Below are 114,315 nucleotides of genomic sequence, written 5' to 3' on the forward strand. Positions count from 1 at the left end.
TGGCGTGCGTTCCTCTCGCGCCGCACCCTGTCTCCCCCCCCCCCCCCCCCCCCCCCCCCCCCCCCCCCCCCCCCCCCCCCCCCCCCCCCCCCCCCCCCCCCCCGGTACGCGGCTCCGATCTCGATCTAAATCGGTTGCGCGCGCCTCGCGGCGTCCGTGATGATCGTGCGCGATCCGGCAGGGAGCCGGTGGATGCGACAGGGAGGTGCCTCGTGCTGATGACCGTCCGGGGCCTTGGCCGCCCCCATCCACTCGCCCCTCGCGGCTGAGCCACGACGCTCGCCCGGTGGGGCATCCCTGACTAGGAGAACCCACCAGTGCGCAAGCACGATCTCGAAGAAGAAGACCACCACCGTCCGAGCCGTACCCGTCGTCCTCGTTTCGACGACGAACCCGCTCCCGCTCGCGGCGGACGGCTCACCGAAGCCGAACGCGTCCGGCTCGCCCGGTTGCGTGAGGACGCCTACACCGAAACCGCCATCCCCGACGGCGCCGACCGTTGGAGCACTTGGGGAGAGGCGGAGCACGGGCCACTTCCGCGGCCCGACTGGGTGATCACCGAACTGGCGGCGGTGGACACCGAACTCGGCGTCCTCAAAACCGGCAAGGAGGCGGACGTCCACCTCGTCCGGCGCAACCTGCCCGGCACCGAGGGTACGGTGCTCGCGGCCAAGCGGTATCGCAGTGGCGAGCACCGGTTGTTCCATCGCGACGCCGGCTACCTCGAAGGCAGGCGGATGCGGCGGTCGAGGGAGATGCGGGCCATGGAGTCGCGCAGCAGCTTCGGCCGCAACCTCATCGCCGAACAGTGGGCGGTGGCCGAATTCGGCGCGCTGAGCAAGCTCTGGACGGTCGGTGCGCCGGTCCCGTACCCGGTGCAGCGCGACGGCACCGAACTGCTGCTGGAATTCCTCGGCGACGGTGAGACGGCGGCGCCGCGGCTGGCACAGGTCCGGCCGGAGCCCGAACAGTTGCGGGAACTGTGGTTCCAGACCGCGGCGACGCTGGAACTGCTGGCGTCGCAGGGCCTCGCGCACGGCGACCTCTCGGCGTACAACCTGCTGGTCCACCGGGATCGGATCATGGTGATCGACCTGCCGCAGGTGGTCGACGTCGTGGCCAATCCCGGCGGCCTCGAGTTCCTCGCGCGGGACGTGCGCAACATCGCCACGTGGTTCCACTCGCGGGGGTTGCCTGAGCGGCTCACGGCCGTCCCGGAGCTGATCGAGGAACTGCGGGAGATCGCCGGTCTCCGCTGACCGTCCACAGTGTCATGAAAGGGTCGTTCCCGGCACAAGCACGTCGGGAACGGCCCTTTCATGACACGCCGGGAGAAGCCGTCGTGGAGACCCTGCCCACAATCGGTCCCTCCCATTGGGAGGCCGGATAACGGTCCGGTACAGTAGTGCTAGACCGCAACCGGCGGCGTGGATGAGTGGTGTCCGTCGCCTCCAAAGCCAACCGAATGGCTCGCGGTATCCGTATCAATCAATTGGCGCGCGGTGTCTTGCAGACGCGGTGTGCCGGGTTCGTCCCTGTGAACGCCCATCTGTGCACACCATCTTGCCTGCCTGCGCGCGGGCAGCCCCGGGCCTCCTTGTGACGTGCCACGTCCGAGAGGCATTTGTGACAGTCACGTTCAACTCCGGCCACACCTCACCGTCGGCCCGGCAGCACCGCCAGCCGCGCACCCGCCCCGCGGGTGACTCGATGCTGCACAACGACGCCGTCGAGAGTGTCAAGGCCACGACCTGGGCGGAGCTCGGGCTTCCCGAGCCGCTGCTGCGGGCGCTGGCCGAGGGCGGAATCACCACCCCGTTCCCGATCCAGACGGCGACCATCCCCGACGCGCTCGCCGGCCGCGACGTGCTGGGCCGCGCCCAGACCGGTTCCGGCAAGACCCTGGCCTTCGGCCTCGCGATGCTGACCCGGCTCAACGGCGGCCGCGCCCGCCCGAAGCACCCCCGCGCGCTGATCCTGGTCCCGACCCGCGAGCTGGCCATGCAGGTCGCCGACTCGCTGACCCCGCTGGCCAAGTCGCTCGGCCTGTGGTGCCGCACCGCCGTCGGCGGCATGGCCTTCACCCGTCAGGCCGACGCGCTTTCCCGCGGCGTCGACCTGCTGATCGCCACCCCCGGCCGGCTGTCGGACCACGTCCGGCAGGGCACCGCGTCGCTGTCGGACTGCAACTTCATCGCGCTCGACGAAGCCGACCAGATGGCCGACATGGGCTTCATGCCGCAGGTCCGCGAGATCCTCGACCTGACCCCGCGTGACGGCCAGCGCCTGCTGTTCTCCGCCACCCTCGACGGTGACGTCGACCGCCTGGTCCGCGCGTATCTGACCAACCCGGTCACGCACTCGGTCGCCCCGTCGACCGCCAGCGTCACCACCATGGATCACCACGTGCTCCAGGTGTCGCACCAGGACAAGCAGGACGTCATCACCGAGATCGGCGCCCGCGAGGGCCGCACGATCATGTTCGTCCGCACCAAGCACCACGTGGACCGCCTCACCGAGCGCCTGCGCGAGAAGGGCGTCCACGCGGCCGCACTGCACGGCGGCAAGACCCAGGGCCAGCGCAACCGGGTCCTCTCGGACTTCAAGGAGGGCTTCGCTCCGGTCCTCGTCGCCACGGACGTCGCCGCGCGCGGTATCCACGTCGACGACATCTCGCTGGTGCTGCACGTCGACCCGGCCGCCGACCACAAGGACTACCTGCACCGCGCGGGCCGCACCGCGCGCGCCGGGGCGTCCGGCGTCGTGGTCACGCTGGTCACCCACGACCAGCGCCGCATGGTGCGCCGGATGACCGACCGCGCCGGTGTCCGCGCCGAGCAGACCACGGTCCGCCCCGGCGACGCCGAGCTCGCTCGCATCACCGGTGCGCAGCAGCCCAGTGGCGAGCCGGTCATCGAGCGTCGTCGTGAGTCTCCGCGTCGTGGCGGTGGCCGCGGCTACGGTGGCGGCGACCGCGGTGGTTACCAGGGCTCCCGCGAGGGTCACGGTCACCGCGAAGGTGGCCGTCCCGGCGGCTTCCGCGGCCGCCCGCGTCGTAACGAGTCCGGTGGCGGCAGCGGCCGTCCGCAGCGTCCGGGCGGTCGCCCGCGTCGCAGCTTCGACAGCTAAGTCGTATAGCGCGTGTTCCTGACCGGGACTCGCGTGATTGAGGGCGGAACTCTCGAGTTACGTCCCCGATCACGCGAGTCCCGTCTTCATTCACGGGAGTCCCGTCTTCGGGCACCCATCTGACCGGTTTGCGAGCGGTGGATGGGAGACTGCGGGACGTGACTTCTCCCGGCCCCGCTCCCCAGCACCTCCCGCCCGACCAGGTCTTCGACTGGCTCGACGTGGAGGCGGAGAAGCGGGCCGAGGCCGGGCTGGTGCGCAAGCTGCGCATCCGGCAGGCACAGGAACCGGAGCTGGACCTCGCGGGCAACGACTACCTCGGGCTCGCCAGGGACAAGCGTGTCGCCGGTGCGGCCGCGGCCGCCGCGCTGCGCTGGGGCGCCGGTGCGACGGGCTCCCGTCTCGTCTCCGGCACCACCGAGATCCACGTCGAACTCGAGCACGAACTCGCCCGTTTCTGCGGCACGCAGGCGGCGCTGGTCTTCTCGTCCGGCTTCACCGCGAACCTCGGCGCCGTCACGGCCCTGTCCGGCGCGGATTCCGCGATCGTCACGGACAAGTACATCCACGCCTCGCTGATCGAGGGCTGCCGCCTGTCCCGGTCGGACATCGCCGCCGTCGCGCACAGCGACCCGAACGCCTTCAAGCACGCGCTGGCGACCCGACGCAAACCGCGTGCGCTCGTCGTCACCGACTCCGTCTTCTCCGTCGACGGTGACATCGCCCCGCTGGAGCAGCTCGCGGGCGTGTGCCGGGAGCACGGCGCTTCGCTGCTCGTCGACGACGCGCACGGTTTCGGTGTCCTCGGCGAGGGCGGCCGCGGTGCCGTCCACGCGGCGGGGCTCTCCGGCGCGCCGGACGTCGTCACCACCATCACACTGTCGAAATCCCTTGGGGCGCAAGGTGGAGCGGTGCTCGGACCGCGTCGCGTGATCAAGCATCTGGTGGACACGGCACGCAGTTTCATCTTCGACACCGGTCTCGCGCCCGCCAGTGCCGCCGCCGCGCTGGCCGCGCTCAACGCGTTGAAGGCCGAGCCGGAGCTGGCCACGAAGGTGACCGAAGCCGCCGGAAACCTCGCGATGCAACTGAAATCGGCGGGTTTCCGGGTCGGTCTCCCGGACGCCGCGGTGATCTCGGTGCAGGCGCCGTCGCCGGAATCGGCCGTCGCGTGGGCGGCCGCGTGCGCCGATCAGGGGGTGCGGGTCGGCTGCTTCCGCCCGCCGTCCGTGCCCGACGGCATCTCCCGCCTGCGCTTGACCGCGCGGGCCGACCTCACCGAGGCCGATGTGGACCGCGCGGTCGGGGTGATCACGGCCGCGGCGCCTCCCGGCGCCACATCGTGAGATGCGGGATCCCGTCTTCCAGGAACTCGTCGCCCTCGACGACGAAGCCGTACTTGGCGTAGAAGTCCTTCGCGTACGTCTGCGCGTCGAGGACGCACGGCGCGTCCCCGATCCCCGCGAGCGCGGTCTCCATCAGCCGTCCCGCGAGTCCCTTGCCGCGTGAGCGGACCGCCGTGCACACCCGTCCGATGCGGAAGGTCCCGCCGGCGTCCTGCAGCACCCGCAGATACGAGTCGACGGCGACCGAACCGCCGATCCAGAGGTGCCGGGTGCCGGGCAGGAGGTCGCGTCCGTCGATCTCGTGATAGGCGCAGTCCTGCTCGACGACGAAGACGTCCACGCGCAGGCGGAGGATGCCGTGCAGCTGTGCGGCCGTGATCTCGTCACCGGCGACGGACAGCGGGAACGACGTGGTCTCGATGATCGGGGTGTCGGTGGTCACGCCCACTTGTTAGCACATCGGGCGTAAGAAGGCATCGATCAGCCGATCAGCCCGCGGTTGTTCTGCTGCGAGATCTCGTTCGCGAAGTGCGAGACGCGGGTGTAGACACCCGGTTTGCCCGCCTTAGCGCAGCCATCGCCGAACGACACGATCCCGATCAGGGTGTCACCCACCACCAGCGGTCCGCCCGAATCGCCCTGGCAGGCGTCGATCCCACCTTCGGGGTAACCGGCGCACACCATGTCGCTCGGGTCGTAGCCCGAGTACGCGGTACGGCAGGTCTTGTCGCTGACCACCGGGACGACCGCGCTGCGCAGGTAGTCCGACCGCGCGCCGCCGTCGGCGATACGGCCCCAGCCGAGCACAGTCGCCTTCGTGCCTTCGCTGTACAGGTCGGCGTTGCCGCTGTCCGCGACCTTCGCGGGCTGGTACGGCAGTTGACCGCTGACCGTCATCACCGCGATGTCGTCGCCCTTGCCGGGGTCTCCCTGGTAGCCGGGACTGACCCACATCTTCGAGACACGCAGCTCCAAGCCGTCCTTTGTGCGTTTGTCCTCGCGTCCGGCGACCACCCGGACGTCGGCACGGTTGACCGCGACCGCGCAATGCGCCGCCGTCGCGACCGTCGTGGAGCTGACGATCACGGCGCCGCAGTACTGGTTGCCGCCGCGATCGGCCAAGTAGACCGCGTACGGGTGCTGCGAGATCGACGCCTTGCCGCCGCCGACGATCCTCGGCTGCGCGGCGTTGTCCGGTCCGTGCACCGCGCTGTCGTCCGCCGACGCGCTGGTGACCGCGACCGGGACCATCACGGCCGTCGCGAGGACCGCTCCGACCGCGAGCAGCAGGGCGCGACGTGACTTCTTGGGCATGTTCTTTCCCTTCACCGGGGCGTACGTACGGTCAAACCCTGGGAAGTCATTCGACTCCAGCGCGTACACGAGCGGTCGCGCATACCTTAATCGCAAAAAGCCCGATGTGGTGTCACTGAAACGAGTGGACCTGTGCTCACCGAACGCATCTGTCACGCTGAACCTCGTGCGGGTGACGGCGACGATTCTGGCGGCTACGACCCTTTTGCTTTTCTCGTGTTCAAGCCCGACCGTCACCAGCGGTCCGCCGCAAACCCCTTCGGCGGCAACGACTCCGAGCACTCCGAGCACACCGAGCACACCGGCCGCGCCGCCCGCGTCAACCACGCCGGCCTGGCGGGTCGGCGCGACACCGCTTCCCTTGCGCGGTGACGGTTTCGGACAGATCCTCCCGACTCCTCCCGTACTGGCCGGCCGTTCCCTGCCGACCACCGACCTGCTTCCCCCGCCCACCGGAAACCGGTTCGCGAGCACGGTCACTCCCGTTCCGGCCGACGTGCTCGCGCGCAGCACCTGGCGGGCGGGCTGCCCGGTCGACGCCGGTGCGCTGCGCTACCTCACGTTGTCCTTCTGGGGTTTCGACGGTCGCGCGCACACCGGGGAAATGCTCGTGAACGCTTCCGTGGCGAACGCCGTCGTCACCGTATTCGAGCAGTTGTTCGCCGCGAAGTTCCCGATCGAAGAAATGCGCGTGACCGCTCCCGCCGAACTCACCGCTCCCCCGACGGGTGACGGGAACAACACCCACCGCCTTCGTCTGCCGTCCGGCCCGCGGCCAGACGAACTGGTCCGCGCACGCCTACGGGCTCGCGATCGACGTCGACCCCTTCTGCAACCCGTACACCAAGGGCGACCTCGTCCTGCCCGAGCTCGCGTCGGCCTACCTCGACCGAGGGAACCCCCGGCCCGGGATGATCGTCCCCGGCGACCGGACCGTGGCCGCGTTCGCCGCGATCGGCTGGACCTGGGGCGGCACCTGGACGACGCCGAAGGACCGGATGCACTTCAGCGCCGACGGGCGCTGAAGCGGGAACAACCGGCCGTCGTGGCAAGTTGGCTAGAGTCGGAACCACCCGCTCCCGCCGCAAAGGAAAACAGCGTGCCCCACTACGACCTGGTGATCGTCGGTACCGGATCGGGTAACTCGATCCTCGACCCGCGCTTCGCGGACTGGAACACGGCGATCGTGGAGAAGGGCACGTTCGGCGGCACCTGCCTGAACGTGGGCTGCATCCCGACCAAGATGTTCGTGCACGCCGCCAATGTCGCGGCCACCCCCGCTTCGTCGTCGAAGTTCGGCGTCGACGAAGCGCTGACCGGGGTCCGCTGGCGCGACGTGCGCGACCGGATCTTCGGGCGGATCGACCCGATCGCCGCCGGTGGGCGCGAGTACCGCGTCGAGCACGAGGACAACAAGAACGTCGCCGTGTACGAGGGCGAAGGCCGCTTCACCGGGCACAAGGAACTGCGGGTCAGCTACGCCGACGGCCGCCCCGCCGAGACGATCACCGCCGACAAGTTCGTGCTCGCCGCGGGCGGGCGCCCGGTGATCCCGGACATCCCCGGCCTCGCCGAAACCGGCTACCACACCTCCGACACGGTGATGCGGCTCGACGAACTGCCGTCGAGCATCGTGATCCTCGGCGGCGGCTACATCGCGGCCGAGTTCGCGCACGTCTTCGCCTCGTTCGGCGTGGACGTGACCATGGTCAACCGGTCCGGCGCGCTGCTTCGGTCCGAGGACGACGACGTCAGCGCCCGGTTCACCGAACTGGCCGCGCAGCGGTTCGACGTCCGGCTCGACCGGAAGACCGTCCGCGCGCGCAAGACCGCGTCAGGCGTCGCTTTGGACCTCGAAGGCCCGGAAGGCGCCGAGACCGTCGAGGCCGACGTGCTGCTGGTCGCCACCGGCCGCAAGCCGAATTCCGACCTCCTCGACGTCGCCGCCACCGGGGTGACCACCGGCGAGCGTGGGCACGTCGTGGTCGACGAGTACCAGCAGACCGTGGTCGACGGGATCTACGCGCTCGGTGACATCTCGTCGGTGCTCGAGCTGAAGCACGTCGCGAACCACGAGCAGCGCGTCGTACAGCACAACCTGCTGCACCCGGACGAGCGGATCGAGGCCGACCACCGGTTCGTCCCGCACGCGGTGTTCACCTCGCCGCAGGTCGCTTCGGTCGGGCTGACCGAACGCGAGGCCCGCGAGCGCGGCGTCTCGTACGTGACGTCGCACCAGGACTACGCGGGCATCGCCTACGGCTGGGCGATGGAGGACACCACCGGCTTCGCGAAGCTGCTCGCCGACCCGGCCACCGGGCAATTGCTGGGCGCGCACATCATCGGCCCGCAGTCGTCGTCGGTGATCCAGCCGCTGATCCAGGCGATGAGCTTCGGCCTGGACGCGAAGAGCATGGCGCGCGGGCAGTACTGGATCCACCCGGCGATGCCGGAACTGGTCGAGAACGCGCTGCTGAACCTGCCGCTGGACTGACGTCTTCGGTCACCACGCGCGCTATGAACGGTCCGTTCCTTGCGAAATTCGCAAGGAACGGACCGTTCCTTGCAATCGGCGGGCGCTCAGACGACGCAGTCGCAGTTGCGGGCCCCGTACCGCGCCGCGAGCGCGCTCACCGCGTTCATCTCGATGTCCGAGGCGTCCATCAAGGCGGGCGAGCGGGCTCCGTCCCGCTGGAACCGCTCCCCCGCCTCGACGTATCGGCGGATCGCCGCCAGGAAGTCCTCCCGCGCGGATGCCGCCCCTCCAGGCACCGCGCGGACCCCCGTCGCCCCCTTGAGGACGTCCCTGGCGTCGTCCACCTTCGTCGCGACGTAGTGCTGCCACTTGCGCAGCTCCGTCGCGACGTCCCCCTCCGGGTCCGGCCAGTAGCGCTGGATCGCCGCCCTGCTGTCCTTCCCCACCTGCACGCACACCCGGTCCACGGCGCGGTAGAACTCGTGCGGCGAGACCACCGCCTCGGGCCGTTGTGGCGCCAAGGCGACGCACACCGCGGCGAAACACGCCAGTGCTGCCCCGTACGCCGTTCCCTCCACCACGCCGACCCCCCGGAACCGAGTTTTGAACAGGTTCAACTCGGTCAGGCTATGGCTCCGCCACCGGCGGAGTCAAGAAGTTTTTTGAACGCGTTCAGACGAAGCGGCGGCGACCGGCGAAGGCGCCGAAGGTCATCTGCGCGACGAAGACGACGAGCATCATGATCCAGGGCACCGTCCAGCCGTGGGTGAGATCGTGGAGCAGCCCGAAGAGGAACGGTCCGATGGCCGCCATCAGGTAGCCGATGCCTTGCGCCATCCCCGACAACCGCGCGGTGTCCCCACCGGAGCGGGCCCGCAGCGCGATCACCGTCAGCGCGAGCGAGAAGACGCTCATCCCGAGCCCGATGAGAAGGCACCACAGCAAGGGAGAGGCGGCGGGCGCGACCATCATGCCGATCATGCCGACGAAGCCGGGAACGCCCAGCCCGACGATCCACGGGCTCTGGCTCTTGTGCCGCGCGGCCATCGGCGCCACCACGAGACTGATCGGGACGGCGATGAGCGAGATCAACCCGAGCAGCAACCCGGAATCACCCTTGCTCACCCCCGCGTCGATCAACACCTCCGGCAGCCAGCCCATCACGACGTAGGCCAAAAAGGCCTGAGTGCCGAAGAAAAGCGTGACCATCCACGCAAGGGGGCTCCGCAGCAGCGATCGCCCGCTACCCTGCTTGCCTGCCTCCGGAACGGGCACCCGCCCCGCGCCGCGGGCCGCGAGAATCCAGACGAGGAGTGCGAGCACCGCCAGCACCGACCAGGCGCCGAGACCTTGGCGCCAGCCGCCGAACGCGTTCTCCAAGGGAGGGGTGAGCGCGGATCCCAGGGCGCCTCCGCCCTGCAAAGCGGCGGTGTACACGCCGGTCATCATGCCAACACGCGCCGGGAAGGAGTCCTTGATGACGACCGGGATCAGCACGTTCGCCAAGGCGATCCCCGCCGTGGCGACCAGGGTCCCCCCGAGCACGACGTACGGTCCGTCGAGCACGCGCAGCACCAGGCCGACGCCCAGCACCGACAGCGCGGACGCGATGGCCGCGCCGATACCGAACCGGCGGGCCAGCGCGGGCGCGGCGAATCCGGCGGCGGCGAAACAGAGGCCGGGAAGCGTGGTGAGCACGCCGGCCCAGGTCGCCGTGGCACCGAGGTCGTCACGCATCTCGCCGAGGATGGGGCCGACACTGGTGATCGCCGGGCGCAGGTTGAAGGCAACCAGGATCACCGCGACGGCGAGCAGGACGCCGCCGGTGATCACCCCCGGTCGCCACTCCGTTTCGATCGAGCCTTCGAGTTCAAGACTTTCATCGAACGGGGAAACGGATCCTCGGGAGTCGGCACGCACGTCGGCTAGTATCACATACATAGGATGATTGGATGAAGGGACAACGCTGTGCCATTGGCCACCACGCGCCGTGCCGGCCTGGTAGATCAGGTCATCGAGCAGCTGCGTGACGCCGTCACGCAGGGAGAATGGCCCATCGGGCAGCGGATTCCGACCGAACCGGAGCTGGCAGGACAGCTCGGCGTCGGGCGCAACACCGTCCGTGAGGCCGTTCGCGCGCTCGCACACACGGGACTGCTCGAGGTCCGCCAGGGCGACGGGACCTACGTGCGGGCGACGAGCGAGGTCTCCGGCGCCATCCGGCGGTTGTGCGGTTCGGAACTGCGCGAGGTGCTGCAAGTGCGGCGCATCCTCGAGGTCGAGGGCGCCCGGCTGGCGGCCGTGTCGCGGACCGAAGAGGAAGTGGCCGAACTCCGCTCGCTGCTCGAACGCCGCAATGCCGAACTGCGGGAGCGCCACTGGGAGGATTTCGCCCGCCTCGACGCGGAATTCCACTTCGCTGTCGTCCAAAGTGGACACAACACCCTGCTGACCGAGATGTACCGGGGGCTCACCGAGGTGATCACGGCCAGCGTGGCCGCGACCTCTAACGTGACGCCGGGAGGCGAGTACCTGCCGGAGATAGGGCACGAGGGGCTCGCCGAGGCCATCGCCGACCGCGACGCGGACCGGGCCGCCAGCGAGGCGTGCGGTTTCCTGGACGAACTCCTGGCCAGGGTGGAGCAGGACGAGTAAGAGCGCAACGAGCCCTCCGGCCGACCACACGGTCTCGCCCGGCGGAGACTTCACCCGTCGGGCGCCCTCTTTTGGGCCGGAGGCCTACGGAAACACGATGAAGGGGCGCCTTCGCACACAACGTGAGTTGCGTACGATACGGCGCCCCTTCGGCGTGTTTCCGTAGGCGCGATCAGGGAATAGTCAAGATTTCGGCGCCGTCTTCGGTCACCAAGAGGGTGTGCTCGAACTGGGCCGTCCACTTCTTGTCCTTGGTGGTGACGGTCCAGTCGTCGGCCCAGATGTCGTAGTCGATGGTGCCGAGGGTGATCATCGGCTCGATCGTGAAGGTCATGCCCTGCTCGATGACCGTGTCGACCGACGGTTCCTCGTAGTGCAGGACGGTCGGCGCGGTGTGGAACGCCGGACCGACGCCGTGGCCGGTGAAGTCACGGACGACGCCGTAGCCGAACCGCTTCGCGTACGCCTCGATGACGCGGCCGATCACGTTGAGCTGCCTGCCGGGGCGGACGGCCTTGATGGCGCGCATCGTCGCCTCACGCGTGCGCTCGACCAGCAGCCGCGCCTCCTCCGAGACGTCACCCGCCAGGAACGTCGCGTTCGTGTCGCCGTGGACGCCGCCGATGAACGCGGTGACGTCGATGTTGCAGATGTCGCCGTCCTCGATCACCGTCGAGTCCGGGATGCCGTGGCAGATCACCTCGTTGAGCGAGGTACAGCACGACTTCGGGAAAGCGCGGTAGCCCAGCGTCGACGGGTACGCGTGGTTGTCCAGCAGGAACTCGTGGATCACCTTGTCGATGTCGTCGGTGGTCGCGCCGGGTTTGACGGCCTTGCCGCCCTCCTCGAGCGCCTGCGCCGCGATCCGGCCCGCGACACGCATCGCCTCGATCACCTCGGGCGTGCGCACCCCGTTGCCCGTGTCGCGTTTCGGCGCCGGCCGGTCGACGTACTCGGGACGGGCGATGCCGGCGGGGACGACTCGCCTCGGCGTCTGGACGCCGGGCTTCAAGGGGGATCGAACGGACATGCTCCCAGCCTACGACCTGACGGCTAGCCGAGTCCCGCCAGGAAGCGCTGGGCGGTCTCGACCGCGGGTTTGGACGTTCCCGCGTCGGTGGTCAGGACCGCGAAGGCCAGATCCCCGGTGTAGCCGACGAACCAGCCGTGCGCACGCGTCCCGTCGCCGAACTGGGCCGTCCCGGTCTTGCCCCGCACGTCCGGCGAAGGCTTGAGCAGTGTCGCCGTGCCGTCGGTGACGACCTCGCGCATCATCCCGCGGAGCCCGTCGAGCACCTCCGGCCGGATCGGTTTGCCGAGTCCGGACGACGTCGCGGCCATCCCCCGCACCAGCGTCGGCACCGGCACCTTCCCGGCTTGGACCGTCGCGGTGGCGACGGCCAGCCCGAACGGGCTCGCCACGACGGTCCCCTGACCGAAACCGTTCTCCGCCCGCTGCGCGACGGTGTTCGCCGGCGGCACCGAGCCGGTGATCGTGGTCAGGCCGGGGATCACGAAGTCGGCGCCGACGCCGAGGTCGCGCGCGGCGTCGGTCAGCGCCGCGGGCGGCAGATCGGTCGCGAGTTTCGCGAACGTCGTGTTGCAGGACTTGGCGAACGCCGTGGACAGCGGGACGACACCGAGGGCGAACTTGCCCTCGTTCGGCACCGTCCGGTTCTCGAAGGTGGCCGTGCCGGGGCAGTCGACGGGGCTGTCCGTCCGCGCCGAACCCGCCGACAGCGCCGCGACGGCGGTGGCCATCTTGAACGTGGAGCCCGGCGGGAACCGGCCGGTGAGCGCGATCGCGCCCTGTGTGTCGGCCGGGGCGTTCTGCGCCACCGCCAGCAGTTCGCCCGTCGACGGCTGGATCGCGACCAGCGCGGAAGCCGTCGGAACCGGGGCGAGCGCCCGTTCCGCCGAACCCTGCGCCTTCACGCTGAGCGTGCTGACGACCGCGGGCGCCGGCTTGGGGTTTTCGGAGTGCAGATCGACGATCTCGCCGCCGCCCGTGTCGAGTGTGACGACGCGCCAGCCCGCCAAGCCCTCCACCTGGTCCTCGACGAGCGACCGGACCGCGGGCAGGACCTGCTTGCCGAAGTTCTTGTCGTCGGGCAGCAGCCTTTCCTGCTGGCTGAACCGGACGCCGGGCAGGTCGTAGATCTCGGGTTTCACCTCTTGGTAGCCGGCAGCCCGCAGGCTCACCACCGGATAGCCGGACCCGGGCTTGAGCGTCTTCACCCCGTCACGGATCGACTGACCGGTCACCGACGCTTCGAACCGGTTGAGCGCCGCGCCGAGTTTGTCGGTGACCGCCACCAGGTCTCCCGCCTTCGCCGGGTCGAGCACCACACTGACGACGGTCTGCGGACGCAGCAACGGCAGCCCGTCGCGGTCCAGCACCGGCGCGAGATCCGGCGGGTCGGCCTTCAGCGCGATGCTCTGCTGCGCGGCCAGTTGCGGATGGAGCGCGGTGGGCAGCCAGCGCACCTTCCAGCCGTCCTGGGTGGACTGGACCTGCGCGTCGGCCTTGTACGTCCAGGCCCGGCCGCGTGGGAGATTCCAGGTGAGCTGGTAGGTCGCCGTCCCGTTGTCCGCCCCGGACGAATGCCGGACCTGCTTGTCCACGATCTCGATCGACTCGGGGGCAAGCGTTTTCCGCGCCATCTCCAGTACCGCGCGGGCGGCATCCGGCGAATCGGTGAACGAAGCCGCGGCGGCGACGTCACCGGAAGAGAGTCCGCCGAGAAAACCCGTGACGGCGTCTTCGGGTCCGGAATCGGCGAAGAGTCCGCACCCGGCGGCCGAGAGGCCCACCACCCCCGCGAGCACGACGACGGCGAAACGACGACCTGCTGGCATGCCAGGAGATCCTGCCAGTCCCGGCCCGTTCCGGCCGGACGCGACACGGCCTAGAAAAGAACCGTCGCGTACTGCCCCACCTGCTGGAAGCCGATCTTGCGGTAGGCGGCGAGCGCCGGGCTGTTGTAGCCGTTGACGTAGAGGCTCGCGGTGCGGCCCATCCCGCGGACGAGCCTGTTCACCACGGACGCCGTTCCCGCCGTGCCGAGGCCGCCGCTCCGGCGCTCCGGATGCACCCAGACCCCCTGGATCTGGCCGACCGTGGAGGACATCGCGCCGATCTCGGCCTTGAAGACGACCTCGCCGTCCTCGAACCGCGCGAACGCCCGGCCGCCGGCGATCAGTTCCGCGACGCGAGCGCGATAACCGGCGCCACCGTCTCCATTGCGGGGGTCGACGCCGACCTCTTCGACGAACATGGCGATGGCGGCCGGAAGATACCTGTCGAGCTCCTCCGGGCGCACCGCGCGGACCAGCGGATCGGCGGCGACGGACGGGACCCCGTCGAGCGCCATCAGCGGCTGGTCGTGCCGGACTTCGCGGGCGGGGCCCCATTCCGGCTCGAGTTCGTTCCACAGCCCCAGCACCTGCTCGGCCGGGCCGACCAGTGACGAACAGCTTCGCTGGCGGCGCAGGGCGCGATCGGCGAAGGAACGCAAAGCGGAGGCGTTGCCGCGCAACGGGATCAGATTCGGCCCGGAGAAGCACAGCCCCTGGAGCCTGCCCGCGCGGACCGGACGGGAATCGGCGGCCCAAAGCTCACCACCGAGCCGCCAGGGGTCGAGACCCGCGGTCTCCACCCTGGCACTGACCATGCAGCTGCCGACCGGGTCTGTGGCGAGCGCGGCACGGACCGCGGGGTAGTCCCGATCATCGAGCAGCCGTGCACCTGCAAGCCGCAACACCACTCCAGGGTGCCAGATCAGCGGCATAAACGGAACGCAAGCTTTACGACACGCTGAGAGAACCCGAGCAGGTGGAGGCCAGGTCGGGGCCATCAAACGCTAGGAACGGTCCGTTCCTTGCGAAATTTGCAAGGAACGGACCGTTCCTAGCGTGGTCTCGACCAATCAGCCGACGGTGACGGTCGGCTCGCCTTCACCGATCGCCTGGCCCGACTCCTCGGCGATCCGCATGGCCTCTTCGATCAGCGTCTCGACGATCGCGTGCTCGGGCACGGTCTTGATGACCTCGCCCTTGACGAAGATCTGGCCCTTGCCGTTGCCCGAAGCGACACCGAGGTCGGCCTCGCGCGCCTCGCCGGGCCCGTTGACGACGCAGCCCATGACCGCGACGCGCAGCGGGATCTCCATGCCCTCCAGCCCGGCGGTGACCTGCTCGGCGAGGGTGTAGACGTCCACCTGCGCGCGGCCGCACGAGGGACAGGACACGATCTCGAGCTTGCGCTCCTTGAGGTTCAGCGACTGCAGGATCTGGATCCCGACCTTGACCTCTTCCACCGGCGGCGCCGACAGCGACACGCGGATGGTGTCGCCGATCCCCTGCCGCAGCAGCGCGCCGAAGGCGACGGCCGACTTGATGGTGCCCTGGAACGCCGGGCCCGCCTCGGTGACACCGAGGTGCAGGGGGTAGTCGCACTGCTCGGCGAGGATCTCGTAGGCGCGCACCATGACCACCGGGTCGTTGTGCTTCACGGAGATCTTGACGTCGTAGAAGTCGTGCTCGGCGAACAGCGACGCCTCCCACAGCGCCGACTCGGCCAGCGCCTCCGGGGTCGCCTTGCCGTACTTGTCCATGATCCGCTTGTCCAGCGAACCCGCGTTGACGCCGATCCGGATCGGGGTGCCGTGGTCCTTCGCGGCCCGCGCGATCTCCTTGACCTGGTCGTCGAACTTGCGGATGTTGCCCGGGTTCACCCGGACCGCCGCGCAGCCCGCCTCGATCGCGGCGAAGACGTACTTCGGCTGGAAATGGATGTCGGCGATCACCGGGATCTGCGACTTCCGCGCGATCGCGGGCAACGCCTCGGCGTCATCCGCCGACGGGCACGCGACGCGCACGATGTCACAGCCCGCAGCGGTCAGCTCGGCGATCTGCTGCAGGGTCGCGTTGACGTCCGAAGTAAGGGTGGTGGTCATCGACTGCACCGAAATCGGGTGCTCACTACCGACGCCGACCGGCCCGACCTGCAGCTGTCGGGTCTTGCGACGCTCGGAGAGGACGGGAGGAGGAAGCGCTGGCATACCTAGAGCGACAGTCACGTCTTCAAGCGTACCTACCCCGATCGGCGGACATCCACGACGTCAGCCGTCACGGTGAGCAGCATTACCTGGGCAGCCCAACGGTGCTGACAGCGCGCTCCGTAACCGTCCTCCCGCGTCACTGGAACAGCTTGACCGGGTTCACGATGTCGGCGGTGACGGTGAGCAGAGTCACCGCGCCGCCGATGAAAACGAGCACCATGGTGACCGCGGACAGCTTCGTGTAGTCGACCGGACCACCCGCCGTCTTGCCGCGCAGTTTGCGGATCCAGTCCCGCACCCGCTCGTACCAGACGACCGCGATGTGCCCACCGTCGAGCGGGAGCAGCGGCAGCAGGTTGAACACGCCGATGAAGAAGTTCAGGCTCGCCAGCAGGAGCACGAAGATCTCCCACAGACCGCGCTCGGCGGCCTCGCCACCGATGCGGCTGGCGCCGACCACACTGACCGGGGTGTTCGGGTCACGCTCGCCGCCGAAGATGGACTCCACCACCGCGGGGATCCGCGACGGGAACTCGACCAGCCGTTTGGCGGTCTCGGAGAACATCGTGCCGGTGAAGCTGACCGTCGCCCCGACCGCGTCGACCGGGCCGTAGGTCGCCACCAGCGTCCTCGGTACCGGTGAGGCGCCGATCATGCCGACTTCCTTGACCGTGGTCTTGTCGCCCTCGGCGACGACACGCTGCACCCGCGGCACGTCGACGGTCAGGTTCAGCCGCTGCCCGCCGCGCTCGACCACGAACGGCGTCGGACCACCGGCGACCTGGACGGCCGCGAGCACGTCGGTCCAGGCGGGCGTCGGCTTGCCGGCGACCGACACGATCTTGTCACCGGCCTGGATACCGGCGGTCTTCGCCGGAGTCGGCGCGTCCGCCGGGCAGGTCGTGTCTTGAAGCTGCTCCACGGTGGTGGCCGCCCGGGCACAGGAAGTGCTGTTGATCACCGGCTGGGTGGGAGCGGCCTGCGCCTCCGGGTCCGGCAGGCCCATGGTGACGGCCATCAAGTACAGAATGATGAAACCGAGGATGAAGTGCATCGCCGAACCCGCCGACATGACGACGGTGCGCTTCCAGGTCTTGAAGCGCCACATCGCGCGCTTCGACTCTTCCGGCGTGACCTCGTCGAGCGCGGTCATACCCGCGATGTCGCAGAACCCGCCGAGCGGGATCCACTTCACGCCGTACTCGGTCTCGCCGCGGCGGAAGGAGAAGATCGTCGGCCCGAAGCCGATGAAGTAGCGCCGGACCTTCATGCCGAAGGCCTTGGCCGCCCACATGTGACCGGCCTCGTGCAACGCGACCGACAGGCAGATACCCAGCGCGAACAGCACGATCCCGAGAATGAACCAGAGCACGCGCTACTTCCCCTTACCGATCAGCGCACCGGCACGCGCGCGAGCCCAGCGCTCGGCGGCAAGTACGTCATCGACGTCGCGAGGTTCGCGACGCCATTCGTCGGCGGCTTCCACCACCTGGGCAATAGTGTCCACAATCGAGGTGAAGCCGGTGTTCTGTGCCAGGAAAGCGGCCACCAGCTCCTCGTTCGCCGCGTTGTAGACCGCCGGGATACAGCCGCCGACGTTTCCGGCGTGCCTCGCGAGCTCGACGGCGGGGAACGCGTCGTTGTCCAGCGGCTCGAAAGTCCAGCTCGCGGGCTTGTCCCAGACGCACGCCGCCGCGGCGCCGGGCACACGGTCCGGCCAGTGCAGGGCCAGCGCGATCGGCAGCCGCATGTCGGGCGGGCTGGCCTGGGCGATCGTCGAGCCGTCCACGAAGGTCACCATCGAGTGAATGATCGACTGCGGGTGGACGACCACGTCGATCCGGTCGGTCTCGATGTCGAACAGGAGCTTCGCCTCGATCAGCTCCAGCCCCTTGTTGACCAAAGTGGACGAGTTGATCGTGATGAGCGGACCCATCGACCAGGTCGGATGCGCCATCGCCTGCTCGACCGTGACATCCGCCAGCTCCTCGCGTCTGCGGCCGCGGAACGGGCCGCCCGAGGCGGTGAGGACCAGCCGGGCGACCTCGGACTCGCGGCCGGCGCGAAGGGCCTGCGCGATCGCGGAGTGCTCGGAATCGACCGGAACCAGCTGGCCGGGTTTGGCCGCGGCCAGCACGAGCGGTCCGCCCGCGATCAGCGACTCCTTGTTGGCCAGCGCGAGCGTGGCGCCGCTGGCGAGCGCGCGCAGGGTAGGCGGGAGCCCTTGTGAACCGGGGAGCGCGTTGAGCACGACGTCGACCGGGGTGGCGTCGATCATCTCGACGACCGCGTCGGCTCCCGCGAAGATGCGCGGGAGTTTGAAGTCGCCACGGTTGTAGCCGCGCTTCTGCGCCTCGGCGTACAACGCGAGCTGCAGGTCTTCCACGGCCGTCGGCCTGCTGATGGCGACGACGTCGACCTGGTGCGCCAGGGCCTGCGCGGCCAGCGCGGCGGGGTCGGAGCCGCCCGCGGCGATCCCGGCGACCCGGAACAGCTCCGGATTACGGGCCGCGACGTCGAGGGCCTGGGCGCCGACCGATCCGGTCGAACCGAGCACGAGCACACTTCGCGAGGTAGTCATCGGGTGCCATTGTCGCGCGGGCCCCGTCGGACGCGTGCAGCCAGGTGTGGGATCATTCGCGGGCAAGCGAACCATCGGGTTTTGAGGAGTTGATCGTGGCGAGCAAGGCGGTCGAAAAGCGCGGCCGGGTGGGCGTCGACACCGTTGACCCCCGCGACGAGCCGTCGGCCGAGTGGGGCTGGCACGGTTCCTTCCCGAAGGCGACGCGGATCGCGGGCTGGCTGACCGCGATCATCCTGCTGGTGATGCTGTACGGCAACCACCACGGCTGGACCGAGGACCTGTGGCTGATCGGTCTGTCCCTGACGCTGATCTTCGGACTGGTGCTCGACATGCGCAAGCAGCGCACCGCCTGGCGCAAGTAGCTCCTTCACGGCTCAGCGGCCCCCGTTCTCCTTTGGAGACGGGGGTCGCTTGCCGTCCTGGGACCACAGCTCCTTGACGATCTTGACCGCGTCGCCCGCCTCGACCCCGTAGCGATGCCGATACTTCGCCGCCGGCCGCTGGACCGCCGCGGCGACGTCCCCGATGGCGACGGTGTTCCACGTGTCGTTCGGGTAGAACTGCCGCATCACGGCGAGGAACCTGCCGGTCGCCCAGACCGGGTCGGTCCGCTGGGCGAAGGAACCCCAGCTCGCGCGCTGCTGGAAGAGCCCGACCGAGTCACCGAGGCCGCCGTCGAGGTTGGCGATACTCGACTCGACGATCACCGTGGCGATCGCGATGGCCGCCGCGCGATCGTTGAACCCCGACCTCTGGACGGTCTCGACGATGACTCTGGCGCACGAGGTGTTGTACGGGTTCATGTAGCGGCGCATCTTGGTGGCGAGTTGCTGGTTGAGGCTCTTGGCGGCGTTCGCGTCGGCGGCGGACGCGCCCGCCTGGACGCACGGCAAGGCGACGTGTTCGACCTGATCAGGCCGGATTTCGCTCGGCGGGACCAGCGTGAAGGAGAAGGCGAGGTACGCGGCGGTGAGTGAGCTCAGCATATGCGGTGACCGTTCGGTGGGTGGTCGTGAGTGACGATTCGTGTTCTAACCCGAATCGCCACTCACGACCACCTGGACAGCACGCCTGCGTGAGGCGCTACCCGATGACCACCCTTTTGAGTTAGGTTCCCCCTCATGAAGCTGCGCTGGGGTGTCACCGCTGTCGTTTCCGCTCTCGCCGCCGTGCTCCTGCCCGGCGTCGCCACCGCCGCGCCCGCGTCTTCGGTACCGATCGTGCGCTGCGAGTTCACGCCGACGCCGGAAAACCCCGCCGCCCGCCCGGTGCTGCGCCCGCTCCCCTTCGCCCTGACCCGCGGCACCGTCGACGTCACGTTCCGCTTCAACTACGGCCCCGTGACCGTGCGCCTGAACCGCGCCAGCGCCGCTCCGTGCGCGGTCCACAACCTGGCGAGCCTGGCCCTGCAGCGCTTCTACGACCGCAGCCAGTGCTGGCGCCTGACGAACTCGTCGCGCCTCGGCGTCCTTCAGTGCGGCGACATCTACGAAGCCGAGAAGGGCGGACCGGGCTACAAGTTCCCGGACGAGGTCGACGGCACCGAGACCTACGAACGCGGCACCATCGCCATGGGCAACCAGGGCCCCGGCACCAACGGCAGCGAGTTCTTCATCGTGCACTCGTTCGCGAACATCCCGAAGAACTACTCGGTGATGGGCAAGGTCGTGCGCGGCATGGAGGTGCTGGACCGGATCGTGGCGAACGGCATCATCCCGACCGATCCGAACGGGCCTCAGGATGGACTGCCCGCGAAGCCGGTGAAGATCCAGAAGGCGACCCTCGGTTTCTAAGGGCAAGCACCCGGAGTCGACAGCAGCACTCATCTGCGAATTCTTGCCAAAATCCAGCAGGGTACTGCTCATCGAAACCCGAAAAGCCTTTAATGCCCACCGAAAGAATAATATTGCGATGCATTCAAGGTCTACCCGACCATGGAGATACGCGTTGGGTGCCACTTGAAGGTCCGCGCCGTCCAATCGATCAAGGGCAGTCCAGACAGCATCGTCTTTCGCGTATTCACGCACTCCTCCCCTGATGCGGTCCATCGCCCAATCCGTGGCCGCCTCTCGTGAAACCTCAGCCTTGACCACGGCCAGCATCATTGACCTTGTCTCACCGACCACATCCCCGTGCAGTTACCCTCACCATCGATCATAATGAATTTCCACTATGATCCACTGTCTCATGTCATCTCCCCCGACGTTCGCGCTTCAGCAATTCCCCATAAAACCGGAATCGCCCATCCGGAAGCTCGCGTACCCACCCTTTCCCACTGCTTCACATTACAATTGAACTGTTCGGCCTACGTCCGACGAACGTCGTCCCTACTGGTGGACATGCCACCTCAGAAGGAGTGTCTACCGTCACACCGAAAGGGGCACCCGGGCTCGGTTGCCAGATCGCCATGAATGGCGACAGGCCGCCAACCAGCAACCAGCGGCGACCGTCAAAGGACGCAGTGTGACGGCAACCACTACCGGCACAGGAAAACCACAGCCCCCTCACAGGAACGAGCATTTCACCCTTTAGAGTGGCGCATCCTTACCGGTCAGTCCGCCGGTGCCGTTCCTGGGGGCCCACGATGATGACTCACGAGCAGTACTTGTCCACCAAGAGATTTCCGGCGCTCGACGGGTTGCGCGCGATCGCCGCGCTCCTCGTGGTGGTGTTCCACTACGGAGGACCGTCCTGGGCCATGGCCAACGGGTGGATCGGTGTCCACCTGTTCTTCGTTCTCTCGGGCTTCCTGATCACCACGCTGGCACTGCGCGAAGAAGACCGAAACGGCAGGATTTCGCTCGCCAACTTCTACATCCGTCGCGCGTTCCGCATTCTTCCGGTGTATTTCGCGGTTTTGGGCATCATCGTGGTGTTCACCTATCTGCGTGGCCAGTACACCTCGAGCGGGCTCTCCGGCGCGATGCCGTACTTCCTGACGTTCACCAACGAATTCGCCCATAACGCGCCTTTCGGTCAGTCGTGGACGCTGGGCGTTGAGCAGAAGTTCTACCTCGTCTGGCCGTTCCTCGCCTTCGGCGTCGCGGCGCTGAGCTTCCCGAAGCGGCTCGGCCTGGCGATCGGCCTGATCGCGCTCATGATCGCGCTGATCCCGGTGATGCCGTACGCCGGCGCCTACTCCCCCATCCTCATCGGTTGCGCGCTCGCCATCGGCCTCCACTACCGCAAGGGTTTCGCGGTCCTCCGTTTCTTCACCCACCCGCTGGCGAGCTTCGTCCTGCTGGCGGCGCTCGTGGTCCTCCAGATCCACGTGACGGACATCGAGGCCTTCTTCAAGGACGGCGGCACGATCGGCGGCACGACGTACGCGGTGCTGGTCGCGCTGTTCATCACGTCGCTGATCCCGCGTGGTCCGATCGCTTGGTTCTTCTCCACGCCGCCGATGCGGTTCATCGGCGAGCGGTCGTACTCGGTGTACCTGTTGCAGGGGGTGGCGGCGACCGTGGTCGCCCTTTCGATCCCTCAGCTGGCGGCCCACCGGACCCTGACCGCGATCGTCGTGACCGTCGTCGCGCTCGTCATCTCTGACGTGCTCTACCGTTGGGTCGAGGTGCCGATGATCGACGTGGGGCGCAAGGTGGTCGCCCGGCGCACGCCCGTTCGGCCCGATCCCACAGTGCGGGAAGCCGAACCCGCCCTGGCCAGGAGCTGAGCGATTCGGGCGGATCACCCTTGTGCGGTCCGGTACTCTGGTCGCCGAGGTCGAGAGGCGCTGCAACGGACCGCGGGTCCGCCACGCTCGGCCCCGGACATCACCGCAAGGGCGCCTCCCACGACATGGGAGGAGCGCTGGATGGAAACGACCGCCCTGCGAAAGCTGCTGGATGAGCGCATCGTCGTGCTCGACGGCGCGTGGGGGTCGATGCTCCAGAACGCCGGCCTCAAGCCTGAGGACTACCGCACAGAGCGGTTCCAGGACCATCCTCGTGACATCACCGGCGACCCCGACCTGCTGAACATCACCCGGCCGGACGTCGTCCTCGACATCCACCGCCAGTATCTGGACGCCGGCGCGGACATCACGACGACGAACACGTTCACCGCCACCACCATCGGTCAGGCGGACTACGGGCTCGAGAACCTCGCTTACGAAATGAACCTCCGCGGCGCCCAGATCGCGCGCGAGGCGGCGGACGCGGCGGGCGGGAAGTTCGTCGCCGGGTCGGTCGGGCCGCTGAACGTCACGTTGTCGCTGTCGCCCAAGGTCGAGGACCCGGCGTTCCGCGCGGTGACCTTCGACGAGGTGTACGCCGCGTACGCGGATCAGGTCAAGGCGCTCGCCGAAGGCGGCGTAGACCTGCTGCTGATCGAGACGATCTTCGACACCCTCAACTGCAAGGCCGCGATCGCCGCCGCCCGCGACGTCGCGCCGCATCTGCCGCTGTGGATCTCGGTGACGATCGTCGACCTGAGCGGGCGGACGCTGTCGGGGCAGACGGTCGAGGCGTTCTGGAGTTCCATCGAGCACGCCGATCCGCTGCTGGTCGGCGTCAACTGTTCGCTGGGCGCCGAGGAAATGCGCCCGCACATCGCCGAACTGTCCCGCCTCGCGGGCACCTACACGGCCTGCCACCCGAACGCCGGACTGCCGAACGCGTTCGGCGGGTACGACCAGACGCCCGACGAGACCGGCGGGCTGCTCGGTGACTTCGCCACGGCCGGGATGGTCAACGTCGTCGGCGGCTGCTGCGGCACGACTCCGGCGCACATCAAGAAGATCGCCGACGCCGTCCACGGGATGGCGCCGCGGACCGTTCCGGAGCCGAAGGCGAACACCCGGTTCAGCGGGCTCGAGCCGTTCGAGATCGGCAGGGACACCGGCTTCGTCATGATCGGCGAGCGGACCAACGTCACCGGTTCCGCCAAGTTCCGCAAGCTGATCGAGGCCGACGATCACCAGGCCGCCGTCGACGTCGCGCTGGAGCAGGTGCGTGGCGGGGCGAACCTGCTGGACGTCAACATGGACGCCGACCTGCTCGACAGCGAAAAGGCGATGACCACGTTCCTGAACCTCATCGCCACCGAACCCGAGGTCGCCCGGCTGCCGATCATGATCGACAGCTCGCGCTGGACGGTGCTCGAAGCCGGACTGAAATGTGTGCAGGGCAAGGGAGTCGTCAACTCCATCAGCCTCAAGGAAGGCGAGGAGCAGTTCCTCCAGCAGGCCCGGCGCATCCGCGATTACGGCGCGGGCGTGGTCGTGATGGCCTTCGACGAGCAGGGCCAGGCCGACACCGCCGACCGGAAGGTCGACATCTGCGGGCGCGCCTACGATCTGCTGACCCAGAAGGCCGGTTTCGTCGCCGAGGACATCATCTTCGACCCGAACGTGCTCGCGGTCGCGACCGGTATCGCCGAGCACAACGGGTACGCCAAGGCGTTCATCGACGCGCTGCCGCGGATCAAGGAACGCTGCCCCGGCGTGCACATCAGCGGCGGTATCTCGAACCTGTCGTTCTCCTTCCGCGGCAACAACGTCGTGCGCGAGGCGATGCACTCGGCCTTCCTGCTGCACGCGGTGCGCGCCGGGCTGGACATGGGCATCGTCAACGCGGGGCAGCTCGCGGTCTACGAGGACATCCCCAAGGATCTGCTGGAGCTGGTCGAGGACGTGCTCTTCGACCGTCGCGAAGACGCCACCGACAGGCTGGTCACCTTCGCGGAAACGGTCAACGGCAAGGGAACCCAGCGCACGGTCGACCTTTCCTGGCGCGAGAACACGGTCGAGGCGCGCCTCAGCCACGCACTGGTGCACGGCATCGTCGACTACATCGAAGAGGACACCGAGGAAGCACGCCAGAAGCTGCCGAAGCCGCTCGAGGTCATCGAGGGCCCGCTGATGGACGGCATGAAGATCGTCGGCGACCTGTTCGGGGCCGGGAAGATGTTCCTGCCGCAGGTGGTCAAGAGCGCGCGCGTGATGAAACGGTCCGTGGCCTACCTCGAACCGTTCATGGAGGCCGAGAAGGAGAAGGCGCGCCTCGAAGGCCGGGTCGAAACCCGCCAGGGCAACGGAAAGGTCGTCCTGGCGACGGTCAAGGGCGACGTGCACGACATCGGCAAGAACATCGTCGGCGTCGTCCTCGGCTGCAACAACTACGAGGTGATCGACCTCGGCGTGATGGTCCCGGCTTCGGTCATCCTGGACACGGCCGTCTCCGAGGGCGCCGACGCCATCGGGCTCTCCGGCCTGATCACGCCGTCGCTGGACGAGATGGTCAACGTGGCCGCCGAAATGGAGCGGCGCGGGTTGAAGCTGCCGCTGCTGATCGGCGGCGCGACCACGTCACGCCAGCACACCGCGGTCCGCATCGCGCCCGCGTACGAGCACACGACGGTGCACGTCCTGGACGCCTCGCGCGTCGTGGGCGTCGTCGGTGACCTGCTCGACGCGGACCGCGCCGAAATCCTCGACAAGAAGAACCGTCAGGACCAGGAAGAGCTGCGGGTGCAGCACGCGAACAAGCAGCGGACGCCGCTGCTGACGGTCGAGCAGGCGAGGGCCAACCCGGAGAAGGTCTCCTTCGACGACATCCCGACGCCCACGTTCACCGGTGTCCGGTATGTCTCGCCGTCGCTCACCGAATTGCGTGAGATGATCGACTGGACCTTCCTGTTCCTCGCCTGGGAACTGAAGGGCAAGTATCCGGCGATCCTGAACAACCCGGTGGCGCGGGAGCTGTTCGACGACGCGAGCACCCTGATGGACCAGATCATCGCCGAGGAACGGTTCCAGGCGAAGGGCGCGTACGCGTTCTGGCCGGCGCATTCCGAGGGCGACGACATCATCCTGGAGTCGGGCGTCAAGTTCCCGATGCTGCGCCAGCAGACCAAGAAACCGCTGTCGCGGCCCAACCGCTGCCTGGCGGATTACATCGCCCCGGCGGGCGCGGGCGACCACCTCGGCGGGTTCGCGGTCACCATCCTCGGGGCCGAGGACTTCGCGGCCGAGTTCGAGGCGAAGCAGGACGATTACCGCGCCATCATGGTGAAGGCGCTCGCGGACCGGTTCGCCGAGGCGTTCGCCGAGTACCTCCACCTCCAGGCGCGACGGGACTGGTTCGAGCCGGACGCCGATCCGAAGCTGGAGGACCTGCACGCCGAACGCTTCCGCGGCATCCGCCCGGCGCTGGGTTACCCGGCCAGCCCGGACCACAGCGAGAAGCAGGAGCTGTTCGACCTGCTCGACTCGGACCGGCTCGGAATGGGGCTGACCGAGTCTTTCGCGATGACGCCGGCGGCGAGTGTCAGCGGGCTGATCTTCGCTCACCCCGATTCGCGGTACTTCACCGTCGGACGGCTGGGCAAGGACCAGGTCGAGGATTACGCCGCCCGCCGCGGTCTCGAACTGTCCACTATGGAGCAGTGGCTGCGGCCGAACCTCGCCTACGAACCCGAATGACACAATGATCGGGTGACTGCCGAGGGCTCGGACTTCCTGCAGCTGGACATCGGGGACGCCCCGCCGGGGCGCCGGTCGGACTGGCTGGCGTCGCGGTTGCGGCACGCCATCTCCGACGGCCGTCTGCCGGTCGGCAGCAGGCTGCCCGCGACCAGGGCGCTGGCCGCGGACCTGCGGGTCTCTCGTGGCGTGGTCACCGAGGCCTATCAGCGCCTCGTCGAGGACGGCCACGTCGCCGGGCGGGGCCGGGCGGGCACGGTGGTCGTCGCGGCGCCGGCACAGACGAAGGAGCGGACGACGCCCGGGCCGCCGTCCGCGGGCACGATCTTCCAGCCCGCTCCCGGGATCGGCGTCTTCGACTCGTTGCGGTCGACCCCGGCGAGGACCGACCTGTCCCCCGGCGTGCCGGATCTGACGGCCTTCCCGCGAACGGCCTGGTTACGCGCCGAGCGCACCGTGCTCAACGACCTCTCGGCGGCGGCCTTCGGCTACGGCGACCCGCGAGGCGCGCCCGCGTTGCGGCTGGCCATCGCGCACTGGATCGCCCGCACCCGCGGTATCACCGCCGACGCGGACGACGTGCTGATCGTCGCCGGTGTCGCGCAAGGCCTCGGGTTGCTGGCGCAGGTGCTCTGCGACAACGGGATCTCCGAGATCGCCGTCGAGGATCCGAGTTCGCTGGGCGCGCGGCAGCATCTGCACGACCGGCGGCTGGCGACACCGCCGATCCGGGTCGACGACGACGGCATCGACGTCGGCGAGCTCGTGCGCGGTGGCGCGCCCGCCGTACTGCTCACACCCGCGCATCAGTTCCCGACCGGTGTCGTGCTCGGCGGGGAACGCCGTCGCGAGCTCATGCGCTGGGCCGCGGACGGCGGGCTGATCATCGAAGACGACTACGACGCCGAGCACCGCTACGACCGTCCGCCGGTGCCCGCGCTGCGCTCCATGCTCGCCGAACAGGTCTGTTACGCGGGCAGCGTGTCGAAGTGGCTGGCACCCGCGCTCCGGGTGGGCTGGATGCTGGTGCCGCCGCGGTACCGGGACGAGGTGGTCGCGGCCAAACGGTTCGCCGACCTGGGCAACGCCGTCCTCCCGCAGCTGGTGCTCGCGCATCTCATGGAGTCCGGCGAGATGGAGCGGCAACTGCGGTTCGTGCGCAAACGGCACCGCCGCCGGCGGGACGCGATGATCGACGCGCTCCGGACGCATCTCCCGGACGCCGTGGTGCACGGCGCCGCCGCGGGGCTGCACCTGACGATCACCTTCGACGCCGACTTCTCCGATCTCGACCTCGCCGCCGCCGCGCTGGAGCAGGGCGTGAAGGTGCAGCCGCTGTCGTGGCATTGCCAGCGGCCGATGAATCCCGGCCTGGTCCTCGGCTACGGGGCGAGCCCGGCGAGTGACATCGCCGAGGGCATCGCCGTCCTGGGGCGGCTTCGGCGCTAGTCTCCCTCGCGTTTCGTCCTCTGAATGCGGTGGTTCGACGGCGAACGACCGCATTCAGAGGACTAAATGCTGGAGGAAAGCCAGCAGTACGGCCGGGTCTTCGACGTGGGCGTTATGGCCCAGTCCGGGAAGCTCGGCGGAAGCCGGGCTGAGGGCGCGAAGCTGTTCGGGCCGGCTCATCGGATCGTGCTCACCGGCGGCGAGGGCGACCGGGCAGCGCGCCGCGCCGAGTAGGCCGGGCATGTCCGGCGCGCCGACGGCGAACGCGCGAGAGTCCAGGGTCAGCCGCCACCCGCCTTCGGTTTCGACGATGCCGTCGGGGTCCGCTTCGGCCAGCCCGGTCAGGCCGGCGATCTTGAGGAACGCGCGTTCGGCGTCCTCACGGTCCTGGAACACCCTGGGCGGTTTCGCCGCCATGTCGGCGGCCTTGGCGAGGTCTGACTCGCTCCACTCGACCTTGACGCCGATCGCGAGCAGCCCGTCTATCCGGAGCCCGAACCAGCCACTGGCCAGCGCGAGCCCGACCACTCCCCCCAGGGAGTGACCGATCACCAGCAGCGGACCGCGTTCCGGTAGCGAGTCGGCGACCGCTCCGGCGAGGCTTCCGAAAGCATAGTGCGCCAACCGCGGTGAGGCGCCGTGCCCGGGCAGGTCGGGTGCCAGCCAACGGTAGCCGGGCTGCAGCATCAGGCCGTCCCACACCGCGCCCGTCGCGCCGAGGCCGTGCAGCAGCAGGACGGTGGGGCCGTCGGTTCCGGCGGTGCGCATCTTCAGTGTCTCCACAGCTACCGATCTTTCCCCAGTCGGCGGTCCGCGAGCTAGTGTCGAGGCCGTGATCACCGATCCGGACGTGTACACCCGGGGCGTGCCGTACGAGCACCTCGCGTCGCTGCGCCGGGAGTCGCCGGTCACGCGGGTGGACGATTTCTGGGCCGTGCTGCGGCATTCCGACGTCAAGCACGTGCTGAAGAACCCGAAGCTGTTCTCGTCGCACCTGGGCGGGACGCAGATCCGGGACCCGGCGACCGAGCAGGACCTCGGTTACGTCCGGCGGATGATGCTCAACATGGATCCGCCCGAGCACGCCCGGCTGCGCGGCCTGCTCACCAAGGCGTTCACGCCGCGTGCGGTCGGCAGGCTGACCGAGCGGATCCACGGCTGGGCGAGGGAGCTGGTCACCGGGGTCGCCGCCGACGGCCGATGTGACTTCGCCGCCGTCGCCGCCGATCTCCCGCTGCTGACGCTCGCCGAGGTCTTCGGGATCCCCGAACAGGACCGGCGGCTGATGTACGACTGGAGCAATCGCGTGATCGGCTACCAGGACGCCGACTACGCGGTGAGCGCGACCGTCGAGGCGGACGAGGTCACCGATCTCGCGCGGGCGGCGCTCGCCGTCCGGCCGGTTCCGGGGCCGGACGGGTCGATGCCCGATCCGCGCACTCGCGCGGGGATGCCGGATCTCTACACATACGCCACCGCGCTCGGTGAGTACAAACGCCGTAACCCCGGCGACGACGTGATGAGCAACCTGATGGGGCACGTGGGCGGCGACACGGCCGGTGGCCGGGTGTCGATCGCGGAGTTCGAGAACCTGTTCTGGCTGTTTTCCGTGGCAGGCAACGAAACCCTGCGCAACGGCATCCCGGGAGGGATGCTGGCGCTGCTTTCGCATCCGGATCAGTACCGGCGGCTGCTGGCCGACCGGTCACTGCTTCCCGGCGCGGTGGAAGAGATGCTCCGCTGGTGGACGCCGGTCATGCACTTCCGCCGGACCGCGACCGAAGACGTCGTTCTGTCCGACGTGGACATCCAGGCGGGTGACAAGGTCGTCGTCTGGTTCTCCGCCGCGAACCGCGACGAGGCCGTTTTCGAGGATCCGGACCGCTTCGACATCGGCCGCACGCCCAACGATCACCTGACCTTCGGGCACGGCCCGCATTTCTGCCTCGGCGCCCAGCTCGCCAGGGTGCAGCTGCGCGCGATGTTCGAAGCGGTCCTGGACCTGCTCGGCGAAGTCGAACTCGCCGGGGAACCGGTGCGGTTGCGGTCGAACTTCCAGAACGGGCTGAAGTCACTGCCGATCCGCTGGCGGCGCTGAGCCCCTTCCCGCCCCCCCCAAGCGCGGGAAGGGGCCCTCACCCCCTGATCATTCGGCCGCGGCGAACTCCGGCTCGGCGACGGTGGATCGCGCTTCGGCCTTGCGCAGGCCGACGACTCCGGACAGCGCCACCAGGACACTGATCACGGCGATACCGGTGACGACGGTCAGCGCGGGCGCCAAACCGTTCAGCAGCGCGGCCGGGCCGGTGGCGCCATCCGCGTTGCCGGTCAGGACGGCGGTCACCACGGCGAGGCCGATCGCGCCGCCGACCTGGATCGACGTGTTCAGCAACCCGCCGGCGAGCCCCTGCTCGTCGTCGGAGATGCCGTTGGTCGCCTGGATGTTCAGCGAGGAGAACGCCAGCATGAAGCCGATACCCAGCAGGATCATGCTGGGCAGCACCGAACCCGCGTAGCTGGAACTCTCGTCGATCCGCAGGAACAGCGCGTACCCGATGACGTGGGCGACGACACCGGCGAGGATCGTGCGCGGCGTGCCGAGCCGGTCGATCAGCGGCTCGATCCTGGGCGAACCGAAGGCCACGATCAGCGCGGCGGGCAGGAACCCGAGCGCGGTCTGCAACGCGGACCAGCCCAGCACGTTCTGCAGGTACAGCATGACCACGAACTGGAAACCGATGTAGGCGCCGAAGAACGTCGCGCCGCCGAGGTTGGCGCGGGCCAGCGGGCCGGAACGCAGGATGCCCAGGCGGAGCAGCGGGTGCTTGCTGCGCTTCTCGATGAACACGAACGTGACGAGCAGGGCGAGCGCGAGCGCGAACGAGATCAGGGTCCGCGGGGCGGCCCAGCCGATCTCCGGCGCCTCGACCACGGCGAAGACCAGCAGGAGCGAACCGGCGGCACCGGTGATCGCGCCCGGGAAGTCATAGCCGCCACCGGTCTGTGGCTGGTAGGACGGGATCAGCTTGATCGCGGCGACGAACGCGGCGAGCGCGATCGGCACCGGCAGCAGGAACGTCCAGCGCCAGCCCACCTCGGTGAGCAGACCGGAAAAGACGAGGCCCGCGGAGTAACCGCTGGCACCGAACACGGCGAAGATGCTGATCGCCCGGTTGCGGGCGGGGCCTTCGTGGAAGGTCGTGGTGATGATGGACAGGGCCGCCGGCGCGGTGAACGCTGCCGCGAGGCCCTTGATGAAGCGGGTGGCGATCAGCAGCGCGCCGTCGTCGACGAGGCCGCCGAGCAGGGAGGCGAGCGCGAAGACCGCGACGGCGATGAGGAAGACCCGGCGCCTGCCGAGCAGGTCGGCGGTGCGCCCGCCGAGGAGCAGCAGGCCGCCGTAGCCGAGCACGTAGGCGCTGATGATCCATTGCAGGGCACCGGTGGAAAGGCCGAGTTCGGCCTGGATGGACGGGAGGGCGACGGCGACCATCGACACGTCGAGCGCGTCGAGGCCCACGACGACGGACACAGTGAGCAGGACACCCCAGAGGCGCGCGTCCCACCTTGTCGAGCTGGTGGACAGCTGCACGGAAGAACTCATGATCCGTACAGTACATGCACGCGCATCTAATGCAAGTGCATTAAATGACTTTGCATAAAATTCACGTGCATGCTATCTTGGGCCGCGTGAGCGACGACGCCGAACAAGACCTGCTGCGGGAATGGCACGACCTGTCCGCCCGGCACGCGGCGGTCTTCGGGCGCCTCGAGTGCCGGCTCCAAGAGCGCCACGGCCTCGGCGTCACCGAGTTCGAAGCCCTCGAACGGCTGGTGAACTGCGTCGTCGGCAAATGCCGCGCGGCCGACCTGACCGAGGTCGTCCACCTGAGCCAGAGCGCCACCTCACGTCTCGTCGCCCGCCTCGAACGCGAGGGGCTCGTCCAGCGCTCGCTCTGCGAGTCGGACCGGCGCGGGATCTTCGTCATCGTGACCGACGAAGGCCGCCGTCGCTACGAAGAGGCGAAGCCCACGCATCGGGCGACCCTCGAAGAGACGCTCACCGTCGGGGCGTGAAGCCCGGCGGTCTCACTTCTCGCCGATTTTGACGGCGGTCAGGGTGATCACCGCGTCGGCGGCCACCTTCGTCCCCGGCGCCGGATCCTGTCCGGTCTGGACCCAGTTCCGGTCCAGCGCGAGCATCCGGCCTTTCCCTGTTCCGTCGACTTCGCGCAGGTTGTACAGGCCCGCCGCCTGCATCGCGTCCTGCGCGTCCTGATGGTTCATCCCCGAAACATCGGGGACGACGATCAGACGAGCGGCGGAGGACGCGGGTCCGCTGGTCTCCGCCGGTCGCTGAACACTCACGGACGTCTCGGTCACCGTCGACGGCGCCCCCGGCCGCGTACCCGGGGTACCGCAAGCGGTCAGCACGGCGACACCGGCGACGAGGATCAGCGCGACGGTCTTTCGCATTCCCGGACTCCACTCTGAGACAGTGAGACCGAGAGGAGTCGCGCCCGGACCGCGGACCGTTAACACCCGGCCGGGTCAACTTCGGGCGAGTTGCTCGCATCACCGGAACCAGCTCCTCGACCCATTGCCCCGGCGAACCACCGACCCAGCGGCCCTCGTCGTCACGCGGCGACCACTTGGCGGTGCCGGAGTAAAGAATATTTGACATGGTGTCTAGAACTCTTTACCTTGGCTCTCGTGGCCTTGGAAGAGAAACGCGCATGGATCATGGCGGTGGTGACGGTCTTCGCCTACGTGGCGTACCTGATCGTCGTCTTCGGCCGGGCAAGCTCCGGCCCGGTCGTCGATGTCCCTTACGTGGCACCGTTGCTGTGGACCGTCGGGGCGGCCATCGTGGCCTCGATCGTGCTGCACGTCGCCGCGGCGATCGCCGCACCACGTGACGCCGGCCGCAAGGACCAGCGCGACCGCGAGATCGGCCGGTTCGGTGAGCACATCGGACAGTCGTTCGTCGTGATCGGCGGTGTCGCGGCACTCGCCATGGCGATGGCGGAGCTGGACCACTTCTGGATCGCCAACACCGTGTACCTCGCCTTCGTCCTGTCCGCCCTGCTCGGCTCGATCGCGAAGATCGCCGCCTACCGCCGGGGATTCCAAGCATGGTGAAGCCGACCAAGGTCACGAACTCCATCCGCGCCCTGCGGTTCGCGAAGGGTGAGATGACCCAAGCGGAACTCGCGGACCGGATCGACGTCACCCGCCAGACGGTGATCGCCATCGAACAGGGCCGCTACTCGCCGTCCTTGGAGATGGCTTTCCGGATCGCCCGGGTGTTCGGCGTCGGGCTCGACGACGTTTTCCAGTACCCAGACCAGGAATGAGGCCCCCGTGAAGGCGATCGCCCAAAACGAGTACGGCACCACCGACGTCCTGACACTGACCGACCTGCCCGAACCCGAAGCCGGACCGGACGGCGTGGTCGTGCGAATCCGGGCGGCGGCGGTCGACCCCGGAGTCTGGCACCTCATGGAGGGCACGCCGTACCTGGTGCGGCTCATGGGGTTCGGGGTACGGAGACCGAAGGCGCGGGTTCGCGGGCTGGATTTCGCCGGTGTGGTGCATGCCGTCGGTGCCAACGTGACGCGATTCCGGCTCGGCGACGAGGTTTTCGGTACCTGCGAAGGTTCTTTCGCCGAATACGCACTGACCACAGTGGACAGACTCGCCAAAAAGCCCGATCGGCTGAGCTTCGAAGAAGCGGCCTCGGTCCCCATCTCCGCTTTCACCGCGCTTCAAGCGCTCCGGAACCGAGGGCAGGTCGCACCGCGGCAAAAGGTCCTGGTGATCGGCGCGGGTGGCGGCGTGGGCACCTTCGCGGTGCAGATCGCCAAAGCGTTCGGCGCCGAGGTGGACGGCGTATGCGGCACCGGCAAGGTGGAGCTCGTCCGCTCGCTCGGCGCGGCCCGGGTTTTCGATTACACCCGTGAGGATTTCGGCGGCGGCTACGACCTCATCCTCGACACCGCGGGCAACCGCTCGCTGACGTCGCTGCGCGAATCTCTTACCCCGCAAGGCACTCTCGTCATCGTCGGCGGCGAAGGCAAGGGGCGATGGATCGGCCCGGTGGGTCGCAACCTGCGGGCACTGCTGCTCGGGCCGTTCGTGAAGCAGAAGCTCCGCGGCCTGTTCTCCGCGGAGAACCAGGACGATCTCCAGACGCTGCGGGCGCTCATCGAGGCGGAAAAACTGACGCCGGTCATCGACCGTTCCTTCTCGCTGGTCGAGGTACCCGAAGCCATCCGTTACGTGCGTGAAGGGCACGCCCGCGGCAAGATCGTCATCACCATCTGATGTTCTCCCCCACGTCGGCCTCCGGCCATCTTGAGAGTGTTCGCTCTCGGGGAGCGATCCGCTGAAGACCGAGGGAGAACACCGATGTCCGTCAACCGCCGGGACCTGTTGCGAGGCGCCGCCACCGCCGGTGCGCTGGGGCTGGCCTGGCCGTTGAGTTCGCGGATGACGGTCGCGCAGGCCGAGGAGGCCGCGGTGGCGCTGGGCGCGACCTGGGACGAAGCGCCGTTCACGCTCGGTGTCGCGTCCGGTGACCCGGTGCCGTACGGCGTCGCCCTCTGGACCAGGCTCGCGCCGAAGCCGATGGAGTTCGAGCAGCCGCTCGACGACACCGTCGAGGTCGCCTGGGAGGTCGCCACCGACCGCGGGTTCCGCCGCCGCGTGGCGCGCGGGACGACGGCCGCGACCGCCGGGCTCGGGCACAGCGTGCACGTCCCGGTTTCCGGACTGGAACCGGGCTCGCAGTACTACTACCGCTTCCACGCGCTCGGCAAGGTCAGCCGGGTCGGCCGCACCCGTACCGCGCCGGTCGGGCCGGTCCGGCGGGTGCGGTTCGCCTCGGCGAACTGCCAGGCGTTCCACGACGGGTTCTACGCGGCGCACGCCGGGATCGCCAGGGAGGAGCTCGATTTCGTCGTCCACCTCGGCGACTACGTCTACGAGCACGGCCAGGTCGGCGGCAATCCGCTGCGCGACCACGAAGGCCCCGAGGTGCTGACGCTGCCGGCGTACCGGCGGCGCCACGCGCTCTACAAGTCCGACCCGTCGCTGCGGGACGCCCACGCGGCCCATCCCTGGTTCATCACCTGGGACGATCATGAGGTCGTCAACGACTACAGCGGTACCACCCCGTCGTTGCGGGCGCGGCGCTCGGCGGCGTACCAGGCCTGGTTCGAGCACATGCCGGTACGCCCCGACCATCCGTCGACGCCGAGGATCCACCGGCAGCGCCGCTGGGGCGACCTGCTCGATCTGTCCATTTTGGACCTCAGGCAGTACCGGTCGGCACAGAACCTGTCCGACGGCACGATCCTCGGCGCGGACCAGAAGGCGTGGCTCAAGGATCAGGTGACCGGCGCGGGTGAGGCGTGGCACTGCTGGGTGAACTCGATCATGCTGAGCCAGCTGGCGAAACCCGGCGGCGGCTACATGTTCACAGACCAATGGGACGGCTTCCTCGCCGAACGCAAGGAGGTGCTGACCCATGTGGCCAAGAGCGGCCTCGAAGACCTCGTGGTGATCACCGGCGATTGGCATTCGGCGTTCGTCGACGACATCCGCCCGGATTTCGCGGATCCGGCCACCCCGGTGATCGGCACGGAGTTCACCGCGCATTCGGTCACTTCCGGCGCCTACTCTCCCGAATGGAACGCCACGAACGGGCCGAAGATGGGCGCGGCGAACCCGCACCTCAAGTACTTCGAGGGTAACCGGTATGGCTACGACGTCTATGAGGTCACCCCGCGCCGCTGGAGCACCCACATGCGCGTGATCGGCGACCGGCGCGACCCGCGTTCACCGGTGAGCACCCTGACGACGTTCCACGTCGACCGCGGCAGGCCGGGGTCCTATGAGGACCGGGCCACGATCACCTCCCCGGCGCAGTACCGGCGACGCTAGGCCAAAGGGGAGGTGGGGACTCAGAAGGGGTGCGGCGACGCTCTTCAGGAGCGGCGCGGTTCATCGCACGCGATCTCCGTTTCCCCCGCCCGATGAATTCACGACAATTCTTCAGCGCGGCCGATTTGGGCTTTCCATTGGGAACGAGGCGCGGGAGAAAGCATGAAGAACAATCGCGACTTTGGTCGTGACCGCCTTTTCGACGGCCGGATTCCCGGCCGCCGCGCGACTGCACCGGCGATCACTATGGAATCCTCTTCGGCGAAGATATTTCCACGACTTGCGTGGTCGCCCAGTGTGCGTCGCGATCGTCCTATCGGTACACCGTCGGACATGGGGTTCCGATCGATTTGGGGCCGTCGACGCACGTAGGCGACTTCTATGATCCGAAGGGAACGATGATCTTGACGGCGCCTTTCAGCGCCCGCTCCCTGCCGGTCCCCATCGGTCCACTTCCGCCGTGAGCCACCGATGCAGGGACAAGGCGAGTTCGACCGGCGCGTCGTACTGGATCAGATGCCCCGCATCGGGGATGACGTCCAGGAGGGCGCCGGGAATCGCGTCGGCGAGCCGCTCCGCCCGGTCCACCGGGATCCAGGTGTCGTCCGCGCCCCAGATCACCTTCACCGGCAACGCGAGTTCCGGATAGCGGTCTTGGATCTCGTCGGTGTACCGGACGTCCGCCTCGGCGATCTGCCGGTAGAAGGCGCGTTGCCCCTCCGCGTCCAGCCACGGCTCGGTCAGGGTGGCCAGTTGCGCGCCGGTGAGACCACGATGGGAGGCCGTCGCGATGTAGGACTCCAGTGCGCCCCGGTGCACGGCCGGGGGCTGCGCCTGGAAGACCTCGGCGTTCTCCGCGACGAGCCGGAAGAATTCCGAACCCCATGGCCGCAGCGCGACGACGTCCACCAGGGCGAGCGAGGCGTACTCGGCACCGTGCAGCAGGTTCGCGCGCAGGGAAACCGCGCCGCCGTAGTCATGGGCGATCACGTGCGGAGCCGTCAGCCCCCAATACCCGAGCAGGTCGGCGAAAAGCTCGCCCTGCGTCCCGAGGTCGACGGCGTGGCCGGGTTCCTTCGACGAACGGCCGTACCCCGGCATGTCCCAGACGTACACGGCGAACTCTTCGCTGAGCGCTCGTGCGAAAGGCGCCCACAGTCGCGCCGACCACGGTGTTCCGTGGCACAGCACCACCGGGGCGCCTTCGCCGAGGCGTTCCCACGCCACCGAACGGCCACGCCAGTCGAACGTCCGCGACAACTCCAGCTCGCCGAAACCCATGGTCGCGATCGTAGTCGCGGCCGGGCGGTCAGTCGGGCAGTTGCAGCTCCGCGTGCCGTTTGGACAGCATCTCCGCCAATTCCCGGAGTTTGACGTTCATGTTCTGTGACGTGTGCCGCAGCACCTCGAACGCCTCCGCGGCGTCGATCCCGCGCCGCGCCATCAGGATGCCCTTGGCCTGCCCGATCGCGTCCCTGCTGTCCAGCGCCTGCTGGAGCTGTTCCTCCTGGAGCTGCCCGCGCGTGACCGCGTGCGTGGTCGCCAAGGCGAGTGACGCGTGCGTCGCCAGGAGTAACAGCACGTCGCGGTCGGCCCTGGCGATGCCGTGCGGACGCCGCGAGTAGACGTTCAGCGCGCCGGAAAGCTGCGAACTCGACGCTTCCGGCAGCAGGGCCGTCGAGACCAGCGAATGGAAACCGAGCGCCGCGGCGGCCGGGCCGAAGCGCGGCCAACGAGCGTCCTCCGCGAGGTTGTCGCTGAACGCCGCCGCCGGTCCCGAGATCCGCGCCGCCTCGACGCAAGCGCCCTCACCGTACTGGTACTGCAACTGGTCCAGCTCGCCGGCGATCTCGTCGGTCCGCACCGGCGTGTGGAACCCGCCGTCGGGATCGAGGAGGGTGACGCTGACCAGATCCGCGCCCGGCACCAGGTCGCGCGTCGCGAAAACCACCCGCTCGAGGACCGCCCCGATCGAACCGGAATCCAGCAACGCCCTGGTCAGGGCTACGAACTGGGTGACCAGTGGCCCGGCGACGAGCCGGACGCCTTTCTCAGAGGTCACCGGCAGTTCGCCGTCGCCGACATCCTCGACGAATCGGTTCTTGTCCTGCTGCCAGTCGAATTCATCAGCCAAAGCCCGCCTCTCCCACTTCTGCACATCGGCGTGATGCACCACGGGAGTCACCGGCAGGAACCGGCGCCGAGCGCGCACCATCAACCGCCGCAACCAACCCGGTTACCGGCGGATCGGCGCTAACTTCTCAACGCTCAGAACCGCTTTCGGAAAACGACCTTAGCCGAATGCGCTCACCCCGCCTACCGCGACCCACGTTCGGCCTGTCCCGGATCGCTTCCTCCGGTCCAGACGGCCCCGAATCGTTCGCCCACCTGGCGTAATCTTCAGCACTCCTCGACGAGACGGCCGATCGCGTGCCGACTCATGTTTCATCCCGGGTTTTGGTTGGTAACCAGGCGGGTGTCGCCAAGAACCGGGGGTGATCACCGTGTCCTCCGTCCACGCCGAGGAGCAACGACGGATCATTGCGGCGTGCTTCGCTCGAAGCGGGCTCACCGTGGAGCAACTGTGGCTGAGGTACTTCGCCCTGGGCGGCGACGTCAGCGAAGTCGAACTGGACGCGTTCCTGCAGGGCGTGCTGCCTTTGCCCAGAATCCAGCGGGACATGGTGACCCACGCGGTCAACGAACGACTCGATGAACTCCCCGGCGTACGACGGGCGCCTTACAGCCGCGAGACCGGTGAGAGCACTCGTCCTCGCGGTACTTTGGCCGCCCTGCTGGAACTCCTGGACGGCGCCCACCATGCCGCCCCGGAGCGGTTGCCCGAGGTCATCGCCGCCTCGGGCCGTGCGCTGGACCTCGAGATCGCCGTCTACCTCGCCGATTACGACCAGCGTCACCTCGTCCCACTGCCCGGGCCGGTACGCGGACGGCGACCGTTGCCCATCGAGACGGGCACCGCCGGTCAGGCCTATCGGCACGTCGAGACCCTGCTGACCGAGGAGCCGGAAGGACCGCGGTTGTGGACCGTGCTGCTCGACGGCGACGAGCGCATGGGCGTGCTCGAGATCGAGGCCGGTGCGGACGCCGACCTCCACGACCCCGCCCTGCGAACCCAGTGCGAATGGCTCGCGTCCCTGGCAGGCCATCTCGTCGCCGCCGCGATGCGTTACGGCGACGCCCTCGACATGAGGCGGCGTGGACGACGACGTGGCCCCACCGCGGAACTGCTCTGGCAGAACCTGCCCCCGTTGACGGCGGCGACGCGCGACGTGATGCTGGCGGGCGGTGTCGAGCCCGCCTACGACCTTCGTGGTGTCACCTTCGACTACGCCCTTTCCGCAACGACGGCGTGGCTGGCCATCTTCGACGCCGGCCGGGACAGCCCGTCCGCGGGTCTCGTGGTCTCGACGGCGCTCGCGGCCTACCGGTCCGCCCGCCGCGAGGGCCAGGACCTGCGCGGCCAGGAGATCGCTGTCGACAAAGCGCTCTCGACACAGTTCGGTGACGGCCCCGCCGTCCGCGGCACGCTGGCCGAAGTGGACCTCGCCCAGGGCGACCTGCGCCATCTGGAAGCGGGCGGGCCGCCCCCGCTCGTGCTCGGCACCGAGCACGAGCCGGCCTCGTCGAATGACGTGTCCACAGTGGACAGTGCGCCGCGGTCGCCGTTCGGCGCCGGACCACCCGGCCGGATCATGACCACCCGGCTCCGGCCCGGAGACCTCCTCTTCCTGCACACCGAAGGCCTCTCGGGAGCGCGTGCCGCCGACGGCGAACGGTTCGGGTTCGCCGAATGCCTGAACGCCAATGCGGAGCAGCTACCGCCCGAGACCGCCCGGCGCGTGCTCCAGGCGGCGAAGTCCCACTGCCGCGGCGCTTTCACCGGAGACGCCGGTCTGCTGATCGCTCACTGGCCCGGCAGGCCGTGACGCGATTCAGCCGATGAAGTCCACGTCTTCGGTCTTGACCGTCCCTCCCTTCCTGCCCGGCGCGGCCTGATACCGCCAGTACAGATTCGTATGGGCGATGACCTGCTCCGGCGCGGGCGCTCCCCACGTGGTTTTGTCCACGGTGGTGTGCGCGTCACCCACCAGCGTCGCGTCGTATCCGCGGACCATGGCGCCGTGCAGTGTCGAGCGGATGCAGGCGTCGGTCTCCGCCCCGACGACCACGAGCCGCCCGACCCCGCGTTCGGCCAGGACCCGCTCCAGATCGGTGCCCTCGAACGAGTCCCCATAGGCCTTCTCGACGAGCGGCTCAGCGTCCTCCCGGCTCAGCTCGCCGACGATGCGCCATTCTTCGCTGCCGCGCACGAGTTCCTCGTCGGCATGCTGAACCCACACGACCGGGACGCCTTCCCGTCGTGCCCTGCCGACGAGTCCGCCGATGTTCGCGACCACCGCGTCGCGCTCGTGGCCCTCGTCGACGACGCCGTTCTGGACATCGACTACGAGGAGCGCGGTGTTCGGCCGGTTGTCGAGAGTGGTCATGACGTGGTGTCCCTCCTGGTCAGGCTGCTGCGGCAGACCTTAACCCGGAGCACCGACAAGAACCGGCGATCAAGCGCCGGGGACGGCCAGCGCCTTCGCGTTGCGCCGGACGTCGGACCACGCCCCGTCACGGCACAATCCGCAGGAGGGGCCGAAGAACTCCGCGCGGGCGCGTTCGTCACCGGAAAGCCAGAACCGGAACCACGCCGTGATCGCGCCGCGGAAACCGCCGCCGTTGCCGACAGGCGTGAAGTGGCCCGCCCCGCCGAGTTCGCCGTAGAGCGCGGGCACCTGGTCCGCGGCGCGATATCGCGGGATCACCAGCAGCCCAGGAACGACGATGGTGTCGAACTCGCCGCCGAGGAAGAACGAAGGCCCCTTCAGCGCCGTGGCGGAACCCTGCGGCCCCGGCTCGATCGGGATCGTGGTGGTGACGCGGGCGTCGGCACCGGCGACGATCGCCCCGCCACCGCCCTGGGAGTGGCCGGTGGCGCCGATGTGCGCGGTATCGATCTTGCCTTGGAAGCGGCTGCCGGGGCGGGAGTTCTCGGCGATCAAGGTCGTAGCTCCGGCGAGCATCTCCTGACCGGACCCGGCGTTCGGTGTGTCGGCCGCCGCGACCACGAAACCGTGAGAGGCCAGATGCCGCAGAAGGCCGTCGTAGCTCTTCGGGTTCGCGCCGGTCCCGTTACCCCAGAGGATCACCGGATGCTTCTCCAGCCGCGAAGGCCGGTACACGGTGTGAGTGCTGTCAAGTGCTTCGACGGTCACCGCGAAGGGACCGGGTTTGCTCCACTGATCCGCGATCCCGGTCGGCGCGGCAGGCGCCGCCGTCGCGGCGGGCGCGAGACCCATCGTCGCGAGCGCCACCATCCCGGCGACCAGTGTCCGTGCGCGAAGTTTCCCCATCATGGGTCACCGTCCTGTTCCGTCGGGGGCCCGTTGCCCGCGACGTTCCCTTCCCAGGGTGTCGGTCCGGTCACCGCAGGTCCATGGGGCCGATCACAAGATCGGGCGAACGGATCTTGTGATCGGCCCCAAACCGGGTCCGGTTCTTCACCCAGAGGTACGGTCGCGAAGAGGGGGCCATCGCTACGCCCGTGCCGCGGCCCTCGCCGAACCCATAGTCGAGATGTGTCGCGAAAGCCACTTTCGCGACACCTGACGTCCCGAAAGTGGCTTTCGCGACACCGTCACCCCACGGCCGCGAGCCCCCCCGACCCGACACCTCTGCGTCACCCCTCAATAGGACGACTTGTCACTCACGACCCCCGCAGCCGGGACGCTGCTCGAACCGTCCACTGTGGTCTTCACCCGAACGTGGAAAGCCCGTCCAGCAACCTGTCGACGTCCTCGGCGCTGGTGTAGGGCGCCGGCCCGACCCGGAGCGCCGGATCCTGCAGTTTCAAGGCGGCGAAGACTTCGTAGGCATAGAAGGAGCCCGCGGGGGCGACGATCTTCCTTTCGGCGAGATGCCGTTGTGCCTCCCGCTCGCGGCCGCCGAGGCTCATCAGGACCGTCGGGGTCCGGTCGGCCGCCTTCCCATGCACGGTGACGGCGTCGCCCAGTCCCTTTTCCAGTCTGGCGCGCAGCGTGCTTTCGTGCTCGTGCAACGAGTCCATCGAGTTCGCCAGGCGCTCCCGCCGTGCTCCGCCCGCTCCGGGGTCGAGCGCGGCGAGGAAGTCCACCGCCGCCGTCGCGCCCGCGAGCAGCTCGTAGGGCAGCGTGCCGAATTCGAACCGTTCCGGCACGGTGCCGGGTGACGGCATGAGCTTGTCCGGCTCGACGGTTTCCAGGAGGGCGGGAGACGCGCCGAGCACCCCGCAGTGCGGGCCGAGGAATTTGTACGGCGAGCAGACGAAGAAGTCCGCTCCCAGCGCGGGAACGTCCACGTGTTCGTGGGCGGCGTAGTGCACGCCGTCCACGAACACCAGCGCCCCGGCGTCGTGGGCCAGCTCGGCGATCCGGCGGATCGGCGGCTTGGTGCCGAGGACGTTCGAGGCCGCCGTGACCGCGACCAGCCTCGTCCTCTCGGTGAGGACGAGGGAATCGAGATCGAGTTCGGTGGTTTCCGGATCGATGTCGAGCCAGCGGACGGTCATCCCGATACGTTCGGCGGCCTGCACCCAGGGCCGGACATTGGCGTCGTGATCGAGACGGCTGACGACGATCTCGTCACCTTCACGCCAGTCCTTGGCCAGGTGCCGGGAAAAGTCGTACGTCAGCTGGGTGGCGCTGCGGCCGTGGACGACACCCTCGGCAGGGACGTTCAAGAAGTCGGCGTAGGCGGCGCGGAAGTCCGAAACGACTCGCTCCGCGTTGCGTTCGGACGGGCTGACCGTGCCCCGGTTCGACAGTGGAGAGGTCAATGTCCCGGCGATGGCGTCGGCGACGGGCCGGGGTGTCTGGGTACCCGCGGGTCCGTCGAAGAAGGCGGTTCCCTCGGCGAGGGATGGGAAGTGAAGCCGGAGGGCGGCGACGTCGATGGCCATGCCCCCGACTCTGGCATCCGGTGCGGGACCGGGTAAACGCTTCGTGGCCGGAACTTTCACCGGCCACGAAGCGTCCCGGGCTCAGTACAGGTTCAGCCGGTACGCCCCGGACTGCGCGGTGCCCGCGAACAGGTACCGGCCGTCCGCGCTGATCGCCATCGACAGCACCCTGGTGTCGGGCAGCGCGCCGGGCACGGGCGACCAGGTGCGGCCGAAGTCCGTGCTGCGCAGCACGCCTCCCCCGGTCGAGTCGCTCGCGAACCACACCCGGAAGTCGAACGGATGCGGCAGGATCCGGCTGATCTGGAGAGGATTCTCGCCGTCACGGACGCGGCGGAACGTCCGGCCGTCGTCTTCGCTGAGCAGGATGCCCGCGCCGCCGGCGAGGACGCGTCCGCCACCCCATCGGCCGACCGAGATCGAACTGACCGGTTCGCCGGAGACATGGGTCCAGGTCTTGCCGCCGTCGTCCGACCGGGACAGGCCCCGGGAGTCCCCGCCCCAGACGCGGTTCGGGTTCCACGGGTCACCGGCGAAGGCGATGAAGCCGCTGTCGGTCGCGAGCTTCTCCCAGGTCTTCCCGGCGTCGTCACTGCGGTAAAGCACGTAGCCGCTGGGCGCGAAGGCCGAGACGAGAAGCCTGTTCGGGTCGGCCGGATGGGCGAAGATCGCCCTGGGAAGACCCTCCTTCGCCTTCGCCGCGAACTGCCAGGTCCGCCCGCCGTCACCGCTGCGGAGCACGTCGAGCGCGAAACCGTTCCGGGTGACCTGCCAGACAACGTCCGGACGGCCGGGCGAAACGGACACGCGCGCGTCCTCGTGCAGCCGGTCGGTGGGATGCGACTGCCAGACCCTGTCCGCCGCGGAGACCTTGCCGCGCGGGAGCGGGGTGTTGTAGATCTCCTGCACACCGGCCGCGACGACGTGCTCCCGCAGGAGGTTCCCGGTGGTCACGAGGTCGCGAATGGATTCGCCGGGTACACCGATCTGCCGGTAGCCGCTCTTGCCGGCGTCCGCGTACACACCGCGGTAGAGCGAGGAGATCAGCGTGGTGGCGGCTTTACCGGCCGCGGCGGGGAGATCGATCATGTCGCGGACGCCCTCGCCCGGGGCGGGCACCGGTTTGCGGGTCCAGGTGCGGCCGCCGTCCGCGCTGACGTCTATGTCGTTATACGTCGAGACGTACAAACGCCCGCCGACGAAACGCGGTTCGCGCAAGGGCTGCCCGCCGGGTTCGCGGCGCAGCACCGTCCAGGTCTTGCCGCCGTCGGTGGAGCCGTGCAGTTCGGGGCCGACCGTGACCGCGAGCAGCTTGCCGTCCGAAGCGACCTGTCCCACCTCGCCGTTGGTCCGGTACACGAGTTCGGCCCGCCGCTCCTTGCCGCTGACCCCGCGGACCGCCCAGAGCGCGTACTCCGGGTAGACGGTCGTGAAGTAGGCGTCGTCGCCGACCAGCGTGAGTTTGAGCGCGCCGACCGGCGCGGCGATCCCCTCGCGCGGCCAGCTCCTCGGCACGTCGTTCCAGTGCACGCCGCCGTCGATGCTGACGCTCAGCGAATCGAGGTTCTGCACTACGACGACGCGGCCCGCCGGATCCGTGGCCATGCCGAACGCGCCGTCGGGGTACCACTCGCGCAGGGTCTCCCAGGTCTGCCCGCGGTCGGTGGTGCTCAGCAGGAGGCCGCGCCACTCGCCTTGGAAGCCCGCGGGTTTGTTGCCCACCGCGAGCATCCGGTCCGGGTTCACCGGATCGGCGAAGAACCCCTGGATGACGGTTTCCGCGGGCAGGCTCCGGCGCGCGGACCACGAAGCGCCGCGATCGCCGGAGAGCCACAGCGTGGGCGGACTCGGCTGCATCATCGCGAGCCCGGCGGCCGAAGCGGCCAGCAGGCCGCCGACGCTGTTCGGGCCGACCGGTTCCCAGCCGCCGCGCGGCAGCCCGGTCGCGTTGACGTCCGCGGGCGGTCGCTGGGGCTCGGCGGTGGCCACCGACGTCGCCCCGGTGGTCCCGAGAACCGTCAGCAGCCCGAGAACGAACATGCGTTTGGTGATCGATCTCAGTTTCATGCGGGAGATCTTGGCGCAAGATCCGAAAAAGAGATAGAGGATTCGTCGGATCTTTGCCTGCCGATAACCCCTTGCCATTGCACATATCCGTTGTCGAAGGCTTGACAACACCGGTACTCATCCGATCATTCAGCGGACGATGATCGCGATCGACGCGGCGGCGAGCAGGGCGAGGTACGCGATCGCGTGCGCGCGGTCAGGGATCCGGCCTGCCATCCGGCGCGTCACGGCGATGGTCGGTAGCGAGCCGCACAGCAGCGCGCCCGCGGCCACCAGGTCGATGTAGCCGAGGTGAGCGGTGCCCGAAGGCGTGCCCGTCGCCGCGAAGGCGTAGACGGCCGTGCCGATCACCGCCACCGGCAGGCTCAGCGGGTTCGCCAGTGCGGTCGCGTCGGCCATCGGCAGGCCCTTACGCCGCATGAGCGGGACGGTGAGCACGCTGCCGCCGACCCCGAGGAAACTCGCCACCGCGCCGATCCCGGCCCCGCCGGCGGTGGTGGTGATCGCGCCGAGCGCACGCGGCCGGAGGTCGTTTCGCCTGCTCACGAATCCTTTCCGAACCACGCTGTCGGTGATGGTCAGCGCGAGGTAGGCGACGAAGAGCCAGCGCAGGACACTTTCGTCGGCCACCGTGGCGGCGAAAGAACCGAGCACGGCGCCCAGACCGACGAAGGCGATGAGCGGCCACAGATAGTCGCGACGAAGCCGCCCCGTGCGCAGCTGGGCGAGGGTCGCGCTCCCGGCGTTGACCACCATCACCGCGGTCGAGGTGGCCACCGCCACGTGCATCGCGCCCAGGGCGTGGGCCGGCTCGGCGCGCGCGAAGGCGTAGACGACGGGCACGGTGATGAATCCGCCGCCGAATCCGAAAAGGACGGTGGTGGCCCCGCTCAGGCAGCCGAACCCGAGGAGCACCGAGATCTCGATCAGCACTCCTTCGACGGTAGGCACTCCCGGTGCGGCGGGCATTCGAAAGAGCGCCAGTTTCTTTCGCGGATCGGACACCCGGCGTAGCCTGGGTGAGGTGCGCGACATCCCCATCGACGAGGTCGACCACCTCGACCGCGCGGTGGTGGCGATCCGCACCGATTACCCGCCGGGGCACCGGATCCCCCCGCATCGGCACCGCCGCTCGCAGTTCCTCTACAGCGCGACCGGATCGATGCGGGTCGAAACGGTCGACGGCACCTGGACCATCCCGACCCGGCGCGCGGTGCTCGTGCCGCCGGAGACCACCCATCAGGTCTTCACGACGACCGTGAGCACCCGCAGCCTGTACATCGAGCCGAAGACGGTGCCGTGGTTCCCGCGGCGGTGCCAGGTCGTCGAAGTCTCCTCACTGCTGCGGGAGCTGCTGAACGAGGCCGTCGGCGTGCCCGAGCTGTACACCCCACGCGGACGGGATGCCGCGGTCATCGGCCTGACCCTGCACGAGATCCGCCGCTCCGCCCCGGTCCAGCTCGACCTCCCGCTGCCGAAGCACGAACGGCTCCGCGCGCTGTGCGAGTCCTTTTTGGACGATCCGGACATCCACGAGCCGGTGAGCGCCTGGGCATCCCGCCTCCATGTCAGCGAGCGGACCCTGAACCGGATGTTCACCGCCGAGACGGGGATGGGGTTCGCCCGCTGGCGGCAACGGGCCTGTGTCCTGCATTCCCTGTCACTGCTTTCGGATGGCCGTCCGATCGCCGGCATCGCCGCCTCGCTCGGCTACGAGAGCCCGGCCGCGTTCTCCACCATGTTCACCCGGCTGCTCGGCACGTCGCCGAGGGATTACCGCGCCGCTGTCTCGAACTGACCCGCGAACTGGCCGTCGAGCAGTTTCCTTCTCCCGCCTCGGTTCCTTGCCTGGCCGAGGCGGGAGAAGGCCGGTCCTCAGCCCCGTTGTGCCCGTGCCGCCCCGAGGCAGTACGCGCCGAAAGCCGCGACCCCGACGGCGACCACGATGAGCAGCACCGTGCCGAACGGCTGAGCGGCCAATGTGCGCAGGGCGGCGTCGAGCCCGCCGGAACGAGACGCGTCGTGCGTCAGCGCCGCGTATCCCACCAGTACCGCGACCACGCCGAACACGACACCCCTTGCCACATAACCGATCCTCCCGAGCCGCTCCACCCACCGCCGGGTCCCCGACGGCAGCGACGAGAGATCGAGATCGCGCACGAAGTTCCGGCGCACCCCGTTCACCACCGAAGCCACCGCGACGCCGAACACGATGACGGCCACCACGATCACCAGGAACGGCCCGGCGGGCAACTCCAGCAACCGCGCGGTGAACTCCTGCTGCTTCTGGTCACCGCTGCCCTGTTCTCCCGCGCCCGCGGCGACCTTGGCCGCGTAGAAGCCCAGCGAGATCCCCACCAGGCAGCGCGCTCCGGACGAAACCCGCTTGACGGTCCGGGTCCGCTGCTTGTCGATCCAGGTGTAGCCGACCGCGGCCAGCAGCGCCTGCCACAGGCCGTACGCCACCAATCCCACCGCCAGCACCCATAACAGCACGCCGCCCACCGGGGTCGAACCGACCTCGGTGATCGCGCCGCGCCCATCGGCCTCCTGGCTGCCACCGCCGACGGCGACACGCACCGCGAGGTACCCGATGAGCAGGTACACCAGGCCGTAACAGCCCATCCCGATCCGTCCGAACACCTGGACGGCCTTGTTGTGGCGCACCTGTTTCGCCTTGGTCTCGGACATCCGGTTCACCTTCCTTCTGTGTCTTCAACCGAGTGTCACGGCCGAAGGCGAAGACCGCCGGGTGACTGGTCCGTCCGGCCCAACGCGAAGCGAAAACGCCTAAGCGAGGAGCCAGTCTTCCGTGTCGCGGTGCCTGCCGAGCCCGGCGGCTTCGAACTCGTCGAAGTGGTCGCCCTTGAGCACGCCGAGCCACCGAAGCGCCCGAGAAATCGGACTGCCGTCGGGCTCGTCTTCAGCCGGATGCAGCGGGCCGAGGACCGTCTCACCGCTGTCCCACACCTGCGCGGATTGCGTGCCTGCTCCGCCGAAGTACTCGGCTTCGACGTACGCCACGGCACCGCGCTGGGAGCACTCGACGAGCAGTCGCCCGAAGCGAGCGGGTGACGTCCAGAACTCCCCGAGGTCGGGCACCCCGGTGTCGAACAGCGCCTCGGTCAACGGCATCAGTGACAGGCGCCATCCGAGCGAAACGAGCCGGGCGCCGGAGAACGAATCGATCACGTCACCGCGCGCGGACTCGGTGACGATGACGGCTTGCAGGCGATACACGCCCGCATTCTGTCACGATCACGGCGCACCCAGGAGCTCTCGCGTCGAGTCGGCTGATCGTCCACACTGGACAGATCAGGCCGCGGCCGCCGTCAGCGGCGGAGCCAAGGGGCGAGCAACGTCTCGAGGTCGGCATCCGAAAGCGCGTACGGCCCGCGGTGGAACTCGTGCCAGCGCGAAGCGTCCCGCGCCGCCATGTACTCCACCTCGAACGCCCGCATCAGGACGTACGTGAAGGTCACCGAGCTGAACCGCTCACCGAGCAACGTCCTGGCCTCGCGCGCGACACCTGTCGCGCCATGGCCGATCACGTCCGCGAGCTTCAGCTCCTCCGCAGCCGGATCCAGCAGGCTGGGGGCATACATCACGACAGTTTCTCCATCATCGAAAGGAAAACTCAGTTCTCGGCGGCGAGCTGACCGCACGCCGCCGCGATCTCCTGGCCACGCGTGTCACGCACCGTGCACGCTACTCCGCCCGCGTTCACCAGCCGGACGAACTCCCGCTCCACCGGCTTCGGCGAGGCGTCCCACTTCGAACCCGGGGTCGGGTTCAACGGGATCACGTTCACATGCACCAATTGCCCCAGGTGCTGACGGAGCCGCTTCGCCAGCAGCTCGGCCCGCCAAGGCTGATCGTTGATGTCCCGGATCAACGCGTACTCGATCGAGACCCGCCGGCCGGAGGTGTTCGCGTAGTACCGGGCCGCGGACAGCACCTCGTCCACCGACCAACGCTCGTTCACCGGCACCAGCGTGTCCCGCAACTCGTCGTCCGGCGTGTGCAGCGAAACCGCCAGCCGCACCTGCATCTTCTCGTCCGCGAGCTTGCGGATCGCCGGGGCGAGGCCCACCGTCGACACCGTCACCGAACGCTGGCCGATCCCGAGCCCCTCCGGGGAGGGATCCGTGATCCGCCGGACCGCCGCGACCACTCGCTTGTAGTTCGCCAGCGGCTCGCCCATACCCATGAAGACGATGTTCGACAGACGGCCGGGGCCGCCGGTCATCAGCCCGTCGCGCATCACGGCGGAGGCGGAGCGGACCTGGTCGACGATCTCCGCGGTCGAAAGGTTCCGGTCGAGGCCACCCTGCCCGGTCGCGCAGAACGGGCACGCCATGCCGCAGCCGGCCTGGCTCGAGATGCACAGGGTCGCGCGATCCGGGTAGCGCATCAGCACGCTCTCCAAAAGCGTCCCGTCGTGCGCGCGCCACAGGGTCTTGCGGGTGGTGCCGTCGTCGCAGGCGAGTGCCTTGATCTCGGTGAGCAGCGTCGGCATCAGATCGCCGACGAGCTTCTCCCGCGACGCCGCCGGGATGTCGGTCATCTCCTCCGGGTTCACCGTAAGCCGCGAGAAGTAGTGGTTCGACAACTGCTTCGCGCGGAACGGCTTCTCACCCAGCTCAGCGACGGCGGCGGCCCGCTCGGCGGCGGTGAGGTCGGCGAGGTGACGCGGCGGAAGGCCACGCTTGGGCGCGTCGAAGATGAGAGGGAGGGCAGTCATAGCCCAACCAGTGTCCCATGTCCATCTCCGACGCACCCGGGCCGCCCCGGTTCACCGCTTCCACACAAGGCTCTGAGACCCAATTCACACAGAAGTGGTTGCTGAGTCGACTGGTTCCGATATATCGTGAACGTGTCGAAACAGTACGTAGAGAGGATTTACATCATGCGACGACGACCTTTCCCTCCAGAACACGGCCGACCCGCCTTCGGGCCTTGGGCACGCGGCGGCTTCGGCGACTTCCCTCCAGGACCGGGCGGGCCGGGACACCGGCATCGCCACGGCCGTCGCGGTGGCCCCGGCGGACGACGCGGCAAACGCGGTGACGTCCGCGCCGCGATCCTCGCGCTGCTTTCCGAACAGCCGAGGCACGGGTACGAGATCATCCGCGAGATCGGCGAGCGCAGCGGCGGCTTCTGGAAGCCGAGTCCCGGCTCGGTCTACCCGACCCTGCAGATGCTGGCCGACGAAGGCCTGGTGATCAGCAAGGACGAGAACGGCAAGAAGCTGTTCGAACTCACCGAATCCGGCCGGGCGTCGGCCGAACAACAGGACGCCGTCCCGCCGTGGGAGCAGATCGCCCACGACGTCGACCCGGTCGAGGTGAACCTGCGCAAGGCGGGCGCGACCCTGGCCGCGGCGGTCGGGCAGGTCATGCACGCCGGCAGCGAAAGCCAGCAGGCCCGCACCGTCGACGTGCTCAACGAGGCACGCCGGACGATCTACGGCATCCTCGGCGAGGCCGAGGACGGCACTCCGGACGAGGCATCCGCCGAGGACACGGAGTGACCTGGCACGACGAGGCCGGTGGGCTTGGTACGCGTGTGCACGCGATAGCCCACCGGCAGCGTCAGGTGCCGCTCCCCGGCACCTGACGAAACCTCGTTGAGGCGCCGGACCTCCGCGATCGCCTTCGCCGCGACCGGAGCGCTGAATTCGATCTTCAGCACCGCTTCCATCGCGGCGGCGTCCTCGAACAGCCACCGCGTCAGCACCTTGCGGCAGTCGAATCCCTGACGAGCGAAGAACTTCTCGACCCCGGGCGGGTCGTACCGCGGCAGATCCAGCCGCATCCAACGTCCGTAGGGTTCACTCGCCACATCGAGATCCACGATCATCAGGGTCCCGCCCGGCCGCAGCACCCGCTCCGCTTCGCGAAGACCGGGTTCACAGCCTGGACCGAAGAAGTACGCGGTGCGCGCGTGAACGACGTCGAAAGCCGCGTCCGGCAAGGGAAGCCGCTGCGCACGGCCTTGCCGCACCTCGACGTTCGACAGTTCCCTCACCCGGCTTCGCGCGTCGCGCACGAGTGGCTCATGGGGTTCGACCCCGACCACCGACCGCGCCGTCGCGGCGAACCGCCGCAGATGGAACCCGTCACCACAGCCGATGTCGAGGACGTCCTCACCGGACCAGTCGCGACATCCGCCGAGCACGCGCCAGATCTCGTCATCGACGTCCTGCGCGCGGTTCTCGACCTCGTAGGCCTTTTGGTAGTACCAGATGTTCGGACTCGGCAGCACCTCGTCACCGCTGCGGCGGAAGGAGGAGACAGCTCGGGGAAACCAGCGCACGGAAGCTCCAACGACGGGACACCGGGCTGGGTTCCATGCTCATCCGGGTCGAATCCTTAACAGAAACAACGCGGTCAGCGACTAGACTTTACTCCCACCGGAAAGGGAGAACCGCATGTCGCTTGGCTCGGCCGCCCAAACTTCCGTCATCCCGTCAGGAATCCCGTGCTGGATCGAGCTCGCGTGCCGAGACGAAGCGGCCGCACAAGCCTTCTACAGCGGGCTGTTCGACTGGGAGTTCACCGTTCAGCGTGATCCGGCGACGCCGACCGGCCGATACTCGATCGCGACGCTGAACGAGGTCCCCACCGGTGGTCTGTACCGCGCGGGCGCGGACGGGCCGACCGGCTGGAGCGTCCACATCTCAGTGCCCCAGGTGGCCGCGGCCGCCGAATGGGTGGACAGTCTCGGTGGCCGGGTCACTCTCGGGCCGATGACGATTCCCCATCGTGGCAACATCATCCACGCCATCGACGCGTGCGGCGCGCACGTCGTCTTCTGGGAGCCGCCCGCCACCTGGCAGTTCGCGACCGGGGTGCCCAACACCTTCAGCGGCGCTGATCTCAACACCCACGACGGCGCGGCCGCGGATCACTTCTACTGCCGTCTTTTCAACTACACCAGCCACCAGATCGGCGACGGCGCGGCGCTCGACTACGCCGAATGGCTCATCGAGCACGAACCGGTGCTGTACCGGTATGTGATGGGCTCGGAATATCGGCCGGACACTCCCCCGCACTGGATGGTCTACCTCGAACTCGACCCGGCTCGCGGCGCCGACGCCGCGGCGGGGCAGGCCTTGATGCTCGGCGGCACCGTCGTGGTCCAGCCCTACGACACCCCGTACGGCCGGATGGCGATCCTCGCCGACCCGGACGGTTCGGTGTTCGCCGTGATCGACCACTCCCGGGCCACCGAGGGCTGGGGCACCGCCGAAGTCGACGATCCTTACGACGACTGAACCGAAGAGCCGGGGCGACGCCGTCACCCGGGCTCTTTCGTCAGAGTCCCGCCCAGAACCCGCAGTCGTGCACGGCCGCGAGGTCGACCGGGCCGATCTCGCCCGGCGCCAGCGACTGCGTCCGCGGCGAGGGACGCCACTTCGGCAGTTCTTCGCCGTTCGGATTCCCGGTTCGCGCGAACGCCGTCCAGTACTGAATCATGTGCGCCGCGAGTTCCTGCTGCGCTGGCGTCAATTTCGCCGGAAACCCGGCCAAATCAGACAAATAAGCCAGTTCGGATCCGTGGGCGGCGCCGGAGCGCATTCCCGGCGGAGCGGGGAAAAGCGGCGGCGCGTCCCGGTCGGCGAACTCGTAGCCGAAGGTCCGCGTGCGCTCGCGCAGCAACCGTTCGGTCCCCACCTGCGGACAGCCCCAGATCCGGCCGGTCATCGCGTCCGCGAACGCCATCGCCGGACCGCCATGCTTCGCCGACGGGTACCGTGCGGCGACGAGCGGCGCCTTCTCCTTGAACGCGGTCCGCAGCAGCTCTTGGTAATGCTCCTCGGTGAAGGGCTGGCCCGGGAACAGGGAAACGAACAGTCTCGCCTCGTCCCTGGTGACCCCTGACAGCACCGGCACGCGGGTGAAGCGGCCCGCCTTCAGCGCGTCGGCCGGATGCTCGGGCAGCAGGCCGGTGCCGAACGCGGGCGTCCCGAGCGGCTGGTTCACCAGATCCTTGACCGGAAGCCTCCGCAGGCAGGCGACGTCGGCGCAGCCGAGTTTCTCGGCTCCTTCAGCGCCCATCGCTTCGACGACGGCGCGGGGCAGATACGGCGAGCCCGCGGGTACGCCGGGGAAGAAACCGCCGTCGGGCCAGGTCAGCGTGCACGGACCGCTCTGGATGATCGCGCGGTGGAACAGCCCCGCGGCCGAAGGGGAGACCAATTGGGCACAAGTGCTCATCGCACCGGCGGATTCGCCGAACAACGTGACGTTCCGGGGATCGCCGCCGAAGGCACGCGCGTTGCGCTGCACCCAGCGAAGGGCGGCTTGCTGGTCTTGGAGACCGAAAACGCCGGAGTCGCGGCCGAGTTCCGGATGCCCGAAGAAGCCGAACACACCCAGCCGGTAGTTCACGGTCACCACAACGACGTCCCCGCCGAGCGCCATACGCTTGAAGTCGTAGTCGCTGCCCGCACCGGAGGTGAAGCTGCCACCGTGCACCCAGACCATCACCGGACGCGGTTCGCGCCCCGGCCCGGCCGGGCTGATCACGTTGAGGTACAGACAATCCTCGGCGTCGCTCGGTGCCGAACCGAGGCCCGCTCCCTGCGCGCATCGAGGCCCCGGCTTGGCCGCGTCCCGCACGGCGGTCCACGGCTCGGGTCTCCGTGGCGGCGCCCAGCGCAGGTCGCCGACCGGCGGCGCGGCGAAGGGAATGCCTTGGAAACTCCGGTATTCGCCGGTACTCACGCCCCGAACGGGACCGGAATCCGTGCGGACGACCGGACTCGCGCCCGCTTCCGCCACGGTCGTCGTCAGGGCGCCGAGCGTCACCACGCTCAGTGCCATGGCCAGAAGTCGCTTACTCATCCGTCGAGTGCGCATACTCCGAGCTTGGCCCGGCACTCCAGGCTTGTCACCTGCGGTTCGGCTAAACGGGGACGAACGCCGAAAGCAGCAACCAGGAGACCACGGCCGAAGGGAGCAACGAATCGAGCCGGTCCATCAGCCCGCCGTGCCCCGGCAGCATGTTCCCCATGTCCTTGACCCCGAGATCACGCTTGATCAGGGACTCGACGAGGTCGCCCAGCGTCGCCGTGCAGACGATCGCCGCGCCGAACAGCACACCCTGCCAGGCGTGGCCGTCGAGCAGCAGGCTCAGGGTCAGCGCGCCGGCGACCACACCGGCCACGAGCGAACCGGCGAAACCTTCCCAGGTCTTCTTCGGGCTGATACTGGGCGCCATCGGATGCTTGCCGCCCAGTACACCGGCGATGTAGCCGCCGGTGTCCGAGGCGACGACGCCGATCATGAACGCCAGCACCCGGCCGACGCCGTCCTCCGGCGGGACGAGCATGGCGGCGAAGGCGCCGAAAAGCGGGATGTACGCGACGGCGAAGATCGACGCGCTGATGTCGCGCAGATAGCCGTCCGCGCCGCCGGGCAACCGCCACAGCAGGCAGACGAGCACCGTCAGCACGAACGCCGTCAGCGCGCCTTCGCGGCCGTACGGCCACGCCAGCCAGATCATCGCTTGACCGCCGACGAGCACCGGGACCAGCGCGATCCGGATGCCCGCCGCGCGCTTCAAGGCCCCGGCCAGCTCGATCGTGCCGACCGCGATCGCGATCGCGATGATGCCGATGAACAGAAAGCGCACGGTGAGCAGGGACGTGATGATCGCCGCCCCCAGCAGCAGCCCGACCCCGATCGCGGCGGGCAGGTTGCGGCCGGCGCGGGAAACCTTCTGCGCCGGTTCCGGCTTCTCGGCCGGAACCGGTTCCGGGGCGTCCACCCGGTCCTCGCGTTCCTCGCTCACCTGACTCATCAGACCTCGAGTAGCTCGGCTTCCTTGTGTTTCACCAGCTCGTCGACCTTGTGGCTGTAGGTGTCGGTGAGATTCTGGAGTTCCTTCTCGGCGTGGACGACCTCGTCCTCGCCGGCCTCGCCGTCCTTCTTGATCCGGTCGAGCTCTTCCTTGGCCTTGCGGCGGACGCTGCGGATCGAGACGCGGGCGTCCTCACCCTTGGCCTTGGCGACCTTCACCATCTCCTTGCGGCGCTCTTCGGTGAGCTGCGGGATGACGATGCGGATCACGTTGCCGTCGTTGCTCGGGTTGACGCCGAGGTCCGACTCGCGGATCGCCTTCTCGATGGCGTTGAGCGAGCTCTGGTCGTAGGGCTTGATCAACGCCATCCGGGCTTCCGGGATGTTGACGCCCGCCAACTGGTTCAGCGGGGTCGGCGCGCCGTAGTAGTCGACGACAACGCGCGAGAACATCCCAGGGTGAGCCCGGCCGGTGCGTACCGACGACAGGTCCTCCTTGGCGACGGACACCGCTTTTTCCATCTTCTCCTCGGCGTCGAGGAGGGTCTCGTCGATCACGGCAACTCCCGTAGTTGTGTATTCGTACCGATTGCGAAGATCAGAGCAGGACTACGCGGGCACCCCGTCGGCGGGGGTGTCGACCAGGGTGCCGATCCTCTCACCACCGACCGCGCGGGCGATGTTCCCCTCGGTGAGCAGATTGAACACGATGATCGGCATGTTGTTGTCCATGCACAGGCTGAACGCGGTGGCGTCGGCGACCTTGAGGTCCCGTTCCAGCACCTCGCGGTGGCTGATCTCGTGGAACATCTCGGCCGTCGGGTCGCTCTTCGGGTCCGCGGTGTAGACGCCGTCGACGGCCTTCGCCATCAAGACGGCTTCGCAGCCGAGTTCGAGCGCGCGCTGCGCGGCGGCGGTGTCCGTGGAGAAGTACGGCATGCCGACCCCGGCGCCGAAGATGACGACACGGCCCTTCTCCAGGTGGCGCTCGGCACGGCGCGGGATGTACGGCTCGGCGACCTGCCCCATGGTGATGGCGGTCTGCACGCGGGTGGGCAGGCCCTCCTTCTCCAGGAAGTCCTGCAGCGCCAGGCAGTTCATGACGGTGCCGAGCATCGCCATGTAGTCCGCGCGGTCGCGGTCCATACCGCGCTGCGACAACTCCGCGCCGCGGAAGTAGTTGCCACCGCCGATCACGACGGCGATCTGCACGCCCGTCCGCGCGACGTCGGCGATCTGCTGAGCGACCGAGTGCACCACATCCGGATCAACCCCGATGGAACCGCCGCCGAACATCTCGCCGCCCAGCTTCAACAGCACCCGCCGGTATCCGCCTTCGACCCGGACACCCATGTCGCCCTCCCTAATGCTCCGAACCCGACTGTGCCCCGTCCCCGATGGACGGAGACGGGGCACAGTGGTGATTCTTGTGTTCCGCGCCTGGATCAGGCCTGGCCGACCTCGAACCGGGCGAACCGGCTCACGGTCACGCCGGCCTCGTCGAGCAGGGCCTTGACGGTCTTCTTGTTGTCCTTGACCGACGGCTGCTCGAGCAGGACGTTGTCCTTGTAGTACGCGTTGACCTTGCCCTCGATGATCTTGGGCATGGCCTGCTCCGGCTTGCCCTCTTCACGGGCGGTCGCCTCGGCGACGCGACGCTCGTTCTCGACGATCTCGGCCGGGACCTCGTCACGGGTGAGGTATTTGGCCTTGAGCGCGGCGACCTGCATGGCGGCGCCACGGGCGGCCTCGGCGGCGGCCTCGCCCTCACCGGTGTACTCGATGAGCACGCCGACGGCGGGCGGGAGGTCGGCACCGCGACGGTGCAGGTACGTGGTGGTGGTGCCCTCGTAGGCGGCGACGCGGCGCAGCTCGAGCTTCTCACCGATGCGGGCGGCCAGCGCCTGGACGTGCTCGTCGACGGTCTTGCCGTCGAACGTGGCGGCCTTCAGCTTCTCGACGTCGCTGGTCTTCTCGGCCTGCGCGACCTCGACGATCTTCGCGGCGAGGGTCTGGAAGTCCTCGTTCTTCGCGACGAAGTCGGTCTCGGAGTCGAGCTCGATCAGCACGCCGCCGTCACCGGCGACGAGGCCCTCGGCGGTGGCGCGCTCGGCGCGCTTGCCGACGTCCTTGGCGCCCTTGATACGCAGGAACTCGACGGCCTTGTCGAAGTCGCCGTCGTTCTCTTCCAGCGCCTTCTTGCAGTTCATCATGCCGGAGCCGGTCAGCTCGCGGAGACGCTTCACATCTGCGGCGGTGTAGTTCGCCATCGTGGGTGTGTCCGTCCTTTTTCAGGTACGAGAAAAGTCTGTGGGGAAAGTCACCCGTGGGGCCGCCCGGAGGCGGCCCCACGGGCTGGGTGGATCAGGAGGAGGCGGTGGCCTGCTCGGCCGGAGCTTCAGCAGGAGCCTCGGCGGGGGCCTCGGTGGGAGCCTCGGCCGGGGCCTCGATGGGAGCACCGGTCGCGGCGGCCGCTTCCTTGGCGTCCGCGGCGGCGGTCTCGGAGCCGGCGAGCAGCTCCTTCTCCCACTCGGCCAGCGGCTCGTCCGTGGCGACGCCGGCTTCGGGCTTGGCGTCGGCGGAGGAACCGTTGCGGCTGGAGCGGGCCATCAGACCGGCGGCGGCGGCCTCGGCCACGACCTTGGTCAGCAGCGCGGCCGAACGGATCGCGTCGTCGTTACCCGGAATCGGGTAGTCGACCTCGTCCGGGTCGCAGTTGGTGTCCAGGATCGCGACGACCGGGATGTTCAGCTTGCGAGCCTCGCCGACGGCGATGTGCTCCTTCTTCGTGTCGACGATCCACACGATGCTCGGCACCTTGGCCATGTCGCGGATACCGCCGAGGGTCTTCTCGAGCTTGTCCTTCTCACGGGTGAGCGTGAGGATCTCGCGCTTGGTCAGGCCGGCGAAACCACCGGTCTGCTCCTGCGACTCGAGCTCCTTCAGACGGAGAAGACGCTTGTGCACCGTCTGGAAGTTGGTCAGCATGCCGCCGAGCCAGCGCTGGTTCACGTAGGGCATGCCCACGCGCGCGGCCTCGGAGGCGATGGCTTCCTGAGCCTGCTTCTTCGTGCCGACGAACATGATGGTGCCGCCGTGCGCGACGGTTTCCTTGATGAACTCGTACGCACGGTCGATGTACGTCAGCGTCTGCTGCAGGTCGATGATGTAGATGCCGTTGCGCTCGGTGAAGATGTAGCGCTTCATCTTCGGGTTCCACCGACGGGTCTGGTGCCCGAAGTGCACGCCGCTGTCGAGCAGCTGCTTCATGGTGACGACGGCCATTGCCGGAATCGACCTCTTCTGTGTCGTGCGCGCCCGGCTCCGCCGGGACGCGCTTGCTCGGTTCGTCGCTCTCGGCCCGGGTGGCCGATCGCCCTGGTGCCGATGCTCGGGCCCGGACCCGGGAGTGAAGTGAATCCAGGGACCGCCGGGCCGTGTGCCCCCGGCTGTCCTGACCCTCCGTGAGGAGATCGGCCATCGGGGGCGCGCACGTGCACGCGAAGTCAGCCCGCTGACGCGGACCGCGCAAAAGAGTCTACTCCCTGTCGTCACCGGGTACCGCACCGGCAGCCCCTGATGAGAGGGGTTGTCCACAACCGCCTCGGTTATCCACGGATTTCACCGCCCGGCCCCCTCCGCTCCGTCACTCCCCCAGCCTGGAACACATGACGATGACGAGCTGTTCCCGCCCTGTCACCAGGCATTCCTTCGCGATCGACCGCACCGGCGGCAGGCACCGCCGCCCGGTGCACCCTCGACGCCTTCCCCGTCTCGCGATCCTCGCGACCGTGCTCGCGATCTTCGCTTCGGCGGCGATGCCGGGAACGGCCAGAGGCGCGCCCACACCGCGAGGGCGCCTCTCTTGGCCGCTCCCGTCGGCACCGAGCGTCACCAGGTACTTCGAGCCACCCTCGACGCCGTACGGCCCAGGTCACCGGGGCGTCGACCTCGCCGCGGCGCCGGGCACGAACGTGCTCGCGGCCGCCGAAGGAGTGGTGATGTTCGCCGGTCAGGTGGCGGGCCGCGGGGTGGTTTCGATCGATCACGAAGGAGGCTTGCGCACCACCTACCAGCCACTCGCCCCGACCGTCACCGCGGGTGATCAGATCTACCGGGGTCAGGTGCTGGGAACACTCGCGGCGGGCCATCCGGGCTGCCCGGAGCAGGCATGCCTGCATTTCGGCATCCGGAAGGGCGAGGAGTACGTCGATCCGCTCGCCTTGATCGGTGAACCGTCCGTGATCCGCCTTAAACCGTGGGAAGGAGATTGAGCGTTCCGGGAAAGCGATGCCGTTGGTCGCGGAGTCTTTCGGGGCGGGGTCGCGTGGTGTCGCCGAGGGTTGCCCGCGAGGTCGCAGGGTAGGTCGCGTGGCCCCTCGTTTTGTTCCCTGGCATGGTCCTGCTGGCCCCTTGCCCCTTGCTCCCCGTCTCGGCGGATGGCGTGATTCACGTGTCCAGACACGGGACACGCGTGATTGGGGACCGAACACGCGTGATCGGAGAGCGAACACGCCGGGGCCGGACTCCACACCGGATGTTCTGGCTGGACACACGTGACCCGGATTCACGCGTGTCGTCCGCCCGAGCACACGTGCCGTCCGGCTGGACACACGTGCCGTCCCTCCCGGCGGGAGAGTGCGACGCACTCACGCAAGAAAGGGAGCCTCCGGTAGCGCGGCAAGACGCGAGCTTCGGGCCTCGCAGCTCGCCCAAAGCGGACCCTGCGGACCCTGCGCAGGCGGCAACTCGCCTGATCATCGCGGGACAGGACGGTGGTTAGGCTTGCTCGACGAGTTTGGCGCGCAGGCGCATGACGGCGCGGGTGTGCAGCTGGCTGACCCGCGATTCGGTGACGCCGAGGACCTTGCCGATCTCGGCGAGCGTCAGGCTCTCGAAGTAGTAGAGGCCGACCACGATCCGGTCGCGTTCGGTGAGCTGGGCGATGGCCTGCGCCAGCTGGCGGCGGTTGTCCTGGTCGACCAGGACGGCCACCGGGTCGACGGCGCCATCGTCGGGCAGGGTGTCGACCAGCGAGCCGCTGTCCTTGCCCGCGGCGACCAGGTCTTCCAGCGCGATGATGCTGGTCAGTTGCAGCTGGCCGTAGAACTCGCGCAGGTCGTCGACGCTGATTTCGAGCTCGGCCGCCAATTCGGCGTCGGTCGGGGTGCGGTTCAGCCGGGCGCCGAGGCGTTCCAAGGCACGCTCGGCCTCACGGGCCTTGCTGCGCACCGCCCGGGGAACCCAGTCCTGGGAGCGGAGATCGTCGAGGATCGCGCCACGGATGCGTTGCATGGCGTAGGTCTCGAACCGCAGGCCTCTGGCGGGTTCGAACTTCTCGATCGCGTCGACCAGGCCGAAGATCCCGGACTGGATCAGGTCACCGACGTCGACATGGGTCGGCAACCCGGTACCGACTCGCCCCGCGACGTACTTGACGAGCGGGGCGTAGTGCAGCACGAGCCTGTCGCGCACCATCTGGTCCGGCGACTCGGTGAACTCCCGCCACAAGGCTTGGATTCCTGCGTCCACTTCGTAACTGGTCCGCGTTTCGGGCGCGACGGCAGGACCGTCACCGCCGGGACGGTGTTTCCCGGCGGCTTCGGTGACATGTGGGTCGGCGGTCATGGGGCCGCCGTTCTCAGCATGCGACTCAGGGTGGTCTCCGTGCTCGTGCGGATGCGCGTGCGCCGCCGGTTCGGGCCGCCGGGTCACCTGCCGAGTCCTCCCCGGCATCATCGGGCCCGGGGGTGCGCGCGGTCGTGGATCGCCTTCAGCCGATCGACGGTCACATGAGTGTAGAGCTGCGTTGTAGCCAGCGTAGCGTGACCAAGCAGTTCCTGAACGCTCCGAAGATCGGCGCCGCCTTCGAGCAGATGAGTGGCCGCCGAATGCCTGAGGCCGTGCGGCCCCATGTCGTTCGCGCCCGGCACCGAGCCGACGGCGTCGTGGACGACCCGGCGGGCCGCCCGCGGATCGAGCCTGCCGCCTCGTGCTCCCAGGAAGAGCGCCGCTTGCGCCGGCCCCGTCGTTTCGACGGCGAGCTTTCCCCTGCCCTCGTCCAGCCACAGCCGCAAGGCCGCTTCGGCGGGGACACCGAACGGCACGACTCGCTCCTTGCCGCCTTTGCCCAGCACGAGCACGACCCGGCGGGAGAAGTCGACGTCTCCCACATCCAGCCCGCACAGTTCCGAGACCCGCACACCGGTCGCGTAGAGCAGTTCCACGATGGCACTGTCCCTCAAGGCCACCGGGTCGCGCTGTTCGGCACCGGCGGCTGAGAAGCGCATGACGTCGCTGGCCTGCTCCGCTCGGAGGACTCCGGGAAGCTTGCGGTGCGCGCGTGGCGCCACCAACCGTCCGCCCGGATCCGACGCGAGCGCCCCACCTCGATGGGCCCACGCGGTGAAGGTGCGGGCCGCCGCCGCTCGCCTCGCGAGTGTCGTCCGGCTGGCCCCTTCCTCGCGTTGCCGGGCGAGCCAGCCACGCAGTGTCCCGATGTCGAGATCGGAGAACCGGCCGCCGTTCCCGTCCACGAAACCCATCAGCGAGACCACGTCGCCGAGGTAGGCACGCACCGTATGCGCGGACAGCCCGCGTTCCAGCGAAAGGTGTCGCTCGTAGTCGTCGATCAGCTTCCGGACAGGCTCCGGCAGCGCGGCACGGGCGGCGCGCAGATCGGGTCTGCGGGCGTGTTTCCCCGTGCCGTGGGGACCTTCGGTCGACGGCATGCCGATCACGCTGCGCGATGTATGGCGGATGGTCAAGTATCGCCGCACCCTGTTGCGGTGTCCGTGGTCGGATCGTGCCGGGATGGCGCCTCAGGTGTAGGCCAGTCAGGTCTTGGCGGCCCGTCCTCGCCACCCTGCGTCACTCCTTTCCGCGAAGCCGTCGAGTTCCAGTTCGGGAAGCAGCGAGCGGACCCGCTCGAGCGGGATCCCGGACTCGGCCGCGATCCGTTCCTCGGGTCTCGCTGACCGGTCGGACAGCGCGTCGTGTACTCGCAGTGCCTCCGGGCCGAGCCGATCGGTGCGGCGGTGCGGTTTCGACGGATCCGCGCCCGCCGAACCCAGCCGTCCGGCGGTCTCGAGGATCTCGTCGACCGAGGTCACCAGCGTTGCTTCGCCTTCGCGGATCAGCGCGTGGCAGCCGGCCGACATCCCCGACGACACCGGTCCCGGCATCGCCATCACGACCTTGCCGAGGGCCCCTGCCGTGGTCGCGGTGTTCCGCGCGCCACTGCGCCTGCCCGCCTCGACCACGACGGTCCCTTCCGTGAGCGCCGCGATGAGCCTGTTCCGCACGAGGAAGCGATGCCTCGCGGGCGAGGTGCCCGGCGGATACTCGCTGACCACCGCGCCGGTCTTCGCGATGGTGCGCAGCAAGGTCGCGTGCTGTGCCGGATAGCCGACGTCGACTCCACAGCCGAGCAGCGCGACCGTCGTCCCGTCGGCACTCAACGCGCCCCGATGGGCCGCGCCGTCGATGCCGTACGCCGCCCCCGAGAACACCGGGATGCCCCGGCTCGCGAGGTGATAGCCCACCTCGGCCGCGTTGTGCTCGCCGTACCCGGTCGCCGCGCGGGCACCGACGATCGCGATCGCCTGGTCCACGGACTCGTCGAGCCTGGCCGGACCGCGTACCCACAGCGCCAGCGGAGGTGCCGCCCCGGAGACGCCCCTGCTCTGGGCCAGAGTCAGGGAAAGCAACGGCCAGGCCGGCCATTCGTCGTCTTCCGGGATGACGAGCCGGGTCTCATCGGCGGCCGCGCGCTCCAGATCCCGCTCCGCGTAGTCGTGTGCTCGCCTCGCGGCCGTCTCGTCGCGCACCTTCGGCGGGCATTCGGCACGTCTCACTCGTTCCGCGGCGACGACAGGACCGTGTTCACCGACGAAGCCTGCCAAAGCGGGCGCCGGAGGCTCCGCAACGCGCAGAAGGTACGACCGCGCGATCCGCTCGGCTTCGAATTCACTCATCCGGATGACCTTTCCCGGAAGTTCAGGGCCGCCGCGACCTCGTCCGCTTCCGGTTTGTCGGCGCCCTTCAAATCGGCGAGCGTCCAAGCGATGCGAAGGCAGCGGTCCGCGCCGCGCGCGGTGATCGCGCCGCGTTCCAACGCGCGGTCCAGCAACGCCGTGACCTGCGGAGGCAGCGCGAACTCGCGACGCAGTGCCGGACCCGGCACCTCCGCGTTCGTGAGCCAGCCCTGCTCCGACCACCGTTTTCCGGCCCGCTCGCGTGCCTCCAGCACCCGTTCCCGGACGACCGCCGACGATTCGGGCGGCTCGCTCAGATGTGCGCTGAGCACGGAAAGCGGACGCAACCGAACCCGCAGATCCACCCGATCGAGTAAGGGCCCGGACAGCCTGCCCATGTACCGCCTTCGCACGGTCGCCGAACACGTGCAGTCGGCGTCTTTCGTCGGGGCGCAAGGACACGGATTGGTCGCCAGCACCAGTTGGAAGCGTGCCGGGTACCGCACAGAGCCTTTGACCCTCGCGATTCGCACTTCGCCCTCTTCGAGCACTGTGCGCAGCGACTCCAGCCGTTCCGGGCCGAATTCGCACACCTCGTCGAGGAACAGGATTCCCCGGTGTGCCCGGCTGATGGCGCCGGGCACGGCCAGGCCACTGCCACCGCCGATCAGGGCGGGCACGCTGATCGAATGATGCGGCGCGACGAACGGCGGCACGGTGACCAGCGGTTCGGACCGCGAAAGCGAGCCGTCGATCGAATGAACCGCTGTCACCTGCAACGACTCCTCGGCGGTCAGACGGGGGAGAAGTCCGGGAAGTCGTTTCGCGAGCATCGTCTTGCCCACCCCGGGCGGGCCGGTCATGAGCAGGTGATGACCACCCGCCGCGGCCACCTCCAAGGCCCACCGCGCTTCCGGCTGTCCCACGACGTCGGCGAGGTCGGGCACCCGCGGCGGCTCCTGGACGACGGAAGGCTCGGGCCGGGTGAGTTCCCCTTCGTCTTTGAGCCAGTCCGCGAATTCACTTAGCCGGGTTACCCCGCCGACCTCCAGCCCGTCCACGAGTGCCGCTTCGAACAGCGACTCGGCGGGGACGACCGCCCGCCGGTATCCGGCATTGCGCGCCGCCAGCAGCCCCGGCAGCACGCCGCGGACGGCCCGCACCCGGCCGTCGAGGGCGAGCTCGCCGAGCAGCACGGTGTTGAGCAGCTTGGTGGCCGGAACAGATCCCGTCGCGGCCAATACCGCGGCCGCGATGCCCAGGTCGTAACCGGATCCCACCTTCGGCAGATTCGCCGGGGAAAGGCCGAGGATCACCCGCTCGTCCGGCCACGTCCGCCCTGAATTGCGGACGGCCGAGCGGACCCGGTCCTTGGCCTCTTTCAGTCCGGTGTCGGGCAACCCGACCATCGTCACCTTCGGCGCGCCGCCGCCGATGTCGGCCTCGATCTCGATCATCCTGCCCTCGACGCCGAGCAGCGCGACGGACCAGGCTTTCGCCAGCGCCATTCAGAACGCCGCCTTGATATGGCGCACCTGAGGCCGGGCGTCGGGCCGGGCGACGATCGCGATGATGTCGTAGCGGACCGGGCACCAGCGGAGCATGAACGCGCGCTGCCATTGGTGCGCGAGACGGCGGATGCGGTCGGCCTTCTCCGGGGTCACCGCCTCGGCGGGGGTACCGAAGCCGACCCCCGTCCTCGTCTTCACCTCGCAGAAGATCAGCCGTTTCTTGTCCGTCGCGACGAGATCCAGTTCGCCGTCACGGCAACGCCAATTACGGCTCAGTACGACGTAGCCCGCCTTCTCCAGATGCCGGACCGCGAGTTCCTCGCCCCAGCGGCCCAGCTCGATGTGCGGTGCCCCGGCGGACGGCTGTTCGGCCGTGTTCATCATCTCGATCTCCCTCGGCGATCGTCACAGTGCGTGTGCGATCAACGCTGCCAGGGTGAGCGGATGCCGAACAGGCTCGATTCCGGCGCCTGTGGACAACTGGGGTGTTGTGGATGGTTCGGGCGTCGCGGGAGCTCACCGGACGGAATCGTCGGTGGTCTGTGCTAAGTCGCCCCGCGAATACCTGAAGGCCCCCTTCACGTGCCTGGACACGATGAAGAGGGCCTTCAGGTAGTTCGAAGGTCAGCCGGAGAACGGCCCTTCTTCCGGCAACCGGAGATCCGGCTTGTCGAGCTCCTCGACGTTGACGTCCTTGAACGTGATGACCCGGACGTGCTTGACGAACCGTGCGGGCCGGTACATGTCCCAGACCCACGCGTCGGACATGCGGACCTCGAAGTACACCTCACCGCCGCCGTCGCGCACCTGCACGTCGACGGCGTTGGCCAGATAGAACCGCCGCTCGGTCTCCACCACGTACGAGAATTGGCCGACTATGTCGCGATACTCGCGGTAAAGCGAGAGCTCCATCTCGGTCTCGTACTTCTCGAGATCCTCTGCGCTCATGAAATCCGCGCCCCTCCTCGCGATTTTGCTGCTGTTCCAGCGGCGGAGCGTTCATTGTTACCCACGTACGGGCCGAGGGCACGTATCGGCACGCTCGGGTTTTCCAGAGCCGCCACGGTGAGCACGACCGGGTGAGGCGGCCGCACCCGGTGCGCGGCCGCCGCGGTGGCCACATTGGCGTACGACCAGCGATGGACCGGGCTCGGACCGTGAGTGCTCAGGGCGGCGCCGTGGTCGGTGGTGCTGTACCCCTTGTGCACGTCGAAGCCGTAATGCGGGTGGACGTCGTGCAGGTCGCCCATGATCCGGTCCCGGGTGACCTTGGCCAGCACGGACGCCGCCGCCACACACGCGATGGCCTTGTCCCCCTTGATCACGGGGATGCTCGGGGCGGGCAGGCCGGATACGCGGAATCCGTCGGTCAGGACGTAGCCCGGCGTGGTCCGCAACGCCGAAACCGCACGTCGCATGCCTTCGAGGTTCATGACGTGGATGCCGAACAGGTCGACCTCGGCCGCCGGGACGACGATGACCGAGTAGTCGACGGCACGCTGGACGACCCGGTCGTAGACCCGGTCGCGGGCCTTGGCCGTGAGCACCTTCGAGTCGGTGAGCTCGGGTAGCCGCGCGGCGTCGCCGGGGCGCAGGACACAGGCGGCCACGACGAGCGGGCCGGCGCAAGCACCGCGCCCTGCTTCGTCGACACCGGCGACGGGCCCGAGGCCCCGCCGGTCCAGCGCACCCTGCAACCCCCAGAAGAGGTCGCCACGCACCACTGCCCGCGGCGGCCGAAGCGGCTCGGCCGGTGTGAGCGGTACAGGAACTCTCAAGGCCTTACCGCCTCCGGTCGACCGCCTTGCGCACCCCGGATGACATCCGCCTGCCGAGGAAGACCACCGGCCACGCCGCGGCGATGCCGACCCCGAGGGGAAGCCCCTGCTGCCAGGCCGGCGCTCCCAGCGCCAGTGGCTGTGCGTTCGCCTGCGGGTTGTGGTCCGAAACGCCACCCCAGCGGCCGGGCGGGAGCACGATGACGCGCGCCTTGCCGATGATGTTGTCCACGGGAACGGCGCCGTTCACGCCGCCGTTGCCCTGGAACCGGGAGTCGCTCGAGTTGTTGCGGTTGTCGCCCATCATCCAGACGTATCCGGCGGGCACCTTGACCGGGTCGAACGTCTTCTGGGTGGGCGGCAAGCCCTCTTCCCAGTGGATGTACGGCTCGTCGAGCGCCTTGCCGTCCACGACCACGCGGTTGTCGTCGCAACACTGGACCGTCTGACCGCCGACCGCGATGATCCGCTTGACGAAGTCACGCTCGTCCGGCGGCGCGAACCCGATCAGGGATCCCAGCGCGCGGAAACCGCTGACGAAGATGTTGCTGGACTCCGGCGTCTCGATCTCGCCGACCCACGCGGGCGGGCCCTTGAAAACCACCACGTCGCCGGGGCCGGGATCGGTGAAGTCGTACGTGATCCGGTCGACCAGGATCCGGTCGCCCGTGCATCCCGCGCAGCCGTGCAAAGTGGACTCCATGGATCCCGAGGGGATCATGTAGACCTTGGCGAGGAACTGCTGGATCAAGATCGTCAGCACGAGCGCGACGACGATCAGGATCGGCAGTTCCTTCCAGAACGACCGCTTCTTGTTGACCTTGCCGAATTTCTTGGACCCGGACCGGCCCCGTCGGGAGGCCCTGGTCGGGCGCTCCTCTTCGGGGCGATCGGGCTCATCTTCGGACGTGTTCTGGGACACGGGTTCGACCACGACGCCAGGTTACCTGTAACCGTGTGGCTACCTACTTGGCGGAGGTCGTCTCGCGATTTTCGCGGCGTTCCTTGATCTTGGCGGCCTTGCCGCGCAGCTCGCGGAGGTAGTACAGCTTCGCCCGGCGGACGTCGCCGCGCTTGAAGACCTCGACCTCGGCGATGTTCGGCGAGTGCACCGGGAAGGTGCGCTCCACGCCGATGCCGAACGACACCTTGCGGACCGTGAAGGTCTCGCGGATGCCGCCGCCCTGGCGACGCAGCACGACGCCCTGGAAGATCTGGTTACGCTCGCGGTTGCCCTCGATGACGCGGACGTGAACCTTGAGCGTGTCGCCCGGTCGGAAGTCCGGGATGTCGGAACGCAGTGACTGCGCGTCCAGCGCGTCCAGGGTGTTCATCGGTGGTCCGTCCTCGTCTTCGTATGGCTTACGTGCAGCTTGGGCGCGCAGTGTCAGGCACTGCGACCTACCCGGGGGCTGATGGCGTTCCGGTGTACGGCGGCGGCTGTGAAGCCGCGCGTCCACTCACGCCAACCTGTCAAGTATTGCAGACCAGGTCTCAGGCGTTTGACCCGGCCTGGCCGGTGCCCTCGTGCAACCGCTCGAGGACCCCGAGATCGTGCTTGTCGAGACTACCTTCCGGCAGTTGCCCGATCAGTTCGGGCCTGCGCCGGACGGTGCGTTCCAGTGCCTGGTCACGGCGCCAGCGGTCGATCAGCGCGTGGTTTCCCGAACGCAGGACGTCCGGCACGGCCAGTTCCCGCCAGACCTCCGGCCGGGTGTAGCTGGGGCCTTCGAGCAGGCCGTCGGAGAACGAGTCCTCCTCGGCGGAGCGGGCGTTGCCGAGGACGCCGGGCAGCAGCCGGACGACGGCCTCGACCATCACCAGCACCGCGGCCTCGCCGCCGACCAGCACGTAGTCGCCGATCGAGACCTCGTCGACGGGCATCCGCCGCGCGGCGTCGTCGATCACCCGCTGGTCGATACCCTCGTAGCGCCCGCACGCGAACACGAGGTGCTCCTCGGCGGCGTACTGGCGGGCCATGGCCTGGGTGAACGGCCGTCCGGCGGGGGTGGGGACCACGAGGCGGGTGTTCTCGCCGCAGACGTCGTCCAGGGCGGGGCCCCAGATCTGCGGTTTCATCACCATTCCGGGCCCGCCGCCGTACGGCGCGTCGTCGACCGCGCGGTGGACGTCGTGCGTCCAGTTCCGCAGGTCGTGCACGCCGACCTCGATGAGACCGCGGTCGATCGCACGGCCGAGCAGAGCGGCACGGAGGGGGTCGAGGTATTCGGGGAAGATCGTGACGACGTCGAGGCGCATCAGGCGTCCAGCAGGCCTTCCGGCGGGTCGAGGACCACACGGCCGCCCGGCACGTCGACCACCGGGACGATCGCCTTCACGAACGGCACCAGCACCTCGCGTCCGTCGTGCTCGATCGACAGCAGTTCCCCGGCGGCCGAATGCACGATTTCGAGCACCTTGCCGATGACCGTGCCGTCGGCGAGTTCGGCCCGCAGCCCTTCGAGTTCGTGATCGTAGAACTCGTCGGGGTCTTCGGTCGGCGGCAGCGTCGAGGTGTCGGCGATCAGCAGCGCGCCGCGGAGGGTCTCCGCGACATCCCTGGTCAGCACCTCTTCGAAACGCACCAGCAGCCGCCCGCTGTGTTCGCGGGCGGCTGCGATGGTGAGGTTTCCGCTGCTGCCGTCACGCAGCCTCGTCGTGACGGCCGAACCGACCGCGAACCGCTGTTCCGGCGAGTCCGTGCGCACGTCCACCGCGAGTTCCCCGCGGATTCCGTGCGCCTTGGCGATCCGGCCTACTACGACGTCCATCCCGGTGTGTTCCTGTGTTCCTGTGTTCCTGTGTCCTTGGTCAGCGATCGGTGTCGACGACGTCCACCCGGACGCCGCGGCCACCGATGCCGCCCATGACGGTGCGCAGGGCGGTCGCGGTACGACCGCCCCGGCCGATCACCTTGCCGAGATCGTCGGGGTGCACGTGCACCTCGAGCGTGCGGCCACGGCGAGTGGTCAGCAGCTCGACCCGGACCTCGTCCGGGTTGTCGACGATCCCGCGCACCAGGTGCTCGAGGGAGTCGGCGAGGAAGCTCACGCCTCGGCCTTGTCACCCTCGGCGGCCTCGGCCTTGTCGGCTTCGACCTTCTTCGGGGCGGACTTCTTCTTCGGCGTGGTGGCCTCGGCGGAGGCCGAGTCACCGGCGGCGGCGAGCGCGGCGTTGAACAGGTCCTGCTTCGACGGCTTCGGCTCGGCGACCTTCAGGGTGCCCTCGGCGCCCGGCAGACCCTTGAACTTCTGCCAGTCGCCGGTGATCTCGAGGATGCGCTGGACCGGCTCGGTCGGCTGGGCGCCGACGGACAGCCAGTGCTGGGCACGCTCGGTGTCGACCTCGATGAAGCTGGGCTCTTCCTTCGGGTGGTACTTGCCGATCGTCTCGATGGCCTTGCCATCACGGCGAGTGCGCGCGTCGGCGACGATGATGCGGTAGTACGGCGCACGGATCTTGCCGAGACGCTGCAGCTTGATCTTGACGGCCACGGGTGTGGGTACTCCTCAGTTCTCTCTGATGCAGGTGGAAGGTGTACGCCGGCCGAGTGGGGAACGGCTGCGCACACCCGAAGGTCCGAAGCTCGGGCACGGTGAGAGGGTCCGGCCAAAGCAGGCAAGCGTACATTCTGCCAGACGCCGGCGGGCCGTCAGAACGCGGCTATCCCGAGCGAGGCGAGCAGGATCGTCACGGCCGGGAGGAAGTTGTTCACCTGATGGGCGACGACGCTGCCGAGCAGCCGTCCGGTGAAGACCCTGGCGAGCCCGATCGGGATCGCGATCACCAGCAGCAGCGTGGTGCGCAGCGGTTCGAGATGGCTCGCCGCGAAAATGGCCGTGGAGACCAGGAACGCCGCGATCCTCCCCCAGCGTTCGGTGCGCCACGTCAGCCGTTCCACCGCGCCCCACAGCAGGCCGCGGTAGATGATCTCCTCGCAGATCGGCCCGACCAGCCACAGGTAGATGAACATGACGATGGCCGCCGAGACCGACATCCGCCGGTCTTCGACGAGCGCGCTGATGGCCGAGGTCGCGTTCTCGTTGCCGACGACCTGCGTCCAGACGTAGGCGGCGAGCGAGGTGAACCCGAGCCCGAGCACGCCGAGCTTGAGCCCGATTTTGACGTCGGCCCAGCTCCAGCCGATCCGCAGGTCGGTGAACGGGCCGTTGCCACGCAGCCGGGTGATCAGCAGCGCGACGCCTGCCGCGATCATCGTCGGCACCATGGTGCCCAGCAGGACCACGCGCATCGGCAGGGGCTGGCCGGGCTGGACGTCGCCGAGCAGGACGCTGATGAACGCCGCCGACGCCAGGAGGACGGCTTCCACCAAGAGGAACGCCCCGAATCCCCAGCGATGCGGCGGTGGTGTGTCGAGCGCGGCCACCTCACCTCCGGCAGCGAGTTCGTCCGGCGGCGCGGCCTCGGGGATCGGCTCCCTTGGCTGAGATACGGTCACGCCGATCCTCCGGTGATCGTTCGGTTACTCGAAGACTCTAGCCGCCTGGACCGGCGATCACCTCGCCGCGAAGAGCAATACAGCCGGTGGGAGGTTGTTGGCCGCGTGCGCGATCACGGCCGCGCTCACCCGGCCGGAAAGATAACGGGCGAGGCCGATGGCGATGCCTTGGCCGAACAGCGCGATCGTGCGCGCGGCTTCCCCGTGGAGCTGGGCGAAAACCAGCGCGGTGACCAGCAGGATCACCCACGAGGGCAGGCGGTGGAAGCCCATCGCGTTCCACAAGGTGCCGCGGAAGAGCAGTTCTTCGGTGACCGGGGCGGCGAGGACGACGATGACCGCGGCCAGCACCAGCCAGACCGTGTCGCCTTCGGTGGTGCCGGACAGTTCGGTGATCGGGCCGGGTGAGACGTCGGAGAAGGTCCTGTCGTCGCTGTCGGTTCCGTAGACGGCGAGCAGGAGCAGGTTGAGGAGGTAACCGGCGGCGAGCGCGGCCGCTCCGCAGGCGAGCCCGATCCGGACGTCGCGCCAGGTGGGCTTGAGCCCGAAGTCTTCGCGAAGCCCTTGCCCCCAAAGGCGGGAGCCGACCGCCGGACCGAGACCGAGTACGAGGGTCGGCAGGAACGCGAGGATCAGCAGCGGGCCGACGTCACGGAGTTCAAGCGGGTCGTAGCCGCCGAAGCGGCCTGACATCACGAAGCTCATGACGAGCGTGACGAGGTGATATCCGGCGATGCCCGCGAAGAACGCTACAAAGCCCCAGTGCGCTCCGAGCACCAGACGCTCGCGAGCCTGCTCGTCGTCCACCACGCCTCCACGCTAGGCCGTGTCCTGTGAGTCTTGTTCGATGGGCTTCGTGATCCGGGTGGTTCCTGGCGGCACGGGCGATTCGGCCTCGTACCGGGTTGTACTCGGTCGGATCGCCCGTGCCGCCAGGGACCGCTTGGGCGCGGAGACCGCGGACAAGACCCACAGGACACGGCCCGGTGCCGCTCCGGTCACGGATGGAGTCGGGTCAGGGGAGCTGAAGGACGCTCTACCCGCATGCGATGGGGCAAAGCGCCCTTCGCCTCTTGAGATTCGGGGAAAGTCCCCTTCAGCTAGGCGTAGATCTTGCCACGCAGGACGATATGGCTCGGATGCCGCAGCACCGCGAGATCCTTACGCGGGTCGGACGGGTAGACGAGCAGATCGGCCGAAGCGCCGTCGGCGATTCCGGGCACGCCCAACCACTCGCGGGCCGCCCACGAAGCCGAAGCCAGCGCCTGTTCCGCGGACATACCCGCCTTGTGGAGTGCTTCGATCTCGTCGACGAGCCTGCCGTGTTCGACCATGCCGCCCGCGTCGCTTCCGGCGTACACCCGCACGCCCGCCTCGATCGCCGTCGACACCATCTCCCCCACGCCGGCGTGCAGCGCCCGCATGTGGTCGGCGTACGCCGGGTATTTGCCAGCCTTGTCGGCGATCCCGGGGAAGTTCTCGATGTTGATCAGCGTCGGCACGAGCGCGATCCCGCGTTCGGCGAGGACGTCCAGCTGGTCCGGTGAGAGTTCCGTGCCGTGTTCGAGGCAGTCGATCCCCGCCTCGAGCAAACCCGGCAACGCGGCCTGGCCGAACACGTGCGCCGTCACCTTGGCGCCCTCGGCGTGCGCGACGGCGATGGCCTCGGCGAGGACGTCGTCGGGCCACAGCGGCGCCAGATCGCCGACGCCGCGGTCGATCCAGTCGCCGACGAGTTTGACCCAGCCGTCGCCGTCGCGGGCCTGTTCGGCGACCGCCTTCGGCAGTTCGGCGGGGTCTTCGAGTTCGATGCCGAGGCCCGGGATGTAGCGCTTGCGCAGGGCGAGATGCCGTCCGGCGCGGATGATCCGCGGCAGGTCGGCACGCTCCTGCAGCGGCCGGACGTCGATCGGCAGCCCGCAGTCGCGGATCAGCAGCGTCCCGGCGTCGCGATCGACGATCGCCTGCTCGGCGGCCTCTTCGAGGGTGGTCGCGCCGCCGACCCCGATGCCGGGATGACAGTGCGCGTCGACCAGTCCGGGAACGAGAAAGCCTTCCCGGACCACGGTTTCCGCTCCGGCGACCGGCTCGCTGGTGATCCGGCCACCGGTGATCCACAGTTCACGGTGCTCGCCGTCCGGCAGGACGACGCCTGCCAGGTGCAGCGCCTCCACGGACTACTTGTCCTTCGGCAGCTTGAACTTCTTCGGGTCGAACCCGGGTACGTCGTTCATGCCGCCGAGCTGGGAGAGGTCGGGCATCCCGCCACCGGCGCCGGGCATCCCGCCCGGGGGCAGCATCGGCATGCCGCCGGGGAAGCCACCGCGGACCTTGGGCTGCGTCGGACCGCGCCCCTTGCCCTTCTTCCCCTTCTTGCCCTTGCGGTTCTTGCCGCCGCCGCCTCCGCCGCCGAAGCCGAAGCGGCCCGCCATCTGCGCCATCATCTTGCGCGCTTCGAAGAACCGGTTGACCAGGTCGTTGACGTCGCGGACGGCGACGCCGGACCCCTTCGAGATCCGGACGCGGCGCGAGGCGTTGATGATCTTCGGGTCCGCCCGCTCGGCGGGGGTCATGCCGCGGATGATCGCCTGCAGCTTGTCGAGCTGCTTGTCGTCGACCTGCGCGAGCTGGTCCTTCATCTGCCCGGCGCCGGGCAGCATGCCGAGCAGGTTGCCGATCGGGCCCATCTTGCGGACCGCGAGCATCTGCTCGAGGAAGTCTTCGAGGGTGAGCTGACCGCTGCCGAGCTTGGCCGCGGTCTGCTCGGCCTTCTCCTGGTCGAAGTGCTGTTCGGCCTGTTCGATGAGGCTGAGCACGTCGCCCATGCCGAGGATCCGGCCGGCCATCCGGTCCGGGTGGAAGAGGTCGAAGTCCTCGAGCTTCTCACCGTTCGAGGCGAACAGGATCGGCTGGCCGGTGACCTGGCGGACCGACAGCGCGGCACCACCGCGGGCGTCACCGTCGAGCTTGGTGAGCACGACACCGGTGAAGCCGACGCCGTCGCGGAACGCCTCGGCCGTGGTGACCGCGTCCTGACCGATCATGGCGTCGACGACGAACAGCGTCTCGTCCGGCGAAACGGCGTCGCGGATGTCCGCGGCCTGCTTCATCAGCTCTTCGTCGACGCCGAGACGGCCGGCGGTGTCGACGAGGACGATGTCGTGCTGGGCGCGTTTGGCTTCGTCGATGGCGCGGCGGGCGACGTCGACCGGGTCACCGACGCCGTTGCCGGGCTCGGGCGCGAAGGTGGTGACGCCCGCCCGCTCGCCGACGACCTGCAGCTGCGTGACCGCGTTGGGGCGCTGGAGGTCACAGGCGACCAGCATCGGCGCGTGGCCCTGCTTCTTCAGCCACATCGCGAGCTTGCCCGCGAGCGTGGTCTTACCGGCACCCTGCAGACCCGCGAGCATGATGACCGTCGGCGGGTTCTTCGCGAACGTGAGCCGCCTGGTCTCGCCGCCGAGGATGGTGACGAGTTCCTCATTGACGATCTTGATGACCTGCTGCGCCGGGTTCAGCGCGCCGTGTACCTCGGCGCCCTTGGCGCGCTCCTTGATCCGGGCGATGAAGTCCTTGACCACCGACAGCGCGACATCCGCCTCGAGCAGCGCGATCCGGATCTCACGCGCGGTGGCGTCGATGTCGGCGTCGGAGAGCCTGCCCTTGCGAGACAGGGTCTGCAGGGCGGACGTGAGCCGATCGGAGAGGGTGTCGAACACGGGTGTGCACGCTCCAGCTGGGTCGTCGTGGCTTGCCGGTACGGACCGACGGCTTTCCAGGGTAGTCGGTGTCCGGGGTCGGCGTTTGACGTGGTTGCGGACGGACGGCGGCGCCAGGCCGAGCAGCAGCGGCCCGAGGACACGCATGACCTCGTCGAAGGGCGTCAAGTCCTTCGATTTCGTTTGCACGCGAGACGGGCTCTGGGCGACGTACATCAGGGTGTCACCGAAGGCGGGCGTGGCCCCCTTCGCGGCATGATTCTGGACTGGCCACGGGAGCCTGCCGCGCACTGAGCGTCCACATAGGACAACTCTTGGCAACAAGTGCCGGGTCTCTCCGGTGAGGCGACTCCAAGGCGGGAAGCTCACCTCAGCGCGAAAACAGGGCTCCGGGACCGGTCGCCCCTCGCAGACCGGTACCGGAGCCCCTACGGAAGGCTCGCCTCCCCGCGAGCCGACCGTAAGCACTTGGCGAGTTTCGCGGGACCCGGTTTCGCCAGACCCCCAGTACCAGGCGATTCGCTCCCGCGCTCTCGCCGCGCGATGACATGAGAATGCCCGGTCACCGCGGGGTCACGGCAGCGTGAAGACCCTCAACTATCGCTGAGTAGAACTACTCAACTGGTCTTCGCCGACGACGCCGACGACGACGAGGCCTTCTTCGCCCGTGTCCGCGCCTGGCGTGCCTTGGCCGCCGCTTCCTTGGCTTTCTCGACCGGAGCGCGATCGGCTTCGACCGCGTTCTGCTGCAGGGCCGCCAGCAGTCGCGTCACGCCCTCAGTCTGCTCGGCGGCGGTCGGCTGGAGGACGTCGTCCCCGTCCACCTTGGCCTGGATGAGCGCTTCGAGCGCCTCCCGGTAGCGATCGGTGTACCGGCCGGGTTCGAAATCCCGCGTGAGGTCCTCGATCAGCGAAACCGCGTTCCGCAGTTCCCCGCGCCGCAGGTCGACGTCCTCGTGCAGGAACGGGAAGTCGGGCCGCCGGATCTCGTCGGGCCACAGCATCGTCTCGAGCACGATCACCTGATCCCGCACGCGCAGCGCGGCCAGCCTCTCACGCTGCCGCAGCGTCACCTTCACGATCGCGATGCGCCCGGACTGCCGCAGCGCCTCGCTCAACAGCACGTACGGCTTGGTACCCGCCGGCTCCGGTTCGAGGAAGTAACTGCGCGCGAAGTACATCGAGTCCACCTGCTCGGCCGGGGTGAATCCGACGACGTCCATCGACTGCGTGGTCGGCGCGAGCAGCGACGCGAAGTCCGCGGCGGTCAGCAGGACGACGTCACCGTTGGGGACGGGATGCCCCTTGACGATTTCGGCCGCGGGCACCTCGGCGCCGTCGACCTCGCAGACCCACTTCACCCGCACCCGGCCGCCGTCCGGCTCGTGCACCTGGTGCAGGGGGACGTCGTGCTCTTCGGTCGCGCTGTACGCCTTCACCGGAATGGCATAGGTCCCGCAGCCGATCGTGCCTTTCCACACCGCTCGCATGGCCCACCTCCGCCTGGTCAGCGTATCCACGCGCCAAAGCGGCAGGACAGCTACAAACGGGTGTCAGGGGCGACTGAATCGCTCACACATTCGAATGACGGACGCGATTCGGCGAGCGCCTCGGCCGAACAGTCGACAGCGGTGGCCGCCGCTCGGAGTACTTCCGCGACGACCTCGACGTCGACCATCGGGGCGGTGGACAGTGCGCCTTGGCCCCCGCCTTCGACCCGGCCCGCCATGCCTTCGAGCGCGATGGCGAGCGCCTGCTGGCCCGCGACCAGGTGCCGGACCACTTTGAGCAGTTCGGGCACCGTCGCCGCGGTACCCGACGCGGTCAGGGAAACGGCGAGGTCGTCCGCGCACGCGCGGAGGTGCGAGGCGACGACGGTCGGCGGCAGCGTGATCCGCTGTGGCCCGGGCGAATTCGGCTCGTGACCGAGCACGCGCTCACCCCCTCCGGATCCTTCGGGTTTTGACCGCGCACATCCTGCCACCGTCACCCTCCGTCCTTCGCGCGACACCCCGATCCCGGAACAGCGCGGACCGGATCCGTAGCGAAGGGGGCTTTCCGGAACGAGAACCGTAATTTCGAGGACTTCCGAGTCAAGAAGCGGCGGCCAGCAACGCGGCCTCGATCTTCGACCGCCACGCTTGGTCGCCCCTGCCGGTCCTCGGCGCGACGGCGAACGAGTCGACGACGGCGCCACCTAGGGTGGCCACCTTCGCCCAGCGCACCTCGGCCTCGCACCGGCGCAGTGCGCCCGCGACCCGGTAGAGCAACCCGATCCGGTTCGCGGCCCGCAGTTCGACCACCACCGTGTCCCGCCCGCTGGTCTCGTCGTCGAACCAGATCACCTTCGCGCCCGCGGACGGCGTCTCGCCACCGCCGTAATCCCGTTCTTTCGCCGCGAGCCGCTGGGTGAGCGGGAGCGTCCCGGCCACCGCCCGCGCGAACTGCTCACGCAGCAGGGTGACGTCGGGCAGCGAGCCGAACTTCGGCGACGCCGTGAACACACCCGCCCGCCCCCCGTCGTGCCCGCGCAGCACCGCCGCGTGGACCTCCAAGGAATTGAGCGCGAGCACACCGGCGGCGGGAGCCAGCAGCTCGGCGCGGGCCGGGACCGCGAGCACCACGGTCACGACCTTGCCGGCGGCGGTGATGCGCACCTCACCGCGGCCGGACGCGACGGCTTCGGCGACGAGCTCCCGCTGTTCGGCGCCCATCGGCTCCGGTGGTACGAATCCCTTGCCGTGCAACGCTTCTTCGCAGCCGGACACGAGTTCGGCGAGCAGTCGCGCCTTCCAGTCGGTCCACACGCCCGGCCCGGTGGCCAGCGAATCGGCGGTCGTCAGCGCGTGCAGCAGTTCCAGCAGGACGACGTTCTCGTCGAGCGTCTTCGTCACCCGTTGGATCGTGGCGGGATCGCTGATGTCCCGCCGCGTCGCGGTATGCGGCAGCAGCAGGTGGTGCCGCACCACCGCCGACACCAGCGCGGAATCCGCGTCCGACAACCCGAGCCGGGCCACCACCTGGGCGCTGATCTTCGCGCCGAGTTCGGAATGGTCCGCGTCGCGTCCCTTGCCGATGTCGTGCAGCAGCGCGCCGATCAGCAGCAGATCCGGCCGCGAAACGGTGGTCGTCAGTTTCGACGCCTCGACAGCGGCACGCACGAGATGTCTGTCGACGGTCCACGAATGCACCGGTGACCTCGGCGGGAGATCCCGCACCGCACCCCATTCGGGGAACAGCCGCGCCCACAGACCGGTGCGGTCCAGCGCCTCCACGGCGTCGACGAGCCCCTCGCCCGCGCCGAGCAGTTCCACCAGCGCCTTGAGGGCGTCGGCGGGCCACGGCGCACGCAGTTCCGGCGCGGTTTCGGCGAGCGCCCGCAAAGTCCCGTGCGCGATGGGCTTCCGGATCCGGGCCGACGCCGCGGCGACCCGCAGCAGCAGCGCCGGATCCTTGGCGGGCACCGCGTCCCGCGCCAGCGCGACCTCGTTCCCGTGCAGCACGACACCTTCGTCGAGCGGCGTCCGCACCGGCCGCCGCCCGAACCGCGCCTTGGGTGGTTCCACAGTGGACCGAAGTGCCACGTCGACCGCGTACGCGATCGTCCGCCCGACCCCGGAAAGCTTGCGCGCCAGGGTGAACCGATCGCCGAACCCGAGTTCACCCGCGACCGTCTCGGCCTCCGGCGCGCTCAGGATGTCCCGCTCCCGGCGCAGTTCGCGGCGCAACTCCGTCCGGACGTCGAGCAACAGGCTCTTGGCCGCCAGCAGTTCCTCGCCGGGCCTCGCTGTCAGCTGCGCCGCCGCCAACGCCTCCAGGATGGCGAAGTCGCGAAGCCCGCCTCGGCCGTGTTTGAGATCCGGCTCGGCGGACTGCGCGATCTCACCACTGCGAGCCCAGCGCTGACGCACCGCGTCCGACAGTTCGCCGAGCCGTTTCCTGGCGGTCCGCCGCCATTGGTCCCGTGCCGCGGCGGCCAGCCTGGCGGTGATCTCGGCGTCCCCGGCGATATGCCGGATGTCGAGCAGTCCCATCGCGGTCCGCAGATCCTCGGACGCCACCTTCAGCGCCTCGCCCGGCGTGCGGACCGAGTGGTCGAGACCGATCTTGGCGTCCCACAACGGATACCAGATCGCGTCGGCGATGTCGCCGACACGCGCGTTCCCGTTGTGCAGCAACAACAGGTCGAGGTCGGAGAAGGGCACCAGTTCGCTGCGCCCGAGGCCACCGACGGCGGCCAGCGCGACACCGGGTTCAGCGGTGTCGACACCGGCCGCCGCGGCGCCCTTGCCCAACCAGAATTCGTAGAGGTCGACTAGGGCCGCCCGCAACGCGGACGCTCCCAGCCTCCCGTGCCTGCCCTCGAGCAACCGCTCGGTGGCCTTGACCAGTTCACCCCCGTCGGCCATCCGTGACGCCTATAGGGCGTCCGAGCCGCGTTCGCCGGTGCGTACCCGGATGACCGTCTCCACCGGCGTGACCCAGATCTTGCCGTCACCGATCTTGCCGGTGTGGGCGGCCGTGGTGATCGCGTCGAGCACCTTCTCCACGTTGGAATCGTCGGTGACGACCTCGACCCTCAGCTTCGCCACGAAGTCCACGGAGTACTCCGCCCCCCGGTAGACCTCGGTGTGGCCCTTCTGCCTGCCGTAGCCCTGTACCTCGCTGACCGTCATGCCGAGCACTCCCAGCTGCTCCAGCGCGGAACGGACGTCGTCGAGCGTGAACGGCTTGACGATCGCGGTGATCAGCTTCATGCCTTGCTCTCCTCGAGTTTCGTGGCCGCGTTGCCGGTGGACGACCTGACCGGGATGGAGCTCTGCTGGCCGAGGCCGCCGCCCGATCCGGTGAAGTCGTACGCGCTCTCCGCGTGCTGGGCCTCATCGATACCACTGACCTCGTCCTCCGCGCTGACGCGGAACCCGCCGAGCTTCTTGATCACCCAGCCGATGACGAAGGTGAGCACGAACGAGTACAAGAGGACCGCGGCCGCCGCGAGTGCCTGCTTGCCGAGCTGGCCGAGGCCGCCGCCGTAGAAGAGGCCGTCGACGCCGAGCGAGTTGACGCTGGTGGTGCCGAAGAAACCGATGAGCAGCGTGCCGACGAGACCACCGACGAGGTGGACGCCGACGACGTCGAGGGAGTCGTCGAAACCGAAGCGGAACTTGAGGCCGATCGCCAGCGCGCACAGGGCACCGGCGATGAGACCGATGGCGATGGCACCGAGCGGGCTGACGAATCCGGCCGCCGGGGTGATCGCGACGAGACCCGCGACGGCACCGGAGGCGGCGCCCAGGGTGGTCGGCTTGCCGACCTTGACCTGCTCGATGATCAGCCAGCCGAGGATGGCGGCCGCGGTCGCGACGGTGGTGTTGGTGAACGCGACGGCGGCGAGGTCGTTGGCGGCCAGCGCCGAACCGGCGTTGAAGCCGTACCAGCCGAACCACAGCAAAGCGGCGCCCAGGAGCACGAACGGCACATTGTGCGGGCGTCCCGTGCCCTTCGGCCAGCCCTTGCGCTTGCCGAGCACGATCGCGAGCGCCAGGCCCGCCGCACCGGCGTTGATGTGGACCGCGGTACCACCGGCGAAGTCGAGCGCCTTGAGCTCGTTGGCGATCCAGCCGCCGACCGAATCGGCGCTGATGAACCCGTCGAACGAGAACACCCAGTGCGCGACCGGGAAGTACACGACGGTCACCCACACCGCGACGAACAGCGTCCAGCCCCAGAACTTGGCGCGGTCGGCGATGGCACCGGAGATCAGCGCGGGCGTGATGATCGCGAACATCAGCTGGAACATCACGAAGGCGAACAGCGGCAGCGCGTCCGCGCCGGGCCACGCGACCTCGGGCGTGCTACCGGTCGCGGCGGTCGCGAATCCGGCGAGATCGCCGGAAATGGTCGAGAGACCCGCGAAGTCGAAATTACCGAGCAACCCGCCGCCCACGTCGTTGCCGAACGCCATCGTGAAGCCGTAAAGCGTCCAGAGGACGCCGACCACGGCGAGCGCGATGAAGTTCATCATCAACATGTTCAGGACGCTCTTCGCGCGGACCATGCCGCCGTAGAAGAACGCCAATCCCGGTGTCATGAGCATGACCAGCGCGGCGCTGATCAATACCCATGCCGTGTCTCCTGCGTTCAGCACAATCTTCCTCCCGTGCCTGGGGTGTACTGCGCAGGAATTTTTGGGCCGCGGTGTTTCCTCGGGCGTCGATTCAGGTTTCACCCGCGTGAACGGTCGGTACGGCGTTGTTACGTCCAGGTTTCCGGAGACCTGGTGCGTTCTGTCCGGTTGCGAAACCTCGTGGTCGAATAGGTCCATGAACGCACGTGTATCCGGCCATGACCCGCTGCCACCGGAGATCGTCCGGTCGCTGCGGTGTTCGGTCTGTGGTGACCCGGTCGGGGCAACCGACCGCACGGTGCGTTGCGGGAGAGGGCACTCGTTCGACGTGGCGAAGCAGGGTTACGTCAACCTTCTGCACGCGCGCATCCCGGCCGGCACCGCGGACACGGCGCCGATGGTCGCGGCTCGCGTCGACCTCCTCTCTTCGGGCGCCTATCTGCCTCTCGCCGACGCCCTCGCGAAGGTGGCTTCGGAGCATGTCGAGAGCGGGATGGTCGTCGACGCCGGCGCGGGTACGGGGTACTACCTCGCGCACGTACTCGACGCCGTCCCCGGCGCGTACGGACTGGCGCTCGACGTCTCGGCCGTCGCCCTGCGCCGGGCTTCTCGCGCACACACGCGCGCGGGCGCGGCCGTGTGGAACCTGTGGGAACCCTGGCCGGTGGCGGACTCGAGCGCGTCACTGATCCTCAATGTCTTCGCGCCCCGCAACGCCCCGCAGTTCCACCGCGTCCTGACCGCGGACGGCCTGCTCGTCGTCGCGACGCCGAACCCCGGGCACCTCCGGGAACTGGGCGACCTGGTGATCTCCGTCGACCGCGGCAAGGACGCACGGCTGGAGGACACCCTCGGCGAGCACTTCACCCGGGTGGACCGGCACGATGTCACCCATGGGGTGACGTTGCCGCCCGCGCGGATCCGCCAGGTCGTCGAGATGGGCCCGAGCGCGCATCACCTTCACCGCGACGGTCGCCGCGAACGGCTCGACGCGATCGCCGAACCGGTCGACGTCACCACGTCGTTCAGCGTCACGCTGTACCGGCCGGTGCCCTGATGGAGGCGCCCGCGACCCTGCTCGCCGACGCCGCCTGGGTCAGCGCCCGCATCGGCGGCGCGGCGAAGCTCTACGGCTGCTCACGGCCCGAAGTGCTAGGCACGATCTGGTGGTACTCGCTGTCTTCGGTCCTCGTCGCGCCCTCCGTCGAATCGCTCGTGCGTGGTGAGCCGCTGGATCCTTCGCTCGATGCCGTCACCATCGATCTCGTCCCGGACGGGCGCTTCACCGGTGCCCGATCGTCACGGGTCCTCTCCGGCGGTCTGGCCGAACTCGGCGACGCGTTCGCCGGAACGCTGGGTACGGCGATCGACACGATCTCGGCCGTCACCGGGGCGAATCCGCGCGCGCTGGGCGCGATCGCGACGGATTCGATCGGCAACCGCCTGCTGTGGACCGGCGACACCGCACGGGCGATCGCGCTGGCGGTGCCGCTCGTGGCCGCGATCGGACTCGGCATGCCGTCGCCGCGGTTCACCCGGATCGGGCGGAACACCGTGGTGCGCCGTGCTTCCTGCTGCCTGATCTACGAGGCGGGCAACCCGAAGTGCGCCAGTTGCCCCCGGCAGACCCCGGAAGAACGAGACCGGCGACTTCGCGGGGCTCTCGGCTAGCGTCCGTATTCCCCTTCCCCTCGTCCCCCTGCCTCGCGAAAGTCCGTGAAGGCCTCCTTGAGGGACTCTGGGTCCCTCAAGGAGGCCTTCACGGACCTCGCCGATCTCACCACCGGCGTGATCAGCTCGCGACGTCAGTCCGCCCCTGAGGGTTACTCCGCCGCGGTGCTCACCGTGAACGGCAGCCACTGCACGGTGACCCCGTTCGCCGGCGAAACCGGCATCCGCCAGTTCTGGCAGCCGCGGCCGGGGATCCGGTCCCAGATGAACAGTGGTGCCCCCTGGCCCGCGGTGCAGCCCTGGTCCAGCAGCTTGCCCGCGTTCTGGACGGCGTACCGGTACACCCCCGTGCCGACCGTCTGCGGTTCGATCGTCCATTTCTGGCACGCGCCCGCGACGCGGTCATAGGTGGTGACCGGGTTCCCACCGGCCGTATGGCAGCCGGTGTTGTCCAAGACCTGCCCGGAATGCTTGGCACGGAACTGGTAGTAGCCGTCACCGGTGCCCCAGGGGAAGAACTTCTGGCAGTCCGCGCCGTTCGACGGCCATTGCTGCACCTTGGTCCCGTTGTTCCAGCCGCACGCGGCGACATCGGCGTAGAGCCCGCTCGACACCGCCTGCAGTGAAACCCAGGCGTCGTCGCCGAACTCTTCGCCCGGGTCGAACGTGGTGGCCCGGAACCGGTAGCCGTGGTTTTCCCGCAACAGTCCCGGCGGCACCGTCCACGTCGCGGCGGCACCGGAGGGGACGTTCCACTGCCAGTAGTCCCCGATCATCGTTTCGCCTTCGTAGACGTAGAAGACCGCGGTGACGTTACCGCCGTCGGGGTCCGTCGGCGTGAAGCGCAGCGTCGGGCTGAGGGACTTCGTGTGGGTGACGCCGCCGATGTCGACGCGGTCCGAGATGTCGTGCCCGGCGGCGGGATTCGGCCGCTGGTTCCGGTAGGTCACCTCGATGTACGGCGACTTGCCGCCCTCGCCGGACGAGAACTTCTTCCAGCCGAAGGAATCCGACTCGTTCTCCGCCTTCAGCACCATCGAACCGGTGACGACCCCCGAACCGGCCCAGGCTCCGATCAGGTTCCCGATCGGGGTCCGGACCCAGTCGGCCGCGCAGGCCGCGCTGTAGCCGCGGGTCGCGTTCGTCGTCGCCCATCGGGTGCGGGGCGGCGGCTGGTTCGCCCAGCGAGTGCCCGTGTCGGCGGGCAAGGAGTCCCAGATCTCCCAGTTGCGCGGCGAGCAGGAGTAGGAATGGTTGCCCCACAACGACAACGTGGCCGACTCGATCGCGGCGCCGCGGAACCGCGCCACGTCGAAGTGGAGATACGACCGTGCTTTCGTGGCTCCCCCGTCATAGGTGCCGATGCGAAGTTCGGTGGCACCCGACTGGTCGGTGGTCGCGATGTTCGACTGCGTGAAGGTGTCGAAGTTCGTCCACACCGAGACACCCGGATCGACGATGACCGGATAGGACCGCGCCGGGTCGGCGAAGTACCCCGTGTCCGGCGTCACGTTCAAGCCGAGCGCTCCGTGTGCCTTGGCGGACACCACTTTCCCGACCTTCACCTTGGCGACGGGGTCGCCACTGCGCTGGTCGATCCGTGAGTCCCACATCTCGGCGGCGGGCACGCTGCCCACCACCGCGCCGGACGCCGTGATCAGCCGCGTGTTCCCGTCCGCGTCGGTGCGCGGCGTGAGCCCGGTGGCCCGCAGCGGGAGTGTGAACGTCAGCGCGCGATCGGGACGGCGTTTGACGACGAAGAACTGTTCGAAACCGGTTCGAGTGGCCTTGACCTGCAGGTCGACGCCGGGCTGGACCTCCGGATAGGTGGCGGTCCCGCCGGTCAGCACCGGCTCGGGCAGCGCGCCCGGATACTGCAGGGCGACGTTCCCGTCCCGGCTCCGCACGGTGGCGAGATCCCCGCTCTTCGCGCTCGCGCCGGCCAGCACGAGTTCGCGTGGATGCGCCTTCGGCCGGACGAGCCCGTCTGCGCTCTTCTCCAGCGTCAGGTCGACGGGCACCCAGTCACCACCGCGGCGGACGTGGACCGGACCGCCGTGCACCTGGGTGGTGCGGGAACCGTCGGGATTGGCGAAGGTGGACGAGTTCTCGGTGCGTTCCGAGCGCATCTCGACCGGCTTGTGCTGCGAACGCGCCACGGTTTCGGGCGACGTCGCTTGCGCGGGGGCGGTGAACACGGCGCTCCCGGCGAGGCAAGCGGCGAAAAGCACGAGGCCCCGCCGCGGAATTCTTCGGGTTTCGGCTTGCACTTCGGTCTCCCCAGCAGATGGATGAAGTTGACATGTCGGTTACGCATGTCACACCCGCGAGGGTTGCCCGCCGCTCGAAAAAATCCGGACGCGTGAGAAGGTGGCGGTATGGCCAAACCGACGCCGCTGCAGATCAGGAACATCGTCATGGCACTGCTCATGGCGGGTGCCCTGGTGTGGAACCTGTCCATCGGCGGCGCGGTGTGGCTCACCGCGATCTTCTCGGTCGGGATCGTCCTATCGCTGTTCTCCGCGTACCTGAACCGGCCGGGCGCCCGCCCCTGACCCCCGCGTTTCGTCCTCTGAATGCGGTAGTTCTCGGTGCCAACTACCGCATTCAGAGGACGAAACGCGTCAGGAGCGCGCGGCTTCGAAGCGCGAGGTGAGGCCTGCGCGGCCCCGGTCGGTCAGCGCGCCGAAGAGACGTAGGCGCGCCATCCCGCCGTCGGGATGGATATCGAGACGGACTTCGGTCACCTCCGGCCCCGGATCGAGCGCGAACCGGTGCCGGGTGTCCGGTTGCAGACGCGTCTTCGGCAACAGCTCGACCCACTCACCATCGCCGTCCCGGCCGCTCAGCGACGCCCAACCAGGCGCGTTCCCCTTGAGATTGCTGTTGTCCAGTTCGGCGAACCGGACGACGCCCGCGCCGGCTAGCCGCACCGTGACCCAGTCGTTCCCGTCGTCCCGGCGCCGCGCGGTCTCCCAGCCTTCGGCCTGATGCGCGGCGAGCCCTGGCGAGAAGAGGTTGCTGGGCGAGGAATAGAACATGTTGCTGCATCCGGTGACCACCGCGCCGTTCTCCAGCGCGGCGAGGTCGAGCGCGCCGGAATCGAGCAGACGAGGATCCGGGATCGGCGTGCCGTGCACCCGCAGCCGGGCCACGCCGCCGTCCGGATGCATGGTCAGCCGGACGTGCGTGTAGCGCCTGCTCCCGCCGATCTCGAAGAAGTTCTCCGTGTGCCCCGCCGCCGCGCCGCGTTTCACCAGCACATCCCAGTCCACTTCGGACAGTTCGGCGGCGTTGGGATAGCCGTCGACGGCACACGCCTCCACCGAGACGAACGGCGGGTAGTTGCCCTTGAAGAACGCGGTGTCCACGATGACGCCGGTGATCGCGCCCGCCATGCCGAGCCGGACGACGGCCTGGTCGTCTCCGGGCTCACGATGCCGCCGGGTCTCCCAGCCATCGTAGACCTGCCCCTTGGGCCCGAAGGTCTCCGTCCGATGCGCGGGAACCCAGGGATTGACCAGGTTCTCCTTCTCGGCGAACAACTCGTCCGTCGCCCACATCACGGTTCCGCCGAACTTGCGCGAGGCCAGATCGGGCAGGGCTGTCCACTCAGGACGGTCGTTCACGACATCCTCCATCTCAGCAGTCACCCCGGGTCAGCAGAACGCCCGCCGGGTCTTCGCCGGTGATCTCTTCGCCCCGCAGCCACGTGCTCCGGACGACACCGGCGAGCGGCCGTCCGTGGTAGGCGCTGACCGGGTTGCGGTGCTTCAACTTCGCGACGTCGACGACGAAAGCCTCGTCAGGTGCGAACACGCTGAAGTCGGCGTCGTAGCCCGGCGCGAGACGACCCTTGCGGCGCATGCCCGCCTGCGCGGCCGGATGCTCGGCCATCCAGCGGACGACGTCGGTGAGGGCGAACCCGCGCTGCCGCGCCTGGGTCCAGACGGCGGGCAGGCCGAGTTGCAGGCCGGCGATCCCACCCCAGGCGAGCCCGAAATCGCCGCTGTCGAAGCGTTTCAGCTCCGGCGTGCATGGCGAATGGTCGGTCACGACGCAGTCGATGACGCCGTCCGCGAGGCCCTGCCACAACAGTTCGCGGTTCCCGGCCTCGCGGATCGGCGGACAGCATTTGAACTGCGTGGCGCCGTCGCCGATCTCCTCCGCGGTGAAACTCAAGTAGTGCGGGCAGGTCTCGGCGGTCAGCCGGACTCCATCGCGTCGCGCGCTCTCGACCATCGGCAGCGCGTCCGAAGAGGACAGGTGCAGGATGTGCGCGCGGACACCGGTCTTCCTCGCGAGCTCGATGACCTGCGCGATCGCCACGTTCTCCGCGCCGCGTGGCCGCGAGCGCAGGAAGTCGTCGTACTTCTCGCCGTGCGGGTCGGGCGCGTGATCGATCGCGTCGGAGTCCTCCGCGTGCACGATGATCATGCCGTCGAAGGTCCGCAGTTCGGTCATCGCCTCTTCGAGACCCCGCGCGTCCAGTGGCGGGAACTCGTCGACACCGGAATGCAGCAGGAAGGACTTGAAACCGAACACCCCAGCCTCGTGCAGGACGCGCAGATCCGCGAGGTTGCCGGGAATCGCACCGCCCCAGAACCCGACGTCGACGTGCACCCGGCCCTCGGCGGTCTCGCGCTTCACCTCCAGCGCCGCGACGTCGACCGTCGGCGGCAGGCTGTTCAGCGGCATGTCCACGATCGTGGTGACCCCGCCCGCCGCGGCCGCGCGCGTCGCCGAAGCGAAACCCTCCCATTCGGTCCGGCCCGGGTCGTTGACGTGCACGTGGGTGTCCACGAGACCCGGCAGCAGGACGACGTCCTCGCCGAGTTCGAGTATCCGGTCGCCGTCCAGATCCGCTCCGGCCGGCTCCACCGCGACGATGCGACCCCCGTCGACACCGATGGTCGCGGGTACTTCTCCGGCGGCCGTCACCGCTCGGGCGGCCTTGAACACCAAGTCCATCTAGAGCCTCCAATTTCCACTGAGTGGAATCGAGGTTTCGCACTCCGACATTAGCTCCGGCCACCCTGCTCGTCAACGAGCCCTGGCGGCGTTACCTTCGCTGGGTGCAGTTAGAAGCCGAGTTCACCAGCGAACCGTTCCACGGCGAGGGTCCGCCCCCCGAACACGCCGTCAAAGCCCGCGACACCGCGGAGGACGCGGGTCTGTCCGCCGACTTCGGCCCGCTCGGCACGCTCGTCCGCGGCGACGCCGACGCCCTGCTCGACGCGCTCCCCGCCATCGCCAGGGCGGCGCTGAACGGTGGCGCGACCCGCGTGACCCTCCAGCTCCGGCAGGTCGGTGACGACGAGACGACCGAGCCCGCCGCCGAACTGCGCGGTGCCCTCGAACTGCACAGCGCCCTGGCCCGGCTCATCGGCGACGCCGAACGCGAACTCGGCGGCAAACTCGACACCCTCGACCGTGCCGCCAAGCAGCGCGCGGTGCGGCTGCTCAAGGAACGCGGCGCGTTCGGTCTCCGCAAATCGGTGTCGACCGTCGCCGAGGCACTGGGGGTCACGAGGTTCACGGTCTACAACTACCTCAACCGCGAACAAGAATGAAGAGCTGTTTCAACAAAATGTTGACGACGGTGGAAGCGTCGCCGTACCGTCGGTTCCCGTGCCGCTCACCATTCGAGAGTTCGACCAGGCTCCCGCTCAGGACGTCCGGCCGGCGCTGACCGCCTGCCTCGATGTCCCGCGCTGGGTGGAAACCCTGCTGGCCAAGCGCCCGTACGCCGACCTCGCCGCCTTGCTCGCCACGGCCGAGGCGCTCGCCCCGTTGCGTCCCGAAGAGGTTCGGCGCGCCATGGCGGCCCATCCCCGGATCGGGGAGAAAGCAGGTGGCGAAAGCACCGAGGCGGGCTGGTCACGCTCGGAGCAGTCCGGTGTGGACGGTGACGCGGCGAGCGAGTTCGCCGCGGCCAACGCCGAGTACGAGGCGACGTTCGGACATGTCTTCCTGGTCTGCGCGAGCGGCCGGAGCGGCGCCGAACTGCTGGAGAACCTGCGTTCCAGGCTCTCGAACGACCCCGAGAAGGAACTCGAAGTGGCCGGCCGAGAGCTGGCCAAGATCGCCGCGCTGCGGCTGGAAAAGGCGGTGACGGCATGAGCCTCGTGACCACGCACATCCTCGACACCGCCGCGGGACGGCCCGCGGCGGGCGTGGGAGTCCGCCTCGAAACCGGCGCGGGTGAACCCGTCGCCGAAGGGCGGACCGACGCCGACGGCCGGATCCGCGACCTCGGCCCGGACACCCTGGAACCGGGGGTCTACCGGCTGGTCTTCGACACCGGTGCCCACCTCGGCCCGGACGCCTTCTTCCCCGAAGTCACCCTGAACTTTCGCATCGCCGACGGGACCGAGCACCACCACGTGCCGTTGCTGCTGAGCCCGTTCGCCTATTCCACCTATCGAGGGAGCTGATCGCCCATGGCCATCACCCTGGGCCCCAACCAGTACGGCAAGGCCGAAGTCCGGCTCGTCACCGTGCAGCGCGAAGGCGCCGTCCACCACCTCAAGGACCTCACCGTTTCGACGTCGCTGCGCGGCGACCTGGCGGCCACGCACCTCACCGGCGACAACGCCGACGTCGTCGCGACGGACACCCAGAAGAACACCGTGTACGCCTTCGCCAAGGAGGCCCCCGTCGGCGAGATCGAGGACTTCGCGCTGCGGCTCGGGCGGCATTTCGTCGATTCGTTCGAGCACATCACCGGCGCCCGGATCCTGATCGACGAACACGGCTGGAACCGCATCTCCGGCCACGACCACGCGTTCTCCCAGGCGGGTGGCGAAACGCGCACGACCGCGGTGACCGTTCAGGGGGAGCAGGCCTGGGTGGTGTCCGGTTTGGACGATCTCGTGGTGCTCAAGTCGACCGGCTCGGAGTTCCACGGTTTCCCTCGCGACGAGTACACGACGCTGGCCGAAACGAACGACCGGATCCTCGCCACCGCCGTGACCGCGCGCTGGCGCTACCAGGGCGACGGGATCGACTGGGCCACAAGCCACGCCGAAGTGCGGCGGATCCTGCTGGAGACCTTCGCGGACAAGCACAGCCTCTCCCTGCAGCAGACGCTGTACGCGATGGGAGAGGCTGTGCTCAAGGAGCGCGAAGAGGTCGCCGAAGTCCGGCTTTCACTGCCGAACAAGCACCACTTCCTGGTGGACCTTTCGCCGTTCGGGCTGAAGAACGACAACGAGGTCTTCTACGCCGCGGACCGTCCGTACGGCCTGATCGAGGGGGTCGTCCTCCGCGATGACGCGAAGGATCCGGGCCTGGCCTGGCACACCCTCGCCGCTTTCTAGGGCACGGGCAACGGCATACCGGGGACGCTCTGGTCGGCGGGGACGATCCCGTCGACCAGATAGGCGTTCACGATCTTGTCGACCGCGGGGTTCCCGTCCGCGTAGAGCCCATGGTCACCTTCACCGGTCACGGTCAGCATCCGCGAGTTCGCGAACTTCGCGTGTGCCCGCCTGGCGCCTTCGATCGTGGTGGCCGGGTCGTGTTCCGAGTGGACGATCAGGACCGGCGGCACTCCCTTGCCGTCCAGCTTCGGCAGCGGACGCGGCTCCTTGTCCCAGAACATGCAGACCGAAGCGTTCAGTACGCCGCCGCCGGCCAGGAGCAGACCGCGGTCGAGGTTCCGCTGTGACTCGCGGATCCGCGACTCGCGGGTGCCGATGAACTTTCCTTCACCACAGACGGTGTTCCAGAAGGTGGCGTCCTGCGCGTCGGAGAAGTCGCCCGCCGCCTCGACGGCGGCCTTGGCCTCGGCCTTCGCCAGCGGGTTTTCCATCGCGTCCCGGACCTTGACCAGCAGGTCGGCCAGCGCCGGGAAGGTCGCCTTCTTGTACAGCATGTAGCCGACAGCGAGCTCCAGCTGTACCGGTCCCTTCCCGTCCATCGGGTTGCGGGACAAGGCATAGCGGACCCGTTCATAGGTCTGCCGAGCCTCTTCGCCGCTGGTGCCGAAGTGGTACTTGGCGTCGTAACGCGCCATCCACGGCAGGAAGTCCTGCCGCCAGCGCCGTTCGAAGCCGATCGGCTGGCGGTCGAACGTCTTCTGCCAGTCCGCGGTGAACTCCGCCGAGGAGTCCAGCACGAAGCGTCCCGTCCGCTGGGGGAACTGCTGCGCGTAATGCGCCCCCAGCCAGGTGCCGCCCGAATATCCCACCCAGTTGATCTTCTCCCGGCCGAGCAGCGCCCGGAGCAGGTCGAAGTCCCTGATCGTCTGGTAGGTGGTGATCAGCGGCCCGAGTTCGCCGCCGGCGGTCTGGCAGGACTTGGCCGCGTGCTCGGCGGTGGCCAGGATCTGGTCCAGGTTGCGCGGGTCGCGGTCACGCGGGTCCAGTTGCCGGATGGCGTCGACGGCGCCCCGGCAGGTGACGTTGGTGCTCTTGCCGGTCCCGCGCACGTCGATGCCGATGATGTCCTGGTGTTCGCGCAGCTTCTCCTGCGCGCGGAACATCGTCGGCTGCCAACGGCCGATGCCGCCCGGTCCACCGGGGTTGGTGAGCACCGAGGCCGACGACGGCCCGGTCGCTTTCAGCCTGCTGACCGCGATGGTCAGATCCTGCCGCTCGTGCGGGCGATCCCAGTCGCGAGGCGTGCGGTAGGCCGCGCATTCGAGCCCGCCGATGTCGGTGCCCGGCGGCAACGAGAGCAGCTCCTCCTCGGCGCAGGGATGCCACGCCAGCTTCTGGCCGGCGTAGTGAGCCGGGACGCCCGCCGAAGCCGGTGTGGCTCCGGCGAGCAGCCCGCCCACGATCACCGGGAGCATCCCGGCGGCCAATAGTCGCTTCATCTTCTTCCCCCTTTTTCCTCGGTTTCCCAACGGCTCACGACGCTAGAGCCGGGCACACCACGCGAACATCGACCGCAGGTAGCGCCGGAAGGTGAACCAAGGATCGAGGGACGGCTAGGACCGAGGCACAAGTCCCGCCGCGGTGGTCGCGTTTGCGCGCGTCCGGGGCCTTCGTGGACACCGGGGTGGTTCCGCCCGGTGCCTTGAAGATCAGGTCGGCTTCGGCCTTATGTGAGCATCCTTCACATTTCACGGGTTAGATAGAACGCTCTATCATGGAGACGTGACTGGAACGCGGGAACGCATCGTGAACGCCGGCGCCGAACTGCTCCGCCGGAACGGGTACACCGGCACCGGGGTGAAGCAGATCGTCGAAGCCGCGAAAGCGCCCTTCGGCTCGCTCTACCACTTCTTCCCCGGCGGCAAGGAGCAGCTCGGCGAGGAGATCATCCGCACGTCGGGGATGATGTACCTCGCGCTGTTCGAGATCTTCTTCGCCGACGAACCGGACCTCGTCCACGGTATCGAGGCATGCTTCGCCAGCGCGGCCGAGACGCTGAAAGCGACCGACTACGCCGACGCGTGCCCCATCGCGACGGTCGCGCTGGAGGTCGCCAGTACCAACGAAAAGCTGCGGGTCGCGACGGCCGACGTGTTCACGGCCTGGATCGAGACCGGAACCGAGAAGCTGGGCAAGTACGGCCTCGAACCCGCGGCCGCCCGGCGGCTCACGATCGCTTTGGTGAACAGCCTCGAAGGAGCGTTCGTGCTGAGCCGATCGCTGCGTAACACCGAAGCGCTCGAGGTCGCGGGGCTGTCGTCCGTCGCCTTGGCACGCACCCTGCTCCCCGATGCGTGAAGCACCGACGGCGGACTGCTGAACAGCGGGTTTTCCCCGCGCCGGGCAACGACTTCCGGCCGGCCTAGCTCGGCACCATCGCCGCCGCACTACTCACCGCATGTTCCACCCCGCGGCAAGCAACCTCGTCTTCGTGCTCTGACCTTCCGCGGGACTCGCGTGATCAGAGACGTGACTCGCGTGATCAGGAGGCGAACTCGCGTGATTGAACGGCGATCTCGCGTGTTCGCCGTTCAATCACGTGAGTCACGCCTCCAATCACGTGAGTTCGGCTCCTGATCACGCGAGTTCGGCGTCAGCGGGACGCGAGGTACGCCCGCCAGTCCCCCACCGCCGAGATGTCCGTCAGCTCGGCGGAGTCCACAAAGGACGAACGCAGGACGGTCGCGAGGCAGGCCGCGCCGTCCTCCAGTTCGACGACGCCGAGCTCCAGTTCCGGTGGTTCGGCGGGGATCAGATGGTCCCGCAGCACCGAAAGCGGCAGGTCGTAGACCTCGCCGACCACGGAGGCGGAACCACCTTCGTACATCGCCGGGAACCGGTCGCCCACGGAGAAGTAGTGGTACTTGGGCGCGGATCGGGCCACACAGCACAACGGCGTGCCCCGCAATTGTGCGTGCAGCGGTCCGCCACGCATCCCGCCGCCGTTGAGGAACATCAGAACCATGACATGATCCCCTCGATCCCGAAGTACACCCCGAACACCGCCGCCAGGATCCCGAGGATCCAGCCGATATCGCGGATCTTGCCCTTGCAGATCTTGATCAGCACGTAGGCGACCAGTCCGGCGCCGATCCCGTTGGTGATCGAGTAGGTGAACGGGATCAACGCGATGGTCAGGAACACCGGGATCGCGAAATCCAGGTCTCGCCAGGGGATCCGCGCGCATTGCGCCATCATCATGCCGCCGATGACCACCAGCGCGGGTGCCGCTGCCTGAGCCGGGACGATGGCCGCGATCGGCGTCAGGAACAACGTGGCGGTGAACAGCCCGCCGGTGACGATGCTCGCCAGCCCGGTCCGCGCGCCTTCGCCGACCCCGGCGGCCGATTCGAGGAACACCGTGTTCGGCGCCGATCCGGTGACCCCGCCCGCGAGCGCGCCCGCGCCGTCGACCAGCAGGATGCGGCCCATCCCCTCGACCTTGCCGTCCTTGACCAGCCCCGCTTCCTCCGAGACGGACGTGATCGTGCCCATCGCGTCGAAGAACCCGGAAAGCACCAGCGTGAACAGGAACACCGCCGCCGTCACCGCGCCCGCCGACGCGAAGCCGCCGAAGAGGTCGATGTCCCCCAGCAGACTGAAATCGGGATGCGCCACGATCCGGTCGGGCACGTCGGGTTCGACCAGTCCCCAGCCTTCGACGTGGAACACGCTGTTGACCAGCACCGCGAGCCCGGTCGCGACCGCGATGCTGATCAGCACCGCGCCCGGCACCCCGCGGCTCACGAGCACGATCATCAGCAGCAACCCGAGGCAGAAGATCGCGATCGGCCAGCCCTCCAGATGGCCGGCGATCCCCATCCGTACCGGCACCGTCGACTGGGCGGCGTCCGGTGTCCGCGTCACGAAGCCGGCGCTGACCAGGCCGACCAGCGCGATGTAAAGCCCGATGCCGACGGTGATCGCGACCTTGAGCGCCATCGGGATCGCGTTGATGATCCGTTCCCGGATGCCGGAAACGGCCATCAACACGATGCAGAAGCCTTCGAGGACGACGAGGCCGAAGGCCTGCGCCCAGGTCATGGCCGGAGCCATCTGGAAGGCGACGACACCGTTGACGCCGAGGCCCGCCGCGAGGGCCAGCGGCGCGTTGCCGACGAGTCCCATCAGGATCGTGGTGACTCCCGCCGCCAGCGCGGTCGCGGTGGTGATCGCCTCGGTGCTCAGCCGGGCGCCGGTGATGTCGGCCGACGCGCCGAGGATGAGCGGGTTGAGCAACACGATGTAGCACATCGCGACGAAGGTGGTGATCCCGCCGCGCACCTCGCGGCCGATCGTGCTGCCGCGGTGGGAGATCTTGAACCAGCGGTCGAGCCCGGAAATCCTTTCCGGTTCGGGGTGGTACTGGGGACGTTCTTCGCGCAACTGGGTCACGCCTGCCTCCACAACGTTGTGGCGCGAGGGATGAAGCCTGGCTAGTAGGCCTTCTTGTCGGGTTTCGACAGCCAGGCCTGGAAAGGCGCGAAGGAGTCCGGAAGGGACAGTTGGCCGACGGGTAGTGACCAGGTCTCGCGCGGGCGGGAAAAGAGGTCGTAGAACTCGCGGTCGTCGAAGCCCGCCTCGGCCGCGTCGTGGCGGTCCGCGGCGTAGACGACCTTGCCGACACGCGCCCACAGCGCGGCGGAAAGACAGAGCGGGCAGGGCTCGCAGGAGGTCACGAGGACACAGCCGTCGAGTTTGTAGTCGCCGATCGCCTGGCAGGCCGCGCGGATCGCGACCACCTCGGCGTGCGCCGTCGGATCCAGCGCCGGTGTCACCTGGTTGGTCCCGGTGGCCAGCACCGAACCGTCCCGGACGATCATCGCGCCGAACGGCCCGCCACCGCGTTCGACGTTCGTGGTGGCCAACTGGACGGCATCGGCGAGCCATTTCTGCTCGTCGGACTCCGAAATGGACAGACGGGTACCCACGGATGTGCTCCTAGCTCGAAAAGTACGGAGTATCAGGTGCCGGTGAGGTGTTCCGGTCGCACCGGGACACGAGGCAGCGCCAGCCCGGTGGCCGCGCGGATGGCCGCGACGATCGCCGGGGTGGACGAGATCGTCGGCGGTTCACCGACCCCGCGCAGACCATACGGCGCGTTGGGGTCGGGCCGTTCCAGGACGTCGATATCCATCGGCGGCATGTCCAGCACGGTCGGGATCAGGTAGTCGGTGAACGACGGGTTGCGGATCTTCCCGCCGTCGGTCTGGATCTCCTCCATCACCGCGAGCCCGAGCCCCTGCGCGGAGCCGCCCTGGATCTGGCCGAGCACAGCCTGCGGGTTGAGCGCTTTGCCGACGTCCTGCGCGCAGTCGAGCGCGACGACCTTGATCAGCCCGAGTTCGGTGTCGACGTCCACGACCGCGCGGTGTGCCGCGAAGCCGTACTGGACGTGCGCGTTCCCTTGCCCTGTCTCGGGATCGATGGGCGCGGTCGGACGGTGGCGCCATTCCACGGTCTCGTCGAAGACCTCGTCGCCGAGGACGTCGGCGAGGTCCGCGAGCACCCTGCCGTCGGCCGAGACGACCTTGTTCCCGACGACGTTCAGCTTCCCGTCGGCGGCGAGCCTGCCGGCAAGATGCTTGTGCAGCCCGGATCGCACCGCGGCGCACGCGGCCTGGACGGCCCCGCCGGTGACATAGCTCTGCCGGGAGGCCGATGTCGAACCGCCGTTGCCGATGGTGGTGTCCATCGGCAGGATCGTCACCTGCTCGATGCCGAGTTCGGTCCGCACGATCTGCTGCATGATCGTGACCAGACCCTGGCCGACCTCGCAGGCCGCGGTGTGCACGGTCGCCGCGGGTTCGCCGCCGACGAGTTGCAGCCGGACGCGGGCCGTCGAGTAGTCGTCGAAGCCCTCGGAGAAGCAGATGTTCTTGATGCCGACCGCGTACCCGACCCCGCGGACGACGCCTTCGCCGTGCGTGGTGTTGGAGACCCCGCCGGGCATGCGGCGCAGGTCGAGAGCCTTATCCTGGACAGGAAACGGTTTCGCGCGCAGGCGTTCCAGCAGTTCGGCGACCGGGGCGGCCGAGTCGACGATCTGACCGGTCGGCATGACGCTGCCTTCGGCCATCGCATTACGGATCCGGATGTCGACCGGGTCGACCCCGCACGCCTCGGCGAGCTTGTCCATCTGGGACTCGTAGGCGAAGGCCGCCTGTACCGCGCCGAAACCACGCATCGCACCGCAAGGCGGGTTGTTGGTGTACACCCCCCAGCAGTCGATCGAAGCACTGTCCACATTGTACGGACCGACGCCGAGGGTGGCGGCGTTCGCCACCACCGCGCCGGTGGACGAGGCGTACGCGCCCCCGTCCAGGTACAGCTTCGCCTGCACATAGACGAGTCGGCCGTCCTTGTCGGCCCCGTGCTCGTAGTACATCTTCGCCGGGTGGCGATGCACGTGTCCGTAGAAGGATTCCTCGCGGTTGTAGACCATCTTGACCGGTTTGCCGGTGTGCAGCGCCAGCAGACACGCGTGGACCTGGATGGAGAGGTCCTCGCGGCCACCGAACGCGCCGCCGACCCCGCCGAGCGTCAGCCGCACCTTGTCCTTGGGCAGCCCCAGCGCGGCGACGATCTGCTGCTGGTCGACGTGAAGCCACTGCGTGGCCACGTAAAGGTCGACACCGCCTTCGGTGTCCGGGATCGCCATGCCGGACTCAGGGCCGAGGAAGGCCTGATCCTGCATGCCGACCTCGTAGACCCCGGACACCACGACGTCGGCCTTCACCGACTGGTCGCCGTGCCGGATCTTCGCGTGGCGCACGACGTTCCCGCCGGGGTGCAGTTCGGCTCCCTCGCCGGCGGCGGCCTTCTCGGAATCCGTCACCGGCTCGAGGACATCATAAGAGACCTTGATCCGCTTCATCGCGCGGCGAGCGGTCTCGGGGTGGTCCGCGGCGACGAGTGCGACGGGCTCGCCCTGATAGCGCACGACGTCGACGGCGAGCACCGGCTGATCGGAGTGCTCCAGGCCGTACTTGTTCACACCGGGCACGTCTTCATGCGTCAAGACCGCGTAGACCCCTTGCACGGCAAGGGCTTCGGCGATGTCGACACCGGTGATCCGCGCGTACGGATGCGGGCTGCGCAGGGTCGCGCCCCACAGCATGTCCTCGTGCCACAGGTCCGAGGAGTAGGCGAATTCGCCGCGCACCTTGACCGTGCCGTCGGGCCGCCGCGGGCTCGCGCCCACTCCGTTGTCGGTCACGGTCGTCGTCTGTGTCGAGGTCATACCGTCTCCCTCAGCCGGGCACTGGCCACGGCCAGCTCGCGGGCGATCTCGTCTTCGGATTCCGCACGCGGCGACCCGCCGGTCACCACGGTCGCGCCGCCGACGAACAGCCGCTCGACCGGCGGGGTGGCGCCGAGCACCAAAGCCGCCACGGGGTCGGTGATCCCGGCGTAGTTCAAGCCGTTCAGGTCCCAGACAGCGAGGTCGGCGAGCTTGCCCGTCTCGATCGAGCCCAAGTCCTTCTCGCGGCCCAGGCAGCGCGCGCCGCCCATCGTGCCCATCCACAGCGCCTCGCGCGTGGTCAGCGCACGCGGTCCGCCGCGCTGGCGTGCCTGCAGCAGCGACTGGCGCAGTTCCTCGCCGAGGCCACCGGATTCGTTGGACGCGGCGCCGTCGACTCCCAGCCCGACCGCGACCCCGGCGTCGAGCAACTGCCGGACCGGGGCGATCCCGGCACCGATGCGCCCGTTCGACGTCGGGCAGTGTGCCGCGCCGGTGCCGGTGGCGCCCAGTCGCCGGATCGCTTCCGGGGCGAGGTGGATCGAGTGCGCGAGCCAGACGTCGTCGGCGAGCCAGCCGAGTTTGTCGGCGTACTCCGCGGGCGTGCAACCGACTTCGGCGAGGCACTGCTTCTCCTCGTCGGCCGTCTCGGCGAGGTGCGTGTGGAGCCGGACTCCCTTGCGGCGTGCCAGTTCGGCCGCGCCGGTCATCAGCCGCTCGCTCACCGAGAACGGCGAGCACGGGCCGGCCGCGATCTGCAGATGCGCGCCAGGGGAACTGTCGTGGAACCGGTCGATCGCGGCTTCGGTGCCGAGCAGCGCGGCCTCGGTCTCCTCGGCGAGGTTGTCCGGCGGAAGCCCGCCTTGCGACTCGCCCCGGTCCATCGAGCCGCGCACGACGTGCAACCGCACCCCGACGCGGATCCGGGCGGCGGCGAGGGCTTCGACCTGGTCGCCACCGTCACGCGGGAAGACGTAGTGGTGGTCGGCGACGGTGGTGCAGCCGGTGGTCGCGAGCCGCGTGAGGCCCGCCGTGGCGGCGGCGTGCGTGATCTCGGCGTCGAGTCTGCCCCAGATCGGGTACAGCGCGACCAGCCACTCGAAGAGAGTGTGGTCGGCGGCGAGGCCGCGCGTGGCCCACTGGTAGAGGTGGTGATGGGTGTTGACCAGACCGGGCGTGACCAGGCAGCCGGAGCCGTCGACGCGTTCGTCGTACTCGCCGTGGGGCGCCTTCCCGGCACCGACCGCCGCGATGCGGTCGTTCTCGATGACGACATGGCCCGAGGTGTGCTCGGTGCCCGCAGGATCGACGGTGGCGATCGCGACGTTCTCGATGACGGTCTTCACTTGGTCTCTCCCCTGGTCGCGGCCAACCGGACGGCGTCGAGGATTTTCTCGTATCCGGTACACCTGCAGAGGTTCCCCGCCAGCGCCTCGCGAATCTCCTCGTCGGCCGGGTTTTCGACGCGGTCGAGCAGATCGTGCGCGGCCACCACGAGGCCGGGCGTGCAGAAACCACACTGGACGGCTCCCGCGTCCACAAAGGACTGCTGGACTCGGTCCAGCCGATCCCCGTCCGCGAGCCCTTCGACCGTGCGGACTTCGCGGCCCTCGACCTGACCGGCCGCGACCAGGCACGAACACACCGGAACGTCGTCGAGGTACACCGTGCAGGAACCGCATTCGCCCTGCTCACAGGCGTTCTTCGAGCCCGGGAGACCGAGCCGTTCGCGGAGCACGTATAGCAGGCTCTCGCCCTCCCAGACGTCGTCGGCCTGGCGGGACTCACCGTTGATCGTCACATTCACGCGCACTCGCGTTCACCCTTCTGGAAGTCGTTCCACGCCCAGGTCAGCGTCCGCCGCGCCAGGACGGACAACGCGTGCTTGCGGTAGTCGGCGCTGCCACGGACGTCGTCGATCGGCGACGACGCCTCGGCGACCAGCTCGCCGAACCGGCGTTTGACCGAATCCGTGAGAGAAGCCTTGGTGGACCAGGGCAGTTCGGCGGTGAGGAACTCCTCGGCGGCGGTCGCGCGGCGCGGCGTCGGCGCCGCCGAACCGACGGCGGCGCGGATCTCGCGGGAGTCCAGGTGCAGTGCCAGCGCGAACGAGCAGACCGCGATGACCATCGCGTTGCGGGTTCCGACCTTGGCGAACTGCTGCGGGCCGACCGCGGCGGGCAGCCGCACCGCGGTGATCAGCTCGTCGGGTTCGAGGGCGTTGCGTTTGACCCCGAGGTAGAACTCCTCGGCCGGGATCCTCCGCGTGCCGCGCATCGACGCGACCTCGACCTCGGCGCCGAGGACGAGCAGCACCGGATGGGTGTCACCGGCCGGCGAAGCGGCGCCCAGGTTGCCGCCGACGGTGCCGCGGTTGCGGATCTGCGGCGAGCCGACGGTGCGCGAGGCCATGGCCAACGCGGGCAGAACTTCACCCAGCTCAGCGATCACCCGGACGTAGGGCACTGACGCGCCGAGGCGGATCTCGCCGTCGCTCTCGGTCCACTCGGCGAGTTCGGTGACGCGGTTGAGATCGAGCAGCGCGCCGGGGCGGCGGTGGTCGAAGTTGAGCTCCACCATGACGTCCGTACCGCCCGCGATGGGCACCGCGTCGGGTCGCTCGGCCTTGACGGCGAGCGCCTCGGTCAGCGAGCTGGGGCGCAGGAAATCCACTCTCGGGCTCCTCGGTTCGGCGGTGTTCTGTGACGGCTGCCTCAGTAGACGCCCTGCGCCCGTAGGGCGGCAACGGTGCCGAAGCATGAAATCTCCCCTGCCCGGCCGGGTCGTTTTGTGCTTTCCTACAAACCTGATGACGACCGTGAAGACTCTGCTCGCGTTACCCGGGCTGCGCTTGCGCGTCCGCGCCGGGACGGCTCTGCTCGACCGTCCGGTGTCCCGGATCTACGTCACCGAACTGCCCGACCCGGGGCGGTACGTGTCGGCGGGCGAATTCGTCCTGAGCGGGTTGCTGTGGTGGCGCGGTCCGGGTGATTCCGAGGCTTTCGTCGCCGCGCTGGCGAAGGCCGGGGCGGCGGCGCTCGCGGCTTCCGGAGCGGATTCCGACGGAATCCCCGTGGACCTCGTCGAAGCCTGCACGCGACACGGAATTCCGTTGCTGGAGGTGCCGGCGGACCTGTCGTTCTCCGTCGTCACCGAACGGGTGGTACTGGCGTTGGCCGCGGCCGCGGAAAGCGCCCGCAAACGTTTGCTTTCAGCGGCGACGGAAGACGCGTCGGTGGAAACACTGCTGGAGCGGGCACGCGAGGAGATCGGCCTCCCCTGCTGGGTGGTACCCGCCGGGACGCCGTCGGATCTGGTGCGGCGGTTCGTCGCCGCGGGCGGACGCTCCCTGGAGGCGGACGACGTCACCGTGCGGCCGATCGGCGGCAGGCACGCGGTGCCGTGGCTGCTCGCGATCGGCGGCGCGCTCACGGCCGCCCAGGCCGAGATCGCCGAGGAACTCGCCGGATTGATCGGGCTGGCGCGTACGCGAGCGGACCAGGTCCGCGCGGTCACCGACAGGGTGCTCGAACCGCTGCTCGCCGCCCTCGACGAGGGAAGCGATCCGCACGCGGCGCTGACCGCGACCGGGCTGCGCGGCGATCTGCGCGTCGTCGTCGCCCGCGCCGAGGGATCCGAAGCGGCACGCGGGATCCTGACCGAATTACTGCCTCCGGGCGCCCTCGTCGGGCCCGCGGGGGAAACGACCTGGGCCGTGGCCGAGGACGACGGCGAATGGCCGGAAGACTGGCCCGCGACGGTGACGACCACCCTGACAGGAGTCGCGTCACTGCTGCCGTGCCGCCGGGTGCTGATCGGAATCAGCGACCGTTCCCCGGTCTCCGTGCTGCGGGGCGCGAAAGAGGTCGCGCGCTACGCGCTGGCCGTCGCGGCGGAACGCCCCGGCACGATCGAAGTAATCCCCGGCGGCGAGATCGGCATGCACCGGCTGCTGCTGGCAGGCGCGCCCGACGATCTCCGGGCGGCGTTGCGGCGACGGGTGCTGGGCCCGCTGCTGAGTTACGACGCCGAACAGGGCACCGATCTGGTGCACACCTTGCGCGTCTTCCTCGAATGTTCCGGCTCCCCGACGCGGGCCGCGCGGGCGCTGCATATCCACGTCAACACCTTGCGGTACCGGATCGGCCGGGCCAGCGAACTGCTCGGCACCGACCTGACCGAGTTCACCGAACAGCTCGACGTCTATTTGGCCTTGTCGGCAGGGAGCTGAAATGGGCATCACCACGGCGAAAGAAGCCGCCTACGACCCGCGTGTCGTCGCCTTCGGGCGGATGATGGGCGCGGCGAACCGGCTCGAATACCTGCTCGGCCGCGCGCTGGAGGCCGAATGCGGGATCTCGCATCTGATGTTCGAAGTACTGCTGATCGTCGGCCGGTCGGGCGAGGCCGGGATGAGCATGCGCGCGATCGCGCAGGAGCAGGTGCTGACCACCGGTGGTGCGACCCGCCTGGTCGACCGGATGACGACGCTCGGCCTCGTCGTGCGCGCCAACGATCCCGAAGACCGCCGCGTGCAACTCGTCCGGCTGACGGGCAAGGGCGAGGAGACGACCGTGCGGGCCGCGCGGGTGCACGTCGAGAACATCCAGCGGCAGTTCCTCGACCCGCTGCCCGCCGATCACCGTGAACAGTTCACCCAGGACCTGCGGACGCTGAGCCATTCGGCACGTGACGCACTCCCCAAGCTCCGATAGGAATACCTGACTGCTCAGGCATCGTTGGAGCTCGACATGAGGCTCATCTATGTCTTCGACGCGTACTGCGGCTGGTCCTACGGCTTCGCCAGGACCATGGCCGACGTCGCGCACCGGCATCCGGACCTACCGGTCGAAGTGGTGTCCGGCGGCCTGTTCCTCGGCGGGCGCCGCGTACCGATCCGGCAATTCGGCTACGTCCAAGGAGCCAACGCCGAGATCACCCGCCTGACCGGCGCGCCGTTCGGGGAAAGTTACGAACGGCTCATCGCGGACGGCGACTTCGTCATGGACTCCGAGGCCGCCGCCCACGGGATGGCGGCGTTGCGCGAGGTCGCGCCGGACCGCGCGGTGCGGCTCGCGGCCTTGTTGCAGGAGGCCTTCTATCTCGATGGCCTGAGCCTGTCCGAGGTCTCGACCTATCGCGTGGTCGCGCAGCGGGCGGGACTGGACGGAGACGCCGTCGAGACCGCGCTGGACCGGGTTTCCGCGGCGGCCGATTTCCGGCGGGCGCGGGAATTGGGCGTCACCGGATACCCGACCCTGCTCGCCGCCTTGCCCACCGACGAGGGGGAACGGGTCGTGACGCTGGTCGCCGGAAACGCGAGCGCGGACGAGGCGGAGCGGCGGATCGGCGCGCTGGTTTCCTGAGGAATCAGTCGACTCTCGCCCGTTAAACTGGCGCCATGTCTACCTCCGCAGTGCTCCGGGCGGCGACGTCCGCGGACGCCGACGCCGTCGCGAAAATCTGGTACCACGGCTGGCAGGACGGCCACCTCGGCAACGTGCCCGACGAGCTCGTCCGCATCCGCACCCGCGAGTCGTTCTGGACCCGGGCGGCGCAACAGGTCGGCGACACGACCGTCGCCGTGATGGGTGGCGAGGTGGCGGGTTTCGTGATGGTCGTCGGCAACGAGGTCGAACAGGTCTACGTTTCGTCGGACCATCGCGGGAGTGGAGTGGCCGGCGTGCTGCTCGCGGAAGCCGAACGACTGGTGAGCACAGGCGGCCATTCGCGCGCTTGGCTCGCGGTGGTGCCCGGGAATGCCCGAGCGCGGCGGTTTTACGAGCGGTGCGGGTGGGTTGACGAGGGCGAGTTCGACAACCGCGTCCCCGGCCTGGATGGGCTGATTTCGGCGCCCTGTCGGCGTTACGTGAAGACGGTTGCTTGAATTTCGCAATTAGCCGACTAATTGCGTCGATCACCGTAGAGTACTGGGTCCCGTCCCAGCGATTCACCCTTCGGTGTTGTTCGTTCGATTTCGCTGTCGCTTAAAATTACGAACGCTTGTTCGATTGTTTTGCGGTATTCTTGAGGGGTGTCCGAGACCTTCCTTCCCGAGTTGCCGCAGGAGCTGTGGCACGCCGGCAAGCTGGAGCTTGCCCATGGCGTGCAACAGTCCTTGTAGGTGATCAGGATGGCCACCGCCGGACTGGGACAATTCCTGGCGGAGATCGAATCTCGTGGCGTCAAAGACTTGTACGGCTATGGCCGTACCGCGAACTGGTTCGCGGATATAGCGGGGTTGTCGGTTGGTGAGGCGGGTGCGGTGGTGAACCGGGCCATCGCCCTGAACCCGACGCGCGCTCTGGACGGCACCGAAGTTCCGCTGTCGCACCCGCCACCGCCGCTGTCGCCGCCGAAGGACAGGTCGGGAATGAGCGGATCGACCAGATCCTGGAAATTTTGAAGAAGCTTCCGGCCGATACCTCGGGTGAGGATCGGGCGAGTGCGGAGAAGATCCTCGCCACCCTCGCCCGCGACGCCGGACCCCGCCAACTCGCCGACGCCGAGCAGAACCTTCTCGCCTGGCTCGACCCAGACGGCAACGAACCGAAAGACCCCGAACCCGCCCAACCACGCCGCGAAATCACCCTGGAGCGCCGCAAAGACGGTTACTGGAAACTGACCGGTCTTCTCGACGACGAAACCGGTGCCCGCACCGCCGCCGCGCTCGAGGCCTACGCGCAACCACGCCCGGTGGACGAGTTCGGCCAAGCCGATCTCCGGATGAAATGCGAACGCATGGGCGACGCCTGGGTCGACATCCTCGACCTCGCGATCGCCTGCCCCGACCAACCCGGGACCAACGGCTACCGCACTCTGCTGCATGTCACCATCGGACTCGACGAACTCAAATCCGGTCTCAGGACTGCCTGCCTCGACTTCGTCGGGACCATGACCGCCCGCGAGGCCCGCCTTGCTGCCTGCGACTGCCTGATGCTGCCGGTCGTGATGAGCGCCGCCGGTGAACCCTTGGATGTGGGGCGGTTGCGACGGTTCGTCACCCCCGGCCAGAGACGAGCCCTCAACATTCGGGATGGCGGCTGCGCGTTCCCCGGCTGCCACCGGCGGCCGAAGAATTGCCACGCACACCATATTCAGCACTGGGCAGACGGAGGCCCCACCGATCTCCGGAATCTCGTGCTGCTGTGCGGTTTCCACCACCGGCTGATCCACCACGGTGATTGGCAAGTCCGGATGGCCACCGACGGGTTACCCGAGTTCATCCCACCCCAATACCGAGATCCGCTCCGAAAACCCCGCCGCAACACCCTCCACCGCACCCATACCTGACCCGCATGCCCGAGGAGCCCGCCAGCCACACCGGCGACGGGCCCCTCGGCATGCCCGGAGGACGACCGTGGGCCAAGGGAGCGTGTTCCAGCGGCCCTTGTTTAGGCACCTTCTCGTGATCTGCGGCGCCCTCATCTCACGACAGGATGCCGACTTGGAGATGGCGAGTCTCCCGGACGAGCCCCACCTCTGCCCGCTCGAAGTACGTGAAGGACCCCTTCCTTGTGCCCAGGCACAGGAAGGGGTCCTTCACGCGCTCAAGTTGTGACTGCCGGTACCGCTGAGCCTCGTGGGGATGTGCCCGTTCCGTGAAGGCCCCCTTGAGAGACCCAGAGTCCCTCAAGGGGCCCTTCACGGAACGACGATCCAGAGCCAACAAAACCCCCGACCGAAGCGACCCGCGTGACCGGACCGATCACGCACGACCGTGTGGATTTCGGGTCATCCAACGCACCAAAATCCACACGGTCCCGCATTGCCCGCATCGAGAGGACTAAATGCGGAACGACTGGACGCGGCCGCCCTGAAGGACACCGCACTAAACAGACTCCGGCCCCAGGTAAGCCAACGCCATCTCGGTCGTCTCACTCGCCCAAACGTCCCAGCTCAAGTCATCGGGCCAATACCGGCCACTGGCGGCCCGGTGCACACACGATCCGATGATCGTCCGGCTCACCATGCGGATCGCCCGCTGCCCGTCCGACCGGCGAATCTCCCCAAGACAAGGCTGAGCCGCGTCCACGAAATCGCGCTGGATAGTGGCCAGCGCTTGGAGACCACGTTCGCGTCCCTCGGCGCGCTGACTGTCGAGCAGTTCGGGGAAGATCCGGTCGTGCCGGGCGAAGGTCCGCGCCAAAGCCTGTGTGAACGCGCCCACGACACCGTTCAGTCCGGGCTCCGCGGAGCGAAGCGCTTCGCCGACACCAGCCTCCAACTGCCCGAGCAACTGATCCTTGACCGCGTACAGCAGCTGGTTCTTCCCCACGAACCGGCGATAGATCGTGCCCACCGACATCCCCGCCCGCTCGGCGACGGCCCCGACGGTGAACTCCTCGATGCCTTGGGCTGCCAGTACGTGCTCGGCCGCGGCCAGCACCTTCTGCAAGGACTCCCGGCTCCGGGCCTGCTGTGGCGGGCGGAAGCCCTGATCGACGGATGGCTGGCTCACCGGGCGCACGTTACCGCACCCAGATGCGAATGATAACTTTCGTTCGCATTTTCCCGACAAAGGAGGCAGCGCCATGGTGAGCATCGAGGTAGAGGGCGCCTACGTCGATTTCCCGATCTTCGACGCCAAGACCCGGTCACTCAAGAAACAGGTGCTCGGCAAGGTCGGCGGCAACATCGGCACCGACGCGAAGGTCCCGATCATCGAGGCCCTGCGGGATATCTCGCTGTCACTGAGCCACGGCGACCGAGTCGGCCTGATCGGGCACAACGGCGCCGGGAAGTCCACTCTGCTGCGGCTGCTGTCCGGCATCTACGAACCGACGCGGGGTAGCGCGCGGGTCGTCGGCAGGATCGCGCCGGTGTTCGACCTCGGCGTGGGGCTGGATCCCGAGGTCTCGGGCCACGAGAACATCCTGATCCGGGGCCTGTTCCTCGGCATGTCGCGCAAGGAGATGGCGAAACGGGTCGATGACATCGCCGAGTTCACCGAACTCGGCGATTACCTGAGCATGCCCCTGCGCACCTACTCCGCCGGCATGCGAGTGCGGCTCGCCCTCGGCGTGGTGACCACCATCGACCCCGAGATCCTCATCCTCGACGAGGGACTCGGCGCGATCGACGCCGCGTTCCTTGCCAAGGCCCGCGAACGGCTGGTCGACCTCGCCCGCCGCTCCGGGGTGCTGGTGTTCGCCTCGCACGCCGACGAGCTACTGCGCGAACTGTGCACCACTGCACTCTGGATGGACGAGGGCCGCATCCGGACCCGAGGTCCACTCGACGAAGTCCTCGCCGCGTATCACGAGGCGCGCCGCGCGTAACCGTCCAGCTCCGCCCGGGAGAACGAAAGCTCCCCCGCATCCAAGGCTCCGCAATCCAGCCCGCGCAACAGGAAGCTCGCCAGAGCCTGCGCGGTCGCCGGTTCGTCCAAGACCCCGCGCCCGGTCTGGTCCGCGTAGTCCCGCAACCGGCCCAGCGCCGCCGGGAAGCCCTCGCGGAAGAACGCGTAGGTGGCGGCGAACCGGGTCGGCAGCTGGTGCGGGTGCAGGTCCCAGCCCTGGTAGAAGCCGCGTTCCAGGGATCGCCGCACCAGTCGCAGATGCTCGCGCCAGGCGGGAAGGATCGCGTCGCCGACGGGCAGCTTGTTCGTCGAGCCATCCGAAAGGCGGACGCCGGTCCCCGCGGCCGAAACCTGCATGAGCTGCTTGGCGAAGTCGGCGGCCGGATGCTCCATGCTCTGGTACTCGGCGCTGATCCCGAGCCCGGCACTGTAGTCGTAGGTCCCGTAGTGCAGCCCCGAACAGCGCCCGCGCGCGGCTTCGATGATCCGCGGCACCGCCACCGTCCCGTCGAGGTCCACAATGGACTGCGCGGTCTCGATCTGGACCTCGAACCGCAGGGTGCCGTCGGACAGGCCGTACGCGGATTCGAGGCGCTCCAAGACATCCGCCGCCACTGCGACCTGTTCGACAGCGGTCACCTTCGGCAGCGTGACGACGAAGCCTTCGGGCAGCGGGCCGCTTTCCAGCAACCCGGCCAGAAAAAGGTCGAGTGTGCGGATGCCGCGACGGCGGGTCGCCTGTTCGAAGCTCTTGAACCGGATGCCGACGAACGGCGTTCCGCCCGTGACGGCGAGGGTCCGCCCCGCGGCGAGCGCGACGGCGTCCTCCTCGTCGTCGCCCGGTCTGCCGAGGCCGTCCTCGAAGTCGATCCGCAGATCCTCGATCGGCTCGGTGAGGAGTTTGGTCCGGACCCGGCCGGCGATGTCCGCGTCCAGACCCAGTTGATCGGCGTGCTCGCCGAAGACCCGCAGGGCCCGCTTGCCCCAGTCCGCCACGAGCCTCGTCTTGTACTGCGACGCCGGCACGTACACGGTGTGCACGGGCCGGCGGCCGGGCGGCTCACCGGGATACTTGGCCGCGACGCGCGCATCGGCCTCGGCCAGACGCGCGTCAGCGGCGGTGTAAACGTCCTCGGTGAGCCGCCCGTTCCCCATCTGTCTACTTGATCCGTTCGTAGGCGGGCAGGGTCAGGAAGTCCGGGAACTCGTCGGCGAGCGCGACCTGCTCGAACAGCTCGACGGCGGGCTCCAGCAGTTCCGGCTTGATCTCGGCGGCCAGTTCCTGACGGATTTCGGTCAAAACACCGCGCACCAGCTCTTCGGTGACCTTGTCTCCGGTGTCGAGCCGCGTGCCGTTGCGCACCCACTGCCACACCTGCGAACGCGAGATCTCCGCGGTCGCCGCGTCCTCCATCAGGTTGTGGATGGCCGCCGCGCCGTTCCCGCTCAGCCAGGAGGCGATGTAGCGGATGCCGACGTCGACGGCGGCACGCAGACCGGCCGCGGTGGCGCCACCCGGCGTCGAAGCCGCGTCGAGGAGCTGGTCGGCGGTGACGGACACCTCGTCGCGGGTGCGGTCGAGCTGGTTCGGCTTGTCGCCGAGGACCTTGTCGAACTCCTCGCGGCAGATGTCCACCATGCCGGGGTGCGCGACCCAGGAACCGTCGAAGCCGTCGCCCGCCTCGCGGCTCTTGTCGGCGCGGACCTTGTCGAGCGCGGCCGCGGTGACCTCCGGGTCCTTGCGGTTCGGGATGAACGCGGCCATGCCGCCGATCGCGAACGCGCCCCGCTTGTGGCAGGTGCGCACCAGAAGTTCGGTGTACGCGCGCATGAACGGCGCGGTCATGGTGACCGAGTTGCGGTCCGGCAGCACGAACTTCTCACCCGCGTCGCGGAAGTACTTGATGACGCTGAACAGGTAGTCCCAGCGGCCGGCGTTCAGGCCGGAGGCGTGCTCGCGCAGTTCGTAGAGGATCTCCTCCATCTCGAACGCGGCCGGGATGGTCTCGATCAGCACGGTCGCGCGGACGGTGCCGCGGGAGATGCCGAGTGTCTTCTCCGCGTGGGTGAAAACGTCGTTCCAGAGCCGCGCTTCGAGGTGGCTCTCCATCTTCGGCAGGTAGAAGTACGGGCCTTTGCCGCGGTTGAGCAGCTCCTGCGCGTTGTGGAAGAAGTACAGGCCGAAGTCGACCAGCGCGCCGACGGCCTGGCGTCCGGCGAAGGACAGGCCACGCTCGTCGAGGTGCCAGCCGCGCGGGCGGACGACGATGGTCGCGTGCTCGACATCGTCCTTCAGCGCGTAGCTCTTGCCGCCGCTCTCCAGCGTGATGGTCTCGCGAACCGCGTCGTACAGGTTGACCTGGCCGGAGACGACGTTCGCCCAGTGCGGCGTGTTGGCGTCCTCGAGGTCGGCGAGCCAGACCTTGGCACCGGAGTTCAGCGCGTTGATGGTCATCTTGCGGTCGGTCGGACCGGTGATCTCGACGCGGCGGTCGCGCAGCGCGGGCGGGGCCTCGGCCACCTTCCAGTCGCCCTCGCGGATCTCCTTGGTCTCGGGCAGGAAATCGAGTTTGCCGGTGGTCCTGGCCTCCTCCCGGCGCTTGCCCCTGGCCTGCAGCAGCTCGTCACGGCGGGCGGCGAAGGCCTCGTGCAGGCCGGCGAGGAAGGCGAGCGCCTCCGGCGTGAGGATTTCGTCCCCGCGCTCGACCGGATCGCCGAGCACCTGAGCTTCAGACATGAGCAACACCCCGAGTTCGGATAAACAGTGACATCCCTAATACAAGACGTCCCTACGGTTTTACCTGACGGACTATAGTTTCTGCATAGCGGAACATCAACGCGGACGTAAGGAGTACCACGGTGGCAGCGGAGAAGAACGGGCGCGACGGCGGCGTCCAGTCCCTTCAGCGGGCCTTCGAGCTCCTCGAACATCTCGCGGACACCGGCGGCGAGGCCAGCCTTTCGGAGCTGGCGACGCTGTCCGGACTGCCGATGCCGACCATCCACCGGCTGATCAGGACACTGGTGGACCTGGGCTACGTCCGGCAGAACACCAACCGCCGGTACGCGCTGGGCGCCCGGCTCATCCGGCTGGGTGAGAACGCCAGCATGCAGTTCGGCTCGTGGGCACGGCCGCTGCTCGCGGAACTGGTCGACGAGGTCGGCGAGACCGCGAACCTCGCGGTGCTGGAGCGGGACGAGGTCGTCTACGTCGCGCAGGTGCCGTCGAAGCACTCGATGCGGATGTTCACCGAGGTCGGACGGCGTCTCTTGCCGCACGGCACCGGCGTGGGGAAGGCGATGCTCGCGCATCTTCCCTCCGACGACGTCACGGCGCTGCTCGCCCGGACAGGCATGCCGTCCTACACCGAGCACACCTTCACCGACCAGGACGCGCTCCTGCGTGAGCTGGCGAAAATCGCCCAGCAGGGTTACGCGCTCGACGAAGCGGAGCAGGAACTGGGCGTCCGCTGCGTGGCCGTCGCGGTCCCGGGCGCGCCGGTGCCGGCGGCGGTCTCGGTGTCCGGGCCTTCGGGACGGCTCACGATGGAGGCCGTCGAGCGGATCGCGCCGGTCGTCCAGCGGATCGCGACCTCGCTCGGCTCGACCCTTTCGCGGGACGGGGTCACCGTTTGAGCCTGGTCTCCAAGCCGTCGAGCATCCTTTCCAGCCCGTAGCGGAACTTCTCGTCACGAAGCCGGACCGGATCGGTTTCGACGGCGGCCCTGGCGAGCATCTCCCGCTGGTGCGGGTGGTCCCGTGCCGCCTCCTCGACGGCGGGGCGCAGTCGCTGCGCCCACTCAGGTTCGCTCTGGCCGCTCTTCGCGACGGCCGTGAGCCAGGCCGCCTCGGTCGCCCCCATGCCGATGACGTACGAGATCACCGCGCTGATCGCCTGATCCGCCTCGTCGCCGGGGAATCCCGCGGCCACGAAGACGGCCAGCAGCCGCTCGTTGAGCCGCATGACGTTCGGCCCGAGGTACGACAGGCCGACCGAGCCGAGCAGTGAAGCGACCCACGGGTGCCGCAGGATCATCGCGCGGACGCTTTCCGCGCCCACGACGGCCGCTTCCCGCCACCGAGCCGGATCATCGCCGTCCGGCACGGTGATCTCGCCGTAGACCTCGTCGACGACCAGCTCGATCAGCTCGTCGCGATTCGCCACATGCCGGTAGAGCGAGGTCGCGCCCGCGTTCAGCGCGGTGCCGAGCCTGCGCATGCTCAGCGCGTCGACACCTTCGACATCCAGGAGCCGGACGGCCTCGGCGACGATCTGCGCCTGACTCAGCGCGGGCTGATCCCGCTTCCGTCGAGGACGGGTCCACACCGACTGGATCGGCTGTTCTTCCACGGACATGCCTCCACCCTAGCGCACGAAGTACCCCCTTGCGTACGGCGTTTCCATCTGCGTACAGTGTGCGCAACAACGGAACAACGTACGCAGACTCTTCTGGGGGTATCCCGATGAACGAATCGCCCACACGCGATCCACGCCGCTGGTGGATCCTGATCGTGCTGTGCCTGAGCACGCTCGTGCTGGTCGTGGACAACATGGTGCTGACGGTCGCCGTGCCGCCGCTGGCCGGAGACCTCGGGGCGAGCGCCCAGGACACGCAGTGGATCCTGGACTCCTACATCCTCGTGTTCGCGGGCCTGCTGCTCACCTCGGGCAGCCTCGGAGACCGGTTCGGGCGCCGGAAGGTGATGCTCATCGGGCTCGTCCTGTTCGGGGTGGCCTCACTCGTCGCCGCGTTCGCCGCGAACCCGCTCGAGCTGATCCTGTCGCGAGCGGTGATGGGTGTCGGCGGCGCGCTGATCATGCCGAGCACCCTGTCGATCCTCATCACCGTCTTCGACGAAGAGGAGCGCCGCAAGGCGATGGCGGCGTGGAGCGCGGTCGCGATGCTCGGCATGATCGGCGGCCCGGTACTGGGCGGCGTGCTGATCGCCTGGTTCTGGTGGGGCGCGGTGTTCCTGATCAACGTGCCGATCGTCGTCATCGCGGTGATCGCCGCGCTCACGCTGATGCCGGAATCCAAGGGCCCGTGGCAGAAACCGGACCCGCTCGGCGCGATCCTTTCCGCCACCGGCATGACGGCGCTGGTCTGGACGATCATCGAACTGCCCAAACACGGCATCACCGAGGCCGGAACCCTCGTCCCGCTGGCGATCGCGGTGGTGAGCCTGATCGGCTTCGTGCTCTGGGAGCGGCATACGCCTTCGCCGATGGTCCCGCTGAAGCTGTTCCGCAAGCGCAACTTCAGTGGCGGCAGCCTGTCGCTCACGCTCGTGCAGATCGGCAACGGCGGCCTGCTGCTGCTCCTGACCCAGTACCTGCAGTTCGTGCTCGGCTACACCCCGACCCAGGCTGGCCTGGCCTTCATCCCGATGGCCGTCGCGGCGCTGCTCTGCAACACCCTCGGCGCCACGCTGGGCCAGAAAATCGGCAACCGAGCGCTGACCACCGCCGGGATGATCGTGATGGCCGCCGGGTTCGGCATGCTCGCGACGCTGTCGGCGCACGAAGGCTTCCTGCTGCCGGCGGCCGCGCTCTTCCTGCTCGGCGCGGGCGGCGGATTGGCGATGCCGGCGGCGATCGCGGCACTGATGGGCGAGGTGCCGGAGGAGCAGGCCGGCGTCGGCTCCGCGCTCAACGACACCATCCAGCAACTGGGCGCCGCGCTCGGCATCGCGATCCTGGGCAGCGTCGTGTCGAGCCTGTTCACCGCGCAGATGCCCGAGTCCGCCCCGGCGCAGGCTCGGCTTTCGATCGGTGACGCCTTCGCCACCGGTGACGGCGGGCTCATCACCGCGGCCCGCGAGTCGTTCACCTCGGCGATGTCGACGACGTTCCTCGTGAGCGCCGTGGGCGTACTGGCCGCGGCGGTGGTCGCGTTCCTGGTGTTGCGGGACAAGAAGCCCGCCCCGGTTTCGACCGACGAGAACGTCCCTGTCACGGCCTGACGCGCGCCATGAACGGTCCGTTACTTGCAAATTTTGCAAGTAACGGACCGTTCATAGCGTTTCCGGGCTAGTTGCTGAGCAGGGCCTCGACGAACGCGCCCGGCTCGAACGGCGCCAGGTCGTCCGGCCCCTCGCCGAGACCGACCAGCTTGACCGGCACCCCGAGTTCGCGCTGCACCTGGAAGACGATGCCGCCCTTCGCCGTGCCGTCCAACTTGGTCAGCACGATGCCGGTGACGTCGATGACCTCCGAGAACACGCGGGCCTGCATCAGCCCGTTCTGCCCGGTGGTGGCGTCGAGCACCAGCAGCACCTCGTCGACCTTCGCCTGCTTCTCGACGACTCGCTTGACCTTGCCCAGCTCGTCCATCAGACCGGTCTTGGTGTGCAGACGGCCGGCGGTGTCGACCAGGACGGCGTCCACGCCCGCCTCGATGCCGCGTTTGACGGCGTCGAACGCGACCGCCGCCGGGTCCGCGCCTTCCTTGCCGCGGACGACCTCCGCGCCCACGCGCTCGGCCCACGTCTGCAACTGGTCCGCCGCGGCGGCGCGGAAGGTGTCGGCCGCGCCGAGCACCACGGTGCTCCCCTGCGCGACGAGCACCCTGGCGAGTTTGCCGGTGGTGGTGGTCTTGCCGGTGCCGTTGACCCCGGCGACCAGCACGACGGCGGGCTGCTTCACGCCGTCGACAAGGTGCGGCAGCGCGCGGACGGCCCGGACCGCGTCGGTCGACAGGGCGGAGGTCAGCACCTCCTGCAACACCGCGCGCGCTTCCTCGGAGGTCCGCACGGCGCGACGCTTCAGCTCGCCACGAAGGCGCTCGACGATCTCGGTGGTCGTCGCGGCACCCAGGTCCGCCATGAGCAGCGTGTCTTCGACGTCCTGCCAGGAGTCCTCGTCCAGGTCACCGGCGCCCAGCAGGCCGAGCAGGCTCTGCCCGAACATCGAACGGGACTTGCCCAGTCTGCCGCGCAGGCGCTCCAGGCGTCCGGTGGCCGGGGCGATCTCGTCGGCGGGCGCGGGAGCGGGCGCCGCCTCTTCGGCCGGTTCGGGAAGTTCGACGTCGCGCACCGTGCGCTGCGCGGAATCCCTCGGCACCGAGGCGTCGTCGCCGACGGCGGGCTGGCCGTCGGCCTCCGGGCGATCCTCGACCGGATGCCCGGGTTCCTCGGCTTCTTCGGTCTTCTCACCACCGGGGACGAGCGCGATCCCGCCTGTCGCGGCATAGCCGCCGCCCTTCGGCTTCTCGACGACATCGGCAGCCTTGGACTCGTCCAGGCTGATCCGGCGGCGGCGCGCGATGAACAGCCCGGCCACCAGAACGGCGACCAGGACCACGACGGCAACGACAACGATCCAGAACCAGGGGGTACTCGACACGGCGCCATCCTCGCATCCGCATACCGTCGCGTTCAGACGCCCCACGGGAAGCGAGCCGATCTTGTCAAGCACCCACTGGATAGGACTCATTTCGGACAAGAAGAAACAGTGTTGCTTGCGCGGCCTCCGGATCGAGGGCTAGACCACCCGAATGACGGTTTTCTCCGGCACTGGGGTCCGGGTGATCGGACTCATCTCCGGCACGTCGATCGACGGGATCGACGTGGCGGCCGCCGAACTGCGCGCCGACGGGGATACCGTGGTGCTCTCCCCGCTCGGCGGGCTCGAAGTCCCGTATCCCGAAACGCTCCGCGACGCCTTGCTCGACGCCCTGCCGCCGAATCCCTGTAGCGCCGAACAGCTCACGAAACTCGACACCCTGGTGGGCCAGGCCTTCGGCGAGGCCGCCGCGCGTGGCGTCGAGGAATTGGCCGGCGGTACCGCGGACGTCGTCGCCTCGCTGGGCCAGACGGTGTTCCACTGGGTCGAGGACGGCACCGCCCGCGGCACGCTGCAACTGGGGAATCCGGCGTGGATCGCCGAGCGCACCGGACTGCCGGTGGTGGCCGACCTGCGCGTCCGCGACGTCGCCGCCGGCGGGCACGGCGCACCGCTCGCCAGCACGCTGGACGCGTTGTGGTTACGGGAAATGACCGCTTCCGGCCCGGTCGCGGCACTGAACATCGGCGGGATCGCGAACATCACCGTGGTCCCCGCGAGCGGTGCCGTGCTTGCCTACGACACCGGCCCCGGCAACGCGTTGATGGACATCGCCGCGCACCGCGTCACCGGACTGCGTGCCGACATCGGCGGGGCACTCGCCCTGCGCGGGAACGTACGGCCCGATCTGCTGGCGAAACTCCTGCTCGACCCGTATTACGCGGCCGCGCCGCCGAAGTCCACCGGTAAGGAATTGTTCCACGCCGCGTATCTCGACGCGGCGCTCGACGGTCTTCCGCCGGTCGGCGCGGAAGACCTGCTGGCGACGCTGACCGAACTGACCGCGGTGACGATCGCCGCGGAATGCCGTCGCCACCGGGTCGCCACGGTGATCGTCTCCGGCGGCGGCGCCGACAACCCGGCCCTGATGGCCTCGCTCGCCAGGAATCTGCCGGGGGCGGCGCTGAAAACCAGCGACGACCACGGGCTACCACGTGCGGGCAAAGAGGCATACCTGACCATTCTGCTGGGCTGGCTGACCTGGTCCGGTGTCCCCGGGAACCTCCCGTCGGCGACCGGTGCCCGCGGCGACCGGCTGCTCGGCAGCATCACCCCGGGTGCGGGGCCCCTGCGGCTCCCCGCCCCGCATACCTCAACCGTGACCCGGCTACGGGTAGCGGCGACGACCGGCGAGCGATAGGAGATACGGATGCGCGCACTTGACCTCGCGATCATCGGGCTTTTTCTGGTCGGGATGCCCCTGCTGGGCATCTGGATCGGCGGCAAACAGAAATCCGGCTCCGACTACTTCGTCGGCGAAGGCAAGATCTCGTGGTGGGTGGCTTGCCTCTCGGTGGTCTCCGCGGAGACGTCCACCC

General features: G+C 68.7%; 110 protein-coding genes and 1 pseudogene (1 of these 111 cut by a window edge). 41 read left to right on the top strand and 70 right to left on the bottom strand.

Annotated features, from left to right (window positions below; all coding sequences use genetic code 11):
- The first annotated feature begins 317 nt into the window (after positions 1-317).
- The 3 genes from ACZ6DT_RS31510 (at position 318) to ACZ6DT_RS31520 (ending at position 4,475) form a co-directional block, all read left to right on the top strand.
- On the top strand, positions 318-1,259 hold the full coding sequence (locus tag ACZ6DT_RS31510) for a serine protein kinase RIO (protein WP_465602161.1): 942 nt from the start codon (positions 318-320) through the stop codon (positions 1,257-1,259).
- Positions 1,260-1,626: 367 nt separating this feature from the next.
- A complete protein-coding gene (locus ACZ6DT_RS31515; RefSeq protein ID WP_465602163.1) occupies positions 1,627-3,129 on the top strand; it encodes a DEAD/DEAH box helicase in 1,503 nt (500 codons plus the stop codon).
- A 158-nt stretch (positions 3,130-3,287) separates the two neighbouring features.
- A complete protein-coding gene (locus ACZ6DT_RS31520) occupies positions 3,288-4,475 on the top strand; it encodes an 8-amino-7-oxononanoate synthase (protein WP_465602165.1) in 1,188 nt (395 codons plus the stop codon).
- Here the strand turns inward: ACZ6DT_RS31520 and ACZ6DT_RS31525 are convergent.
- Both ACZ6DT_RS31525 and ACZ6DT_RS31530 read right to left on the bottom strand, forming a co-directional pair.
- The gene (locus ACZ6DT_RS31525; RefSeq protein ID WP_465602166.1) at positions 4,441-4,923 is read right to left on the bottom strand and encodes a GNAT family N-acetyltransferase; all 483 of its coding nucleotides are present in this window, start codon (positions 4,921-4,923) and stop codon (positions 4,441-4,443) included. The two genes, ACZ6DT_RS31520 and ACZ6DT_RS31525, sit on opposite strands and share 35 nt — an antisense overlap.
- A gap of 32 nt (positions 4,924-4,955) precedes the next feature.
- Entirely contained in the window at positions 4,956-5,789 is an 834-nt protein-coding gene (locus ACZ6DT_RS31530) for a S1 family peptidase (protein WP_465602168.1), read from the bottom strand.
- A 132-nt stretch (positions 5,790-5,921) separates the two neighbouring features.
- Here ACZ6DT_RS31530 and ACZ6DT_RS31535 point away from each other — a divergent pair, with 132 nt between their 5' ends.
- The 3 genes from ACZ6DT_RS31535 to ACZ6DT_RS31545 all read left to right on the top strand — a co-directional run bounded on the left by ACZ6DT_RS31535 (position 5,922) and on the right by ACZ6DT_RS31545 (position 8,283).
- Positions 5,922-6,161 (top strand): hypothetical protein, encoded by a 240-nt coding sequence (locus ACZ6DT_RS31535; protein WP_465602170.1) that lies wholly within the window; start codon positions 5,922-5,924, stop codon positions 6,159-6,161.
- Between the two features lie 356 nt (positions 6,162-6,517).
- Positions 6,518-6,814: a M15 family metallopeptidase gene (locus ACZ6DT_RS31540; RefSeq protein WP_465602171.1), complete on the top strand. Its 297-nt coding sequence runs from the start codon at positions 6,518-6,520 to the stop codon at positions 6,812-6,814.
- Between the two features lie 74 nt (positions 6,815-6,888).
- Complete coding sequence (locus ACZ6DT_RS31545; protein ID WP_465602173.1) at positions 6,889-8,283, top strand: mycothione reductase; 1,395 nt, start codon at positions 6,889-6,891, stop codon at positions 8,281-8,283.
- 86 nt (positions 8,284-8,369) lie between these two features.
- On the opposite strand, the gene ACZ6DT_RS31550 is transcribed toward ACZ6DT_RS31545, so the two are convergent.
- Together ACZ6DT_RS31550 and ACZ6DT_RS31555 are read right to left on the bottom strand one after the other, a co-directional pair.
- The gene (locus ACZ6DT_RS31550) at positions 8,370-8,882 is read right to left on the bottom strand and encodes a hypothetical protein (RefSeq protein WP_465602174.1); all 513 of its coding nucleotides are present in this window, start codon (positions 8,880-8,882) and stop codon (positions 8,370-8,372) included.
- A gap of 55 nt (positions 8,883-8,937) precedes the next feature.
- Positions 8,938-10,185 (bottom strand): CynX/NimT family MFS transporter, encoded by a 1,248-nt coding sequence (locus ACZ6DT_RS31555; protein WP_465602175.1) that lies wholly within the window; start codon positions 10,183-10,185, stop codon positions 8,938-8,940.
- 48 nt (positions 10,186-10,233) lie between these two features.
- Here ACZ6DT_RS31555 and ACZ6DT_RS31560 point away from each other — a divergent pair, with 48 nt between their 5' ends.
- On the top strand, positions 10,234-10,920 hold the full coding sequence (locus ACZ6DT_RS31560; protein ID WP_465602177.1) for a FadR/GntR family transcriptional regulator: 687 nt from the start codon (positions 10,234-10,236) through the stop codon (positions 10,918-10,920).
- Between the two features lie 172 nt (positions 10,921-11,092).
- Here ACZ6DT_RS31560 and map read toward each other — a convergent pair whose 3' ends face one another.
- The 6 genes from map to dxr all read right to left on the bottom strand — a co-directional run bounded on the left by map (position 11,093) and on the right by dxr (position 18,564).
- The gene (gene map, locus ACZ6DT_RS31565; RefSeq protein ID WP_465602178.1) at positions 11,093-11,950 is read right to left on the bottom strand and encodes a type I methionyl aminopeptidase; all 858 of its coding nucleotides are present in this window, start codon (positions 11,948-11,950) and stop codon (positions 11,093-11,095) included.
- 23 nt (positions 11,951-11,973) lie between these two features.
- Positions 11,974-13,779 carry a penicillin-binding transpeptidase domain-containing protein gene (locus ACZ6DT_RS31570; RefSeq protein ID WP_465602179.1) on the bottom strand — a complete coding sequence of 602 codons (1,806 nt, stop codon included), beginning with the start codon at positions 13,777-13,779 and terminating at the stop codon, positions 11,974-11,976.
- A 50-nt stretch (positions 13,780-13,829) separates the two neighbouring features.
- Positions 13,830-14,684 carry a GNAT family N-acetyltransferase gene (locus tag ACZ6DT_RS31575; RefSeq protein WP_465602181.1) on the bottom strand — a complete coding sequence of 285 codons (855 nt, stop codon included), beginning with the start codon at positions 14,682-14,684 and terminating at the stop codon, positions 13,830-13,832.
- 165 nt (positions 14,685-14,849) lie between these two features.
- Entirely contained in the window at positions 14,850-16,001 is a 1,152-nt protein-coding gene (gene ispG, locus ACZ6DT_RS31580; RefSeq protein WP_465602182.1) for a flavodoxin-dependent (E)-4-hydroxy-3-methylbut-2-enyl-diphosphate synthase, read from the bottom strand.
- A 118-nt stretch (positions 16,002-16,119) separates the two neighbouring features.
- A complete protein-coding gene (locus ACZ6DT_RS31585) occupies positions 16,120-17,355 on the bottom strand; it encodes a M50 family metallopeptidase (RefSeq protein ID WP_465602184.1) in 1,236 nt (411 codons plus the stop codon).
- A gap of 3 nt (positions 17,356-17,358) precedes the next feature.
- Positions 17,359-18,564, bottom strand: coding sequence for a 1-deoxy-D-xylulose-5-phosphate reductoisomerase (gene dxr / locus ACZ6DT_RS31590; RefSeq protein ID WP_465602185.1), 1,206 nt, complete (start codon positions 18,562-18,564; stop codon positions 17,359-17,361).
- A gap of 95 nt (positions 18,565-18,659) precedes the next feature.
- On the opposite strand from dxr, the gene ACZ6DT_RS31595 reads away from it, so the two are divergent.
- A complete protein-coding gene (locus ACZ6DT_RS31595) occupies positions 18,660-18,929 on the top strand; it encodes a DUF2631 domain-containing protein (protein ID WP_465602187.1) in 270 nt (89 codons plus the stop codon).
- Between the two features lie 12 nt (positions 18,930-18,941).
- Here ACZ6DT_RS31595 and ACZ6DT_RS31600 read toward each other — a convergent pair whose 3' ends face one another.
- Positions 18,942-19,553, bottom strand: coding sequence for a hypothetical protein (locus tag ACZ6DT_RS31600; RefSeq protein ID WP_465602189.1), 612 nt, complete (start codon positions 19,551-19,553; stop codon positions 18,942-18,944).
- Between the two features lie 135 nt (positions 19,554-19,688).
- On the opposite strand from ACZ6DT_RS31600, the gene ACZ6DT_RS31605 reads away from it, so the two are divergent.
- The 4 genes from ACZ6DT_RS31605 (at position 19,689) to pdxR (ending at position 27,439) form a co-directional block, all read left to right on the top strand.
- Positions 19,689-20,360, top strand: a complete 672-nt coding sequence (locus ACZ6DT_RS31605; RefSeq protein WP_465602190.1) for a peptidylprolyl isomerase — start codon at positions 19,689-19,691, stop codon at positions 20,358-20,360.
- A gap of 791 nt (positions 20,361-21,151) precedes the next feature.
- Complete coding sequence (locus ACZ6DT_RS31610) at positions 21,152-22,240, top strand: acyltransferase family protein (RefSeq protein WP_465602191.1); 1,089 nt, start codon at positions 21,152-21,154, stop codon at positions 22,238-22,240.
- A 141-nt stretch (positions 22,241-22,381) separates the two neighbouring features.
- On the top strand, positions 22,382-25,990 hold the full coding sequence (gene metH / locus ACZ6DT_RS31615; protein ID WP_465602193.1) for a methionine synthase: 3,609 nt from the start codon (positions 22,382-22,384) through the stop codon (positions 25,988-25,990).
- A 12-nt stretch (positions 25,991-26,002) separates the two neighbouring features.
- Complete coding sequence (gene pdxR, locus ACZ6DT_RS31620) at positions 26,003-27,439, top strand: MocR-like pyridoxine biosynthesis transcription factor PdxR (protein WP_465602194.1); 1,437 nt, start codon at positions 26,003-26,005, stop codon at positions 27,437-27,439.
- A gap of 54 nt (positions 27,440-27,493) precedes the next feature.
- Here the strand turns inward: pdxR and ACZ6DT_RS31625 are convergent, their stop codons facing one another.
- Positions 27,494-28,222: an alpha/beta fold hydrolase gene (locus ACZ6DT_RS31625; protein WP_465602195.1), complete on the bottom strand. Its 729-nt coding sequence runs from the start codon at positions 28,220-28,222 to the stop codon at positions 27,494-27,496.
- Positions 28,223-28,271: 49 nt separating this feature from the next.
- Between ACZ6DT_RS31625 and ACZ6DT_RS31630 the strand changes: the two genes are divergently transcribed.
- A complete protein-coding gene (locus ACZ6DT_RS31630; RefSeq protein ID WP_465602197.1) occupies positions 28,272-29,537 on the top strand; it encodes a cytochrome P450 in 1,266 nt (421 codons plus the stop codon).
- 48 nt (positions 29,538-29,585) lie between these two features.
- Here the strand turns inward: ACZ6DT_RS31630 and ACZ6DT_RS31635 are convergent, their stop codons facing one another.
- A complete protein-coding gene (locus ACZ6DT_RS31635; RefSeq protein WP_465602198.1) occupies positions 29,586-31,043 on the bottom strand; it encodes an MFS transporter in 1,458 nt (485 codons plus the stop codon).
- An 86-nt stretch (positions 31,044-31,129) separates the two neighbouring features.
- Between ACZ6DT_RS31635 and ACZ6DT_RS31640 the strand changes: the two genes are divergently transcribed.
- Positions 31,130-31,516, top strand: coding sequence for a MarR family winged helix-turn-helix transcriptional regulator (locus ACZ6DT_RS31640; protein ID WP_125786470.1), 387 nt, complete (start codon positions 31,130-31,132; stop codon positions 31,514-31,516).
- 12 nt (positions 31,517-31,528) lie between these two features.
- Here the strand turns inward: ACZ6DT_RS31640 and ACZ6DT_RS31645 are convergent, their stop codons facing one another.
- Positions 31,529-31,915, bottom strand: coding sequence for a PASTA domain-containing protein (locus tag ACZ6DT_RS31645; protein WP_465602199.1), 387 nt, complete (start codon positions 31,913-31,915; stop codon positions 31,529-31,531).
- Positions 31,916-32,152: 237 nt separating this feature from the next.
- On the opposite strand from ACZ6DT_RS31645, the gene ACZ6DT_RS31650 reads away from it, so the two are divergent.
- The 4 genes from ACZ6DT_RS31650 to ACZ6DT_RS31665 all read left to right on the top strand — a co-directional run bounded on the left by ACZ6DT_RS31650 (position 32,153) and on the right by ACZ6DT_RS31665 (position 35,386).
- Positions 32,153-32,581 carry a hypothetical protein gene (locus ACZ6DT_RS31650; RefSeq protein ID WP_465602201.1) on the top strand — a complete coding sequence of 143 codons (429 nt, stop codon included), beginning with the start codon at positions 32,153-32,155 and terminating at the stop codon, positions 32,579-32,581.
- Positions 32,575-32,796 carry a helix-turn-helix transcriptional regulator gene (locus ACZ6DT_RS31655; protein ID WP_125673158.1) on the top strand — a complete coding sequence of 74 codons (222 nt, stop codon included), beginning with the start codon at positions 32,575-32,577 and terminating at the stop codon, positions 32,794-32,796. The genes ACZ6DT_RS31650 and ACZ6DT_RS31655 overlap by 7 nt, the downstream gene beginning before the upstream one ends.
- Positions 32,797-32,803: 7 nt before the next feature.
- A complete protein-coding gene (locus ACZ6DT_RS31660; protein ID WP_465602202.1) occupies positions 32,804-33,766 on the top strand; it encodes an NAD(P)-dependent alcohol dehydrogenase in 963 nt (320 codons plus the stop codon).
- A gap of 84 nt (positions 33,767-33,850) precedes the next feature.
- Positions 33,851-35,386 carry an alkaline phosphatase D family protein gene (locus ACZ6DT_RS31665; protein WP_465602204.1) on the top strand — a complete coding sequence of 512 codons (1,536 nt, stop codon included), beginning with the start codon at positions 33,851-33,853 and terminating at the stop codon, positions 35,384-35,386.
- 417 nt (positions 35,387-35,803) lie between these two features.
- On the opposite strand, the gene ACZ6DT_RS31670 is transcribed toward ACZ6DT_RS31665, so the two are convergent.
- Positions 35,804-36,667: an alpha/beta fold hydrolase gene (locus ACZ6DT_RS31670; protein WP_465602206.1), complete on the bottom strand. Its 864-nt coding sequence runs from the start codon at positions 36,665-36,667 to the stop codon at positions 35,804-35,806.
- Positions 36,668-36,695: 28 nt separating this feature from the next.
- Positions 36,696-37,520 carry a GAF and ANTAR domain-containing protein gene (locus ACZ6DT_RS31675; RefSeq protein ID WP_465602208.1) on the bottom strand — a complete coding sequence of 275 codons (825 nt, stop codon included), beginning with the start codon at positions 37,518-37,520 and terminating at the stop codon, positions 36,696-36,698.
- Positions 37,521-37,881: 361 nt separating this feature from the next.
- On the opposite strand from ACZ6DT_RS31675, the gene ACZ6DT_RS31680 reads away from it, so the two are divergent.
- The gene (locus ACZ6DT_RS31680) at positions 37,882-39,333 is read left to right on the top strand and encodes a PP2C family protein-serine/threonine phosphatase (protein ID WP_465602210.1); all 1,452 of its coding nucleotides are present in this window, start codon (positions 37,882-37,884) and stop codon (positions 39,331-39,333) included.
- A 6-nt stretch (positions 39,334-39,339) separates the two neighbouring features.
- Here ACZ6DT_RS31680 and ACZ6DT_RS31685 read toward each other — a convergent pair whose 3' ends face one another.
- The 5 genes from ACZ6DT_RS31685 to ACZ6DT_RS31705 form a co-directional block, all read right to left on the bottom strand.
- Positions 39,340-39,894: a cysteine hydrolase family protein gene (locus ACZ6DT_RS31685; RefSeq protein ID WP_465602212.1), complete on the bottom strand. Its 555-nt coding sequence runs from the start codon at positions 39,892-39,894 to the stop codon at positions 39,340-39,342.
- Positions 39,895-39,963: 69 nt separating this feature from the next.
- Entirely contained in the window at positions 39,964-40,806 is an 843-nt protein-coding gene (locus ACZ6DT_RS31690; protein ID WP_465602213.1) for a poly(ethylene terephthalate) hydrolase family protein, read from the bottom strand.
- A gap of 398 nt (positions 40,807-41,204) precedes the next feature.
- A complete protein-coding gene (locus ACZ6DT_RS31695; RefSeq protein ID WP_465602214.1) occupies positions 41,205-42,386 on the bottom strand; it encodes a cysteine desulfurase-like protein in 1,182 nt (393 codons plus the stop codon).
- A gap of 81 nt (positions 42,387-42,467) precedes the next feature.
- A complete protein-coding gene (locus ACZ6DT_RS31700; protein ID WP_465602215.1) occupies positions 42,468-44,453 on the bottom strand; it encodes a peptidase S8/S53 subtilisin kexin sedolisin in 1,986 nt (661 codons plus the stop codon).
- Positions 44,454-44,582: 129 nt separating this feature from the next.
- Complete coding sequence (locus tag ACZ6DT_RS31705; protein ID WP_465602217.1) at positions 44,583-45,386, bottom strand: sulfite exporter TauE/SafE family protein; 804 nt, start codon at positions 45,384-45,386, stop codon at positions 44,583-44,585.
- 91 nt (positions 45,387-45,477) lie between these two features.
- Here ACZ6DT_RS31705 and ACZ6DT_RS31710 point away from each other — a divergent pair, with 91 nt between their 5' ends.
- Positions 45,478-46,251 carry an AraC family transcriptional regulator gene (locus ACZ6DT_RS31710; protein ID WP_465602218.1) on the top strand — a complete coding sequence of 258 codons (774 nt, stop codon included), beginning with the start codon at positions 45,478-45,480 and terminating at the stop codon, positions 46,249-46,251.
- A gap of 77 nt (positions 46,252-46,328) precedes the next feature.
- Here ACZ6DT_RS31710 and ACZ6DT_RS31715 read toward each other — a convergent pair whose 3' ends face one another.
- The 4 genes from ACZ6DT_RS31715 to rlmN form a co-directional block, all read right to left on the bottom strand.
- Positions 46,329-47,144 carry a DUF1206 domain-containing protein gene (locus ACZ6DT_RS31715; RefSeq protein WP_465602220.1) on the bottom strand — a complete coding sequence of 272 codons (816 nt, stop codon included), beginning with the start codon at positions 47,142-47,144 and terminating at the stop codon, positions 46,329-46,331.
- A 99-nt stretch (positions 47,145-47,243) separates the two neighbouring features.
- On the bottom strand, positions 47,244-47,693 hold the full coding sequence (locus ACZ6DT_RS31720; RefSeq protein ID WP_465602222.1) for a hypothetical protein: 450 nt from the start codon (positions 47,691-47,693) through the stop codon (positions 47,244-47,246).
- A 92-nt stretch (positions 47,694-47,785) separates the two neighbouring features.
- Positions 47,786-48,058 (bottom strand): hypothetical protein, encoded by a 273-nt coding sequence (locus ACZ6DT_RS31725; protein WP_465602223.1) that lies wholly within the window; start codon positions 48,056-48,058, stop codon positions 47,786-47,788.
- 32 nt (positions 48,059-48,090) lie between these two features.
- Positions 48,091-49,197, bottom strand: a complete 1,107-nt coding sequence (gene rlmN, locus ACZ6DT_RS31730) for a dual-specificity RNA methyltransferase RlmN (RefSeq protein WP_465602224.1) — start codon at positions 49,195-49,197, stop codon at positions 48,091-48,093.
- Between the two features lie 165 nt (positions 49,198-49,362).
- Between rlmN and ACZ6DT_RS31735 the strand changes: the two genes are divergently transcribed.
- Positions 49,363-49,986: a PadR family transcriptional regulator gene (locus ACZ6DT_RS31735; protein ID WP_465602226.1), complete on the top strand. Its 624-nt coding sequence runs from the start codon at positions 49,363-49,365 to the stop codon at positions 49,984-49,986.
- Here the strand turns inward: ACZ6DT_RS31735 and ACZ6DT_RS31740 are convergent.
- Entirely contained in the window at positions 49,920-50,771 is an 852-nt protein-coding gene (locus tag ACZ6DT_RS31740) for a class I SAM-dependent methyltransferase (protein WP_465602228.1), read from the bottom strand. The two genes, ACZ6DT_RS31735 and ACZ6DT_RS31740, sit on opposite strands and share 67 nt — an antisense overlap.
- Before the next feature lie 115 nt (positions 50,772-50,886).
- Here ACZ6DT_RS31740 and ACZ6DT_RS31745 point away from each other — a divergent pair, with 115 nt between their 5' ends.
- A complete protein-coding gene (locus tag ACZ6DT_RS31745; protein ID WP_465602230.1) occupies positions 50,887-51,732 on the top strand; it encodes a VOC family protein in 846 nt (281 codons plus the stop codon).
- A 40-nt stretch (positions 51,733-51,772) separates the two neighbouring features.
- Here ACZ6DT_RS31745 and ACZ6DT_RS31750 read toward each other — a convergent pair whose 3' ends face one another.
- The 6 genes from ACZ6DT_RS31750 to rpsB all read right to left on the bottom strand — a co-directional run bounded on the left by ACZ6DT_RS31750 (position 51,773) and on the right by rpsB (position 57,547).
- The gene (locus ACZ6DT_RS31750) at positions 51,773-53,284 is read right to left on the bottom strand and encodes a carboxylesterase/lipase family protein (RefSeq protein ID WP_465602349.1); all 1,512 of its coding nucleotides are present in this window, start codon (positions 53,282-53,284) and stop codon (positions 51,773-51,775) included.
- 82 nt (positions 53,285-53,366) lie between these two features.
- Positions 53,367-54,263 (bottom strand): phosphatidate cytidylyltransferase, encoded by an 897-nt coding sequence (locus ACZ6DT_RS31755; RefSeq protein ID WP_465602231.1) that lies wholly within the window; start codon positions 54,261-54,263, stop codon positions 53,367-53,369.
- Complete coding sequence (gene frr, locus ACZ6DT_RS31760) at positions 54,263-54,820, bottom strand: ribosome recycling factor (RefSeq protein ID WP_465602233.1); 558 nt, start codon at positions 54,818-54,820, stop codon at positions 54,263-54,265. Before frr ends, ACZ6DT_RS31755 begins: the two co-directional genes overlap by 1 nt.
- Positions 54,821-54,871: 51 nt before the next feature.
- Positions 54,872-55,615 carry a UMP kinase gene (gene pyrH, locus ACZ6DT_RS31765; protein WP_364035029.1) on the bottom strand — a complete coding sequence of 248 codons (744 nt, stop codon included), beginning with the start codon at positions 55,613-55,615 and terminating at the stop codon, positions 54,872-54,874.
- 92 nt (positions 55,616-55,707) lie between these two features.
- Positions 55,708-56,532: a translation elongation factor Ts gene (tsf, locus tag ACZ6DT_RS31770; RefSeq protein ID WP_465602234.1), complete on the bottom strand. Its 825-nt coding sequence runs from the start codon at positions 56,530-56,532 to the stop codon at positions 55,708-55,710.
- Between the two features lie 94 nt (positions 56,533-56,626).
- The gene (gene rpsB, locus ACZ6DT_RS31775; RefSeq protein ID WP_465602235.1) at positions 56,627-57,547 is read right to left on the bottom strand and encodes a 30S ribosomal protein S2; all 921 of its coding nucleotides are present in this window, start codon (positions 57,545-57,547) and stop codon (positions 56,627-56,629) included.
- A 383-nt stretch (positions 57,548-57,930) separates the two neighbouring features.
- On the opposite strand from rpsB, the gene ACZ6DT_RS31780 reads away from it, so the two are divergent.
- The gene (locus tag ACZ6DT_RS31780; RefSeq protein WP_465602237.1) at positions 57,931-58,536 is read left to right on the top strand and encodes a murein hydrolase activator EnvC family protein; all 606 of its coding nucleotides are present in this window, start codon (positions 57,931-57,933) and stop codon (positions 58,534-58,536) included.
- A 505-nt stretch (positions 58,537-59,041) separates the two neighbouring features.
- Here ACZ6DT_RS31780 and ACZ6DT_RS31785 read toward each other — a convergent pair.
- The 22 genes from ACZ6DT_RS31785 to ACZ6DT_RS31890 form a co-directional block, all read right to left on the bottom strand.
- Entirely contained in the window at positions 59,042-59,977 is a 936-nt protein-coding gene (locus ACZ6DT_RS31785; RefSeq protein ID WP_465602239.1) for a FliA/WhiG family RNA polymerase sigma factor, read from the bottom strand.
- A 20-nt stretch (positions 59,978-59,997) separates the two neighbouring features.
- Complete coding sequence (locus tag ACZ6DT_RS31790) at positions 59,998-60,993, bottom strand: tyrosine recombinase XerC (protein ID WP_465602241.1); 996 nt, start codon at positions 60,991-60,993, stop codon at positions 59,998-60,000.
- A 105-nt stretch (positions 60,994-61,098) separates the two neighbouring features.
- Positions 61,099-62,238: a DNA-processing protein DprA gene (gene dprA / locus ACZ6DT_RS31795; protein ID WP_465602242.1), complete on the bottom strand. Its 1,140-nt coding sequence runs from the start codon at positions 62,236-62,238 to the stop codon at positions 61,099-61,101.
- A complete protein-coding gene (locus ACZ6DT_RS31800) occupies positions 62,235-63,746 on the bottom strand; it encodes a YifB family Mg chelatase-like AAA ATPase (RefSeq protein ID WP_465602244.1) in 1,512 nt (503 codons plus the stop codon). The genes dprA and ACZ6DT_RS31800 overlap by 4 nt, the downstream gene beginning before the upstream one ends.
- Positions 63,747-64,133, bottom strand: a complete 387-nt coding sequence (locus ACZ6DT_RS31805) for a YraN family protein (protein ID WP_465602246.1) — start codon at positions 64,131-64,133, stop codon at positions 63,747-63,749.
- 240 nt (positions 64,134-64,373) lie between these two features.
- A complete protein-coding gene (locus tag ACZ6DT_RS31810) occupies positions 64,374-64,697 on the bottom strand; it encodes a DUF2469 domain-containing protein (RefSeq protein ID WP_378241162.1) in 324 nt (107 codons plus the stop codon).
- Positions 64,694-65,473, bottom strand: a complete 780-nt coding sequence (locus ACZ6DT_RS31815; protein WP_465602351.1) for a ribonuclease HII — start codon at positions 65,471-65,473, stop codon at positions 64,694-64,696. The genes ACZ6DT_RS31810 and ACZ6DT_RS31815 overlap by 4 nt, the downstream gene beginning before the upstream one ends.
- Before the next feature lie 58 nt (positions 65,474-65,531).
- Complete coding sequence (gene lepB / locus ACZ6DT_RS31820; RefSeq protein ID WP_465602248.1) at positions 65,532-66,461, bottom strand: signal peptidase I; 930 nt, start codon at positions 66,459-66,461, stop codon at positions 65,532-65,534.
- Between the two features lie 31 nt (positions 66,462-66,492).
- Positions 66,493-66,861 (bottom strand): 50S ribosomal protein L19, encoded by a 369-nt coding sequence (gene rplS / locus ACZ6DT_RS31825; RefSeq protein ID WP_005154717.1) that lies wholly within the window; start codon positions 66,859-66,861, stop codon positions 66,493-66,495.
- A gap of 160 nt (positions 66,862-67,021) precedes the next feature.
- Positions 67,022-67,786, bottom strand: a complete 765-nt coding sequence (gene trmD / locus ACZ6DT_RS31830) for a tRNA (guanosine(37)-N1)-methyltransferase TrmD (RefSeq protein WP_465602250.1) — start codon at positions 67,784-67,786, stop codon at positions 67,022-67,024.
- On the bottom strand, positions 67,786-68,298 hold the full coding sequence (rimM, locus tag ACZ6DT_RS31835; protein ID WP_465602251.1) for a ribosome maturation factor RimM: 513 nt from the start codon (positions 68,296-68,298) through the stop codon (positions 67,786-67,788). Before rimM ends, trmD begins: the two co-directional genes overlap by 1 nt.
- 40 nt (positions 68,299-68,338) lie before the next feature.
- The gene (locus ACZ6DT_RS31840) at positions 68,339-68,578 is read right to left on the bottom strand and encodes an RNA-binding protein (protein WP_003103110.1); all 240 of its coding nucleotides are present in this window, start codon (positions 68,576-68,578) and stop codon (positions 68,339-68,341) included.
- Positions 68,575-69,021 carry a 30S ribosomal protein S16 gene (rpsP, locus tag ACZ6DT_RS31845; RefSeq protein ID WP_465602252.1) on the bottom strand — a complete coding sequence of 149 codons (447 nt, stop codon included), beginning with the start codon at positions 69,019-69,021 and terminating at the stop codon, positions 68,575-68,577. The genes ACZ6DT_RS31840 and rpsP overlap by 4 nt, the downstream gene beginning before the upstream one ends.
- A gap of 158 nt (positions 69,022-69,179) precedes the next feature.
- The gene (locus ACZ6DT_RS31850) at positions 69,180-69,986 is read right to left on the bottom strand and encodes a lysostaphin resistance A-like protein (protein WP_465602253.1); all 807 of its coding nucleotides are present in this window, start codon (positions 69,984-69,986) and stop codon (positions 69,180-69,182) included.
- A gap of 57 nt (positions 69,987-70,043) precedes the next feature.
- Positions 70,044-70,793, bottom strand: coding sequence for a lysostaphin resistance A-like protein (locus ACZ6DT_RS31855; RefSeq protein ID WP_465602352.1), 750 nt, complete (start codon positions 70,791-70,793; stop codon positions 70,044-70,046).
- Positions 70,794-71,086: 293 nt separating this feature from the next.
- Complete coding sequence (locus tag ACZ6DT_RS31860; RefSeq protein ID WP_465602255.1) at positions 71,087-72,160, bottom strand: amidohydrolase family protein; 1,074 nt, start codon at positions 72,158-72,160, stop codon at positions 71,087-71,089.
- A 3-nt stretch (positions 72,161-72,163) separates the two neighbouring features.
- A complete protein-coding gene (gene ffh / locus ACZ6DT_RS31865; RefSeq protein WP_465602353.1) occupies positions 72,164-73,705 on the bottom strand; it encodes a signal recognition particle protein in 1,542 nt (513 codons plus the stop codon).
- A 617-nt stretch (positions 73,706-74,322) separates the two neighbouring features.
- Complete coding sequence (gene ku, locus ACZ6DT_RS31870; RefSeq protein WP_465602257.1) at positions 74,323-75,195, bottom strand: non-homologous end joining protein Ku; 873 nt, start codon at positions 75,193-75,195, stop codon at positions 74,323-74,325.
- Positions 75,196-75,245: 50 nt separating this feature from the next.
- Positions 75,246-75,638 (bottom strand): hypothetical protein, encoded by a 393-nt coding sequence (locus tag ACZ6DT_RS31875; RefSeq protein WP_465602259.1) that lies wholly within the window; start codon positions 75,636-75,638, stop codon positions 75,246-75,248.
- 160 nt (positions 75,639-75,798) lie between these two features.
- On the bottom strand, positions 75,799-78,114 hold the full coding sequence (locus ACZ6DT_RS31880; RefSeq protein WP_465602261.1) for a [protein-PII] uridylyltransferase: 2,316 nt from the start codon (positions 78,112-78,114) through the stop codon (positions 75,799-75,801).
- Positions 78,115-78,123: 9 nt separating this feature from the next.
- Positions 78,124-78,462 (bottom strand): P-II family nitrogen regulator, encoded by a 339-nt coding sequence (locus ACZ6DT_RS31885; protein WP_020630602.1) that lies wholly within the window; start codon positions 78,460-78,462, stop codon positions 78,124-78,126.
- Positions 78,459-79,853 (bottom strand): ammonium transporter, encoded by a 1,395-nt coding sequence (locus ACZ6DT_RS31890; RefSeq protein ID WP_465602263.1) that lies wholly within the window; start codon positions 79,851-79,853, stop codon positions 78,459-78,461. Before ACZ6DT_RS31890 ends, ACZ6DT_RS31885 begins: the two co-directional genes overlap by 4 nt.
- Positions 79,854-80,028: 175 nt before the next feature.
- Here ACZ6DT_RS31890 and ACZ6DT_RS31895 point away from each other — a divergent pair, with 175 nt between their 5' ends.
- Together ACZ6DT_RS31895 and ACZ6DT_RS31900 are read left to right on the top strand one after the other, a co-directional pair.
- Positions 80,029-80,889 carry a putative RNA methyltransferase gene (locus ACZ6DT_RS31895; RefSeq protein WP_465602265.1) on the top strand — a complete coding sequence of 287 codons (861 nt, stop codon included), beginning with the start codon at positions 80,029-80,031 and terminating at the stop codon, positions 80,887-80,889.
- On the top strand, positions 80,889-81,503 hold the full coding sequence (locus ACZ6DT_RS31900) for a (2Fe-2S)-binding protein (protein WP_465602267.1): 615 nt from the start codon (positions 80,889-80,891) through the stop codon (positions 81,501-81,503). The genes ACZ6DT_RS31895 and ACZ6DT_RS31900 overlap by 1 nt, the downstream gene beginning before the upstream one ends.
- Positions 81,504-81,655: 152 nt before the next feature.
- Here the strand turns inward: ACZ6DT_RS31900 and ACZ6DT_RS31905 are convergent, their stop codons facing one another.
- Positions 81,656-83,773: an RICIN domain-containing protein gene (locus tag ACZ6DT_RS31905; protein ID WP_465602269.1), complete on the bottom strand. Its 2,118-nt coding sequence runs from the start codon at positions 83,771-83,773 to the stop codon at positions 81,656-81,658.
- Positions 83,774-83,881: 108 nt separating this feature from the next.
- Between ACZ6DT_RS31905 and ACZ6DT_RS31910 the strand changes: the two genes are divergently transcribed.
- The gene (locus tag ACZ6DT_RS31910) at positions 83,882-84,058 is read left to right on the top strand and encodes a hypothetical protein (protein WP_465602271.1); all 177 of its coding nucleotides are present in this window, start codon (positions 83,882-83,884) and stop codon (positions 84,056-84,058) included.
- Between the two features lie 69 nt (positions 84,059-84,127).
- Here the strand turns inward: ACZ6DT_RS31910 and alc are convergent, their stop codons facing one another.
- Together alc and allB are read right to left on the bottom strand one after the other, a co-directional pair.
- Positions 84,128-85,144, bottom strand: a complete 1,017-nt coding sequence (gene alc / locus ACZ6DT_RS31915; RefSeq protein ID WP_465602273.1) for an allantoicase — start codon at positions 85,142-85,144, stop codon at positions 84,128-84,130.
- Between the two features lies 1 nt (position 85,145).
- Positions 85,146-86,474 (bottom strand): allantoinase AllB, encoded by a 1,329-nt coding sequence (gene allB, locus ACZ6DT_RS31920; protein WP_465602275.1) that lies wholly within the window; start codon positions 86,472-86,474, stop codon positions 85,146-85,148.
- Positions 86,475-86,578: 104 nt separating this feature from the next.
- Here allB and ACZ6DT_RS31925 point away from each other — a divergent pair, with 104 nt between their 5' ends.
- The 4 genes from ACZ6DT_RS31925 to pucL are packed head-to-tail and all read left to right on the top strand — an operon-like array spanning position 86,579 to position 88,825.
- On the top strand, positions 86,579-87,076 hold the full coding sequence (locus ACZ6DT_RS31925) for a helix-turn-helix domain-containing protein (protein WP_465602276.1): 498 nt from the start codon (positions 86,579-86,581) through the stop codon (positions 87,074-87,076).
- Positions 87,077-87,134: 58 nt separating this feature from the next.
- The gene (uraD, locus tag ACZ6DT_RS31930) at positions 87,135-87,626 is read left to right on the top strand and encodes a 2-oxo-4-hydroxy-4-carboxy-5-ureidoimidazoline decarboxylase (RefSeq protein ID WP_465602278.1); all 492 of its coding nucleotides are present in this window, start codon (positions 87,135-87,137) and stop codon (positions 87,624-87,626) included.
- Entirely contained in the window at positions 87,623-87,940 is a 318-nt protein-coding gene (uraH, locus tag ACZ6DT_RS31935; protein ID WP_465602280.1) for a hydroxyisourate hydrolase, read from the top strand. Before uraD ends, uraH begins: the two co-directional genes overlap by 4 nt.
- Before the next feature lie 6 nt (positions 87,941-87,946).
- Positions 87,947-88,825 carry a factor-independent urate hydroxylase gene (pucL, locus tag ACZ6DT_RS31940; RefSeq protein WP_465602282.1) on the top strand — a complete coding sequence of 293 codons (879 nt, stop codon included), beginning with the start codon at positions 87,947-87,949 and terminating at the stop codon, positions 88,823-88,825.
- Here pucL and ACZ6DT_RS31945 read toward each other — a convergent pair.
- On the bottom strand, positions 88,822-90,327 hold the full coding sequence (locus tag ACZ6DT_RS31945; RefSeq protein WP_465602284.1) for an alpha/beta hydrolase: 1,506 nt from the start codon (positions 90,325-90,327) through the stop codon (positions 88,822-88,824). The two genes, pucL and ACZ6DT_RS31945, sit on opposite strands and share 4 nt — an antisense overlap.
- Positions 90,328-90,610: 283 nt before the next feature.
- Here ACZ6DT_RS31945 and ACZ6DT_RS31950 point away from each other — a divergent pair, with 283 nt between their 5' ends.
- Entirely contained in the window at positions 90,611-91,186 is a 576-nt protein-coding gene (locus tag ACZ6DT_RS31950; protein ID WP_465602286.1) for a TetR/AcrR family transcriptional regulator, read from the top strand.
- A 295-nt stretch (positions 91,187-91,481) separates the two neighbouring features.
- Here the strand turns inward: ACZ6DT_RS31950 and ACZ6DT_RS31955 are convergent, their stop codons facing one another.
- The 7 genes from ACZ6DT_RS31955 to ACZ6DT_RS31985 are packed head-to-tail and all read right to left on the bottom strand — an operon-like array spanning position 91,482 to position 98,804.
- Positions 91,482-91,853, bottom strand: a complete 372-nt coding sequence (locus ACZ6DT_RS31955) for an allophanate hydrolase-related protein (protein WP_465602288.1) — start codon at positions 91,851-91,853, stop codon at positions 91,482-91,484.
- On the bottom strand, positions 91,844-93,283 hold the full coding sequence (locus tag ACZ6DT_RS31960; RefSeq protein WP_465602290.1) for an NCS2 family permease: 1,440 nt from the start codon (positions 93,281-93,283) through the stop codon (positions 91,844-91,846). The genes ACZ6DT_RS31955 and ACZ6DT_RS31960 overlap by 10 nt, the downstream gene beginning before the upstream one ends.
- A 41-nt stretch (positions 93,284-93,324) precedes the next feature.
- A complete protein-coding gene (locus ACZ6DT_RS31965) occupies positions 93,325-93,819 on the bottom strand; it encodes a nucleoside deaminase (RefSeq protein ID WP_465602292.1) in 495 nt (164 codons plus the stop codon).
- Positions 93,820-93,851: 32 nt separating this feature from the next.
- Positions 93,852-96,131 (bottom strand): xanthine dehydrogenase subunit D, encoded by a 2,280-nt coding sequence (pucD, locus tag ACZ6DT_RS31970; protein WP_465602294.1) that lies wholly within the window; start codon positions 96,129-96,131, stop codon positions 93,852-93,854.
- Positions 96,128-97,477, bottom strand: coding sequence for an 8-oxoguanine deaminase (locus ACZ6DT_RS31975; RefSeq protein ID WP_465602295.1), 1,350 nt, complete (start codon positions 97,475-97,477; stop codon positions 96,128-96,130). The genes pucD and ACZ6DT_RS31975 overlap by 4 nt, the downstream gene beginning before the upstream one ends.
- On the bottom strand, positions 97,474-97,944 hold the full coding sequence (locus ACZ6DT_RS31980; RefSeq protein WP_465602297.1) for a (2Fe-2S)-binding protein: 471 nt from the start codon (positions 97,942-97,944) through the stop codon (positions 97,474-97,476). Before ACZ6DT_RS31980 ends, ACZ6DT_RS31975 begins: the two co-directional genes overlap by 4 nt.
- Positions 97,935-98,804, bottom strand: a complete 870-nt coding sequence (locus ACZ6DT_RS31985) for an FAD binding domain-containing protein (RefSeq protein WP_465602299.1) — start codon at positions 98,802-98,804, stop codon at positions 97,935-97,937. The genes ACZ6DT_RS31980 and ACZ6DT_RS31985 overlap by 10 nt, the downstream gene beginning before the upstream one ends.
- Positions 98,805-98,940: 136 nt before the next feature.
- On the opposite strand from ACZ6DT_RS31985, the gene ACZ6DT_RS31990 reads away from it, so the two are divergent.
- From ACZ6DT_RS31990 to ACZ6DT_RS32010, 5 genes and pseudogenes are all read left to right on the top strand, one after another.
- Positions 98,941-100,362: a PucR family transcriptional regulator gene (locus ACZ6DT_RS31990; RefSeq protein ID WP_465602301.1), complete on the top strand. Its 1,422-nt coding sequence runs from the start codon at positions 98,941-98,943 to the stop codon at positions 100,360-100,362.
- Position 100,363: 1 nt separating this feature from the next.
- Positions 100,364-100,846: a MarR family winged helix-turn-helix transcriptional regulator gene (locus ACZ6DT_RS31995; RefSeq protein WP_125786544.1), complete on the top strand. Its 483-nt coding sequence runs from the start codon at positions 100,364-100,366 to the stop codon at positions 100,844-100,846.
- 36 nt (positions 100,847-100,882) lie between these two features.
- Positions 100,883-101,497: a DsbA family protein gene (locus ACZ6DT_RS32000; protein ID WP_465602303.1), complete on the top strand. Its 615-nt coding sequence runs from the start codon at positions 100,883-100,885 to the stop codon at positions 101,495-101,497.
- A gap of 35 nt (positions 101,498-101,532) precedes the next feature.
- Positions 101,533-102,018, top strand: coding sequence for a GNAT family N-acetyltransferase (locus ACZ6DT_RS32005; RefSeq protein ID WP_465602304.1), 486 nt, complete (start codon positions 101,533-101,535; stop codon positions 102,016-102,018).
- Between the two features lie 147 nt (positions 102,019-102,165).
- Positions 102,166-103,424, top strand: a pseudogene (locus tag ACZ6DT_RS32010) (HNH endonuclease signature motif containing protein).
- 538 nt (positions 103,425-103,962) lie between these two features.
- Here ACZ6DT_RS32010 and ACZ6DT_RS32015 read toward each other — a convergent pair.
- Positions 103,963-104,592: a TetR/AcrR family transcriptional regulator gene (locus tag ACZ6DT_RS32015; protein WP_465602306.1), complete on the bottom strand. Its 630-nt coding sequence runs from the start codon at positions 104,590-104,592 to the stop codon at positions 103,963-103,965.
- A gap of 73 nt (positions 104,593-104,665) precedes the next feature.
- Between ACZ6DT_RS32015 and wzt the strand changes: the two genes are divergently transcribed.
- Positions 104,666-105,412 carry a galactan export ABC transporter ATP-binding subunit Wzt/RfbE gene (gene wzt, locus ACZ6DT_RS32020; protein ID WP_465602308.1) on the top strand — a complete coding sequence of 249 codons (747 nt, stop codon included), beginning with the start codon at positions 104,666-104,668 and terminating at the stop codon, positions 105,410-105,412.
- Here the strand turns inward: wzt and ACZ6DT_RS32025 are convergent.
- Positions 105,391-106,587: a DUF6986 family protein gene (locus ACZ6DT_RS32025; protein WP_465602310.1), complete on the bottom strand. Its 1,197-nt coding sequence runs from the start codon at positions 106,585-106,587 to the stop codon at positions 105,391-105,393. The genes wzt and ACZ6DT_RS32025 overlap by 22 nt on opposite strands.
- Positions 106,588-106,591: 4 nt before the next feature.
- On the bottom strand, positions 106,592-108,169 hold the full coding sequence (aceB, locus tag ACZ6DT_RS32030; protein WP_465602312.1) for a malate synthase A: 1,578 nt from the start codon (positions 108,167-108,169) through the stop codon (positions 106,592-106,594).
- Positions 108,170-108,291: 122 nt separating this feature from the next.
- On the opposite strand from aceB, the gene ACZ6DT_RS32035 reads away from it, so the two are divergent.
- Entirely contained in the window at positions 108,292-109,068 is a 777-nt protein-coding gene (locus tag ACZ6DT_RS32035; protein WP_007031313.1) for an IclR family transcriptional regulator, read from the top strand.
- Here ACZ6DT_RS32035 and ACZ6DT_RS32040 read toward each other — a convergent pair.
- Complete coding sequence (locus tag ACZ6DT_RS32040; protein WP_465602314.1) at positions 109,058-109,789, bottom strand: TetR/AcrR family transcriptional regulator; 732 nt, start codon at positions 109,787-109,789, stop codon at positions 109,058-109,060. The two genes, ACZ6DT_RS32035 and ACZ6DT_RS32040, sit on opposite strands and share 11 nt — an antisense overlap.
- A 107-nt stretch (positions 109,790-109,896) precedes the next feature.
- Between ACZ6DT_RS32040 and ACZ6DT_RS32045 the strand changes: the two genes are divergently transcribed.
- Positions 109,897-111,396, top strand: a complete 1,500-nt coding sequence (locus ACZ6DT_RS32045; RefSeq protein ID WP_465602316.1) for an MFS transporter — start codon at positions 109,897-109,899, stop codon at positions 111,394-111,396.
- A 67-nt stretch (positions 111,397-111,463) separates the two neighbouring features.
- Here the strand turns inward: ACZ6DT_RS32045 and ftsY are convergent, their stop codons facing one another.
- Entirely contained in the window at positions 111,464-112,777 is a 1,314-nt protein-coding gene (ftsY, locus tag ACZ6DT_RS32050) for a signal recognition particle-docking protein FtsY (protein ID WP_465602318.1), read from the bottom strand.
- Positions 112,778-112,928: 151 nt separating this feature from the next.
- Between ftsY and ACZ6DT_RS32055 the strand changes: the two genes are divergently transcribed.
- Together ACZ6DT_RS32055 and ACZ6DT_RS32060 are read left to right on the top strand one after the other, a co-directional pair.
- Complete coding sequence (locus ACZ6DT_RS32055; RefSeq protein ID WP_465602320.1) at positions 112,929-114,137, top strand: anhydro-N-acetylmuramic acid kinase; 1,209 nt, start codon at positions 112,929-112,931, stop codon at positions 114,135-114,137.
- Positions 114,138-114,146: 9 nt separating this feature from the next.
- Positions 114,147-114,315, top strand: the beginning of a protein-coding gene (locus ACZ6DT_RS32060) for a sodium:solute symporter (protein WP_465602322.1). 1,415 nt of this gene lie beyond the right edge of the window; only the first 169 of its 1,584 coding nucleotides appear in the window; it begins with the start codon at positions 114,147-114,149; its stop codon lies off the right edge, out of view.

The sequence above is a fragment of the Amycolatopsis sp. NPDC041971 genome (genome assembly GCF_055588925.1).

Bases quoted from the DNA above. Each gene is read 5' to 3' on its own strand.
- ACZ6DT_RS32000 (WP_465602303.1), top strand. From the start codon at position 100,883: ATGAGGCTCATCTATGTCTTCGACGCGTACTGCGGCTGGTCCTACGGC.
- ACZ6DT_RS32045 (WP_465602316.1), top strand. From the start codon at position 109,897: ATGAACGAATCGCCCACACGCGATCCACGCCGCTGGTGGATCCTGATC.
- ACZ6DT_RS31670 (WP_465602206.1), bottom strand. From the start codon at position 36,667: ATGGGTTTCGGCGAGCTGGAGTTGTCGCGGACGTTCGACTGGCGTGGC.
- ACZ6DT_RS31755 (WP_465602231.1), bottom strand. From the start codon at position 54,263: ATGAGTCAGGTGAGCGAGGAACGCGAGGACCGGGTGGACGCCCCGGAA.
- trmD (WP_465602250.1), bottom strand. From the start codon at position 67,786: ATGCGCCTCGACGTCGTCACGATCTTCCCCGAATACCTCGACCCCCTC.
- ACZ6DT_RS31880 (WP_465602261.1), bottom strand. From the start codon at position 78,114: ATGGCCGACGGGGGTGAACTGGTCAAGGCCACCGAGCGGTTGCTCGAG.
- ACZ6DT_RS31690 (WP_465602213.1), bottom strand. From the start codon at position 40,806: ATGATGGGGAAACTTCGCGCACGGACACTGGTCGCCGGGATGGTGGCG.
- ACZ6DT_RS31955 (WP_465602288.1), bottom strand. From the start codon at position 91,853: ATGGTTCTGATGTTCCTCAACGGCGGCGGGATGCGTGGCGGACCGCTG.
- pucD (WP_465602294.1), bottom strand. From the start codon at position 96,131: ATGACCTCGACACAGACGACGACCGTGACCGACAACGGAGTGGGCGCG.
- ACZ6DT_RS31990 (WP_465602301.1), top strand. From the start codon at position 98,941: ATGACGACCGTGAAGACTCTGCTCGCGTTACCCGGGCTGCGCTTGCGC.
- aceB (WP_465602312.1), bottom strand. From the start codon at position 108,169: ATGTCTGAAGCTCAGGTGCTCGGCGATCCGGTCGAGCGCGGGGACGAA.
- ACZ6DT_RS31665 (WP_465602204.1), top strand. From the start codon at position 33,851: ATGTCCGTCAACCGCCGGGACCTGTTGCGAGGCGCCGCCACCGCCGGT.
- ACZ6DT_RS31885 (WP_020630602.1), bottom strand. From the start codon at position 78,462: ATGAAGCTGATCACCGCGATCGTCAAGCCGTTCACGCTCGACGACGTC.
- ACZ6DT_RS31635 (WP_465602198.1), bottom strand. From the start codon at position 31,043: ATGAGTTCTTCCGTGCAGCTGTCCACCAGCTCGACAAGGTGGGACGCG.
- ACZ6DT_RS32055 (WP_465602320.1), top strand. From the start codon at position 112,929: ATGACGGTTTTCTCCGGCACTGGGGTCCGGGTGATCGGACTCATCTCC.
- ACZ6DT_RS31945 (WP_465602284.1), bottom strand. From the start codon at position 90,327: ATGAAGCGACTATTGGCCGCCGGGATGCTCCCGGTGATCGTGGGCGGG.
- ACZ6DT_RS31645 (WP_465602199.1), bottom strand. From the start codon at position 31,915: ATGCGAAAGACCGTCGCGCTGATCCTCGTCGCCGGTGTCGCCGTGCTG.
- ACZ6DT_RS31780 (WP_465602237.1), top strand. From the start codon at position 57,931: ATGACGATGACGAGCTGTTCCCGCCCTGTCACCAGGCATTCCTTCGCG.
- ACZ6DT_RS31570 (WP_465602179.1), bottom strand. From the start codon at position 13,779: ATGCCAGCAGGTCGTCGTTTCGCCGTCGTCGTGCTCGCGGGGGTGGTG.
- alc (WP_465602273.1), bottom strand. From the start codon at position 85,144: ATGGAGGATGTCGTGAACGACCGTCCTGAGTGGACAGCCCTGCCCGAT.
- ACZ6DT_RS31995 (WP_125786544.1), top strand. From the start codon at position 100,364: ATGGGCATCACCACGGCGAAAGAAGCCGCCTACGACCCGCGTGTCGTC.
- ACZ6DT_RS31745 (WP_465602230.1), top strand. From the start codon at position 50,887: ATGTCGCTTGGCTCGGCCGCCCAAACTTCCGTCATCCCGTCAGGAATC.
- ACZ6DT_RS31605 (WP_465602190.1), top strand. From the start codon at position 19,689: ATGAAGCTGCGCTGGGGTGTCACCGCTGTCGTTTCCGCTCTCGCCGCC.
- rplS (WP_005154717.1), bottom strand. From the start codon at position 66,861: ATGAACACCCTGGACGCGCTGGACGCGCAGTCACTGCGTTCCGACATC.
- allB (WP_465602275.1), bottom strand. From the start codon at position 86,474: ATGGACTTGGTGTTCAAGGCCGCCCGAGCGGTGACGGCCGCCGGAGAA.
- ACZ6DT_RS31790 (WP_465602241.1), bottom strand. From the start codon at position 60,993: ATGCCGTCGACCGAAGGTCCCCACGGCACGGGGAAACACGCCCGCAGA.
- ACZ6DT_RS31910 (WP_465602271.1), top strand. From the start codon at position 83,882: ATGGCCAAACCGACGCCGCTGCAGATCAGGAACATCGTCATGGCACTG.
- ACZ6DT_RS32025 (WP_465602310.1), bottom strand. From the start codon at position 106,587: ATGGGGAACGGGCGGCTCACCGAGGACGTTTACACCGCCGCTGACGCG.
- ACZ6DT_RS31735 (WP_465602226.1), top strand. From the start codon at position 49,363: ATGCGACGACGACCTTTCCCTCCAGAACACGGCCGACCCGCCTTCGGG.
- rlmN (WP_465602224.1), bottom strand. From the start codon at position 49,197: ATGACTGCCCTCCCTCTCATCTTCGACGCGCCCAAGCGTGGCCTTCCG.
- ACZ6DT_RS31725 (WP_465602223.1), bottom strand. From the start codon at position 48,058: ATGTATGCCCCCAGCCTGCTGGATCCGGCTGCGGAGGAGCTGAAGCTC.
- ACZ6DT_RS31600 (WP_465602189.1), bottom strand. From the start codon at position 19,553: ATGCTGAGCTCACTCACCGCCGCGTACCTCGCCTTCTCCTTCACGCTG.
- dxr (WP_465602185.1), bottom strand. From the start codon at position 18,564: ATGACTACCTCGCGAAGTGTGCTCGTGCTCGGTTCGACCGGATCGGTC.
- wzt (WP_465602308.1), top strand. From the start codon at position 104,666: ATGGTGAGCATCGAGGTAGAGGGCGCCTACGTCGATTTCCCGATCTTC.
- pucL (WP_465602282.1), top strand. From the start codon at position 87,947: ATGGCCATCACCCTGGGCCCCAACCAGTACGGCAAGGCCGAAGTCCGG.
- dprA (WP_465602242.1), bottom strand. From the start codon at position 62,238: ATGAGTGAATTCGAAGCCGAGCGGATCGCGCGGTCGTACCTTCTGCGC.
- uraH (WP_465602280.1), top strand. From the start codon at position 87,623: ATGAGCCTCGTGACCACGCACATCCTCGACACCGCCGCGGGACGGCCC.
- ACZ6DT_RS31895 (WP_465602265.1), top strand. From the start codon at position 80,029: ATGAACGCACGTGTATCCGGCCATGACCCGCTGCCACCGGAGATCGTC.
- ACZ6DT_RS31805 (WP_465602246.1), bottom strand. From the start codon at position 64,133: ATGATGAACACGGCCGAACAGCCGTCCGCCGGGGCACCGCACATCGAG.
- pyrH (WP_364035029.1), bottom strand. From the start codon at position 55,615: ATGGGTGTCCGGGTCGAAGGCGGATACCGGCGGGTGCTGTTGAAGCTG.
- ACZ6DT_RS31810 (WP_378241162.1), bottom strand. From the start codon at position 64,697: ATGAGCGCAGAGGATCTCGAGAAGTACGAGACCGAGATGGAGCTCTCG.
- ACZ6DT_RS31750 (WP_465602349.1), bottom strand. From the start codon at position 53,284: ATGGCACTGAGCGTGGTGACGCTCGGCGCCCTGACGACGACCGTGGCG.
- metH (WP_465602193.1), top strand. From the start codon at position 22,382: ATGGAAACGACCGCCCTGCGAAAGCTGCTGGATGAGCGCATCGTCGTG.
- ACZ6DT_RS32040 (WP_465602314.1), bottom strand. From the start codon at position 109,789: ATGTCCGTGGAAGAACAGCCGATCCAGTCGGTGTGGACCCGTCCTCGA.
- ACZ6DT_RS31700 (WP_465602215.1), bottom strand. From the start codon at position 44,453: ATGAAACTGAGATCGATCACCAAACGCATGTTCGTTCTCGGGCTGCTG.
- ACZ6DT_RS31655 (WP_125673158.1), top strand. From the start codon at position 32,575: ATGGTGAAGCCGACCAAGGTCACGAACTCCATCCGCGCCCTGCGGTTC.
- ACZ6DT_RS31685 (WP_465602212.1), bottom strand. From the start codon at position 39,894: ATGACCACTCTCGACAACCGGCCGAACACCGCGCTCCTCGTAGTCGAT.
- tsf (WP_465602234.1), bottom strand. From the start codon at position 56,532: ATGGCGAACTACACCGCCGCAGATGTGAAGCGTCTCCGCGAGCTGACC.
- ACZ6DT_RS31900 (WP_465602267.1), top strand. From the start codon at position 80,889: ATGGAGGCGCCCGCGACCCTGCTCGCCGACGCCGCCTGGGTCAGCGCC.
- ACZ6DT_RS31800 (WP_465602244.1), bottom strand. From the start codon at position 63,746: ATGGCGCTGGCGAAAGCCTGGTCCGTCGCGCTGCTCGGCGTCGAGGGC.
- map (WP_465602178.1), bottom strand. From the start codon at position 11,950: ATGTCCGTTCGATCCCCCTTGAAGCCCGGCGTCCAGACGCCGAGGCGA.
- rpsB (WP_465602235.1), bottom strand. From the start codon at position 57,547: ATGGCCGTCGTCACCATGAAGCAGCTGCTCGACAGCGGCGTGCACTTC.
- rimM (WP_465602251.1), bottom strand. From the start codon at position 68,298: ATGGACGTCGTAGTAGGCCGGATCGCCAAGGCGCACGGAATCCGCGGG.
- ACZ6DT_RS31530 (WP_465602168.1), bottom strand. From the start codon at position 5,789: ATGCCCAAGAAGTCACGTCGCGCCCTGCTGCTCGCGGTCGGAGCGGTC.
- ACZ6DT_RS31715 (WP_465602220.1), bottom strand. From the start codon at position 47,144: ATGTCCGAGACCAAGGCGAAACAGGTGCGCCACAACAAGGCCGTCCAG.
- ACZ6DT_RS31695 (WP_465602214.1), bottom strand. From the start codon at position 42,386: ATGGCCATCGACGTCGCCGCCCTCCGGCTTCACTTCCCATCCCTCGCC.
- ACZ6DT_RS32005 (WP_465602304.1), top strand. From the start codon at position 101,533: ATGTCTACCTCCGCAGTGCTCCGGGCGGCGACGTCCGCGGACGCCGAC.
- ACZ6DT_RS31610 (WP_465602191.1), top strand. From the start codon at position 21,152: ATGATGACTCACGAGCAGTACTTGTCCACCAAGAGATTTCCGGCGCTC.
- ku (WP_465602257.1), bottom strand. From the start codon at position 75,195: ATGCGAGCGGTGTGGAAAGGCACGATCGGCTGCGGGACCTATGCCATT.